Origin of the sequence: Serratia sp. BW106 (genome assembly GCF_002607755.1) — a bacterium.
In the GTDB taxonomy this organism is placed as follows: domain Bacteria; phylum Pseudomonadota; class Gammaproteobacteria; order Enterobacterales; family Enterobacteriaceae; genus Serratia; species Serratia proteamaculans.
The window spans coordinates 1-97,766 of the sequence record NZ_MCGS01000019.1; the positions used below are offsets into that span (position 1 = coordinate 1).

Annotated in this window: 94 protein-coding genes, 1 tRNA gene and 1 pseudogene; 34 read left to right on the forward strand and 62 right to left on the reverse strand. The window is 53.7% G+C overall.

The window, feature by feature from the left end; genetic code table 11:
* Window positions 1–56 precede the first annotated feature (56 nt).
* The 4 genes from thyA to rppH form a co-directional block, all read right to left on the reverse strand.
* Window positions 57–851, reverse strand: a complete 795-nt coding sequence (thyA, locus tag BEI65_RS13480; protein ID WP_085118584.1) for a thymidylate synthase — start codon at window positions 849–851, stop codon at window positions 57–59.
* A 7-nt stretch (window positions 852–858) separates the two neighbouring features.
* Window positions 859–1,731: a prolipoprotein diacylglyceryl transferase gene (lgt, locus tag BEI65_RS13485; RefSeq protein ID WP_085118585.1), complete on the reverse strand. Its 873-nt coding sequence runs from the start codon at window positions 1,729–1,731 to the stop codon at window positions 859–861.
* Between the two features lie 193 nt (window positions 1,732–1,924).
* Window positions 1,925–4,171 (reverse strand): phosphoenolpyruvate--protein phosphotransferase, encoded by a 2,247-nt coding sequence (gene ptsP / locus BEI65_RS13490; protein ID WP_099063781.1) that lies wholly within the window; start codon window positions 4,169–4,171, stop codon window positions 1,925–1,927.
* A gap of 12 nt (window positions 4,172–4,183) precedes the next feature.
* Window positions 4,184–4,711 (reverse strand): RNA pyrophosphohydrolase, encoded by a 528-nt coding sequence (gene rppH, locus BEI65_RS13495; protein WP_012146527.1) that lies wholly within the window; start codon window positions 4,709–4,711, stop codon window positions 4,184–4,186.
* A gap of 696 nt (window positions 4,712–5,407) precedes the next feature.
* Between rppH and mutH the strand changes: the two genes are divergently transcribed.
* From mutH to BEI65_RS13520, 4 genes are all read left to right on the forward strand, one after another.
* Complete coding sequence (gene mutH, locus BEI65_RS13505; protein WP_099063782.1) at window positions 5,408–6,094, forward strand: DNA mismatch repair endonuclease MutH; 687 nt, start codon at window positions 5,408–5,410, stop codon at window positions 6,092–6,094.
* Between the two features lie 95 nt (window positions 6,095–6,189).
* The gene (locus BEI65_RS13510) at window positions 6,190–6,906 is read left to right on the forward strand and encodes a TerC family protein (protein WP_099063783.1); all 717 of its coding nucleotides are present in this window, start codon (window positions 6,190–6,192) and stop codon (window positions 6,904–6,906) included.
* Between the two features lie 171 nt (window positions 6,907–7,077).
* Window positions 7,078–7,296 (forward strand): YgdI/YgdR family lipoprotein, encoded by a 219-nt coding sequence (locus tag BEI65_RS13515; RefSeq protein ID WP_099063784.1) that lies wholly within the window; start codon window positions 7,078–7,080, stop codon window positions 7,294–7,296.
* A gap of 188 nt (window positions 7,297–7,484) precedes the next feature.
* Window positions 7,485–8,525, forward strand: coding sequence for an NADP(H)-dependent aldo-keto reductase (locus BEI65_RS13520; protein WP_012146531.1), 1,041 nt, complete (start codon window positions 7,485–7,487; stop codon window positions 8,523–8,525).
* A 32-nt stretch (window positions 8,526–8,557) separates the two neighbouring features.
* On the opposite strand, the gene lplT is transcribed toward BEI65_RS13520, so the two are convergent.
* The 3 genes from lplT to BEI65_RS13535 form a co-directional block, all read right to left on the reverse strand.
* Complete coding sequence (gene lplT, locus BEI65_RS13525) at window positions 8,558–9,754, reverse strand: lysophospholipid transporter LplT (RefSeq protein ID WP_099063785.1); 1,197 nt, start codon at window positions 9,752–9,754, stop codon at window positions 8,558–8,560.
* On the reverse strand, window positions 9,754–11,907 hold the full coding sequence (aas, locus tag BEI65_RS13530; protein WP_099063786.1) for a bifunctional acyl-ACP--phospholipid O-acyltransferase/long-chain-fatty-acid--ACP ligase: 2,154 nt from the start codon (window positions 11,905–11,907) through the stop codon (window positions 9,754–9,756). The genes lplT and aas overlap by 1 nt, the downstream gene beginning before the upstream one ends.
* 644 nt (window positions 11,908–12,551) lie before the next feature.
* On the reverse strand, window positions 12,552–14,810 hold the full coding sequence (locus BEI65_RS13535; RefSeq protein WP_099063787.1) for a molybdopterin guanine dinucleotide-containing S/N-oxide reductase: 2,259 nt from the start codon (window positions 14,808–14,810) through the stop codon (window positions 12,552–12,554).
* A 219-nt stretch (window positions 14,811–15,029) separates the two neighbouring features.
* On the opposite strand from BEI65_RS13535, the gene galR reads away from it, so the two are divergent.
* Complete coding sequence (galR, locus tag BEI65_RS13540) at window positions 15,030–16,049, forward strand: HTH-type transcriptional regulator GalR (protein ID WP_099063788.1); 1,020 nt, start codon at window positions 15,030–15,032, stop codon at window positions 16,047–16,049.
* Here the strand turns inward: galR and BEI65_RS13545 are convergent.
* A complete protein-coding gene (locus BEI65_RS13545) occupies window positions 16,046–16,501 on the reverse strand; it encodes a GNAT family N-acetyltransferase (protein ID WP_099063789.1) in 456 nt (151 codons plus the stop codon). The genes galR and BEI65_RS13545 overlap by 4 nt on opposite strands.
* A gap of 150 nt (window positions 16,502–16,651) precedes the next feature.
* On the opposite strand from BEI65_RS13545, the gene BEI65_RS13550 reads away from it, so the two are divergent.
* Complete coding sequence (locus BEI65_RS13550; protein ID WP_099063790.1) at window positions 16,652–17,662, forward strand: LacI family DNA-binding transcriptional regulator; 1,011 nt, start codon at window positions 16,652–16,654, stop codon at window positions 17,660–17,662.
* Window positions 17,663–17,853: 191 nt separating this feature from the next.
* Entirely contained in the window at window positions 17,854–18,156 is a 303-nt protein-coding gene (locus tag BEI65_RS13555) for a helix-turn-helix domain-containing protein (RefSeq protein ID WP_085118626.1), read from the forward strand.
* Window positions 18,157–18,189: 33 nt separating this feature from the next.
* On the opposite strand, the gene lysA is transcribed toward BEI65_RS13555, so the two are convergent.
* Window positions 18,190–19,452 (reverse strand): diaminopimelate decarboxylase, encoded by a 1,263-nt coding sequence (gene lysA / locus BEI65_RS13560; RefSeq protein ID WP_099063791.1) that lies wholly within the window; start codon window positions 19,450–19,452, stop codon window positions 18,190–18,192.
* Between the two features lie 132 nt (window positions 19,453–19,584).
* Here lysA and BEI65_RS13565 point away from each other — a divergent pair, with 132 nt between their 5' ends.
* On the forward strand, window positions 19,585–20,508 hold the full coding sequence (locus BEI65_RS13565; RefSeq protein ID WP_099063792.1) for a LysR family transcriptional regulator: 924 nt from the start codon (window positions 19,585–19,587) through the stop codon (window positions 20,506–20,508).
* Here BEI65_RS13565 and BEI65_RS13570 read toward each other — a convergent pair.
* Together BEI65_RS13570 and BEI65_RS13575 are read right to left on the reverse strand one after the other, a co-directional pair.
* Window positions 20,498–21,652: an MFS transporter gene (locus BEI65_RS13570; protein ID WP_099063793.1), complete on the reverse strand. Its 1,155-nt coding sequence runs from the start codon at window positions 21,650–21,652 to the stop codon at window positions 20,498–20,500. The genes BEI65_RS13565 and BEI65_RS13570 overlap by 11 nt on opposite strands.
* Before the next feature lie 317 nt (window positions 21,653–21,969).
* The gene (locus tag BEI65_RS13575) at window positions 21,970–22,878 is read right to left on the reverse strand and encodes a LysR family transcriptional regulator (protein WP_085118630.1); all 909 of its coding nucleotides are present in this window, start codon (window positions 22,876–22,878) and stop codon (window positions 21,970–21,972) included.
* A 109-nt stretch (window positions 22,879–22,987) separates the two neighbouring features.
* Between BEI65_RS13575 and BEI65_RS13580 the strand changes: the two genes are divergently transcribed.
* Both BEI65_RS13580 and BEI65_RS13585 read left to right on the forward strand, forming a co-directional pair.
* Window positions 22,988–23,872, forward strand: a complete 885-nt coding sequence (locus BEI65_RS13580) for an MBL fold metallo-hydrolase (protein ID WP_099063794.1) — start codon at window positions 22,988–22,990, stop codon at window positions 23,870–23,872.
* Window positions 23,873–23,948: 76 nt separating this feature from the next.
* Window positions 23,949–24,599: a DsbA family protein gene (locus BEI65_RS13585; protein ID WP_099063795.1), complete on the forward strand. Its 651-nt coding sequence runs from the start codon at window positions 23,949–23,951 to the stop codon at window positions 24,597–24,599.
* 48 nt (window positions 24,600–24,647) lie between these two features.
* On the opposite strand, the gene BEI65_RS13590 is transcribed toward BEI65_RS13585, so the two are convergent.
* The gene (locus BEI65_RS13590) at window positions 24,648–25,355 is read right to left on the reverse strand and encodes a tetratricopeptide repeat protein (protein ID WP_099063796.1); all 708 of its coding nucleotides are present in this window, start codon (window positions 25,353–25,355) and stop codon (window positions 24,648–24,650) included.
* Window positions 25,356–25,546: 191 nt separating this feature from the next.
* Between BEI65_RS13590 and BEI65_RS13595 the strand changes: the two genes are divergently transcribed.
* The gene (locus BEI65_RS13595) at window positions 25,547–27,283 is read left to right on the forward strand and encodes an ABC transporter ATP-binding protein/permease (protein ID WP_099063797.1); all 1,737 of its coding nucleotides are present in this window, start codon (window positions 25,547–25,549) and stop codon (window positions 27,281–27,283) included.
* Window positions 27,284–27,322: 39 nt separating this feature from the next.
* On the opposite strand, the gene agaF is transcribed toward BEI65_RS13595, so the two are convergent.
* Genes agaF through agaR form a run of 6 tightly spaced genes read right to left on the reverse strand, consistent with a single transcriptional unit; the run spans window position 27,323 to window position 32,003 of the window.
* Window positions 27,323–27,757, reverse strand: a complete 435-nt coding sequence (gene agaF / locus BEI65_RS13600; RefSeq protein WP_099063798.1) for a PTS galactosamine/N-acetylgalactosamine transporter subunit IIA — start codon at window positions 27,755–27,757, stop codon at window positions 27,323–27,325.
* A gap of 10 nt (window positions 27,758–27,767) precedes the next feature.
* The gene (locus BEI65_RS13605) at window positions 27,768–28,661 is read right to left on the reverse strand and encodes a PTS system mannose/fructose/sorbose family transporter subunit IID (protein ID WP_099063799.1); all 894 of its coding nucleotides are present in this window, start codon (window positions 28,659–28,661) and stop codon (window positions 27,768–27,770) included.
* On the reverse strand, window positions 28,651–29,430 hold the full coding sequence (agaW, locus tag BEI65_RS13610; RefSeq protein ID WP_085118640.1) for a PTS N-acetylgalactosamine transporter subunit IIC: 780 nt from the start codon (window positions 29,428–29,430) through the stop codon (window positions 28,651–28,653). Before agaW ends, BEI65_RS13605 begins: the two co-directional genes overlap by 11 nt.
* Before the next feature lie 14 nt (window positions 29,431–29,444).
* Window positions 29,445–29,921, reverse strand: a complete 477-nt coding sequence (gene agaV / locus BEI65_RS13615; protein WP_099063800.1) for a PTS N-acetylgalactosamine transporter subunit IIB — start codon at window positions 29,919–29,921, stop codon at window positions 29,445–29,447.
* Window position 29,922: 1 nt separating this feature from the next.
* Window positions 29,923–31,206, reverse strand: coding sequence for a D-tagatose-bisphosphate aldolase, class II, non-catalytic subunit (locus tag BEI65_RS13620; RefSeq protein WP_099063801.1), 1,284 nt, complete (start codon window positions 31,204–31,206; stop codon window positions 29,923–29,925).
* Window positions 31,207–31,229: 23 nt separating this feature from the next.
* Window positions 31,230–32,003: a transcriptional repressor AgaR gene (gene agaR / locus BEI65_RS13625; RefSeq protein ID WP_085118645.1), complete on the reverse strand. Its 774-nt coding sequence runs from the start codon at window positions 32,001–32,003 to the stop codon at window positions 31,230–31,232.
* A gap of 514 nt (window positions 32,004–32,517) precedes the next feature.
* Here agaR and BEI65_RS13630 point away from each other — a divergent pair.
* A complete protein-coding gene (locus BEI65_RS13630) occupies window positions 32,518–33,738 on the forward strand; it encodes an MFS transporter (RefSeq protein WP_099063802.1) in 1,221 nt (406 codons plus the stop codon).
* Here BEI65_RS13630 and BEI65_RS26985 read toward each other — a convergent pair.
* The 3 genes from BEI65_RS26985 to BEI65_RS13640 all read right to left on the reverse strand — a co-directional run bounded on the left by BEI65_RS26985 (window position 33,728) and on the right by BEI65_RS13640 (window position 36,078).
* Complete coding sequence (locus tag BEI65_RS26985; RefSeq protein ID WP_198404445.1) at window positions 33,728–33,901, reverse strand: hypothetical protein; 174 nt, start codon at window positions 33,899–33,901, stop codon at window positions 33,728–33,730. The genes BEI65_RS13630 and BEI65_RS26985 overlap by 11 nt on opposite strands.
* Window positions 33,902–33,911: 10 nt before the next feature.
* Window positions 33,912–34,025, reverse strand: coding sequence for a YmiA family putative membrane protein (locus tag BEI65_RS13635; protein WP_099063803.1), 114 nt, complete (start codon window positions 34,023–34,025; stop codon window positions 33,912–33,914).
* A 400-nt stretch (window positions 34,026–34,425) separates the two neighbouring features.
* Window positions 34,426–36,078, reverse strand: a complete 1,653-nt coding sequence (locus BEI65_RS13640) for a multidrug ABC transporter permease/ATP-binding protein (RefSeq protein ID WP_099063804.1) — start codon at window positions 36,076–36,078, stop codon at window positions 34,426–34,428.
* A gap of 153 nt (window positions 36,079–36,231) precedes the next feature.
* Here BEI65_RS13640 and BEI65_RS13645 point away from each other — a divergent pair, with 153 nt between their 5' ends.
* From BEI65_RS13645 to lldD, 3 genes are all read left to right on the forward strand, one after another.
* Entirely contained in the window at window positions 36,232–37,152 is a 921-nt protein-coding gene (locus tag BEI65_RS13645; protein WP_099063805.1) for a LysR family transcriptional regulator, read from the forward strand.
* A gap of 335 nt (window positions 37,153–37,487) precedes the next feature.
* Window positions 37,488–39,068, forward strand: coding sequence for an L-lactate permease (locus tag BEI65_RS13650; RefSeq protein WP_099063806.1), 1,581 nt, complete (start codon window positions 37,488–37,490; stop codon window positions 39,066–39,068).
* Between the two features lie 34 nt (window positions 39,069–39,102).
* The gene (lldD, locus tag BEI65_RS13655; protein WP_099063807.1) at window positions 39,103–40,242 is read left to right on the forward strand and encodes an FMN-dependent L-lactate dehydrogenase LldD; all 1,140 of its coding nucleotides are present in this window, start codon (window positions 39,103–39,105) and stop codon (window positions 40,240–40,242) included.
* On the opposite strand, the gene BEI65_RS13660 is transcribed toward lldD, so the two are convergent.
* The 3 genes from BEI65_RS13660 to BEI65_RS13670 all read right to left on the reverse strand — a co-directional run bounded on the left by BEI65_RS13660 (window position 40,243) and on the right by BEI65_RS13670 (window position 43,841).
* Window positions 40,243–41,052: a MoaF C-terminal domain-containing protein gene (locus tag BEI65_RS13660; RefSeq protein WP_099063808.1), complete on the reverse strand. Its 810-nt coding sequence runs from the start codon at window positions 41,050–41,052 to the stop codon at window positions 40,243–40,245. It lies immediately after the preceding gene.
* Window positions 41,053–41,088: 36 nt separating this feature from the next.
* Complete coding sequence (locus BEI65_RS13665; RefSeq protein WP_232519094.1) at window positions 41,089–42,354, reverse strand: MFS transporter; 1,266 nt, start codon at window positions 42,352–42,354, stop codon at window positions 41,089–41,091.
* A gap of 533 nt (window positions 42,355–42,887) precedes the next feature.
* Window positions 42,888–43,841: a LysR family transcriptional regulator gene (locus BEI65_RS13670; RefSeq protein ID WP_099063857.1), complete on the reverse strand. Its 954-nt coding sequence runs from the start codon at window positions 43,839–43,841 to the stop codon at window positions 42,888–42,890.
* Window positions 43,842–43,989: 148 nt separating this feature from the next.
* On the opposite strand from BEI65_RS13670, the gene BEI65_RS13675 reads away from it, so the two are divergent.
* Window positions 43,990–44,379: a tautomerase family protein gene (locus BEI65_RS13675; RefSeq protein WP_099063809.1), complete on the forward strand. Its 390-nt coding sequence runs from the start codon at window positions 43,990–43,992 to the stop codon at window positions 44,377–44,379.
* A 44-nt stretch (window positions 44,380–44,423) separates the two neighbouring features.
* On the opposite strand, the gene BEI65_RS13680 is transcribed toward BEI65_RS13675, so the two are convergent.
* Entirely contained in the window at window positions 44,424–46,190 is a 1,767-nt protein-coding gene (locus BEI65_RS13680) for an ABC transporter ATP-binding protein/permease (protein ID WP_099063858.1), read from the reverse strand.
* Window positions 46,191–46,404: 214 nt separating this feature from the next.
* Between BEI65_RS13680 and BEI65_RS13685 the strand changes: the two genes are divergently transcribed.
* The 4 genes from BEI65_RS13685 (at window position 46,405) to cspA (ending at window position 49,731) form a co-directional block, all read left to right on the forward strand.
* Window positions 46,405–46,974, forward strand: coding sequence for an HdeD family acid-resistance protein (locus BEI65_RS13685; RefSeq protein ID WP_099063810.1), 570 nt, complete (start codon window positions 46,405–46,407; stop codon window positions 46,972–46,974).
* A 155-nt stretch (window positions 46,975–47,129) separates the two neighbouring features.
* Entirely contained in the window at window positions 47,130–48,059 is a 930-nt protein-coding gene (cbpA, locus tag BEI65_RS13690) for a curved DNA-binding protein (protein ID WP_099063811.1), read from the forward strand.
* The gene (gene cbpM / locus BEI65_RS13695; protein WP_099063812.1) at window positions 48,052–48,357 is read left to right on the forward strand and encodes a chaperone modulator CbpM; all 306 of its coding nucleotides are present in this window, start codon (window positions 48,052–48,054) and stop codon (window positions 48,355–48,357) included. The genes cbpA and cbpM overlap by 8 nt, the downstream gene beginning before the upstream one ends.
* Before the next feature lie 1,161 nt (window positions 48,358–49,518).
* Window positions 49,519–49,731: an RNA chaperone/antiterminator CspA gene (cspA, locus tag BEI65_RS13700; RefSeq protein ID WP_085118662.1), complete on the forward strand. Its 213-nt coding sequence runs from the start codon at window positions 49,519–49,521 to the stop codon at window positions 49,729–49,731.
* Window positions 49,732–49,897: 166 nt separating this feature from the next.
* Here cspA and BEI65_RS13705 read toward each other — a convergent pair whose 3' ends face one another.
* The gene (locus tag BEI65_RS13705) at window positions 49,898–51,238 is read right to left on the reverse strand and encodes an anaerobic C4-dicarboxylate transporter (RefSeq protein WP_099063813.1); all 1,341 of its coding nucleotides are present in this window, start codon (window positions 51,236–51,238) and stop codon (window positions 49,898–49,900) included.
* 491 nt (window positions 51,239–51,729) lie between these two features.
* Between BEI65_RS13705 and BEI65_RS27350 the strand changes: the two genes are divergently transcribed.
* A complete protein-coding gene (locus tag BEI65_RS27350; RefSeq protein ID WP_255409002.1) occupies window positions 51,730–51,858 on the forward strand; it encodes a hypothetical protein in 129 nt (42 codons plus the stop codon).
* Between the two features lie 40 nt (window positions 51,859–51,898).
* On the opposite strand, the gene BEI65_RS13715 is transcribed toward BEI65_RS27350, so the two are convergent.
* On the reverse strand, window positions 51,899–52,840 hold the full coding sequence (locus tag BEI65_RS13715) for an AraC family transcriptional regulator (RefSeq protein ID WP_099063815.1): 942 nt from the start codon (window positions 52,838–52,840) through the stop codon (window positions 51,899–51,901).
* A 160-nt stretch (window positions 52,841–53,000) separates the two neighbouring features.
* On the opposite strand from BEI65_RS13715, the gene BEI65_RS13720 reads away from it, so the two are divergent.
* The 5 genes from BEI65_RS13720 (at window position 53,001) to BEI65_RS13740 (ending at window position 57,851) form a co-directional block, all read left to right on the forward strand.
* Window positions 53,001–53,834, forward strand: a complete 834-nt coding sequence (locus BEI65_RS13720) for an oxidoreductase (protein ID WP_099063816.1) — start codon at window positions 53,001–53,003, stop codon at window positions 53,832–53,834.
* Between the two features lie 178 nt (window positions 53,835–54,012).
* On the forward strand, window positions 54,013–54,627 hold the full coding sequence (locus tag BEI65_RS13725) for a 2OG-Fe dioxygenase family protein (RefSeq protein ID WP_232519095.1): 615 nt from the start codon (window positions 54,013–54,015) through the stop codon (window positions 54,625–54,627).
* Window positions 54,624–55,853 (forward strand): cysteine desulfurase-like protein, encoded by a 1,230-nt coding sequence (locus tag BEI65_RS13730; protein WP_099063817.1) that lies wholly within the window; start codon window positions 54,624–54,626, stop codon window positions 55,851–55,853. Before BEI65_RS13725 ends, BEI65_RS13730 begins: the two co-directional genes overlap by 4 nt.
* A gap of 130 nt (window positions 55,854–55,983) precedes the next feature.
* Complete coding sequence (locus BEI65_RS13735; RefSeq protein WP_099063818.1) at window positions 55,984–57,180, forward strand: tyrosine-type recombinase/integrase; 1,197 nt, start codon at window positions 55,984–55,986, stop codon at window positions 57,178–57,180.
* The gene (locus BEI65_RS13740; protein ID WP_099063819.1) at window positions 57,177–57,851 is read left to right on the forward strand and encodes a DNA N-6-adenine-methyltransferase; all 675 of its coding nucleotides are present in this window, start codon (window positions 57,177–57,179) and stop codon (window positions 57,849–57,851) included. The genes BEI65_RS13735 and BEI65_RS13740 overlap by 4 nt, the downstream gene beginning before the upstream one ends.
* Window positions 57,852–57,943: 92 nt before the next feature.
* On the opposite strand, the gene BEI65_RS13745 is transcribed toward BEI65_RS13740, so the two are convergent.
* The 11 genes from BEI65_RS13745 to BEI65_RS13800 all read right to left on the reverse strand — a co-directional run bounded on the left by BEI65_RS13745 (window position 57,944) and on the right by BEI65_RS13800 (window position 65,776).
* A complete protein-coding gene (locus BEI65_RS13745) occupies window positions 57,944–59,833 on the reverse strand; it encodes a hypothetical protein (RefSeq protein WP_099063820.1) in 1,890 nt (629 codons plus the stop codon).
* A 290-nt stretch (window positions 59,834–60,123) separates the two neighbouring features.
* The gene (locus BEI65_RS13755; protein ID WP_099063822.1) at window positions 60,124–61,164 is read right to left on the reverse strand and encodes a major capsid protein; all 1,041 of its coding nucleotides are present in this window, start codon (window positions 61,162–61,164) and stop codon (window positions 60,124–60,126) included.
* A 33-nt stretch (window positions 61,165–61,197) separates the two neighbouring features.
* Window positions 61,198–61,566 (reverse strand): hypothetical protein, encoded by a 369-nt coding sequence (locus tag BEI65_RS13760; RefSeq protein ID WP_099063823.1) that lies wholly within the window; start codon window positions 61,564–61,566, stop codon window positions 61,198–61,200.
* Window positions 61,567–61,581: 15 nt separating this feature from the next.
* On the reverse strand, window positions 61,582–61,803 hold the full coding sequence (locus BEI65_RS13765; protein WP_099063824.1) for a hypothetical protein: 222 nt from the start codon (window positions 61,801–61,803) through the stop codon (window positions 61,582–61,584).
* Window positions 61,804–62,393: 590 nt separating this feature from the next.
* A complete protein-coding gene (locus BEI65_RS13770; protein WP_099063825.1) occupies window positions 62,394–62,738 on the reverse strand; it encodes a hypothetical protein in 345 nt (114 codons plus the stop codon).
* A 12-nt stretch (window positions 62,739–62,750) separates the two neighbouring features.
* Window positions 62,751–63,062, reverse strand: coding sequence for a hypothetical protein (locus tag BEI65_RS13775; RefSeq protein WP_099063826.1), 312 nt, complete (start codon window positions 63,060–63,062; stop codon window positions 62,751–62,753).
* Complete coding sequence (locus BEI65_RS27160; protein WP_232519096.1) at window positions 63,055–63,261, reverse strand: hypothetical protein; 207 nt, start codon at window positions 63,259–63,261, stop codon at window positions 63,055–63,057. Before BEI65_RS27160 ends, BEI65_RS13775 begins: the two co-directional genes overlap by 8 nt.
* Before the next feature lie 283 nt (window positions 63,262–63,544).
* The gene (locus BEI65_RS13785) at window positions 63,545–65,038 is read right to left on the reverse strand and encodes a hypothetical protein (protein ID WP_157765450.1); all 1,494 of its coding nucleotides are present in this window, start codon (window positions 65,036–65,038) and stop codon (window positions 63,545–63,547) included.
* Complete coding sequence (locus tag BEI65_RS26990) at window positions 65,004–65,171, reverse strand: hypothetical protein (protein WP_198404446.1); 168 nt, start codon at window positions 65,169–65,171, stop codon at window positions 65,004–65,006. Before BEI65_RS26990 ends, BEI65_RS13785 begins: the two co-directional genes overlap by 35 nt.
* A gap of 213 nt (window positions 65,172–65,384) precedes the next feature.
* Window positions 65,385–65,567: a hypothetical protein gene (locus BEI65_RS13795; RefSeq protein WP_099063830.1), complete on the reverse strand. Its 183-nt coding sequence runs from the start codon at window positions 65,565–65,567 to the stop codon at window positions 65,385–65,387.
* Complete coding sequence (locus BEI65_RS13800; protein ID WP_099063831.1) at window positions 65,564–65,776, reverse strand: hypothetical protein; 213 nt, start codon at window positions 65,774–65,776, stop codon at window positions 65,564–65,566. The genes BEI65_RS13795 and BEI65_RS13800 overlap by 4 nt, the downstream gene beginning before the upstream one ends.
* A 1,390-nt stretch (window positions 65,777–67,166) precedes the next feature.
* Here BEI65_RS13800 and BEI65_RS13805 point away from each other — a divergent pair.
* Together BEI65_RS13805 and BEI65_RS13810 are read left to right on the forward strand one after the other, a co-directional pair.
* Window positions 67,167–67,718, forward strand: coding sequence for a tyrosine-type recombinase/integrase (locus BEI65_RS13805; protein ID WP_099063832.1), 552 nt, complete (start codon window positions 67,167–67,169; stop codon window positions 67,716–67,718).
* A gap of 14 nt (window positions 67,719–67,732) precedes the next feature.
* Window positions 67,733–67,924 carry a hypothetical protein gene (locus BEI65_RS13810; RefSeq protein WP_099063833.1) on the forward strand — a complete coding sequence of 64 codons (192 nt, stop codon included), beginning with the start codon at window positions 67,733–67,735 and terminating at the stop codon, window positions 67,922–67,924.
* An 18-nt stretch (window positions 67,925–67,942) separates the two neighbouring features.
* On the opposite strand, the gene BEI65_RS13815 is transcribed toward BEI65_RS13810, so the two are convergent.
* The 8 genes from BEI65_RS13815 to xerD all read right to left on the reverse strand — a co-directional run bounded on the left by BEI65_RS13815 (window position 67,943) and on the right by xerD (window position 75,805).
* The gene (locus BEI65_RS13815; RefSeq protein ID WP_099063834.1) at window positions 67,943–68,371 is read right to left on the reverse strand and encodes a hypothetical protein; all 429 of its coding nucleotides are present in this window, start codon (window positions 68,369–68,371) and stop codon (window positions 67,943–67,945) included.
* A gap of 99 nt (window positions 68,372–68,470) precedes the next feature.
* Window positions 68,471–68,797: a GrlR family regulatory protein gene (locus BEI65_RS13820; RefSeq protein WP_099063835.1), complete on the reverse strand. Its 327-nt coding sequence runs from the start codon at window positions 68,795–68,797 to the stop codon at window positions 68,471–68,473.
* Between the two features lie 590 nt (window positions 68,798–69,387).
* Window positions 69,388–69,461 (reverse strand) — tRNA-Gly (locus tag BEI65_RS13825).
* A 168-nt stretch (window positions 69,462–69,629) separates the two neighbouring features.
* The gene (lysS, locus tag BEI65_RS13830; RefSeq protein WP_099063836.1) at window positions 69,630–71,147 is read right to left on the reverse strand and encodes a lysine--tRNA ligase; all 1,518 of its coding nucleotides are present in this window, start codon (window positions 71,145–71,147) and stop codon (window positions 69,630–69,632) included.
* A 9-nt stretch (window positions 71,148–71,156) separates the two neighbouring features.
* Window positions 71,157–72,255 (reverse strand): peptide chain release factor 2 gene (prfB, locus tag BEI65_RS13835; protein ID WP_099063837.1). Its coding sequence is split into 2 segments (ribosomal slippage): window positions 71,157–72,179 and window positions 72,181–72,255, totalling 1,098 coding nucleotides; the frame shifts between segments, so codons are not numbered across the junction.
* A gap of 166 nt (window positions 72,256–72,421) precedes the next feature.
* A complete protein-coding gene (recJ, locus tag BEI65_RS13840; RefSeq protein ID WP_099063838.1) occupies window positions 72,422–74,155 on the reverse strand; it encodes a single-stranded-DNA-specific exonuclease RecJ in 1,734 nt (577 codons plus the stop codon).
* Window positions 74,156–74,161: 6 nt separating this feature from the next.
* Window positions 74,162–74,878: a bifunctional protein-disulfide isomerase/oxidoreductase DsbC gene (gene dsbC / locus BEI65_RS13845; protein WP_099063839.1), complete on the reverse strand. Its 717-nt coding sequence runs from the start codon at window positions 74,876–74,878 to the stop codon at window positions 74,162–74,164.
* A gap of 27 nt (window positions 74,879–74,905) precedes the next feature.
* Entirely contained in the window at window positions 74,906–75,805 is a 900-nt protein-coding gene (xerD, locus tag BEI65_RS13850; RefSeq protein WP_099063840.1) for a site-specific tyrosine recombinase XerD, read from the reverse strand.
* Between the two features lie 107 nt (window positions 75,806–75,912).
* On the opposite strand from xerD, the gene fldB reads away from it, so the two are divergent.
* Window positions 75,913–76,431 carry a flavodoxin FldB gene (gene fldB / locus BEI65_RS13855; protein WP_085118696.1) on the forward strand — a complete coding sequence of 173 codons (519 nt, stop codon included), beginning with the start codon at window positions 75,913–75,915 and terminating at the stop codon, window positions 76,429–76,431.
* 40 nt (window positions 76,432–76,471) lie between these two features.
* Here fldB and creD read toward each other — a convergent pair whose 3' ends face one another.
* From creD to sdhE, 5 genes are all read right to left on the reverse strand, one after another.
* Window positions 76,472–77,836, reverse strand: coding sequence for a cell envelope integrity protein CreD (gene creD, locus BEI65_RS13860; protein ID WP_099063841.1), 1,365 nt, complete (start codon window positions 77,834–77,836; stop codon window positions 76,472–76,474).
* An 82-nt stretch (window positions 77,837–77,918) separates the two neighbouring features.
* The gene (gene creC / locus BEI65_RS13865; RefSeq protein ID WP_099063842.1) at window positions 77,919–79,337 is read right to left on the reverse strand and encodes a two-component system sensor histidine kinase CreC; all 1,419 of its coding nucleotides are present in this window, start codon (window positions 79,335–79,337) and stop codon (window positions 77,919–77,921) included.
* Window positions 79,334–80,029, reverse strand: a complete 696-nt coding sequence (gene creB / locus BEI65_RS13870) for a two-component system response regulator CreB (protein WP_085118700.1) — start codon at window positions 80,027–80,029, stop codon at window positions 79,334–79,336. Before creB ends, creC begins: the two co-directional genes overlap by 4 nt.
* Window positions 80,029–80,451 carry a protein YgfX gene (locus BEI65_RS13875; protein ID WP_099063843.1) on the reverse strand — a complete coding sequence of 141 codons (423 nt, stop codon included), beginning with the start codon at window positions 80,449–80,451 and terminating at the stop codon, window positions 80,029–80,031. The genes creB and BEI65_RS13875 overlap by 1 nt, the downstream gene beginning before the upstream one ends.
* Window positions 80,432–80,698, reverse strand: a complete 267-nt coding sequence (sdhE, locus tag BEI65_RS13880) for an FAD assembly factor SdhE (RefSeq protein ID WP_037418284.1) — start codon at window positions 80,696–80,698, stop codon at window positions 80,432–80,434. Before sdhE ends, BEI65_RS13875 begins: the two co-directional genes overlap by 20 nt.
* A 323-nt stretch (window positions 80,699–81,021) precedes the next feature.
* On the opposite strand from sdhE, the gene ygfZ reads away from it, so the two are divergent.
* A complete protein-coding gene (ygfZ, locus tag BEI65_RS13885; protein ID WP_099063844.1) occupies window positions 81,022–82,014 on the forward strand; it encodes a tRNA-modifying protein YgfZ in 993 nt (330 codons plus the stop codon).
* Window positions 82,015–82,099: 85 nt separating this feature from the next.
* Here ygfZ and BEI65_RS13890 read toward each other — a convergent pair whose 3' ends face one another.
* Entirely contained in the window at window positions 82,100–82,774 is a 675-nt protein-coding gene (locus BEI65_RS13890; protein WP_085118705.1) for a hemolysin III family protein, read from the reverse strand.
* Between the two features lie 183 nt (window positions 82,775–82,957).
* Here BEI65_RS13890 and BEI65_RS13895 point away from each other — a divergent pair, with 183 nt between their 5' ends.
* Window positions 82,958–83,566, forward strand: a complete 609-nt coding sequence (locus BEI65_RS13895; RefSeq protein ID WP_099063845.1) for an HD family hydrolase — start codon at window positions 82,958–82,960, stop codon at window positions 83,564–83,566.
* A gap of 50 nt (window positions 83,567–83,616) precedes the next feature.
* On the opposite strand, the gene BEI65_RS13900 is transcribed toward BEI65_RS13895, so the two are convergent.
* Genes BEI65_RS13900 through BEI65_RS13915 form a run of 4 tightly spaced genes read right to left on the reverse strand, consistent with a single transcriptional unit; the run spans window position 83,617 to window position 87,706 of the window.
* Window positions 83,617–84,942: an MFS transporter gene (locus BEI65_RS13900; protein WP_099063846.1), complete on the reverse strand. Its 1,326-nt coding sequence runs from the start codon at window positions 84,940–84,942 to the stop codon at window positions 83,617–83,619.
* On the reverse strand, window positions 84,939–85,592 hold the full coding sequence (locus tag BEI65_RS13905; RefSeq protein ID WP_099063847.1) for an antibiotic biosynthesis monooxygenase: 654 nt from the start codon (window positions 85,590–85,592) through the stop codon (window positions 84,939–84,941). Before BEI65_RS13905 ends, BEI65_RS13900 begins: the two co-directional genes overlap by 4 nt.
* A 51-nt stretch (window positions 85,593–85,643) precedes the next feature.
* Complete coding sequence (locus BEI65_RS13910; RefSeq protein ID WP_099063848.1) at window positions 85,644–86,993, reverse strand: amidase; 1,350 nt, start codon at window positions 86,991–86,993, stop codon at window positions 85,644–85,646.
* Window positions 86,993–87,706, reverse strand: a complete 714-nt coding sequence (locus tag BEI65_RS13915; protein WP_099063849.1) for a DUF2848 domain-containing protein — start codon at window positions 87,704–87,706, stop codon at window positions 86,993–86,995. The genes BEI65_RS13910 and BEI65_RS13915 overlap by 1 nt, the downstream gene beginning before the upstream one ends.
* A gap of 129 nt (window positions 87,707–87,835) precedes the next feature.
* Between BEI65_RS13915 and BEI65_RS13920 the strand changes: the two genes are divergently transcribed.
* Window positions 87,836–88,513, forward strand: coding sequence for a GntR family transcriptional regulator (locus BEI65_RS13920; protein ID WP_099063850.1), 678 nt, complete (start codon window positions 87,836–87,838; stop codon window positions 88,511–88,513).
* 90 nt (window positions 88,514–88,603) lie between these two features.
* Here the strand turns inward: BEI65_RS13920 and BEI65_RS13925 are convergent.
* The 4 genes and pseudogenes from BEI65_RS13925 to BEI65_RS26820 form a co-directional block, all read right to left on the reverse strand.
* Window positions 88,604–88,920: pseudogene (locus BEI65_RS13925) on the reverse strand (BrnA antitoxin family protein).
* 68 nt (window positions 88,921–88,988) lie between these two features.
* Window positions 88,989–89,735 (reverse strand): SDR family oxidoreductase, encoded by a 747-nt coding sequence (locus BEI65_RS13935; protein ID WP_099063851.1) that lies wholly within the window; start codon window positions 89,733–89,735, stop codon window positions 88,989–88,991.
* 25 nt (window positions 89,736–89,760) lie between these two features.
* Window positions 89,761–90,570 carry a MipA/OmpV family protein gene (locus BEI65_RS13940; protein ID WP_099063852.1) on the reverse strand — a complete coding sequence of 270 codons (810 nt, stop codon included), beginning with the start codon at window positions 90,568–90,570 and terminating at the stop codon, window positions 89,761–89,763.
* 13 nt (window positions 90,571–90,583) lie between these two features.
* Window positions 90,584–90,814, reverse strand: coding sequence for a hypothetical protein (locus tag BEI65_RS26820; protein ID WP_157765451.1), 231 nt, complete (start codon window positions 90,812–90,814; stop codon window positions 90,584–90,586).
* 187 nt (window positions 90,815–91,001) lie between these two features.
* Between BEI65_RS26820 and BEI65_RS13945 the strand changes: the two genes are divergently transcribed.
* Both BEI65_RS13945 and BEI65_RS13950 read left to right on the forward strand, forming a co-directional pair.
* Window positions 91,002–91,670 (forward strand): response regulator, encoded by a 669-nt coding sequence (locus BEI65_RS13945; protein ID WP_085118723.1) that lies wholly within the window; start codon window positions 91,002–91,004, stop codon window positions 91,668–91,670.
* Window positions 91,667–93,076, forward strand: coding sequence for an ATP-binding protein (locus BEI65_RS13950; RefSeq protein WP_099063853.1), 1,410 nt, complete (start codon window positions 91,667–91,669; stop codon window positions 93,074–93,076). The genes BEI65_RS13945 and BEI65_RS13950 overlap by 4 nt, the downstream gene beginning before the upstream one ends.
* A gap of 99 nt (window positions 93,077–93,175) precedes the next feature.
* Here BEI65_RS13950 and BEI65_RS13955 read toward each other — a convergent pair whose 3' ends face one another.
* Both BEI65_RS13955 and BEI65_RS13960 read right to left on the reverse strand, forming a co-directional pair.
* Window positions 93,176–94,141 carry a zinc-binding alcohol dehydrogenase family protein gene (locus BEI65_RS13955; RefSeq protein ID WP_099063854.1) on the reverse strand — a complete coding sequence of 322 codons (966 nt, stop codon included), beginning with the start codon at window positions 94,139–94,141 and terminating at the stop codon, window positions 93,176–93,178.
* Between the two features lie 134 nt (window positions 94,142–94,275).
* Window positions 94,276–97,548 carry an autotransporter domain-containing protein gene (locus BEI65_RS13960; protein WP_099063855.1) on the reverse strand — a complete coding sequence of 1,091 codons (3,273 nt, stop codon included), beginning with the start codon at window positions 97,546–97,548 and terminating at the stop codon, window positions 94,276–94,278.
* Window positions 97,549–97,766: the final 218 nt, after the last annotated feature.

Sequence of the window (97,766 nt, forward strand, 5' to 3'; positions counted from 1 at the left end):
AACATTTGGGGTTCAGTTCACCTGTGCGCCCTTGGGGATCAATCATCGGGTAAAAATCAGATGGCAACCGGTGCCTTGATGGCCGGGTGCGGATCATAACCTTCGATTTCAAAGTCTTCGAAACGGTAATCGAACAACGATGCCGGCTTGCGCTTGATCACCAACTTCGGTAATGCACGCGGTTCGCGGGTCAGCTGCAGCTGGGTTTGTTCCATATGGTTGCTGTACAGATGAGTGTCACCGCCGGTCCAGACGAAATCACCCACTTCCAGGTCGCATTGCTGCGCCATCATATGTACCAGCAGCGCGTAACTGGCGATATTGAACGGCAGACCAAGGAACACATCGCAGGAGCGCTGGTACAGTTGGCAAGACAATTTGCCGTCTGCCACATAGAACTGGAAGAACGCGTGGCAAGGTGCCAGCGCCATCTGATCCAGCTCACCCACGTTCCAGGCGGAAACGATAATACGGCGCGAATCCGGATCCTGTTTCAGTTGGTTCAGCACGGTGGTCAACTGGTCGATCTGACGACCATCCGCCGTCCCCCAGGCACGCCACTGCTTGCCATAGACGGGGCCAAGGCTGCCGTTTTCATCCGCCCACTCGTCCCAGATGCTGACGTTGTTTTCCCGCAGATAAGCCACGTTGGTGTCACCATTCAGGAACCACAGCAGTTCATGGATAATCGAACGCAAATGACACTTCTTGGTAGTGACCAGCGGGAATCCTTCCTGCAAATTGAAACGCATCTGGTGGCCGAATATCGACAAGGTGCCAGTGCCGGTACGGTCGGCTTTAGGGGTGCCCTCGGCGAGCACTTTGTTCATCAAATCCAGATACTGTTTCATTTGTTCCTCACGACAGTTGTTGCTGCGGACGACGACGATACGCCCAAATCATCATAATAATACCGGCCACCACCATAGGGACGGACAGGATCTGCCCCATGCTGATGACGCCGTCAAACAGGCCAAGCTGGGCATCCGGCTGGCGGAAAGCTTCGACGATAATACGGAATGCGCCGTAGCCAATCAGGAACAGGCCGGAAACGGCCCCCATCGGCCGCGGTTTGCGGATAAACAGGTTCAGAATGATAAACAGCACCACGCCTTCCAACAGCAGTTCATACAGCTGGGACGGGTGACGCGGCAACACGCCGTATTGGTTCAGGATAGGCAGCAATTGCGGATCGGCGGCAGCCAGCGCCACGTCTTCCGGGCGTGAGCTTGGGAACAGCATCGCCCATGGGGTATCGGTAGTCACACGGCCCCAGAGTTCGCCGTTGATAAAGTTGCCCAAACGGCCGGCACCCAGGCCGAAGGGGATCAGCGGGGCAATAAAATCAGAAACCTGGAAGAAGGTACGTTTGGTGCGACGAGCGAACCAGAACATAACCAGGATCACCCCCATCAGACCGCCGTGGAATGACATGCCTCCATCCCAGACTTTGAACAGATACAGCGGGTTATCCATGAACAGCGGCAGGTTGTAGAACAGCACATAGCCCACGCGGCCACCGACGAACACACCGAGGAAACCGGCATACAGCAGGTTCTCTACTTCATCCTTGGTCCAGCCGCTGCCCGGTTTGTTGGCCCGGCGTACCGCCAGCCACATGGCAAAAACGAAGCCAACCAGGTACATCAGACCGTACCAATGCAGAGAGACCGGGCCGATAGAGAAAATCACCGGATCAAATTTAGGAAACGCCAGATAGCTATTGGTCATCTATCACCACAACAAGTCTATTATTCTTCCCCATCCGGGGGCGGCAGGTGCCAAACGCGGTGAAACACAGCAGGAGCATTATTTTTCCGTTGCTTTCAGCGCAGTTGAGGAGGCGGATAATAGCATAAGCTTAACCGCCTCCGGACTGGCCTGCAGGGAAAAGTTCTGTAAAAAAATCAGTCAGCCCACGGCCTTACTTACCGCCGCGGATCAAACCACCCATGCCGCGCCGTTCCATAAATGCCGCTACCTGATGACGCACTTCGGTGGTCATTTGGGCATTCAGCACCCGCTGCACCAGCACTTCGGCGTCGGATAACTCAATATGCCGCAGCAGATATTTAATGCGCGCCACGCTACGTCCGTTCATGCTCAGATTACGGTAACCCATTCCCACCAGCAGCAGCGCGCCCATCGGGTCACCGGCCAGTTCTCCACACAGGCTTACCTGCAACCCAACCGCCCTGGCCTGCACGGCGATCAGCTTAAGTACCTGCAGCATGGAAGGATGCAGGCTGTCGTACAGCGACGCCACCCGGGTATTGTTGCGATCTACCGCCAACAGGTATTGGGTCAGGTCGTTGGTGCCTACCGAGATAAACTCAACGCGCCCGGCCAGATGCGGGATCATGAAGATCATCGAGGGCACTTCCAGCATGATGCCTAATTTGGGTTTCGGGATTTCATACCCCAGTACCTCTTCCACTTCCCGCCCTGCGCGGTCGATCAAGCGTCGGGCCTCGTCGATCTCTTCCAGGCTGGTGATCATCGGCAGCAGTATGCCCAGATTGCCGGTACCGGCATTGGCACGCAGCATGGCACGCACCTGGATCAGGAAGATCTCCGGCTGATCCAGGGTAATACGAATACCACGCCAACCCAGACAGGGGTTTTCTTCGCTGATCGGCATATAAGGCAGTTGCTTATCGGCGCCAATATCCAGCGTGCGCAGCGTCACGGGCTTGTTCGGGTACAGTTGCAGCATGCCCTGATATTGGGCGACCTGTTCCTCTTCGGAAGGGAAGCCGCTCTGCAGCATAAAAGGGATCTCGGTACGGTACAGACCCACACCGTCAACCCGCCCGCCCAGCAGTTTTTCATGTTCCGGGCTGAGGCCGGCGTTAAGCATTACCTGGACGCGCTCGCCGCTTTTAAGTTGGGCCGGTTGCTCAACGTCGTCTTCGGCCAGCTTGCTTAATTCCAGCTCTTCGCTGATCAGCCGTTGGTATTCCTGCACCAGCACCGGTTCGGGATCGACCAGCAGTTCACCGCGATAACCGTCGACGATCAGCAGCCGCTGGCTGAGCAGCGCAGGCTGGATATCCGCCCCCATCACCGTCGGCACCCCCATCGCTCGCACCAGGATGGCCGCATGGGAGTTGGCGGCACCGTCACGCACCACCACGCCGACCAGTCTGTCCTGTGGCATTTCTGCCAGCAGGGTCGCGGTCAGTTCATCGGCCACCAGCACAAAACGCGCCGGCCACTGGGTAGCGCCCTGGGTGGTGTCATCGAGGTGGAATAACAGACGCTGACCAAGCGCACGCAGATCGCTGGCGCGCTCACGCATATAGGTGTCTTGCAGGCTGGCAAACTGAGCCGCAAAGACCTCGATCACCTGTTTAACCGCCCATTCCGCCACGGAACCGGCATCAATTTCGGCAAACAGTTCGCGCTTGAGGCGCGCGTCGTTCAACAGGTGAGAGTAGAGATCGAAGATCGCCGCGCTCTCTTTTTGCGAGCTGGCGGCAAAGCGCTTGCTGAAACGGCGGAATTCCGCGCCGGCTTCTTCCAGCGCCTGAGTCAGGCGTTCCCGCTCGCTGGCAGTATCGAGCGTCGAAGCCTCGTAAACTTGATCGAGTGACGGCTGGCTGCTGTCCTGCCAGCCTTCGGCCACCGCAACGCCTGGGGAGGCCGCCAGTGCGCGAATGCGCGTTTGACGATACTGTCCGAAAATGGCGTTAAGCTGTGACTGCGAGAGGATCCCGGCCATTTGCGTGGCCAGGGTCACCATGAAGGATTCTTCGCTTTCGTCAAACTGACGCAGCTCACGCTGCTGTACCACCAGCACGCCCAGCAGTTGGCGACGATGAATGATCGGCACGCCGAGGAAGGATCGGAAACGATCCTCTTTCACCTGGGGAATGTATTTGAAGCTGGGGTGGCTCTGCGCGTCGGCCAGGTTAATCGGCTCCGCACGGCGTCCGACCAAACCGACAATGCCTTCATCAAAGGCCAATGCGATAGCGCGCCCACGCGGTTTTTTTAACCCGCGTGTCGCCATCAGGTAATAGCAGCGGCGGTCGTTGTCCGCCAGATAGATGGAACAAACTTCTGTATCCATTGCCAGACAGGTTTCATTGACCAAAAGATCCAGCGCATCTGTCAGGCTGGCCGCCGCGGCCACCTTCTCAACAATTTCTCGCAAGCGCGTGAGCATAGTCGGCTTAACTTAACCTCTCTTCCGGCGATAAGCGGGGGTCTGCCGCTGTGCTGCCTGCTCCTGCATTGGCATCACGGTGACGGCGAATTCTTTCATCACCCGGCGGTACACGTCGCGTTTGAACGACACCACCTGGCGCACCGGATACCAAAAACTCACCCAGCGCCAACCGTCAAACTCCGGTGTGCTGCTGCGTTGCATATTGATATCAGCGTCATTGCACATTAACTGCAACAGAAACCATTTCTGCTTTTGGCCGATACAAACCGGCTTTGTGTCCCAACGCACCAAACGTTTTGGCAATTTATAGCGCAACCAGTTGCGGGTTGAGGCCAGGATGCGTACATCCTTTTTACTCAGCCCCACTTCTTCGAACAGCTCACGGTACATTGCCTGTTCTGCGGTTTCACCAGGGTTAATCCCACCTTGGGGAAACTGCCAGGAGTGTTGACCGTAACGGCGAGCCCACAGGACTTGCCCCTGACGATTACAGATTACGATACCAACATTCGGGCGGTAGCCATCATCATCGATCACCGGACTACCTCGATAAGCTTAAATTCGCATAGATACCCTGATTGTTTCACACAAGCTACAGGCGGTAAACCACTGCTTTGCGGCGCTGCAGACCGGATAACATTGGGATAACTCACAGATAATGGCAAAGTTATAAACATGCGAGACGATTTACACGCGGTTTTATTCACTTTTTCTGTGGATAGGTGTGTGAAGAACTCAAGGGATAAGCCGGTAAAACTCTGGTGAGCCTAAAAACCCCATAAAAATAAAAATCACATTAATCGTTTAAAAACATAAAGATACATAATTATCAACAGCCCTATACAGAGCAAAAATGTGATCTATGTCCGTTTAGGATCTTACCCTGGTGAAAGATCCACCAACGTCGTTTTTATCCACAGATTATCCGTATGAGTTACGCACAAAACGGACAATTTCGCAAAAAAGTGCCTGCGTCAAGGCTGTAAATCGAACCAGTGATCGGTAAAAATTTGGGTTATCCCATAAATCTGTGGATAAATAGGTGTAAGATCCTGTTTATTGTCGGTGGCTTCAGGTGCACAAGCGTCGCCCGGAATTTTTCCTCTGCCGGCTGTGAGAAAAAAAGTCATGAAAAATCATGCTACTATTATTCTTTTCCCCAGTACTTTCCCGCCAAGGTTCTCTGTGGACAAATACAGTACGTTTTTCAACCAAATCTAACAGGCTGGTATTATGGCGTTTTTATCTCCTTTGCCCCTTCCTCCAGAAAACGAACAACAGCTGTTTGAACGGGCGCAGCAGCTTGCCGGCTGCCATCTGGGTGAACTGGCCGAACGTGCACAGTTGGCTATCCCCAAAGACCTCAAACGGGATAAAGGCTGGGTTGGCATGCTGCTGGAGCATTATCTGGGTGCCATGGCGGGCAGCAAGCCGGAGCAGGATTTCCCCGAGTTGGGCATCGAACTGAAAACCATCCCGATAGACGCCGCCGGCAGACCGCTGGAAACCACCTTCGTCTGCGTGGCGCCCTTAACCGGCAACAGCGGCGTAACCTGGGCCAGCAGCCATGTGCGCCATAAGCTGGCGCGGGTGTTGTGGATCCCGGTGGAAGGCGAGCGGCAAATCCCGCTGGCACAGCGACGTATCGGTTCACCGCTGTTGTGGAGCCCGAACGCCGCAGAGGAAGAAATGTTGCGCCGCGACTGGGAAGAACTAATGGATTTGATTGTGCTTGGTCATGTCGAGCGGATCACTGCCCGCCACGGTGAAGTTTTGCAACTGCGTCCCAAGGCGGCCAACAGTAAGGCCCTGACCGAAGCTATCGGCGAACAGGGTCAGCCGATCCTCACATTGCCGCGCGGGTTCTACCTGAAAAAAAGCTTCACCGGCGCATTATTGGCAAGACATTTCTTTATCTGATCCCTTTTGTTTAGGTCGCGTTTAGCTAACAGTGTCGCTGTATCAATAAACGCGTATAATTCAGCCTTTGCTTTTTATTAAGGTGTGGTTTGCCAATGTTCGAGTGGATTATGGATCCCAATGCCTGGTTAGCGTTAGGTACGCTGACCATTCTTGAGATCATTTTGGGTATTGATAACATTATTTTCCTGTCGCTGGTGGTGTCCAAGCTGCCGAAAGCACAGCAGAACAAGGCTCGCCGCATCGGGCTGGCCGGCGCAATGTTAATGCGTCTGGGGCTGTTGGCCTCTATCGCCTGGGTGATCCGTCTGACCCATCCGCTGTTTAGCTTCATGGACCACAGTATCTCGGCGCGCGATCTAATCCTGCTGCTGGGTGGGCTGTTCCTGATTTGGAAAGCCAGTAAAGAGATCCATGAAACCATCGAAGGTTCCGATGAAGAGCACCACACCAAGGTGCACGGCTTCTTCGGTGCCATCGTGCAGATTATGCTGCTGGACATCATTTTCAGCCTGGACTCGGTGATTACCGCAGTAGGCCTGTCCGACCATCTGTTTATCATGATGGCCGCAGTGGTGATTGCCGTTGGCGTCATGATGTTTGCCGCCCGCCCTATTGGCGAATTCGTTAACCGCCATCCTTCGGTGAAAATGCTGGCGCTGGCGTTCCTGATCCTGGTGGGCTTCACCCTGATGCTGGAAAGCTTCCAGGTGCATGTGCCAAAAGGCTACATCTACTTTGCGATGTTCTTCTCAATGTCGGTCGAAGCGCTTAATCTGATGCGCAGCAAGAAAAAAACCGTCTCTGAGTAATTCCCCACGGGAGTGCGCGCCAGCCGCTCCCGTTATTATTTTCGCCTTCCGCCCTGCTTCAACGTCACTTTAATCTATAAAGATAAAGACTTATCCGAAACACGGCGCTTACAGAGTTTGCTAATCTAAGAAGAAGCTTCTTTTTTGCATACATAACAGAGGATCCGCAGGATGAATAAGTGGGTAATGGCAGTGTCTGCGTTGGTGATCGCCGCCGGGTTGGCGGGATGTTCCAGCGATTACGTGATGGCGACCAAAGACGGCAATATGATCCTGACCCAGGGCAAACCGGAGATTGACCAGGATACCGGCCTGATCAGCTACAAAGATGAAAAAGGCAACAGCCGTCAAATCAACGGCGATCAGGTTTCACAGGTTATCGAACGCTAATCCCCCGTCGGCTATCCTGCGTGATAGCCTTCCCCGCACTGAATCCACTTCCCCCATCTTCCCGGCTTGGTTATAGTCGGCAAAGGCGATATCACCGCCTTGCGGGTTGTTTGCCACAGCCTGCCATTTGGCTCCTGTTTCACCGGGCGGTACCGCCCGTTAGCGCTAACATGAAAGGAAGGCCGTTAATGCAATACCACCGTATTCCCCACAGTTCTTTAGAAGTGAGCGTGCTGGGACTGGGCACCATGACCTTTGGCGAACAGAACAGTGAAGCCGATGCCCATGCGCAACTCGACTATGCATTAGCCGCTGGCGTCAACCTGATCGATACCGCAGAGATGTACCCGGTCCCGCCCCGTCCTGAAACCCAGGGGCTGACCGAACAATACATTGGCAGTTGGATCAAGGCACGCGGCAACCGTGAGAAGATAGTGCTGGCCAGCAAGATTGCCGGGCCGGTGCGTGGCACCGACAGCAGCATCCGTCCACAGCAGGCGCTGGATCGCAAAAATATCCGTGTCGCGCTGGACGCCAGCCTGAAACGACTCAACACCGATTATCTCGATCTCTACCAACTGCACTGGCCACAGCGTCCGACCAACTACTTCGGCAAGCTCAATTATCAATACACCGATGATAAAGCCACCGTCACCCTGCTGGAAACGTTGGAGGCGCTGACCGAACAGGTGCGTGCCGGTAAAATCCGTTATATCGGGGTGTCTAACGAAACGCCATGGGGCGTGATGCGTTACCTGCAACTGGCTGAAAAGCACGAGTTGCCGCGCATCGTCTCAATTCAAAATCCCTACAGCTTGCTGAACCGCAGTTTTGAGATTGCCCTGGCAGAGATCAGCCAGCACGAAGGCGTCGAACTGCTGGCCTATTCCAGCCTGGCGTTCGGTACCCTGAGCGGCAAGTATCTGAACGGCGCCAAGCCGGCCGGTGCGCGCAACACGTTATTCACGCGCTTTAACCGCTACTCTGCGCCACAAACGCAGTTGGCGATTGCCGAGTATGTCGCGTTAGCCAAAAAGCACGGGCTGGATCCTTCGCAGATGGCGCTGGCCTTTGTGCGCCAGCAACCCTTCGTTGCCAGTACCCTGCTGGGCGCGACCACGCTGGAACAGCTGAAAACCAACATCGACAGTTTCGACGTGGTGTTGAATGAAGATGTGTTGCAGGGGCTGGAAGAGATCCACACCCGCTTTACCATTCCTGCGCCATAAACAACATGGGGCGCCTGATCGCGCCCCATCCATTATTTTGCCCGCCGCTGCGACAACCACAGCGCGCTAATCGCCAGTGCGAACACCACGCCAAAACCAATCCCCACGCCAACCACCGGCACGCTGATTTTGACCGCCAGAGAATACAACCCGAGCATCAGCAACATGGCGGTGTTCTCCCCCAGGTTCTGCACCGCGATCGCGTTCCCCGCCCCCACCGAGTTTTTGCCCCGCTCCTGCAATAGCGCGTTCAGCGGTACCACAAAGAAGCCGCCCAATACACCGATAATCAGCAGCAGTGCATAAGCGTTAAACAGGGTGGTTTGCAGCGCGAATATTGCCACCGCTACGCCGATCAGGATCCCGGCAGGCATACAGCGCTTCACCGTCTCCAGCGTGACGAAGCGCGCGGCCGCACCGGCACCGATCACAATCCCGACCGCCACCATGGCATTGAGCAGCGTCGGCGTGGCGTTATCGGCGATACCGAGCGCCACCGGCACCCACAGTACCAACAGGAAGCGCAGCGTGACCCCTGCGCCCCAGAACAGGCTGGTGCCAATCAATGAGAAGCGTGTCTGGCCGTCGCGCCACAACACCACACAGGCGTTGAAGAAGGCCCGCGTCATGGCCCGCGGCGTCCAGGAAACGGCAGGATGTGCCGCCGGCAAGCGCGGAATGTACAGGTTGGCAATCACCGCCGCCGCATAGACCACCGCACACACCGCCAGCGCCGCCACGATATGCCAGTCGGCCAGTATGCCGCCGGCCACCGATCCGATCAGGATCGCGGCAATGGTGGAGGCCTCCATCAGGCCATTGGCCTTGACCAGTTTTTCGCCGCTGGTGATCTCGCCCAAAATACCGTACTTGGCGGGTGAATAGGCCGCGGCGCCAACGCCCACCAGGGTATAGCCGAGGAACGGATTGAACCCGAAGCAGATCACCAGCGCACCGGCCAGCTTCAGACCGTTGGCTACCATCATCACCCGCCCCTTGGCGAAGCTGTCAGCAACCTGGCCGACAAAAGGCGCGAGGATGATATAGGTGGCGACAAACGCCATCTGCAAAATCGGCTGGCTCCAGTCGGGGTAGAGCTGCTGCTTGATCAACGCCAGCGTGGCGAACAGCAGCGCGTTGTCGCCGAATGCGGACAGAAATTGGGCGCAAATCACCGCAATCATGCTGCGTGAGAGCAAGGATGAATCAGTATTCAACGTCGGGTTCATCAGACAGTCTCCGGCTGTTCAGCCATGTTACGCAGGGTCACAAAGTCCGGTTTCCCGCTGCCGAGCACCGGTAAGGTTTTCAAAATACGGATATCACGCGGCACAGACAGCTCAGGGCTGCCCAATTCCCGCGCCACCTTCAACAAGGCTTCGCGGGTGATGCCGGCGTCGGTGGTAAACAACACCAACGCCTCACCTTTGCTGCTGTCGCTTTTCACCGTGGCGGCGTGCTGCCCCTCCGGTGCTACGCGTTGTGCCAGCAGCTCCACGCTTTCCAGCGAGACCATTTCACCCGCCAGTTTGGCAAAGCGCTTCACCCGACCGCGGATCACGCAGTACCCCTGCTCGTCCAATGTGACAATATCGCCGGTATCGTACCAACCCGGCTGCAGGTTGCCGTGCTCATCCTCTGCCGCCGGGGGCTCCAGCTCGCCCGGGCGTTCCACCCGCAGATAGCCTTTCATGATATTAGGCCCCTTCAACTGCAAGCGCCCGCCGTTATCGATACCCGGCACCTTCATCAACCGCGCCTCCATATTCGGCATGATACGGCCGACGGTGCCCACCTTGGCCGCCAGCGGCACGTTGATCGACACCACCGGCGCGCATTCGGTCACACCATAGCCTTCCAGGATGCGGATGCCGTATTTGTCCTGATAAATCTGTTTGGTGCTGTCCGCCAACTTTTCCGCCCCGGCCACCACGTAGCGCAAACGAGCAAAATCATACGGGTGAGCAAAGCGGGCATAGTTATTGAGGAAAGTCGCGGTGCCGAACAGCACGGTGCAGTTGCGGTCATAAACCAGCTCCGGCACCACACGATAATGCAGCGGGCTGGGATAAAGGAAAATGCGGCTGCCGGTCATCAGCGGGGTCAACAGCCCGACCGTCAGGCCAAACGAGTGGAACAGCGGCAACGATGACATAAAGCGGTCACGCGGGGTGAAATCGGCGATGGTGCGGATCTGTTCAACGTTGGCCAGCAGGCTGGCGTGAGAATGCACGACGCCCTTCGGATTGCCCTCCGAGCCGGAGGTGAACAGGATCAGCGCCGCATCGTCCGGTTGCTGCGGCAGCATGGCGCGCGCCGGTTGGAACAGGTGACGCAGGATCCACAGCTTGTCCGCCAGGGTAATCGTATCTTTCAGATCCTCCAGGTACACCCAATTGGCCTCCGGCACCTGTTCTGGCAAATGCGTCAACTTGCCCTTTTCCAGGAACTGGCGCGAAGTGACGATGGTTTTGAGGCTGGCGGCGGTCATGGCGCTTTTCAGGCCTTTGGACCCGGCAGTGTAATTAAGCATCGCCGGAATGCGATTACGCAGTGAAGCGCCAAAAATCGCCGCGACGGTGATGGTCGCATTCGGTAATAACATACCGACATGCTCACCCTCGGCGGTAAAGCGTTGCAGGATACGGCTGACACCCAGCGCTTTCTTGGTCAGCGTCCGGTAACTGTCCTCCTTGAAGTTAATATCCTCGATGCACGGCTTTTTACCGCCATAACGGTGCTGCGCCGCCAGCAGGGCCTGGAACAGGGTCTGCGGCTCACGGGTATCCATCCGTGCCTTCATCATGATCTGGTGCAACCGGTCACCAGCCAACGCACGGCGATCGCGGGCGCGCGGCGCTACCGGCATCGGCAGCGAGGTCGGCGGTAAAATACGGATGCTGATCTGCGGGAACCAGCGGATCCTGAACACCCCGGCCATGCGCCCAAAGGGACTGAACTCTGCGCCATCCAGCCGTATCGGTACCAGGGTCGCTCCGGATTTGGCGGCGATAAACGCGGCACCGTCATAAACCTTCATCAGCGAACCGGTAACGGTGATACGCCCTTCAGGAAACACCACCACCGGCCGCCCCTGCTCTACCGTGCGCACCAGCTGTTTGATAGCCATGGGTTTGGTCGGATCGAGCGAGACAAAGTCGATATAGGGCCGCAGCCAGCGCATAAACCAGCGATCGCCAATGCTGGCATACACGGCAAACACCGGCTTGATCGGCAAAAACACCGCCAGCAAAACGCCGTCGAGGAAGGAGATATGATTGGGGGTAATCAGCAGCTTTTGCTGATCGAAATGTCGAACGTCGCCCTCGACACGTACCCGGTACAGCAGGCGGAACAGCACCCGCAGTATAGAAAAGATCATGCCCTTCTCCCCTTGGCCAAGATGAGCGTAAATGGTTGTAGGGAAAAGAATACTATATGGCAGGCAAAAAAAAACCTACGCATCCGCGTAGGTTGGTGCAATTGAAAATGGCTTCAACATACAGAGTATGCTGATTTCTCACCAATCAATACCTCTGGGATCACCTACTCTAGAGAGATGACGATTAAGAAACTACCGACCAATCGCAAGAGTTTTGCTCTAAATGCAACCAGCTGTAAATTTCCCGCAATTTTCGGAAATAACTCAATGAAACTTAAACAGTCCTGGAGCAGAAAAATACAAAATCGGATTTTGTGCAGGCGGGATGGCAAGGTAGCAGGCAAAAAAAAACCTACGCATCTGCGTAGGTTGGTGCAAATTAATATGGGTTCAACAAACAAGTTGCCGAAACTCACCAATCAATACCTCTGGGACGTTCAATTTACCCCGGGCCGGCAAAAGCCAGCCAGCAGGCAATCGCAACATTGAGGCGCAAAGTGTAACCAGCTGTTTATACCCGTCGCCTTTCAAGCCGCAGCGTTGTTATCTGCACTCGCTCATCCCCAGTTACTTACTCAAGTAAGCGCCTGGGAATGAGCGAGCTGGACGCCTAGCCGCGACTCGAAATTCATAGGGTATATTACCTATCGAACGCTCACCTCGACCAGGCAGCTCATGGCGTTCGGGCCCTGGGTTAACGGCGAGGTGCCGATATCCAGCGTCAATACGTTCGGGTTGCCGGACTGCTCCACCTCCAGGCGCTCGGCGCCGAAGCCCGGATCAAACCAGGCACCGGTGGCCATCAGTACCACGCCCTGGGTGACACCGTCGGTAAGAGAAACGCCGGCCAGACAGCGGCCACGCGCATTGCTGACCAGCACCTCAGTGCCATCGACAATACTGCGTTCTGCCGCATCTTGCGGATGCATATACAACGTCTCGCGACCGGCGGTTTTATTGCCCTGCGCCAGCGGTGCCGGATCCATCTGGCTGTGCAGACGGTCGCTCGGCTGGATGGAAATCAGGTGCAGTGGCCAATCTTTGGCCTGCGGCGCACCCAACCATTCGGCCGGCGGCTGCCACTGCGGATGCGGTGCAAAATCAGCATAACCGTAGCCGGCGATTTTCTCGCTGAACAACTCAATCTTGCCGCTCGGGGTTTGCAGCGGATTGGCCTGCGGATCGGCGCGGAAGTCATCAAAGAAAACGAACTCTTTCGCCGGTGCCGGCAGTTCGACATAGCCTTTGCGCCAGAAGTCCTCAAACTCCGGCCATTCCACGCCGGTGCCTGCCTGCGCCTGCCCGCACTGCTGATAGATAGATTCGATCCAGGCGCGTTCGTCGCGGTTTTCGGTGAATTGCTCGCGGTAACCGAGTCGCTCCGCCAGATCGGCAAAAATATCAAAGTCATTTCGCGCCTGATGCTGTGGCGCAATCGCCTGATGCATCGCCAACACGTAGCGATCGCGCGATGAACCGCCGATATCGTTACGTTCCAGCGAGGTTGTGACCGGCAGCACGATATCCGCCATTTTGGCGGCCGGTGTCCACCAGATATCCTGCACAATCACCGTATCCGGCTTCTGCCACCCCTCCACCAGTCGGTTTAACTGTTGGTGATGGTGGAACGGATTGCCACCGGCCCAGTGCACCAGATGGATATCCGGGTAGTGTCGCGTCTCGCCGCGGAACTGGTAGGGTTCGCCAGGTTGCAGCAACATGTCACAGATGCGCGCCACCGGGATCGCCAGCCCGCAAGGATTGGCCCCCACCGGCATCATTGGCCCCGGGGTATCCACGCGCGGATTGCCGACGCCGTTCATTGAACCGTGCCCAAACGAGAAACCGCCGCCCGGCAGCCCAACCTGACCGAGCATCGCCGACAGGGCAATCATCATCCAGTAGGGTTGTTCGCCACGGTGAGCGCGCTGAACGGAATAGGAACAGGTGATAAAGCTGCGCACGCCGATCAGTTGCTGCGCCAGCAAGCCGATGCGTGCCGCGGGGATACCGGTGATCGCACTGGCCCACTCCGGCGTTTTTGCCACGCCGTCATCGGTGCCGCGCAGATAACTCGCCAGTTGGTCGTAACCGGCACAGTGGCTATAGAGGAATGCCTCGTCCTGCGCACCCCGCCGCTGAATTTCATACGCCAACGCCAGCATCAGCGCCACATCGGTATTCGGGCGGATCGGGATCCATTCGGCATTGACGAATGCCGGGCAGTCATCACGCATCGGACTGATGTTGATGACTGGTGTGCCTTTGTGTACCAGCTTTTGCAGCCACGGCTTGAGTGAATGCTCCGCCGCACCGCCGGAAGATACCTGGGCATTTTTCAACGCCAGGCCACCGAAAGCCACAAACAGTTCGCAGTGCTCGACCACGCTCGGCCAACTGGTGACGCGCCCGGTCAATGGGGTGAAGGTGCCAATCACATAAGGCAGGAAAAACTGCGCGGCACCCCAACTGTAGTTACCCAACTGGTCAACACCGCCACCGCCGCCGAAATAAAAACGCCGCACCAGCGAACGCGCATGATGCAAACGCCCGGCGGATGACCAGCCATAGGAACCGGTAAACAGGCCCGAGGGGCCGTAGCGATCGCGCACGCGACGGTTTTCTTCCGCCACCAGATCGAGCGCCAAATCCCAGTCCACTTCGACAAAATCTTCACGCCCCCGTAGCGTACGGTCACTACCTTCACGCTTTTGCAGCCAGGAGCGACGCACGGCAGGTTTGCGGATGCGCTTGTCGGAATAGGCCATAGGCGCGATGGAGGCAAGCATCGGGGAAGGATCCGGATCGTCGGCGAACGGCTCACAACGGATAAGCCTGCCGTCTTCAACCACGGCGGTATACGCCCCCCAGTGAGCGAGCTGCGGATAACGTTTAATCGACATGCGGTTCTCAAACAAAAGTAGATGCCCAAAAGTAACATTAGCCGACCTGCGCCGCCAAAGCACAAATGACTCTATTACTGGGTGGTACAGGTCTAAGCGCACGATAAATCGCCCATATCTGCAACAGCCGCCACAAGTTGCGATCGCCAGTGCTTGCAGCCCCGGGTTTTTTCCGCAAGACTGAGGAATGTAAGCGATTACCCAGGATGTATGACAGATATGGCTACCATAAAGGATGTTGCCAGGCTGGCGGGTGTTTCCGTGGCCACGGTATCCCGCGTAATAAACAATTCCCCGAAGGCCAGCGAAGGCTCACGCACTGCGGTGCAGGCCGCGATGGAACAACTGCAGTACCACCCAAACGCTAACGCCCGCGCGCTGGCGCAGCAATCAACCGAAACGCTCGGGCTGATCGTCTCCGACGTGTCCGATCCTTTTTTTGGCGCCATGGTCAAAGCGGTCGAACAGGTGGCCTACGCCACCCATAACTTCTTGCTGATTGGCAACGGTTACCATGAGGCGGAAAAAGAGCGTCAGGCAATTGAACAACTGGTGCGCCACCGTTGTGCAGCGTTGGTGGTTCATGCCAAAAAGCTGACCGACCGTGAGTTGAGTGGCTGGATGCAGCAAATCCCGGGGATGGTGCTGATTAACCGCACGCTGCCGGGCTTTGAATCACGCTGCGTGGCGCTGGACGACCGTTACGGTGCCTGGCTGGCGACCCGCCATCTGATCCAGCAGGGGCACCAGCGCATTGCCATCGTCTGCTCCACCCACCAGATTTCCGACGCAGCAGACCGCCTGCAGGGCTATCTCGATGCCTTGCAGGAACATGGCATTGCGGTGGATGAAAAACTGATTGCCTACGGCGAGCCGGACGAAATCGGCGGTGAACAAGCGATGACCGAACTGCTCGGGCGCGGCAAAAACTTTACTGCAGTGACCTGCTATAACGACTCAATGGCCGCCGGTGCGCTGTCGGTGCTGAGCGACAACAGTGTCGATGTTCCTGGCCAGATGTCGTTGATTGGTTTTGATGACGTGCTGATTTCACGCTACCTGCGCCCGCGTCTGACCACCATTCGTTATCCGGTGGTGGCAATGGCGACCCAGGCAGCCGAACTGGCATTGGCGCTGGCCAACAACCAGCCACTGCCGGAGATCACCAATATGTTCAGCCCGACCCTGGTACGCCGCCATTCGGTGGCCAGCATCAATAACGTCTACGAGCAGAACTAGTCCAGTTCCCGGTGATAGACCCGCACCGGGCGGTCGGGGTAATCCAGCGCGTCGCCGATGTAATGCCAGCCGTGGCGTTCGTAATAGCCGCTGAAGTCACTGTAGAGATACAGCTCGCTGAAGCCGGCGTCCCGGCTGTAGTCCTGCACATGCTGCTGCAGCCGTAAACCCAGCCCGCTACCGCGTTGGCTTTCATCGACATACAGCGCCGCCAACCAGGGCGTCAGATCCTGGCGGCTGATCAAATCGCAGCGCCACAGGCCCACGGTGCCGACCAGTTTGTCGCCCAGCAGAGCAATAAAAGTGATGGGCAAATCCGCCCCACGCAGCCCACTGTCCACCACGCTGGCGAAAAATGCCCGGCTGCTTTCGCTACCAAAGGCCCGCCACTGCCAGTCGATCACCTGTTGTCGATACTGTGGATAATCCGCCAGAAGCACAATGTTAATCATCTCCCCCCCTTTTTCCGTTGCCCGAGATCAGTCTACGGGCGTTTGCAGACAACGCAATCCCGGCGACAAAAAGCCACGCAGCCAAGGGCTAACCCTATGCTAGACTGAGCATTATTTGCCACAGCGGATGTTGAAAGGGGTAAGCCATTGATGATCACCATGTTGGATGTTTCCATTCGCGCTGGGGTCTCTAAGGCCACGGTCTCACGCGTGTTAAATGGCACCGGTCAGGTGAAAAAAAGCACCCGCGACGCGGTGTTCAAAGCGATGGACGACCTGGGTTATCGCCCGAATTTCCTCGCCCAATCGCTGGCGAATAAAAGCTCCAACAGCATTGGACTGGTAGTCTCCAACTTCGACGGCCCCTACTTCGGCCGTCTGCTGCGTAAAGCCGCCAAGCTGATCGAAGCCAGCGGCAAGCATCTGATTGTCACCGACGGCCACGACACGCCGGAAGACGAGCTACAGGCAGTGCGACTGCTGGCCGATCGCCGTTGTGACGCCATCATTCTGTATACCCGATTTATGTCCGAATCTGCGCTGATGAACTTGCTGGGAAGCCTGCCGGTGCCGATCATGGTGATCAACCGCGATCTGCCACAGGCACGCGAGCGCTGCGTGTTCTTCGAACAGCAGAGGGCCGCCTTCCACGCGGTGGATTATCTGATCCGGCAAGGGCACCGCGAGATCGCCTGTATTACCGGGCCGATCGCCACGCCCACCGCTCAGGCGCGGTTGGCGGGTTATCAGCAGGCGCTTGAACATCATGAGATTGCCTTCGACGACGCCCGTGTAGCCTATGGCGACAGCAGCGTGCAAAGCGGCTATCAGGGTGCCCGCAGTTTACTGGCCAGCGATAGCGGCTTTAGCGCACTGTTCGCCTGCAACGACGACATGGCGGTCGGCGCCATGAAGGCGCTGCACGATGCAGGCAAACGCCTGCCGCAGGATGTCTCCCTGTTTGGCTTTGACGACGAACCCAGCGCCGCCTATTTGCAACCTGCGCTGTCCACCGTTTATCTGCCGATCGACGTGATGATCGAAGCCGCCATCAGCCAGGCTTTCCGCCTGATTAAAGGAGAGAATATACAGCCACTCCCTCCTTTCACCGGTGAACTACGGCTGCGCGAATCCGTGATACCCGGCCCCTACGCCAACTGATCCCTTCGGGCGCTGGCGCTGATTGCGCGCCGCGCCGCATTTCCCCCACTGCGATTTCCCTTGCCTGCCACTTAGCCGCATATTGTCACAACAATAGCCTTTACGCTATATAGCATAAAAGCTATATTTGGAGTGTGGTCGTCGAACGATTCGACAACTGATTTTTATTTGGCAACCCAGAGGTAACGCATATGGCTAAGCCTTTAGCAAACCTGATCGAAAAGCTTGATCCCGCAGTGGTTGAAGCAGCGAGGCAAAAAGCGGACAAAGAAATTTTTGAATTGCGGCTGGCAATGCTGCGGGAAGAACTGGCGGTGTCCCAGGTGGAACTGGCGAAACGACTGGGCATCAGCCAGCCTTCGGTCGCCAATCTGGAAAAACGTGGTAGCGAAATTAAACTCTCTTCACTGAAGCGCTACATCGAAGCCATGGGCGGCACACTCTCGCTGGAGGTCCAACTGCCCAACGGTCAGCATCGACGGATGACGTTGTGAGACGGGCGCAGTTTTGAACTGCGCCCGAAGCACTCAGATCAGTTCCAACGCAATCAGCTCTTCAATGGTCTGGCGGCGACGGATCAAACGAGGTTCGCCGTTCTCAAACAGCACTTCCGGCAGCAGCGGACGGCTGTTGTAGTTCGAAGACATCGATGCGCCATAAGCGCCGGTGTCATGGAACACCAGATAATCGCCGACCTGCACCGGCGGCAGTTCGCGGGTTTCAATACCGCCACCGGCCTGCTGGGTAAAGACGTCACCGGACTCACACAGCGGCCCGGCAATCACGGTATCGCGCAGCGGCTGGTTGGCAGTATCGCGGCCATCGGCCGGCAGCAGGGAAATATGGTGGTAACTGCCGTACATCGCCGGACGCATCAAATCGTTAAAACCGGCGTCCACCAGCACGAAGTGGCGGCTGCCCATGTCTTTTACCGCGCGTACCTCAGCCACCAGCACCCCGGCTTCCGCCATCAGGAAGCGCCCAGGTTCAATTTCCAGACTCACCGGATGACCCAGATGGGCGGCAATACGCTCGCGCGCGCTGTTCCACAGGCCAAAATAGTGTTCGGTATCAATCGCCTCTTCGCCGTATTGATACGGGATCGACAGGCCGCCACCGGCGGAAATAGCGCTGATGTCATGGCCCAGGTCGATCACCTGTTGCACCATGGCGTCACACACGCGCTCCAGATGCTGGTAATCCACACCCGAACCGATATGCATATGCACGCCGATCAATTTCAGGCCGTACTGCTGAATTTTTTCCACTGCCTGCGGCAAATCGGCATACCAAATGCCGTGCTTGCTGTTCTCACCGCCGGTATTGGTTTTCTGGCTGTGACCGTGGCCGAAGCCCGGGTTAATGCGTAGCCACACCGGGTGCCCGGCAGAAACCTGGCCCAGTTGCTCCAGCATGTCGATCGAACCGACGTTGACCGGGATTTTCAATTCACTGACGCGCGCCAGCGTTGCATGATCCAATACGTCGGCGGTAAATACGATTTCGCTTGGCTCACCACCCGGCTGAAAACCGGCCTGCAGTGCACGTTCAATCTCCCCCAGCGACACCGAATCCACCTTGACGCCCTGCTCACGCATCAGGCGCAGAATATGAATATTCGAACAGGCCTTTTGGGCAAAACGGATCACATCAAAATGACGCAGTTGGCTGATACGCTCGCTAATGATAGCGGCGTCATAGGCCCATACCGGGCAACCAAAACGCTGAGGCAAGGCCAACAGGTTAGCGGCATTAAGGGCAGTCGTCGTATCGTGTAAAGCACGTGGCATGGTGGTATCCCTGAATAAAATTTAGTGACTCTAATACCCCAATATTGCCGCACTCTTTCTCGGGTGGAAAATATCTATTTAGCCAGAGTCTATTCATCTATGATATGGCTTTGCTCATTATGGACACTGCCGATGCACGCGATAACCCTGCGCCAGATTGAAATCTTCTATGCGGTGATGACCACCGGCAATCTGACCGAGGCCGCTGCGCTGCTGCAAACCTCGCAACCCACCGTCAGCCGTGAACTGGCGCGCTTCGAAAAACTGATCCAACTGCAATTGTTCGAACGGGTGCGCGGCCGGTTATCTCCGACGGTGCAAGGCCTGCGGCTGTTAGAGGAGGTGCAACGCTCCTATTACGGTCTGGATCGCATCGTCAATGCTGCCGCCGGTATCCGCCAGTTCCAGCAGGCGCAGCTGTCGATTGCCTGCCTGCCGGTGTTCTCGCAGTCACTGCTGCCCGCCGTGTGCAAACCCTTTATCGATCGCTATCCCGAAGTAAGTTTCAGCGTAATACCGCAGGAATCACCGCTGCTGGAGGAGTGGCTGTCGGCGCAGCGTCACGATTTGGGGCTGACGGAAAATACCCTGACCCCGGCGGGAACCGAGCGCATGACGCTGATGACCTTGAACGAGGTCTGCGTGCTGCCGGCCGGGCACCCCATGCTGGCAAAAACGGTACTGACGCCGCAGGACTTTGCCGGGCAAAACTTTATCAGCCTGTCGAATACCGACAGCTATCGTCAACTGCTGGATTCGCTGTTCAGTGAGGAAGGCGTTAACCGCCGTCTGGTGATGGAAACCCACAGCGCCGCGTCGGTCTGCGCCATGGTTAAAGCAGGGGTGGGTGTGTCGATCGTTAACCCGCTGACGGCGCTCGATTACGCCAGTGATGGCGTACACGTGCGGCCATTCAGCGTTGAAGTGCCCTTTACCGTCAGTCTGATCCGGCCGCTGCACCGCCCATCGTCGGCGCTGGTCACGGCCTTTACTCAGCATTTGCAACAGCAGGCGGAGACACTCCCCGCCCGCCTGGCTGCGGTAATTACACGCTAGCCGGGCGCTTGGCGCGGCTGAAGGTCACCATGCAGAGCAGCAACCCCAGCAGCGCAATCCCCGCAGCGGCCAGCGGTACGCTGGTCAAGCCCAGCCCCTGCGCAATCACCACGCCGCCGACCCAGGCACCGATGGCATTACCGACGTTGAACGCGGCAATGTTCAGCGTAGAGACCAGGTTGGGGGCTTTTTTACCGTAGGTGACCACGTTGATCTGCAGTGCCGGTACGGCGGCAAACGCGGCGGCGGCCCACAGGAACAGGGTGATCTCTGCCGGGACCATCGAATGGCTGGTCCAACTGAACAGCGCGGCGAAACAGGCGATCACCAGGAAGGTACAGGTCAGCGTCAGCGGCAAACGCCAGTCTGCCAGACGGCCGCCCAGGATATTTCCCAGCGTCAGCCCTACCCCCATCAGCAACAGCGTCCAGCTCACCCCATGCGATGAAACGCCGGTCACTTCGGTCAACAATGGCGCAATGTAGGTAAACAGCGCGAACATCGATGCGGCAAAGGCCACGGTCATCAGCAGCGAAAGCCAGATGCCAGCGCCACGCAGCGCCGCCAGTTCTTTTTTCAGGTCGGTTGGTGCCTCGTCCTTCACCGTGGGCAGCTTGCTATACAACGCCAACAGGGAGAACACACCGATCACCGCCACCGCCCAGAACGTCGAGCGCCAGCCCAGTGCCTGCCCCAGCGCGGTACCGAGCGGCACCCCGAGCACGTTAGCCAGCGTCAGGCCGGTAAACATCAGCGCCACGGCAGAGGCCCGGCGGTTTGGCGGAACCAGGTTGGCCGCCACCACCGCACCAATACCAAAGAACGCACCGTGACACAGAGCGGTGATAATGCGCGCCAGCATCAGGAAGTCGTAGCTGTAACCCAGGGCGCACATAATATTGCCGAAAATGAAAATCACCATCAGCAGCAACAGAGTCTTTTTACGCGGTAGCTTCGCCGTCAACAGCGCCATGATCGGTGCGCCAATAGCCACGCCAAGCGCATAGCCACTGATCAACCAGCCGGCAGAAGGAATAGAAACCTGCAGGTCTCTGGCGACCTCAGGCAGCAACCCCATAATCACAAACTCGGTGGTGCCGATAGCAAATGCACTTAATGCCAGTGCGAGCAGAGAAACAGGCATGCGTAACGCTCCCAATTAACAAAGCCCCGGCGTCAGGCGCCCGAGGCCGGTAAAAACACACGAAATTATCGGGCAACCTGACAGGCTGCCCGTGAAAAAGGTCAGAGAGGGTGTTCCAAGAGCTGGGGAAATGTATTTAACCCTATAATTATTAAGTCTTATTCACTCTTTTCACGTTACAGAAATTACACCTCGTCCCACGAGTTAACCAGTGAGAAAGCCAGAGTAGCGCACAAAAAGCCCCCATGAGCCGACTAACCGCTTGAATGCGCTACCGATCAAAAATGTGTGAAAATGTTACTGTCGTGTTAACTATATCAGCGCAGCGTCGCCCGCCAGTCAGCGTCGGTGGCAAACCACTCCACCAAAAAATCCAGCATGGTTCTCAGGGTCGCCGGCATCTGTCGGCGTGAAGTATAAATGCCGTAAATGCCCATCGACTGAGGCCGATACTCCGGCATCAGTTCAATCAGATCACCACTGGCCAGCAGCGGTGCCGCCGAATAGTAAGGCTGCATCGAAATACCCGCCCCCTGCACCGTACCCGCCATCAACACCACCGACTCATTGGCACTCAGGTTGCCGCTGACCGCGACCGCCGACTTCACCCCCTGGTGATCAAAATGCCACAGGCTTTTACCGAAGTAGGAATAGGTCAGGCAGTTGTGTAACGCCAGATCCTGCGGATGACGCGGCGTGCCGTGCGCCGCCAGATAAGCCGGAGAGGCACAGACCACCGAGGCGCAAGAGGATAAAGGCCGGGCGATCAAATTGGGATCCAGCTCGTTGGTAATTCGCAGTGCCAAATCGATACGCTCTTCGACCAGATTCACCGTGCGATTATTCATTTGCAGATCCACCGCGACCTGCGGGTGGCGCTTCAGGTATTGGGCTACCGCCCCCACCAACGCCGTCTGGCCCAGGGACTGTGAGCAGGTGATACGCAACAGGCCGCGCAGCTCATCGCTCTGTTCCCCTTCAACCAAATCAATCTCGCCCGCCAGCGCCAGCATCTGCCGACAACGCTCCAGCGTGCGCTCACCGGCGTCAGTCAGACTAAGCTTACGGGTAGTGCGATGCAGTAAACGTGCACCTGCCCATTGCTCCATCTGAGCCAGATAGCGCGTCACCATGGCTCGTGACATTTCCAGCGTTTCCGCTGCCGCAATCATGCTGCCACGGTCAACGATGGTGATAAAAACCTCAGCTGCGGTAATGCGATCCATGATTCGTCCGATTTACGCAATGAATAATTGCTCATTATCCGGTTTTTCTATCGCTTTATGCAACCTAACATCTATACAACATTTAATCGCTACCCAAGGACCTCTGCCCATGTTTAACAAATCATTACTGACCCTGGCCTTCGCCGGCATCACTACCTTTAGCGCCTACGCCACTGCGGCTAACACTCTGACCATGGAAGTGTACAACCCAGGTGAGAAAAGCGTTTTCCCGGTGTCCTCTGAAATCATCAGCGGCAAGCACGAAGTGGCACTGATCGACGCCCAGTTCCAGCGTAATGACGCGGAAGAGCTGGTGAAAAAGATCAAGGCGACCGGCAAGAAGCTGACCACCGTTTATATCAGCCATTCAGATCCGGATTTCTACTTCGGTCTGGACGTGATTAAAGCCGCCTTCCCACAGGCAAAAATCATCGCTTCCCCAGGCACCATCGAAGAAATCAACGCCACCAAAGACGGCAAAGTGGCCTACTGGGGCCCAATTCTGAAAGACAATGCACCGAAAGCGGTGGTGGTCCCACAGGCGTTGCAGGGTGACAGCTTTACCGTTGACGGCCAGAAAGTCGAAGTGAAAGGCCTGACCGGTCCAACCCCGGAACGCACCTACGTGTGGATCCCGGCGCTGAAAGCGGTAGTGGGCGGTGTTCCGGTCGCGGGCGACAATATCCATCCGTGGGTCGCCGATAACCAGACCGTTGAATCACGCGCACACTGGCAGCAAACGCTGGAAAGCATCAAGGCATTGAAACCGAAAGTCGTTGTCCCAGGCCATTTCCTGCCGGGTGCCGACCAAACGCTGAAATCCGTTACCTTTACCCAGAACTACCTGACCACGCTGGAGGCTGAACTGCCGAAGGCCAAAGACTCTGCGGAACTGGTGGCGGCAATGAAAAAGCATTACCCGAACCTGAAAGATGAGTCCAGCCTGGAACTGAGCGCCAAGGTGCTGAAAGGCGAAATGAAGTGGCCGCAATAAGCCCATCTAAACACACAGGCTAAGGCGTTACTGCTACCCCGCCCTTGAAAGGGGGCGGGTATAACGAGGAATTATTATGACCGGCACGACTCTGCATTACATTTTCGATCCGCTGTGTGGCTGGTGTTATGGCGCAGCCCCCCTGGTGAAGGCGGCCAAAACCATTCCAGGGCTGAACATCGCCCTGCACGCCGGTGGCATGATGACCGGCAACAACCGCCGCCAAATCACGGACGAATGGCGTAATTATGTGATTCCGCACGACAAGCGTATTGCGGAGTTAACCGGACAGACCTTTGGTGAAGCCTATTTCAATGGGCTGCTGCGTGATACCACGGCGATCATGGATTCTGAGCCGCCGATTACCGCGATTCTGGCCGCTCAGGCGCTGGCGGGACGTGGGCTGGATATGCTGCACCGCATTCAGGAAGCGCATTATCAGGAAGGTCGACGCATCGCCGATACGCCGGTGCTGGAAGCCCTGGCGAAAGAGCTGGGCCTGGCTTCGGCCCCGTTCATCGCCGAGATGCGCTTTAACGCCGGTGCGCCGACCGCACAACACATCGCCCAAAGCCGGGCGCTGCTGGCCAAAGTTCAGGGCCAGGGCTTCCCGACCTTCGCACTGGAAGACAGCGAAGGTCAGCTACGCCAGATCCCGGCGGGCAACTATCTGGGTAATGTTGCAGCCTGGAAAGAGTTGTTGAGCGGTGCCGCCACCTGGGCGTAATGCCTGCGACAGTCCCCGGTATTCACGAAATTGAATGTCCGGGGCTGATTATTCGACCCGTACGAAACGCCCTTCCGCCCGTACGTTAAAACCAAAACCGCAGTCACCCTGGGTATGCATTTCCAACGCATCCGCGGTGAATTGCATCGTCACATCACAGGCCATCGCGTCCTCAGGCTCCCGTTGACGGTACAGCGCCTTGCCGTGTTCAATCGGTAATACCTCGGCGAATTCGCCCATATTCGGCCCGTAATACAGCCCCATCTGCGGCATGTAATAGCCAGAGTATTGGATCAGCCAGCGGCCGTTTTGTGGCTTGACCTCCACTTCGCTCCAGACACCACGCCCGGCGTACTGCCAGTAGATGCCAGCCGGTCCGTTCAACGGCGGCTGTTTCGCCAAACGCTGCTGCAACAGCTTCAGGTTATGCTGGGATTTACTGTCTTGCGGGGCCAGTTCCAGATAGGCACGCGCTTTAAGCAGTTCACCGGCACGCATCAGCGCCAGCGCCACATTGTTATAGGCCGTGGCGGTCGCCTGACGCTCCAGGCCGCAGAACTCACTCCAGGCGGCCTGATCGCGGAAAATATCGGCGGCTCGCGGGTAATCACCGCGCTGGTAGGCACTTTTCCCGAGTTCGGCATAGCTCGCCACCTTGTGACAATCGGCATCAATATCCGGCTCATCAATCTGTGCCATCGCCTGGCCGCTGGCGAGCGCGCCATAGGCCAACAGCAGGGGAACCCACGCCTTCATCACTCATCCTTTCCGCAGTAAACAAACCCAATTTCGGCGCCAGTATAACCGCCATCCCTCCCGGCTTCACCTCTGACGATCCAACCACAATATTTCAAACGGTTAGCCGCGTTAAAACTGCTTACAGTCAGGGTTTGTTTGTTACCTGTCCCCGGCCCATGCTGAAAAAAATGCAGAATTAACGAGAGCCCATGAACACAAGCCCCACCCCCAAACACGCCGTCTGGCAGTTGATTAAGCCCTTCTGGGTTTCAGAAGAAAAACTGCGGGCCTGGTCGATGTTGATCGCCATCATCGCCCTGTCGCTCGGGCTGGTCTACATCAGCGTGCTGATCAACCAGTGGAACCAGGTGTTCTACGACGCGCTGCAAAACAAGAACTACCCGGTGTTCAAGGCGCAGCTGTGGCGCTTTACCTACCTGGCGCTGATCTTTATCGTGCTGGCGGTGTATAAGATTTACCTGACACAGGGCCTGCAAATGCGCTGGCGGCGCTGGATGACCGAAAAGTTTATGGGGAAATGGCTGGCTCATCAGGCCTATTACCACACCGAACAGCAACAGATCGTCGATAACCCGGACCAGCGTATTGCCGAAGATCTCAACGTGCTGACCCAGTACACGCTGTCGCTGTCACTCGGGCTGCTCTCCAGCCTGGTGACGCTGTTTTCGTTTATCACCATTCTCTGGCACGTCAGCGGGCCAATGACCTTTGTTATCCATCAGCATGCCGTCACCCTGCCCGGCTACATGGTGTGGTTCGCCCTGCTGTATGCGGTGCTGGGGTCGCTGTTGATTTGGTGGGTCGGTAAGCCACTGGTGCAGCTCGGCTTTAATCAGGAACGCTACGAGGCGAACTTCCGTTTTGGCCTGATCCGCATCCGTGAAAATAACGATGCTATCGCGCTGTACCACGGTGAACCCCGCGAGGCGCAACAGTTGGGCGATCGTTTTGACAGCATTCGGACCAACTGGGGGTCGATCATGCGTATCACCCGTCGACTTAACATTGCCTCCAACTTTTACAGCCAGTTCGCCATTGTCTTCCCGCTGCTGGTGGCGGCACCGCGCTACTTCTCCGGCGCTATCCAGATGGGGGGCATGATGCAGATCGCCTCCGCCTTTGGTCAGGTGCAGGGGGCGTTGTCGTGGTTTATCGATGCCTTTAGCGATTTGGCGACCTGGAAAGCCTGCGTTAACCGTCTGGCCGGTTTCAACGCCGCCGTGGATCAGGTGCATCATCAGCAACGAGGCATTCAACTGTTGTCGGAGAACGGCCAGCCGGTGATCCTCGACCGCCTCAGCCTGCAATTGCCGGACGGCCAGAGCTTGCTGGAACCGACCTCGATAACGCTGAAACGCGGCGATCGCGTGCTGATTGTTGGCCCGTCCGGCTGTGGCAAATCAACGCTGCTGCGTGCTATCGCCGGTATCTGGCCCTACGGTTCCGGCGCTATCGGCCGGGATGCCGCCAGCAGCAGCTTATTCCTGCCGCAGCGCAGCTATATTCCGATTGGCACCTTGCGGGAGGCGCTCAGTTATCCGCATCTCGCGGCGGAATACAGCGATGAACAACTGCTGAAAGTGCTGGAAAATTGCCGTCTGAAGCCTCTGCAACGTTGGCTGGATACCAGCGCCAACTGGAGCCACCGTCTGTCGCCGGGTGAACAACAGCGGCTGGCATTTGCCCGCGCTATTCTGACCCGTCCGGATATTTTGTTCCTCGACGAGGCCACCAGCGCGCTGGACGATGAAACCGAGCAACTGATGTACTGCCTGTTGGTGGATGAACTGCCGCAGGTGACGCTGGTCAGCGTGGCGCACCGCAACAGCGTGGCGAAATATCACCAGAGCTGCTGGCGCTTTAGCCGTACAGAAGAGAATCAACCGGCGCGTATGGCACTTAGCCCACTGCCGCTCGCCAGTTGATCAACCGGGCGCTGCTCCCCTGGCAGCGCCCGCTTTCCCTCAAATACCGTCCGTCTGCACGTCCTCACATTTTACCCGGCGTCTCTCGTGCCACAGGCTGGTCAACCCACGCTTGCCACACGCCAGCGCCAGTTCGCGGAATTCATCCAGGCTCAGCCCATCCCGTTCCAGCATCATCTCCGCCACCAACTGCATATTAACGCCCGTCAGTACCTCGCAATGCCCTTGCGCATCCGCCAACTCGCTGGCACAGCGAAACGGTGAACCGCCGAGCATATCGGTAAGAAACACCACGCCGTCCGGCTGTGCTACCTCGGCCAACGCCGAGATCAGCGCGGCCTTTAAATCTGCGGTACTCATCTGCTCGGGAAAATTGACCGCAACGCAGTACGGCTGCGGCCCCACTACCTGTTCAACCGCCTGCAACAGCCCACTGGCGAAGCCGCCGTGGCCGGTAATCACAATGCCTGGCATAAGCCTTTCCTCACAGTAAACCGATAAACTTGCCCACCACCCCAATCACCACCGTCACGCCAATCAGTTTTACCGGTGAGAAGCCACGCTTCATCAGGAAGAAAATCAGCAGCGTAAAGCACAGCGGCAACAGGTTGGGCATCAGCTTGTCCAGCACGTCGGTCTGTAGCGCCACACTGGCCTTGCCGGCATGCATCACCAGCGGGGTAGAAAGATGTACATAGGAGGCCACCAGCGCGCCGATCACCGTCATACCGACAATCGAGGCGGCGTGGGATATTCGCCGGGTATGGGTTTTCAGCAGCGCCAGCGCGCTGGTACCGGCCTGATAACCATAGTGAGCCAACCCGAAACGCAGGCCGAAATGGAACACGTTAAACAGCAGCAGGAAGACAATCGGCCCGAACAGGCTTCCCTCCAGCGCCAGCGAAGCACCAATCCCGGCGCAGATCGGCAACAGCGTCAGCCAAAACAGCGCATCGCCGATGCCCCCCAGCGGGCCCATCAGTGCCACTTTGACCGCACGGATGGTGGAGATCTTCTCTTTGTTTTGCTCCATCGCCAGCACCAACCCGGAAAGGAAGGTGACGTCAAACGGATGCACATTGATAAACTCCATGTGCATTTTCATCGAGTTGGAAAGATCCTGCGGATTGCGGTGGATCTTGCGCAAAGCGGGGATCAACTGATACAGCCAGCCGCCGGCCTGCATGCGTTCATAGTTGAACGATGCCTGCAGCAACAACGAGCGCCAGGCCATACGGTTGATATCACCACGGGTCAAGGCCTCTGCGGGCTGGCTGTCGAGGTAGTCGTCCTGTTCCACCTGGCTGGTGGCCAGCGCCTGCGCCATACGTTTTTCCGATTTTTGCGCCAGCAGATCGTCAGAATCATTAAATGCCATCTTCAGCATCCTCCTGGGGTACAGGTTGTTTGAGCGGGTCCGCACCGGCCCGCTGACTGTTAAAGAAATCGATCAGGGCGATCGCCAGCGCGCCCAGCGCCACGGCCAGGATCGGCAATTTCAGGAAGGTGACGGAAATAAAGCCGAGGATGAAGTAGGCCACGTAGGTTTTTTTCATCATCACTTTCATCAGCAGCGAGAAACCAATCGCCGGCATCATGCCACCCGCCACGGCCAGGCCGTCCAACAGCCAGACCGGGGCCTTTTGCACCATGGCGCTGGCCGCGTCGGCACCGAAATAAATCGGCAGAAACGCCACCACAAAATAGAACGCGAACAGGATGGTGATACCGAGATAGTTCACCCGTTCGATACCGCGCCAGTTCAGCTCTTTCACCATGCGATCGCAGCGATGCATCATCGGTGAAAACAGGGTGAACAACAGCGTGATACAGCCCTGTACCGCAATCGAAAACGGTACCGCCACGCCAATCGCCACCTTGGGATCGGCCTTGGTCAGAATGGCAAACGCCGTACCAATCACCCCGCCAATCACCACGTTAGGCGGCTGAGCCCCCGCCAGCGGCACCATGCCCATCCACACCAGTTCCAGCGTGCCGCCCACCAACAGGCCGGTGTAGACATCCCCCAGGATCAGGCCGACCAGCGGCCCCAGTACCACCGGACGGTGGAAGTGGGTCAGGCCGTCGAACAAGTCGACCCCCGCCAATCCGGCCAGCAGTGCAATCAATAACGCATCAGTCAACATGGTTTCCCCCGAACTCAAAACAGCAGTTTGCCGATCGCCTCACCCGCTTCATCCGGCACCCGGCGCACCTCACATTCGACGCCCAGCGCCGCCAGCTCGCGAAAGGCAGCCACGTCACCGTCATCCAGCGAGACCGTTTTATGCACTTGCCGCTTCCCCTCGGCAAAATGCATGTTGCCGACGTTGACGAAACGGATCGGCACCCCGCCCTGCACCAGCCGCAAAACATCCTGCGGCGTTTTGCACACCAAAAAGATCTTCTGTCGATCTGCCGCTTTGTGGATCACATCGATGGTTTTCTGCAGCGTGAAGTAACGCGTCTGCACCCCCTCCGCCACCACCATATCCATCAGGTTCTGCTGTACCGGATCGGCCGCCGCATCATCGTTAGCCACCACCACCAGATTGGCACCCAGAGTATTGGTCCAGGTGACGCCGACCTGGCCGTGCACCAGTCGGTTATCGATACGGGTCATCAAGATATTCGGCATTTCAATGCACCTCCGGATAGCAGGCGGCGTGATAGTCATCGAGCACCTGCGTCACTTTGTGCATCACCCAATCCTGTGGATCGTCGCTCAGTTCGCCGGCATTCATCGCACGCGCCTGATCGGGCAGATACTGGCTTAGCAACGCCAGCGGCACCGGATTGCGACGCAGGTTGTCGATCAGGCTCTCTACCGCCTGCTGGACCTGTGGCTGCGGCCAGTAGTAACGCACCCGGTCACTCAGGCTGTAGTGGCGATCAAGATACTGTTGATGCGGGTTACCGTGGTAATAGCGGCTCCACTGCTGCGGTTGCTCGCGCATCACCTGTTCCAGCGTGGCGCACAGCTGTGCCGACTGATGCTCACCCAGCCATTCTCTTTCGATATGATCCAGGGCAAACAGGGCTTCACGCAGGGCAAAGGTCAGCGCCGGGCCGACTTTCAGGATGGCGAAATGGTCGCCCACCAGTTGCCGGTAGGCCTGTGGGGGTTGGTAATCCGTTGAGTGCGCTTCGTAGACCATTCCCGGTTGCCGTTCGATAAAACGACTCAGTTCATGGGCCCGCTGTGGCTGATAGTGTTCCACGCTGTGATGATCAAACTCCACGCCCGGCTGTACCACCAGCGCAATGGTCCGCGTCCAGGCATCAACCAGCTCCGCCCGCTGCCAGGCCAGGCGATGCACCTCAAGGGTTTGCTGTACTGCCTGCGGTGTGGTGACCTGCATGCCTTCCAGCGCCTCCTGCGCGCCACCCGGTACCGGCACTTCGGTACCTATGACATACACCGGTGGCTCACCGCCGCTTGCCTGCCAGGCGCGCTCCGCCACGGCACACAGCCGCGCAGCGCGAACGGCCACGGTTTCATCATTCAGTGGGAAGGGATCGCCGACGCAGGACATCGAGCAATCGAGGTGAATTTTGCGAAAGCCGGCGCGGACATAATCGTCGATCAGCGTTTCTGCCAGCTGCATCGCCTCTTCCGCCGGTCGATCCTGCCAGGCATTGGGACCGAGATGGTCACCTCCCAACCACAGACGATCGCGCGCCAGCCCCACTTCATCCGCCAGTTGCCACAGCGCATCGCGGAACTGCTGCGCCGTCTGGCCGGTGTAACCGCCAAACTGATTGACCTGATTCGAGGTGGCCTCAACCAGCACCGGTGTGCCGCGCGCTTTGGCCTGCCGCAGGGCCGCTTTCAGCACCCAGGGGTGAGCGGAACAAACGGAAAATACCCCAACCGGTTTTCCGGCCTTGTGCTGCTCAATAAGCTGTAACAACTGCTGCATGAATCCCCCACGCAGGCGCCGTACTACCGATCGGCGATGACAACCTCCACGCCCAACTCGGTTAACGCCCGCTCGTAATCGTCCGGAAGAAGGCTGTCGGTAATCAGCCGATGAATTTGTCCGGCTTCGCGAATCATGCAAAAGCTCTTGCGACCAAACTTGCTGGCATCCGCCACGGCGATAATTTCGCGCGCCACCTCGCACATCACGCGATTGAGGTGTGCCTCACCGGGGTGAGGCGTGGTGATACCGGCAACCAGATCGAAACCGTCGACCCCCAAAAACAGCTTGTCGAAACGGTACTGGCGCAATTGCTGCTCGGCAGCCGGACCGTAGAGCGAGTAGGAGTTGCGGCGCACGCTGCCCCCCAGCACCATCACCTCTGCCCCATCGTTACCTGAAAGCTCATAAGCAATGTTCAGCGCATTGGTCATCACCACCAGATCGCGTCGTCCTTTGAGGAACGGCACTATCTGGGTGGTGGTGGAACCGGAATCGAGGATCAGCGCATCACCATCGCGCACATAGCTGGCCGCTACACTGGCGATCTGCGACTTCACATCGCGGTTTAACCGCCCCTTGTCATGCAACGGGCGATCGAAGGCGAATTGCTGATTGAGCATCGCGCCGCCATAGGCTCGTAGCGCACACCCTTTTCGTTCCAGAAAGCGCAGATCGTTGCGGATCGTCACCGTGGATACTGCAAACTGTTTGCTGAGCTGCTCCACGCGCACGCTGCCGTGCTCGCATAACAGATCGATAATGTGTTCACGTCGCTTTGCGGTATTCACTGGCATGAGCTGCGGTCCTCAGGTTTCCGGCCGGGCCGGGGAGAAGATGGCTTTCGCTCTACTGCGCTGGCATTACAGCAAAGCGAAGGCAATGAAATTGTGATCGGGGTTACAGCGCTGTTTTAGCAGAAAAAGAGGTTAAAAACCTTTCGGATCGAAATGAAATGAAAATATTGAGAAGCAGTGAAAGGCAAAGTGAAATCTCAGCGCAGGCGCAGCTGCCGGGCTGAGGAGCCCGAAGTACAGCAGAAAACGAAAGGGGTAACACAGCGGCCCGGCTGGCTGACTTTTAGTTCATCAGGTGATCGGGATCACATAATAACAATTATGCCTCTCCGGCATCCCGCCGCCGACGCCTGAATGGGGCAGGTTCCGCTTAACCACCCTCTTGTCAGATCAGGGGTTCTTCCCTACACTTGCGCGCAGATATCGGCCCCCTGCCGGTACGTAAGCGTTAACGTCAATCAACGCATCATGCCGTGCAGTATTGATTGACTGCATGCCCTGGTGCGAGGAACTGATGCCCCAATCCGCTTTATCCCCAACGCCTGCCGCCAACAAGCGCAGCCGTTTACGCCACCCGCTGTTACTGATCACCGGCATTATGCTGGTTGCGGCCAATCTGCGCGCCGCATTGACCAGCGTGGGCCCATTGCTGGAACAGATCCAGCAGCAGTTGTCGCTGTCTGCCACCTCGGCCGGCCTGCTTAACTCACTGCCGCTGATCCTGTTTGCCGTGCTGTCACCAGTGACCCCCAGCCTGGCCAAACGTATGGGTATTGAACGTACGCTGGGTATGGCGCTGTTACTGTTGATTGGTGGCATTGTGCTGCGCTCTCTGCCGCAAACCAGCATGCTGTGGCTGGGCACGGTATTGATCGGCGCTGCCATTGCATTTGCCAACGTCGTATTGCCGACGCTGGTAAAACGCGACTTCCCAAGCCGTGCCGCCGCCATGATTGCCGGTTATGCGGCGGTGATGTCACTGGTGGCCGCCACGGCCTCCGGTCTGGCGGTGCCACTGGCGGAGTTGAATAATCTTGGTTGGCGTTTTTCCCTGCTGTGCTGGAGCCTGCCAGCCCTGTTGGCGCTGATGGTCTGGCTGCCGCAACTGCGCCGCCCCGCGGCTTCGGCAACGGCTGATACCTCGGCGCTTCAACCTGCGCCGTCCCGTTCTCCCTGGGGTAGTGCACTCGGCTGGCAGGTGGCTTTATTTATGGGCTTACAGTCCATCACCTTCTACACCATTATCGGCTGGTTCAGTGCCTTTGCCGCCAGCCACGGCACCTCGCCACAACAGGCGGGTTTTGAGCTGTTTATCTATCAGGTGGTGGCGATCGCCGCCAACTTTGTCATGGTGTTTATTCTGCCGCGCGCACGCGATCAGCGGGCTATCGCATTGTGCAGTTCATTGCTGATTTTTACCGGCGTCGCCGGTTTGCTGTTGATGCCGGCCAACTCGCTGGTGTGGTTGATTTTTGCCGGGCTGGGGGCGGGAAGTTCTTTGGTGCTGGCGCTGTCCTTCTTTGGTCTGCGCAGCAGCCACCATCATCAGGCCACACAACTGTCGGGCATGGCGCAATCGGTAGGTTACTTGCTGGCGGCACTGGGGCCCACGCTGTTCGGTCTGTTACACGATCTGACTCAGGGCTGGCGGTTGCCGCTGGCCATTCTGTTGGCCCTGACGCTGCTGCAAATGCTGTTCGGCATTCTGGCCGGGCGTAATCGGGTTATTCGTTAACTGTGGGGCGGGCGGGTCGCTCTGCGGCATATTCTGCCGCGTCGTCCTGCCAGAGGTCGTTAATAAAATCCTGCTGTTCGGGCGTCAACTGCCAGGAAGGGGGGATCTTGACCGGGCTATCATCCCGGGCGCCCCCCATGTTCTTTACGCGCTTCTTGTCCATCAATAGGTTCCTAAATAAACAGCCAATAAATCACGGTGGCGACGGCCAGCCAAAATACTCCGCAGCCGATAAATACGCACAACCAAGCTTTACGTTTGATATCCACGCCATCCTTGCTTATCACAGCCGCCTCTACTAATAGATTAAACTAATCAAAATGCAATTATTGATCTATTTAAACGATCAATAAAGAAGTTTGTTCCTATAGATATTTATAAAAGTTCTGCTAGCCATGTGCCTAAAGTCAGGTATACAGCTGAAAGACATCAGTATTTGTCAGGTCTTTGGCGATGGATCCAGGCTCAATGAAGGGATAAGGAAGCAGTGTGTCACAAGCGGATTGATCAAAATTAAACCGCCAGTACATAAACGAAAAATCAATTAATTGACTTTTCTTAAGCGAAATTGGCAATGAATCAGGCTGAGTGGGGATGTGGAAATGAATGGATATGCTGATGTCGCGGATAGCGCCATGCAACCACGACGTGACATTCGGGCCGCTAACGCAGCCCGAATGATATGAATCAGTTAATTTGCGAAACAGAGTCCTTGCTGGCAAGTTCGCGATCGCTGCCGGTCAATTCACTGAGCTGCCCATCGCGCATTTGCAGTAGCCGATCGGCATGCTCAAAGTAATGGTCGTCATGGCTGATGGCAAAAACCGTTTTACCCAATGCACGTAACTGCGGCAGCAGTTCACGGTAGAAGGTTCGGCGAAATTGTGGGTCTTGATCCGCAGCCCATTCGTCCAACAGCAAAATATCCCGTTTTTCCGCCACCGCCAGCAGCAGTGCCAGGCGTTTGCGCTGCCCCTGCGACAGCTGTGGATTGGTCACCCGCAGGCCGTCAAACTGCAGTTTGCTCTTCATGTTCAAGCGGTTAAGCCAGTTTTCCACCAGTTCGGCGTCCGGCTGTTCGCCCTCAGGCCCCTGTAAATGATGAAACGGGTGAAAATCGGTAAAAATGGCGGAAAACAAACGACGATAGTCAGGCATATCGCTCGTCGCCTGTGGCACACCATCCAGCAAGATCTGCCCACTGACCGGCTGATACAACCCGGTCAGCAGCATCGCCAGCGTTGATTTACCGCTACCGTTGCCACCAATCAGAAACACCAGTTCGCCACGGCGCAGCGTCAGGTTGATCGGCCCGACGGCGAAGCCGGATTTTTGCTCCGTCGCACCATAGTGGAATATCACATCACGCAGCTCCAGCGTTTGCCAGGCCTTGGCTGCCACCGCAGAGAACTCGGGTTGATAATCGGCCAACCGTAGGGCTTTGACCTTGCCGAAGGCCACTTCGGCACCAATCAGCGTCGGGAATGCCCCCACCGCCTGCAGCAGCGGGGTCCGCAGGAACAATAACGTCAGCGAATAGGTTGCCGCGACGGTGGTGTCGGCCCAACCCAGGCTGTTGGCCATATAGAACACCAAACCAATAGCGCCCAACATCATGATATTCGACCAGTTCACTGCACTGAGATGGTAGGTATCGGCGCGGATAATATGGTGTCGATAATCTTCGGCATCCGGCTGATAGGCCTCCCGATACAGCGCTTTGGCACGATCGCGGTTCAGCGCCAGCTCTTTGCGGCCGTCGATCGCCGACTGGTAGTGTTCATAAAGGCGTTCTTCAGCCTCACGTACGCTGGTCAGATGACGGTACACTCGTGACACCAGACACCCGCTGCCAAATACCGTCACCGCCACCCAAACGGCAGTCACCGCCAGCATCTGTGGCGACAGCCAGCCCAGATAGGCTGCCGATCCCAGGGTCAGAACCACGCCTTGTACCAGTTCCGGCAGGCGAACAAAAGCAATGGTGATATTGCGAATATCACTGGCCAGGCTCGCCAACAGCGAAGCGCTGCCCAGTTGCTCTATCCGCTCGATATGAGTATCCAGGATCTGCTTCACCAGTTGGCCACGCAGCCGGAACACAAAATGATGGCCGAGCGTAGTCAGCGCCAGCTGTGATCCCAGCGTGACCGCCATCAGCAACGCCAGTAGCCCGAGGAACTCCGGCAGCACAGCCAGAGGATTGCCCGACACCGCCATCAGCCGCAAATTTATAAAGGCGATAATGCCTATGCCCAACGCCGCGCTGGCCATGGTCAGCGCCATTACCGCGAGAAACGGCCAGCGATACTGGTGGTAAACCACCCGTAGCAACTCCATGAAGAACCCTTAGCCTGAAATCTTGAGATGGCAGGCATTGTAAGCGGCCAAAAAGTGATATCAATAACAATTCTCATATTGTCGCCGGTGATTGATTCCTGAACCTGAGGATTTACACTGGCTGTTACTCCGGGACGAGGAAAACCCCCACCGATGTTGCCCACACATGAATACGCCAACGACCTGATCCTTTTTGCCCTGATTGTTGACTGCGGTTCTTTCAGCAAAGCCGCTGAAACCGCCGGCATCACCAGTTCGGTGGTCAGCAAACGTATCGGCCGTCTGGAGAAATCACTCGGTGCGCGCCTGCTGTACCGCACCACCCGCAGCCTGACGCTGACCGAGAATGGCCAAAGCCTGTATCGTCAGGCCAAAGAAATCAGCGCAAAAACTCAGGAGGCCCTGAACGTCATCAGTGAAAACAGCGATGAGCTGACCGGCGTGATCCGCATGTCGGTGCCGACGATTTCGGGGGAATTGTTGCTAAGTGAAAGCGTGGCGGAATTCTGTGCTCATCATCCCAACCTGAAGGTTGAAATGCGGCTGGAAAATCGCTTTGTCGATCTGGTTAACGAAGGGATAGATCTGGCGATCCGCACCGGTACCCTGCCGGACTCCAGCCTGATTGCCCGTCCGATCCTGAATTCCCGCTGGGTGATCGTTTGCTCGCCCGGTTATCTGCAACAATATTCTGAGCCGCAGTCCGCCGACGACTTGCTCAGGCATAACTGCCTGACCTATACCTATCAGGAAAGTGGCACCGACAACTGGCTGATGAAGCAGCCGGGCAGCAACGAGATTTATGAACTGCAGGTCAATGGCAACCTGTCCGCCAATAACGCCCGGGCGATCCGCAAGGCGGTGATCGGCGGTTATGGCATTGCCATGGTGCCACGCTGCATGGTGTACGAGGATTTACAGGATGGAAAGCTGGTGGAAATTTTGGCCGGCCACTGTGGCAAGGTATTAGGCATTTACGCCGTCTACCCTTACACCCGCAATTTACCGTTAAAAACCCGACTGCTGATCGAACACATCATCACCTCCTACCAAAATATCAGCCATTATTTTTGAAGTGGGTCACCTAATTATTCTGCGCGGGCTCGCCAGCGAGCCGCCGGGATTACCCTGTTTTTGAAGATAATCTATTGATAATTGTTGTGTAATCAATGTGATCCAGCACATTCATCACACAATAAAATATTCTATCCATTTGATTTTTAATACAATAAAAATACCCTCAGTCATTAGAAATGGTTCCGCAGAGTCACTCTACCGCCCCACATTTCCCTACGGGAAAATTGCACAATAGAACATCAGCCAGCGTTGTGATTAGAATGAAAATGTTGCGGTAATTAACCTTTCGGCTACATACCTCCACAAATAACAATAATAACGCTGAGGCTCTTATGTCCCTATTTTTCAGTATTGCGCCCATCATTCTGCTGATTTGGATGATGACCAAAAAGAACGGTGTTCCTTCTTATATCGCGCTGCCCTTAACGGCCGCCGCCGTGTATGCCATACAGATGTTTTGGTTCGACAGTCTGCCCCTGCTGCTGCACGCCAATATCATTACCGCACTGGTGTCGGTTTTCACCCCGATAACCATCATCGCCGGCGCGATTTTGCTGAATAAACTGATGCAAATCAGCGGTGCGGAAAACGTGGTTCGTCGTTGGCTGGAAAATATCAGCCCCAATCCTGTTGCTCAATTGATGATCATCGGCTGGGCATTTGCTTTTATGATTGAAGGGGCCAGCGGCTTTGGTACTCCAGCCGCCATTGCCGCGCCCATTCTGGTCGGCCTGGGTTTTAACCCCCTGCGCGTGGCTCTGTTGACGCTGGTGATGAACTCGGTTCCCGTCTCATTCGGCGCCGTCGGCACCCCCACCTGGTTCGGCTTTGCCAATTTGGGATTATCCGACGCCAACCTGCTGGAAATTGGCCGTCAGACAGCGTTGATCCACTTTGTCGCCGGATTTGTTATCCCACTACTGGCGCTGCGTTTTATCGTTTCCTGGCGTGATATTCGCCTCAACCTGCCGTTTATTTTACTCAGCGTCTTAAGTTGCACGGTGCCTTACCTGCTGCTGGCGCAGGTTAACTATGAATTCCCGGCACTGGTGGGTGGCGCCATTGGCCTGATGCTGTCGGTTCTGTTGGCGCGTGCCGGCATCGGCCTGTCCCGCTGCGAAGACAAAACCGCGCCTCAACCCGTGCCCTTCATTCAAGTGATTAAAGCCATGACCCCAACCCTGCTGCTGATTGCTATTTTAATAGTGACGCGCATTCATCAATTGGGGATTAAGGCCTTGCTCAACAGCACCACCCCTTTATGGCAGGGCAAACTCAGCGGGCTGGGCGAGTTACGCGTCAGCGATGCCCTGATCGTTGAATTGCAGCAGGTATTAGGCACTTCTGCCGCCGCCAGCTACAAAACGCTGTATGTACCTGCTCTGATCCCTTTCCTGCTGGTGGTCTTGCTGTGTATTCCCCTGTTCCGACTGAACTGCGGGCAGGTAAAACAGATGTTCGCAGAGACCGGCGGACGCGTGGCCAAACCCTTTATCGCGCTCTTTGGCGCTTTGGTAATGGTCAACCTGATGATGCTGGGCGGTGACAATGCGCCGGTGTTCCTCATTGGCAAAACGCTGGCCTCACTCACCGGAGAAAGCTGGCTGTTGTTTTCCTCTTTCCTCGGGGCTCTGGGATCGTTCTTTTCAGGTTCCAACACCGTTTCTAATCTGACCTTCGGCGGTATTCAGCATTCGATCGCCCTCAGCAGCGGACTAAACGTCAACCTGACTCTGGCACTGCAGTCCGTTGGCGGTGCCATGGGCAACATGATATGCCTGAACAATATTATCGCCGTCTGCTCAATTCTTGGGATCGGCAATGCCGAAGGCAAAATTATCAAAAAGACCGTATTGCCCATGCTGGTGTACGGGGGGATCGCCGCTGTGATGGCGCAGATCATGATTCTTTGAGCGTAAAAGCACGTTATCGAAATAAGGTAAAACTATGATTATCTCCGCTTCAACCGACTACCGGGCCGCAGCACAGGCTAAGCTCCCGCCTTTTCTGTTCCACTACATTGACGGCGGGGCCTACGCAGAACATACACTGCGACGTAACACCGAAGACCTGGCGGGCATCGCGCTACGCCAGCGCATACTGCGCAATATGTCGGATCTCAGCCTGGAGACCAGCCTGTTCGGTGAAAAACTGGCGATGCCAGTGATCCTCGGCCCGGTCGGGCTGACCGGCATGTATGCCCGCCGCGGTGAGGTGCAGGCTGCCAAAGCCGCCGCGCAAAAAGGCATTCCTTTCACCCTGTCGACGGTCTCGGTATGCCCGATTGAAGAAGTGGCACCGGCGATCGATCGACCGATGTGGTTCCAACTGTACGTATTGAAAGACCGTGGTTTTATGCGCAATGCGCTGGAACGCGCCAAAGCCGCCGGGGTGAAAACTCTGGTATTCACCGTAGATATGCCCGTGCCCGGCGCGCGTTACCGTGATGCCCACTCCGGCATGAGCGGTCCCCATGCCGCCACGCGCCGTATATTGCAGGCGGTAACCCATCCGCAATGGGCCTGGGACGTCGGGCTGTGCGGCAAGCCGCACGATCTGGGCAACGTCTCGGCCTATCGCGGCAAACCCACCAGCCTGGAAGACTATATCGGCTGGCTGGGCACCAACTTCGATCCCTCTATCTCCTGGAAGGATCTGGACTGGATCCGCGAATTCTGGCAAGGCCCAATGATCATCAAAGGCATTCTGGATCCGGAAGATGCCAAAGATGCGGTGCTTTTCGGTGCCGATGGCATCGTGGTTTCCAACCATGGCGGTCGCCAGCTCGACGGCGTGTTGTCTACCGCCCATGCGCTGCCGGCGATTGCCGAGGCGGTCAAGGGTGATATCACCCTGCTGGCCGATTCCGGGATTCGCAACGGGCTGGACGTGGTGCGCATGATTGCACTGGGCGCCGACGGAGTGTTGTTGGGCCGGGCTTTCGCCTATGCGTTAGCGGCAGCCGGGCAGGCCGGCGTCGCCAACCTGCTCGAGCTGATCGATAAAGAAATGCGCGTCGCCATGACGCTGATCGGCGCGAAAACCATCGCGGACATCAACGCCGATTCGCTGGTTAACGGCCGCTGATTACAGCGGCTGCACCCCGTCGGGATATGCGTTGTAACTCATCTTGTGAATAAAAGCGCCGGCGGGTGAGACCAGCACCTTGCCGGCGGCATCCAGCCCCAGAAATATCCCGGTGCAACGGCCGAGGGTAAAGTCAAAAAAGAACACCGAACAAACCGGAATGATCTTTTCCCGGAAGGTGAATAAATACCGATCTTCATCAAATTTATAATAAGTGGCGTAATCCATATCGCCGTGACCAAACTGCTCGCCGCGCAGATTCTGCCAGGCATAGCGTTCTGTATTAACGTAAAAATGTTCGTAATAATGATTGGGACTGTAAATATTCAAGGTGCGATAGCCAAGCAGTTCACGAGTCAGATGCGGAGCAGCACCGAGCGGTGTCATACCGGTAATCTGACCAACGTGAAAGCTTTGTCCCAAGCGGGAGCCGCTCGTCACCTGATGCTCAGGTAACAGCGTGCTGCGCACCATCAGCGCCCGGCCACTGTCAGTATTCAGCACCAGCGTCAGGCATTCATTGCCCGGCGTCTGCAAGGGGATATTCACGAAATATTGTGCAGCGGAAGTGCGCACTTCCTCGTAAGTATCCTCACCGCTTTCGCCCTGCCAGGCCCAGCTCAACTGCTGATGACCAGCACTGAAATTCAACGTCATCTGCTCGCCCTGTTCAAACGCCAACTGCAGCGTTTTTCCTCGCCAATCCTGCGTCGCAGGCAGACGGTTGGTGTCTATTCCCCGGGCAAAATCGTCATAGTTCTTCCACTCCGGCTCGGCGTTCTGGTTCAATACTGATGGGTTTAAAGACATGCTCGCTCTCCTTGAGGATAGGGGTGAAAAACCATTTCAGACGTCGGCAACACCCTGACTTTTCAACGCTCTTCGGCTGACCACTGCGGGTGCCGTTTCATCGAGAAAACAACTTAATACCACCGCACAGGCCGCGCCGATGGCCGCCAGCCACATCACGCTGACCAGGCCGTAACGATCGGCGATCAAGCCTGCCGTAAACGGCGCCAGGCAACCGCCGATCACCTCGCCAATCCCCATGACCAACCCCAGTGCGGTGGCAATACGGGCTTTCGAGACGGTTTCGGACGGTATGGTGGCCATAAACAGAGTGAAGCAACCCAGGCCGGTATAGGACAAAAACACCAGGCCCCCCAATAACCACAGGTTGTCGACGTAGCTCAGAAACAGTGGGCAGCAAATCGCCAGCAACGAGAAGAAAATCAAGGTGGGCTTACGGCCAATACGGTCCGAGATCGCCGGGACCGCTACGCCCCAGAAAACCCAGGCAACGCCGATGGCGCTCATGATGCCGCCCATCGACTGCTCGCTGAAACCACGGGCGGTCACCAGGAAGCTGGGCGTGAAGGTAATAATGACCATAAACCAGGTGACGAATACGCAGGAAATCAGGATGCACAGCACCACATTTTTAATTTTGAATAACTCGGCGTAAGCGGCCTTTTCCGACTGATTTTTTACTGCCGGCTCGGCGGCGAAGGACGGATCCTTTTTGCCGTTAACATATTTATAAATTAACCAGGCCAGAATAATGCCCGGCAGGGCCGTCAGGTGAAAGGCCGTACTCCAGCCCCACTTCTGTGCCAGATAAATAATCAGCGGCGGAGCAATAATGCCGCCCAATAATCCCGGTGCCGCACCCTGGATCAACCCCATATTGAACCCGCGCCGCTGCGGCTGTGACTTTTCTACCATCAGCGACTGCGCAATCGGCAATACCGGTCCTTCGGCAATGCCCATCAATGCACGGAATATCAGCAGCATGGCAAAACTACTGACCCACCCAGATAATGCGGAGAATAAGGAGAACACGATAATTGAGACGATCAGCATCGGCTTGCGAACATTAAAACGATCGGCAATGGCTCCCAGCCCGGCACCAGACAGCGCCCAGGTTAGCGCCAGTACCGCGGACAGCGTGCCAAGGTGCACATTGCTGAGCTGCAAATCGGCGGCAATCATCGGGAACAGGAAAGAGATGGTTAAACGATCAACAAAAACACAGCCAAAGACAAAAAACAGAATCACCAACAGTCTGTTTTCCTCACTCAATATCGAACCCCGCCCCACCGATTTTTTCATGGTGTGATCTGCCTGTTAGTAAACTGATAAGTGACAATATCCCTGTTCACAGCCTCTGTTTGGCACCCCGAATTCGGCGGGCCTGTTGGTCTGACAGGATGTTATTAACATGTTAACGATTTAAACTTATCGCAAGCGGGCAGGCTGTCAACCGGGTGTTAGCGGTGACCAGAAAATCGATGAGTCAGGTACATTACAGACGGGTTATTATTAACATCACTAATCTTATTACTCTGTTATTTATATATAAAACTTTATTAACTGGGACTCCTCACGCCCCAAAAACCGCGTAATTACTCATTTTCATAAATATATTAACGTTTTACACTTTAACTTTATTTATTATTCTATTCGACAGTGCTTTATTCAGCGTGATCTTTATCTGTTGAATTCATTTCATTTATCCGGTGGTGGCTTTCGCAATTAACTCCATTGAGGGAATCCCTTCTCCAGCGCTTACATTACCGCCACTGAAGCGTAAAAAAACGCATATCGTGATGTGAATCACAGCAATCCTCCGAGCCACAACGCGATCATCGCACTAACCCTGTGGTAAACCCCTCGGCAAAAGCGCCGCGCAGATAGCGGCTGAATTCCGTCATCGCTCTGGAGACCTGAGGTGCATAGGGTCGAACCACATACAGGCTGTCGGCAAAGGCATTGATCGGTCGCCAGGCAGGTAATACCTCGATCAACCTGCCGTCCGCCAATGCCTGCTGAGCGCTAAAATCTGGCAGCAGCGCAATACCTAACCCTTCCGCTGCAGCGTCGCGAATCGACTCGCTGTTGTTGGTGGCAAACGGCCCGCTGATCAGGACCCGGGTCTTTTCCGCCTTGCCTTGTGGCGCCTGTTTGGCAACAAAACTCCAGCCAGGCTGTTCATTGCCTCGGGGATAATAAAGACACTGATGCCGTTGCAGATCGGCCGGCGATGTCGGCATGCCGTGCCGTTTCACGTAGTCTGTCGACGCCACGGTCAGCGTTGCGGTCGGACACAGCCGCCAGGCAACGTGGGTATCCGGCAGGCTGTCACTGTGGCGGATCGCCAAATCAAACCCTTCGGTGGTTAACGACACCAATCGGTCGGAAACCTCAAGCTGAACCCGCACCTCCGGATTCTCACGCAGAAAACCGGTAATGCGAGGGACCAGTTGCTGGCGGGCGAACGCCACCGGCGCCGTCACCCGCACAGAACCGCGCAGTGGCCCGGCCGAATCGCAAATGCCGGAAAAACTCTGTTTTATCTGCGCGAAAGGCTGACGCAGTTCCTCCACCAGCCGCAGCCCGGCATCGGTCAACCTGACGCTGCGAGTCGTGCGTTGTACCAACGGCACCCCGGCCAGGGTTTCGATCTCTTTGATTTTTTGACTCATCGCCGCTTTGCTGACGTCCAGGCGCTCCGCCGCACGGGTAAAGCTGCCCTGCTCGGCCAAGACGGTGAGCCAGTGCAAATGGGTCCACAGGGTTTCTATTTTTGGGTTTTTCATCATCGACTGTTCATATATATAAACAATGAGTTCAAGTATAGCGCTTCTTCCCGCCCCTGGGCTTGGCTAAGATGGGTTATCAAAAGCGAGAATAAAACGCTGCCCTGCACATGGCAGAACTCATTAACTTACTGACAGGATTATGAAAATGCCATTACTTATCTTTGAAGTCATCGAGGGCCGCAGCGAAGCCGAACTGAAAACCCTGCTCGATGCCGCCCACCGTGCGGTGCTCAGCGCCTTTGAGGTGCCCTCGCGCGATCGCTACCAGATTGTTCATGAAAACAAAGCCCAGCATATGGTGATTGAAGACACCGGTCTGAATCTGACCCGCACCCGCGATCTGGTGGTGGTACGGGTGATTACCAGCCCGCGGGCCGAGGAACAGAAACAGCGGTTTTATGCCGATCTCAGCCGTGAGTTGAAGGAAAGCTGTGGGATTGAAGGCAGCGACCTGATGGTGTCAATCACCACCAATAGCAAAGGGGACTGGAGTTTCGGCAACGGTGTAGCGCAATACCTGACCGGCGATCTTTAACCGGTGATCCCCCAGGCGCGACATAGCGCCCGGGGTTAGAACCCTCAGGGCTGCTGTTCGTCGTTATATTGGCTTTGCCACATGGCGGCGTAGCGGCCATTGCTGGCCAGCAAGGCGTCATGCCGCCCACGTTCAACGATTTCACCGGCTTCCAGTACGATGATTTCATCGGCATCCACCACCGTCGACAACCGGTGGGCAATCACCAGCGTGGTATGGTCACGGCTGACTTCGCGCAGGTGAGCCTGAATTTCGCGCTCGGTCTGAGTATCCAGCGCGCTGGTCGCTTCGTCAAAAACCAGGATCGCCGGATTTTTCAGGATGGTACGAGCAATCGCCACCCGCTGCTTTTCGCCGCCCGACAGCTTCAGCCCACGCTCCCCCACCCGGGTTTCATAACCGTCGGGCAGGCTGACGATAAACTCATGAATATGCGCCAACCTGGCTGCCCGCTCGATTTCTTCCTGGCTTGAACCGGTTTTGCCGTAGCCGATGTTGTATCCCAGCGTATCGTTGAACAACACGGTATCCTGCGGCACGATGCCGATCGCCGCGCGCAGGCTGGCCTGCTTCAGGTCACGAATATCCTGACCGTCAATCGAGACCGCCCCGCTGCTCACGTCATAGAAACGAAACAGCAGCCGGGACAAGGTAGATTTACCGGCCCCCGAGGCACCAACAACCGCGACCGTATTACCGGCCGGGATGGTGAAGCTGACGTTTTTCAGGATCGGCCGCCGCACATCATAGCCAAAGCTGACCGAGTCAAAACTCACTTCGCCCGCGGTCAGTTGCAGCTCCTTCGCATCCGGCTTATCGACAATCTCCTGCTCTTCCTGCAGTAAATCGAACATGTTTTCCATATCGATCAGCGCCTGCCTGACTTCGGCATAAATAAAACCGAAGAAATTCAGTGGCTGATAGAGTTGCAGCAGATAGGCATTCACCAGCACAAAGTCACCGACCGTCATCCGCCCTTGCACAATGCCCTGTGCCGCCATCGCCATCATCACAATCAGCCCAATGGAGATAATGGCGGTCTGCCCGAGGTTGATGGCGGTAAAACTGAACTGGTTCTTGATGGCGGCATATTCGTACAGCCGGCGCGACATGTTGAAACGGTCGGCCTCAAAGTTTTCGTTGCCGAAGTATTTAACCGTCTCGTAATTCAGCAGGCTGTCGATCGACTTGCTGTTGGTATCGGCATTGGCCTGGTTGAGCTCACGCCTAAAGCGGGTTCGCCAACGCACGGCCATGACGGTGAACAAGATATAACAGCCGACCGTCGCCAGGATCGCCAGGGCAAACCAACCGTTTAGCAGGTGCCACATAATCACCGAGACCAGGGTGATTTCGAACAAGATGGGGAAAATGGAGAACAGCAGCCGCGAAAGCACCGTCGCTACCGCCTGGGTGCCACGTTCGATCGATAACGACAACCCGCCGGTTTGGCGCTCCAGATGAAAACGCAGGCTCAGCGCGTGCAACTGTCTGAAGACCCGCAGCCCCAATAATCGGGTGGCATTCTGGCTGACATGCACAAACATCACGTTGCGCAGCTCTTCAAATAACGCGCCACCGATGCGCGCGACGCCATAGGCCAGGATCAAACCCATGGGAATGGCCAGCATCCTGGCGGTTTCGCCGCTCAGGGCGTCGATCATCGCTTTGTACGCCAGCGGCACCAGCGTGATGCTGACCTTCGAAATCACCATAAAGACGAAGGCGATTACCAGGTAATAACGCAGTTTAGGGTTATCTTTAGGCCACAGGTAAGGCAGCAAAAATTTCAGTAAGCGGGAGGGATCCATCATCGGCTATCTATCATCTCGGTCAGCAGCGCAGTATCGGCTTATGATCTATTCTGGCACGTATGCCATGAAAAACCTTATGTAATCCACCCCTGTGGCTCTTTTTGGTACGCAGAGTCAATACACCGCAGCCAGGCATCATCCTCAAGGTGGCGTGTTCCACTATAATAGTCAGTGGGACAGTACAGGACATTCAAAACAAGGGAGTTACATCATGCTAAATATGAACCATCTTCATTCGTTGAAAATCGACGAACAGAGTCTAAAGAAACAACGCACCCCGCTGTTAATCATCTCGATATTGCTGCTATTAGGCGGCCTTTTCTGCCTGTTCAGCCCCTTTGCCTCGGGCGCAGCGATCAGTATGGTGGTGGGGATTTTCTTGCTGCTGAGCGGCTTCGGTCTGATTTTCGGCATGGTTGCCAATCGGGTGCAAAATACCTGGCCAATGATCGGCGGCATCCTGCTCGGGGTGGCTTACCTTATTATCGGCTACGTTTTTATCACCAACCCGGCGGTAGGTATTTTCGCCATGGCGATTTATCTCGCGGCTTTGTTTGCGCTGGGCGGTATTGTGCGGTTGATCGCCGGCTACAAGCTGCGTGAGGTCAAAGGAAGCTGGCTGCAGCTGGTGATTGGCGTTTTGGATCTGGCGATTGCCTGGCTCCTGCTCAGCGCCGATCCGGCGACGTCCGTGGTGCTGGTCACCACCATTGTCGGTATTGAAATGCTGTTCAGCTCATTCAGCCTGTTCCAGGTTGCCCGACAACTGAAACGCGCGTGATCCCATTGCGGGGCCACCCGGCTCCGCTTTTTGGCGCTAAAGCCGCCGATGACGTCGGGACCTTAACGACAAACTGCCCGATTAAGAGTAAAGTTTCACCCAATACAGGCTCAACTATCCCCCCTGACCAAAGATTGAAGTGAGATGATAACGCTATGGAATTTAAGGATTACTACGCCATTTTAGGGGTTAAACCAGCGGACGATCTCAAGGCAATCAAAACTGCCTATCGCCGACTGGCGCGAAAGTATCACCCCGACGTCAGCACCGAATCGAACGCCGAAGAGCAGTTCAAACTGGTTGCCGAAGCCTATGAGGTACTGAAAGACGAAGAGCGTCGCGCCGAATACGATCAACTGCGCCAGCACCGTAACGACCCCAATTTTGGCCGCCAGAAGCAGCACGGCAATACCCATAACGCCGAAGACTTTTCCGATATCTTTTCCTCTATGTTCGGCGAACACGCTCGGGCTCAGCAGCATCGCCAACGACGCCAGGGCATGCGCGGCCAGGATATTGAGATGGAAGTGGCGATCTTCCTGGAAGAAACCCAGACCGAGCAAACTCGTACTATTCGCTATAGCCTGCCGGTGTATAACGCCTTCGGCATGGTGGAGCAGGAAGTCCCCAAAACCCTTAATGTGAAAATCCCCGCCGGTGTCGGCGATGGCGAGCGTATTCGCCTGAAAGGCCAGGGCGCGGCCGGGACTGACGGCGGTGCTAACGGCGATCTCTACCTGATTATTCGCATTGCGCCGCACCCGCTGTTCGACATTGTCGGCCACAATCTGGAGATCGTCCTGCCAGTCGCCCCATGGGAAGCCGCACTGGGCGCCAAGGTGCCGGTCCCCACGCTGAAAGACAGCATTCTGCTGACCATTCCTGCCGGCTGCCAAACCGGGCAGCGCTTGCGCATCAAAGGGAAAGGCCTGGTCGGCAAAAAAGAAACCGGGGATTTGTATGCGGTGATCAAGGTCATGATGCCACCGAAGCCGGACGAAAAAAGCGCCGCGCTATGGCAGCAGTTGGCGGAAGCCCAGCAGACCTTTGATCCACGCAAAGAGTGGAGTAAGCAAAATGGCTAACGTAAAAGTAACTTTCACCATTACCGAGTTTTGCCTGCATACCGGCGTTTCACAGGATGAACTGACCGAAATTGTCGGACTGGGGGTGATTCAACCACGCGATCCCGCGACGGAAGACTGGATCTTTGACGATCGTGCGTTAATCACTTTCCATCGTGCTGAACAGTTGCACCGTGAACTGGCGTTGGACTGGCCTGGCATTGCGGTCACGCTGACCCTGCTGGAAGAAATTGAACAATTACGCAAAGAAAACAATCAGCTACACCAACGGCTGGCGCGGTTTGTTGCCAAATCCTGATGGCGTGAAAACAGCCCGTTGCCCTGGCAGCGGGCTGCCTCAGTGCGGTTATAATCTTGTTTTTCTTGGCTAATAAAACGATACATATTCCACCCCCGCCCTTCAGCATCATTCATAAACAAAATCCCGACAGAATAAATCCAAAAAAATGAGGCCGCACCGCTGAAAACAGCTTCTGGATAAGGCTTAATGGATGATTTTTATCAATACTGTCAATAAAGACATGTTATTAAAAACATGATATTAAAAACAGTATTGACACCCTGTTAAAAACTAGTAGATTGGTATTCATCAGCAGCGAAACAATAGCCAGCTGATAATAGTTAAAGTGTTAGAAATAAGTTATCAAAGTTTTTTTTGCGATAAAGGCCACGAAGCAATTGTTGTATGGGCCATCATATTGAGGAAAAGTAAATCCTCATTGGATGAAGCTTTAAGGCCAGGTAGTCAGTACTACAATCGCAGGGTGTGTACCAAAACGCGATGATGTAAGGCCATGATTTAACTGTTTTTTGCTTGCGATTTGTTTTTTTTCAAAGTTAGTGTACCAAAATCGCAACGGAAGTGAGGCCACGCATCAAAGAGTCTATATCGCGAGGGGAGATGTACTGTTTAAGATGCCCAATCTTCGAATATTCATTCAGATTGGTGAGGAACGTAAACTGGTAAATATAGGGGAGGTTTTAGTTCGCCCAATATTATCTGTGTTAAACCTGTACATTTAATGGTAGTACCTTAGCAGTAAGAAATTAGTAAGTTCATTAATGTTAAATTTGAAGTTGATAGTACCTTAAAAGCCCTGGCAATCCTTGTCAGGGCTTTTATCTTTTATGCATCAGCCACACATGACGATAAAAGATGCCGGCGACACAGCCTGAGCTCTGTCCTCATCCCTCATGCAGCACCAGGGATATATTGACCAACCGATGACATTAAAAAAATTAATCCTTGCTTAATAAATCAAACCAAGCCTACTATGGCGGCATCGGTTTGGAACACAGACCTTATGAAAGCAGTTTTAGTAAAGCAGTTCTCAGTTCAAGCGTTATCTCTAGATACCCTTCTTCATGAGCCTCCTCCTAAGTGCCCAATAAGTAAAAATCTGCAAAACAGGCCATGTTCGCCACGTTGAGTGGCTCAAAAAATGAAAAGGATATATCTATGTCTAACAAAATGACTGGTTTAGTAAAATGGTTTAACGCTGACAAAGGCTTCGGCTTTATCACTCCACAAGATGGCAGCAAAGATGTCTTCGTACATTTCTCCGCTATCCAGAGCAGCGATTTTAAAACCTTGGATGAAGGTCAGAAAGTGGAGTTCTCTATTGAGGACGGCGCTAAAGGCCCATCTGCTGTTAATGTTATCGCGCTTTAATCGCCGATAATCTCGCTAAAACTTACGATAGCGATGAAGGCATCAGCCTGAGCAGTTAAGCATTAGTGATAAAAAAACCCGCTTTGAGCGGGTTTTTTGCATTTCTTTTCTAAGCAAATAGTGACTCATCAATAAACGGTTTTATCCACCGCTACGCCCCACCCCGTTACAAGAAGCCGTATGCCGCCGCCAGGACCCACCCCATCACGCAGGAAACGGAAACCCCAATCAAACCGACCAGGATAAAGCTGTGGTTGATAACAAATCGTCCGATATTGGTTGTCCCTGAACGGTCGAACTGAATGGCGGCCAGATCGCTTGGGTAGGTAGGCAAAATATAGTAGCCGTAGCAGGCCGGTGCAGAAGCAACGATATAGGCAGGGTCAACACCGATGGCCAATGCCACAGGAACAATCGCGGCCAGTGCGGCAGCCTGGGAGTTAACAAACTTGGAAACGATCAACAAAACGATAGCGTACGCCCAAGGGTATTCTTTAACAATGGTGCCCAGTACCGATTTTATCTCTTCCAAATGAGCACCAAACATCGTTTCGGCCATCCAGGCGATACCATAAACCGCCACTATGGCGATCATACCTGAACGGAAAACTTCGTTTTTAGAGATATTAGCCGGGTTGGTTTTGGTAGCGATAATAATGACCGCACCTGCACATAACATAAACATCTGGATAACCAGCACCATGGACAGCGGCTTTCCATTGATTAATGGACGCAGCTCGGAAAAGGCTCCCAGTAACGCAACAATAGCGATGGTCCCCAGGAAAATCCACATGGCCACCCAATTGCTGGTAGGTAATTTTTTATCCAGCAATGTTGCCGTGTCGCCATAGACGTACTTATAGTTTTCCGGATCTGAAATGTAGCTTTGGAACTTTTCATCTTTATCCAGATCTTTACCCCGGAACCAACTGAAGATACCAATAGCAAGAATACCGCACAGGGTGGATGGAATAGTGATCGCCAGCAGATCCAAAAACTCCAGATGTTTACCATTAAAGGTAAAATTACCCAACATGGCGACCAGTGACACCACGGCGACTGACACCGGGCTGGCAATAATGCCCATCTGCGCCCCAATAGAGCTGGCGGCCATAGGCCTTTCGGGACGAATGTTATTCTTGATTGCCACGTCATAGATTATCGGCAAGATGGTGTACACCACATGCCCGGTACCACAGAGAATGGTCAGCATGCAGGTCACGAAGGGTGCAACGATGGAGACATATTTAGGGTTTCGTCGCAGTAAACGCTCTGCAATTTGCAGCATCACATCAAGCCCGCCGGAGGCTTGCAGCGTTGCTGACGCAGCCACCACGGCGATGATAACCAGCATGACATCAACCGGCGGTTTACCGGGTTGTAGATGAAAAACGAAAACCAATATGATTAATCCAATACCGCCAAGTAGCCCCAGTGCAATCCCACCTTTTCTGGCTCCATAAAAGAGACAGATCAGTATGACAATAAGTTGAATAGTAAATAACATGCTAACCTCATTATTCTTTTTAAGAAGGCTAATAATTAACTTCTTTTCATTTTCATTGAGGGATAGCGATCACAAACAGATGGTTTTTATAGTTAAAAAACCATCAAATATTTGCATGTAAATTAGCTTGTTTAAATATGGTTATTTTTATGTTTACTTTGTAAATAATGAAAGTTAATTACAATAAAAAACTGTAAATAAACATCATATATCCAGCCATCAGAAAATATCTCCCGACTTAAATGGGTAACAACTCAATCATTGCCAGGTGGCCAATATCTTCAGGGTGACAGAGTCATCTGAGCTACCTGGCGTATTGACCCGGTGACTCTCTCGTTCAGCCACATGGCAAGCTGCTCATCCCATGCCGATTTTACGCCCCTCAATTTTTTTAGGATTTTTACCCAAAAAATAGGTTTAAATTCAATAATATTAGGATTCATCTTAAAGTAATCCCAGGGCATATATGGATATCGATTCCAGGGAACAGGATGAATCAAAAGGATCGTAAACCCGATTATCGGGTTGAATATGGCGAAGAATGGAAGCCGGAAAAAACCTCTAAATGGTTTTGGATCCTACTGATCGCCATTATCGGTGCTCTGGTGGCCATTTCGTGAAGTGTAGTAATACTGAAACCGGGCCCGCGGCTTCTCCCCGTCAGTGAGAGGAAATAAACTCTGAAGGGATCACGGGTGCAGGCAGCGAAAAATTCTGCCTCATACGTTCAACCTCATGGAGCGGTGTCAGCCCGAATAAACGTTTAAACTCGCGACTGAACTGAGAAACGCTTTCATAGCCGACACGAACACAGGCGGCTGAAGCGGTGAGATTATTTCGCAGCATCAGCAATCGGGCTTGATGCAACCGCGTAGATTTAAGATATTGCATCGGGGACGTATTGGTCACGGTTTTGAAATGGCTGTGGAATGTTGGCAGGCTCATACCCGCCTCTTTCGCCAGCGCCTTCACATCCAGATACGAGTCATACTCGGCATGCAGTTTTCGTAACGCTTTCGCCACCTTGCCAAACTGCCCCTGCGTGGTCAGCGCACTTCGCAGTATCTGCCCCTGAGGACCGGTCATTACACGGTAATAAATCTCCCGCACCATTGCCTGTCCCAGTATTTCTGCATCCAACGGTGAAGCCATGATCTGCAAGAAACGCAAAACCGAGTGGCTCATTGCGTCATCCATCGGACTCGACACCATACTTCGTGGAGGCTCGCTGAGATTCGGACTATGCTCATCGAGTTGCAACATCAAATCAGCCGCTAAATTGAAATCCAGCCGCATATAAATCGCCAACATCGGCTCTGAAGCACTGGCATCCGTTTCCATGCTAAAGGGCACCGGGACTGACACCATCAGATAATGCTGCGCATCATACAAATAGACATCGTTTCCCAAAAATCCACGTTTTCTCCCCTGCACCACAATGACGATCCCAGGTTCATATAAAACCGGTGTGCGCAGCAACGGGCGGTTGGAACGTAAAAAACGCACGTCCGCCAGAACCGTAAGATTGTAGCCTTCATGCGGTGTCAACCGGTCCAAAAGCTCAATCATCTGGTCGGTCGCCGTTGGCATGAAAAGGGTCATAGACGCCTGCAAAGAGAAGTGGAAAGTCATTGAAGTGTGGCAGCCAGCAACGGGCCCGTCCAGACACTCAGAGGAATAGGCAAACATCAGAGAGGATCCGGGCTACGCGTTTTACTCTGCCCGCCCTATTCTGCCTATCCACCCTACTGAGGATAAAGCCATGAACCAATCAAAATTATTTTTCATCACCGGGGTCAGCAGCGGTTTTGGTCGCGCACTGGCAGAAGAAGCGCTAAAAGCGGGCCACCGCGTGGTCGGAACACTCCGCAATCAGCAGGCCAAAGATCACTTTGAAGCCCTGGCACCAGGCCGCTGCTTTGGCCGTATTCTTGATGTCACCCATTTTTCCGCGGTTGCCCCGCTGGTCGATGCCGTAGAGCAGGAACTGGGGGCAGTTGACGTACTGGTCAATAATGCCGGTTATGGCCACGAAGGGATTATGGAAGAATCGCCGCTGAGTGAAGCGCTCCATCAGTTTGAGGTCAATGTGTTTGGTGCCGTGGCCGTGATTAAAGCCTTTCTGCCTTATTTTCGGGATCGCCGGGCCGGCCATATTATCAATGTGACCTCCATGGGCGGCTTCATTACCCTGCCGGGGATCAGCTATTACTGCGGCAGCAAATTTGCCTTGCAGGGCATTTCCGAAACGCTGACCAAAGAACTAAAGCCCTTTAATATTGCGGTCACCGCCATTCAGCCGGGGTCTTTTCGAACCGATTGGGCTGGGCGTTCGATGGTGCGTTCGCCGCGCAGTATCAGCGATTACGATCAGAGCTTCGGGCCGATCCGTGAAACACGTGAAAAACGCAGCGGCCATCAGCCCGGTGACCCGGTTAAGGCCGCCAAAGCCATTCTGCAACTCATTAACAGCCCTGAGCCCCCGGCATCACTGCTACTGGGCAGCGATGCCGTCATGTATGTCAGGGAAAAACTGAATCAAATGAACAGCGATATCGATACCTGGGAAGCTGTCAGCCGCTCAACCGACGGTTAATGCCGTCCTACGTTCATTCTTGTTTACAGCAGCATATCGCTTGAAGGTAGTCGGCGCTGGCTAAAAATTGCGTTGGCAATAGTGTCGACTACAATTCAATCGAAATACCTCCCTACAAAATCAATATTGATTCATATTTGAGGTGATTATGTTACAGAAACACGAAAACGTAATAAGTATGACTGCACTTAGCCATCAGGCCACCCAACAATTGATGCCGTCGTTTTCTGGATTGCCCCATACACAACACGCCGACGGCAAGTACCGTTTACGCCGCTATTCGGTCGTCAAACATCTCAATGGCCATGTGGTAGAGATTGGCCGACGTAATTTCGTTCAGTCCGATGAGATCAACCATTTCCAGGGCAACGTGGTGCGCCATTTCGAACCCATTGACGATGCCGTGTTGCAAAGCGCCGGCATGGAAGAAATGTGCAATCTGTTTGCAGAAAGCAACGCACTGCCAGAAGGTGCGGAGATAGAAATTCATCAGATGCGCGTCGTCGCCATTCATCATGAAACTCAGGTAGCACCGGAAGGGATCCATCAGGATGGCTTTGATCATATCGCGATGATTGGTATCCATCGGCAAAATATTGTCGGCGGCGAAATCATGTTATACGCCGATAATCACCAGCCCCCTTTCTTTAAAAAAGTGTTGGCGGATGGTGAGGCCGTTTTGCTGGCGGACAGCAAGCTATGGCATAACGCCACGCCTATCAGCCCCATTGTCCCGGAACAAGAAGGGCATCTTGATCTGTTTGTTCTGACCGCACGGGGAGAAAAAGCATGACCTTCTCCCCTGAACTCGCCCGAACCCAATTTAGCGCGCTAAATCAGCACTATAATGATAAACCGGTTATTTTCTTCGATGGCCCCGGTGGTTCTCAGGTATCACAAGCGGTGTTGGGAAAAATGACCGACTATCTGGGGAAATATAACGCCAACCTGGGCGGGCACTATTTTTCCAGTCATAAGACAACCGAGGTGATGGATCATGCGAGGGAATCGGTGCGCGCCTTCTTGAATGCGCCCTCGCCCGATAATATCGTTTTTGGCATGAATATGACCTCGCTGACGTTCCACCTCAGCCGGATCATTAGTCGCAACTGGCAAGCCGGCGATGAAATTATCGTCACCGAGTTGGATCACTACGCCAACGTATCCAGTTGGCAGCAGGCGGCCAACGACAAACACGTCACCGTGCATCAAATCCCCCTGCAGCAATCGGATTGTTCTTTGGATGTTGCCCGGCTATGCGAGCAGATCACGGCCAAAACCCGCCTGGTCGCGGTCACCTACGCCTCTAATGTCACGGGCAGTATCGTCGATATTAAAACCATCACCGAAGCCGCCCACCGCGTCGGCGCGCAGGTTTACGTCGATGCGGTGCATTATGCCCCGCACAACTTGATCGATGTGCAGGCGCTGGGCTGCGACTTTTTGGTGTGTTCCGCCTATAAATTCTTTGGTCCGCATATCGGCATGGCCTATATCGCGCCGCAATGGTTGCAACGACTGCAGCCTTACAAGGTCGAACCGGCCACCGATGTCGGGCCAGGGCGTTTTGAGACGGGCACGCAAAGTTTTGAAGGGTTGGTTGGCGTCTCGGCGGCCATTGACTACCTGGCGCAATGGGGAACGCCGGGGGCCTCTTTAAGGCAGCGTTTACAGGAAAGTTTTACCGACTATCACCGGCATGAAGAAGCCCTGTGTGAGTATTTTTTGCAGCGCTTACAGCAAATCGACGGGGTGCAGCTCTACGGTTCTCCCGTGGCGGACACCCAACGCCGCACACCCACGTTTGCATTGACCTTTAAGCAGCACTCCCCCGAACAGATCGCCCGCCGATTAGGCGAACACAATATCTGCGTCGGCAGCGGACATTTCTATGCGCAAGGGTTAATTCAGCGGTTGAATCTGCAGGACTGCGGCGGTGTACTACGTGTCGGAATGATGCATTACAATACTCTACAGGAAGTCGACACTCTGTTTGAGATACTGGCTAGCGGAAGGTAGTGACAGGAATTTTTTGGAGCGGGTGAAGGGAATCGAACCCTCGTATGCAGCTTGGGAAGCTGCCGTTCCTATATCTCACCAGTGTAACCAGACGGATCACCTGATTGCGGCATCTTAGAGGAATACTGAGATGGCGATCAAGCACAATACAAAATATTTATTCATGCGAAATGATGGGATCTGGCTTTTTCAGGTGTTTGTACCTTCCTACATGCGCCACCTAACGGACGGTAAGCGCGTTTTCCGGCGTTCAAGTGGTGAGCGTGACATCGAGAAGGCGATCAACTTCCGTGACCACATGATTATCGAGTTCAACAAGATCAAAAATCAGCTTAAACCTGATACTCACCAACTGAAGATTCAACGGGGAATCGCAGCCTTGCACGGTCTGATAAAAGAGCAGGCCAACAAACCACAAAATACCTATGCGGCCAAACCATCCATTTCACCTACGCTGGCTCAAATCCGGGACGAGTACCTATCCGAATACCAAGACAAACGTGAGCTAACCACTCTCTCTAAAACCCTGTTGAGCGTTAACCTATTCATTGAGTCCCTGGGTGTTGCCGATATTCCCCTGAGTGATATTAGGCGAACGCAGGTTGCAGGCTTCATCAGGGAACAGAAGAGAGAGAAATCCGCTCAAACTGTCCAGAACTACCTCTCAAGCCTGTCTTCTGTCTATGAGTATGCAAGGCGCTGTTATGACGGTATCCCTGCTGATTGCCCATTCAAAGGCCATGCGTTGGAAGCGAAATCCACAGTCGAGAGCTACGAACCTTTTACTATTGAAGACACAACGAAACTGCTAAACGCTGCTGATGATGAACTGAGGGATGTGATCCTAATCGGGCTGTATCAGGGGATGCGGTTGGATGAGATTTGTAGCATGCGGTGTGTCGATGTGATCAGGGATGGCGGTGGGTTATCGCTCCGCATTAGCAAGAGCAAGACAAAATCGGGGATTCGCACAATTCCGGTGCATTCGCTAATTGTGGGAGTGATAGAAAAGTACCTGAGCCGGGGTAATGAATATCTTTTGCCAAGCGCAAACAACGTTACCCGCAGCGATGGAAAGAAGGCACCCTATTTCAGTCAGAGGTTTACCCGCCTGAGAAATCGTGTCTTGCCCTCGGCAAGCGATAGGCAATGTTTTCATAGTTTGCGTGGGATGTTCATCACCTGCTTGGATAGACACAACGTAGATGATAGCCGGATAGCGGCCCTTGTAGGTCACACACAGAAAACCATGGCGAAACAGGTTTACAGCCAAGGAGCTGAGCTTGCAGAGTTAAGAAATATCATAGAGTTGGTGGATTATGAATGAAATATGCACAAAACGGTAAAAAGCACGGCGGGTCTGATGAATGGCGGACGCCACGCAGGGTATATGAAAATCTGCATCGGGAGTTTAATTTCACTGTAGACGCAGCAGCATCCGAGGAAAATACCCTACATTCTACCTACTGGAGCGCCGACAATGACGCATTGAACCAATGTTGGGAGGGGCATACTGTTTTCTGTAACCCGCCATATTCTATGTGTGGGGAATTTCTCACCAAAGGAAAGGGAGCTGATTGCGCCGTCTTTATCATCCCAGCCCGGACACAGGCAACATATTTCCTCGAGCACGTCTTTGCTAATCCCTATTGCCACGAGATCCGATGGTGTCATAGAGGTATGCGGTTTATCCCCGCCACCGGCGTTACCCAGACCAGACAACTCAACCGTGCCCCTCTGCCTGTCTGTATCGTGGTGTACCGTAATGAGCCTCGAACGGGGGAAATCCGACAAACGTCAATTTGTGCAGATACCCTACTGCCGTTGCATGTAATCAATGCTGGCTCGAGACGTGGACGCCCTACCGTTTATGACTGGAAAACGCTAGATCAGATCATCCGCCTATGGGACAACCGCGAGGCACAAACGATAGCGGAGTTGGCAGAGAGAACCGGACTACCACGGTCAACTCTGCATAGAATTATCAAACGACTATAATACATACAATAAATCCCAATAACCCCCGTATTTATGGGATTTTTTGTGCAATAAAAATCCCGGTGCAAACCCGGGATTATTTTATAAAAAAATTAATTAAAATTATTACCCATTGTTGATTGCATTCCCAAAGTCATATTCCTAAATTCATCACCTACTGCTTGCGCTGTTTTAGCTTGGATGATATTTCCTAACTCAGGATCTGGACTAACATTAACCTGCGTATTAAGTGTTGGCGTTAGGCTAACGTTAATAGTTGGGTTTTGATATTGAACTGAATTATTCAGAAGACCGCTTTTATCCCTTAAATTTATAGTAGGTGTCGGTGTTGTTATTGGGCTTTGTGTTGAATCGCCTTTACCAGTAAACACATTACCAATTCGATTAGCGATATCACCACCAAACAAGAATTTATTCAATTCGTCATTAGCGGAGTTATACCAAGTTTTCGGACTACTATCACCTGCACTCTTCATTAATCCATCGAAGGTGAATCCATTCAAGAATTTGGATATTCCATCCAGCTCATTAATAGTATTACCAAGCAAAGAACCAAGCTTATAAACTGGCTCTTGTAGGAGTTTAAACGCTGAATCCAAGTCTTTAGTGCTTCCAATTGCATCGGCAATACCCAGGGAGAATTTATCCTGCAATGCAGAGGTTTGCATATCGAGGGCAATTCCAAATACATTGAGTTTCTGGGATGCTGCAATCATTTCCGGTGTTAGCATTGTTCCGGCTTCTTTCATGTCCTTGAGAGATTGCACTAACGCAGCACCATCATTCTCAAACAACGGGCGATAATAAAGCAGGTCATCACCTAGTCCTTCAAACAAGTTATTAATCTGATTGACTGACAAACCTAATTTCTTGCCTTGATTTTGAATGAGGTTTAAGAATTCGAGAGGTCTATCTTTGTAGGAATCAATGGTTTTCTTATCAAGCCCCAACTGATTAGCCACATCACCAACAGCACCACCACCTGACCATTGTTGTTTTTTAGCATTCCACGTCGCGTTATTTTGAAAATCACCGAGTTTCTCTGAAATATCTTTGAAATTATCGGCTATTTTTTCTGGGTTGGCAGAATCCACACCCTGCTCTCTACCGTACTTCACCATTGCCTGAATTACTGATGCGTAAGTGTTAGAGTTTTTAGCAGCCAAACTATATTGCATATTGCGGTTGGTTGATTGTCTGGCTGCATTTAGCCCCGCATAACCAGCACCTGCAACACCTGCTAATGCTGCGCCACCTGCTAAATAAGCCCCTGCGCCCGTTACGAGACCACCGAGACCAAAGCCACTACCACCGGTTACATGGTGTGGTTTTTGTACCCTCTGGAACCTACGCGCTGCGGTAGCGGCATCTCTCGTTTTCTGGGTTAACATAGCCATTTGGTGATTCATCGACCTCAGGTCAGACTCACCACGGCGATATTGATTAGCAATTTCCTGCGCCGCCTTAGCTGCCTGATATTTCTGGGTTGCATCTAATCCCTGCATTCTTTGGATATTATAGAGTGCACGCTCCTGCTTCATGGTGGCGTTTAAATCGACTCGGGTAGCTACCGCCTTTTTCTTTGCTGCATCAGCTTGTTGTTTGGCTAATAATTTTGCATCGGCTGTTTGTTGGTGCATAGCCTGAGTTTGGCGTTTAACCATTGCAGGATCGCCGACAGCAGTCCCAACCATTCCAGTCCCTGAACCATTCTTTCCCTGATTCGGGAGAGTGATTTTATAACGTTTCTGCGCATTCTGCATTTCACGCTGAACCTGTTTATTAGCTTGTTTAACTGCCGCTACTGCCTGTTTAGCCTCTCGCTGAACTTGCTTCGCATTAAATACATTTCCCATTATTGATTTGGCAGTCATCGCTTTTTTTAATTCTTCCATTTGCTTTTTAACTTTTCGGAAGCTTTGCATATCCGTGTCATATCTGACGGTATTTATTAGCGTTGCTGCGTTAACTCTTAAAGCCATCTAACCTCCTATTATTTTATTCTTTGATCTTCAATGGTCAATGCTGTAGCTAAATCCATTCCCTGTTCCATCCGAGAAATAACAGTGCTACGAGCTATCCCGAAACACTTACATAGTGCGTTAAGGTTCAGCACCTTTTTATTCAACGCTTCTTCCAGTGAAATATTTAGGAACTTGGCGTGATTACTCTTCTCTATTACAAGTCTCATATTAATAAATTAACCCTATCGATAAATATAACGAATGTTGTTAAAAAGAAAGTCGCAATGCGACCTTCTTTAATCAATAAATTATGCTGCGGTAGTAAATACAATCGCTTGAGGCAGTTGAACCAATGGCAACACTGAAGATTCGAATGCAACTGTTGGGAACGACCATTTATCGTCGGTGGTTACATATTGATGCGTTTCACCCAGTTCTTGCCCCAATGTAGCGTGTTTAACGCCAACACCTGTATGCAAGGTATATACCCCAGCAGAATCTGAGAATTTCGGGATGAATACTGCACCATTCTCGCCGATATACGCCTCTAACGCTGCATCACCCGTGACATCTACAAAGGAAAAACCCTTGAATTTCCAAGTGGTGTATCCCGGTAGAGCCTCAGCAAATTGCGTGTAGAAGTTGCTAGGATCATTGCTTCCCAATACGTATAGCATGGCCTGCGTAATTGATGGGTGATAACGTAGAGCGTTCGCCACATCCCCAGTACACAGCACCACGACAGATTGCAGATTACCTGCCTGTTCCAGCGAAGCACGGCGGATTACACGCCATACATTATCCAACTGCGCAGGGATATTAGCGTTTGCTGAAATATCAATAGTGGTATTTGTTTTAGATTGACCATATTCGGTATAGAAGTTTAAGTCGCCTTGGTCTGCATAATCAGAATATGCCATTCCACCAAGAATCGCATCTTGGAGATACTTTTCTTTGGTACGGTCGTATGCCTTCACCTGTTCAATTGCGAGGTCACTCAACACCTCACCAATCGCTTGTTGGCGATCCATTGATTTACGGCTGACATACTGCTCTACGTCGTGGCTCTCAACGCTGTTAATAGCACTAAAATATTTCATATCGTAGAGGTAAGCAGCACCGAACGGACGACGCACAGCGTTGAAATCAGAGTGCACAGAACGTTTATTCTCAAGCAACATTTGCGACTGGTCAGCAATGAGACGTTGAATTGCAACACGATTGACCGCATGGTTTTCCTGGGTAAACAGATTCAAACTTGAAATGACAAAGTTCTCTTTCGGAACTGCATCATAAATGTCAGAACTTAGATCGTAAACGTAGCCGTTAGCTGGATTTAAAATACTCATATTTATTTCCTTTATTATTATAGTTGGTGGATATTACGATGTGTACACGCCACATGTAGCGAACGAGAATCCCTGAGCTGAAAGTACGGATTTCAGGGCGTCAAGGTCAGCGGCTGCGCCTGCAATCATAGCCGCATCAATCAGCACCACACCAAATGGGCGAGCAGCACAAATGAATTTCTCACCAGCGAATGTTTTTTCGAGGATGACGAAAATATTTTCAGATGTACTGGAAGCGGTAGCAAAACCACCTGTTGATTTATCCAGAATAGAGCCAGCGAGGAAATCGCGAGTTACTGGAACACTCAGTTCAATTTTAATATCAGCCAAAAGGCTGTCTGTTGCATATGAAATCACATCTGCTTTACATAAGTCGGATGCATTGGTATAAAATAGAGGCATATTTCTCCTTGTTAATTATTTTATTTTCAGTTTTTTATTTAATGATGACATGAAATTGTCTTCGGTTTCTTTATTGCTTTTATTCAGCATTTTTGTTACTTCTTCTGTAATCTCCACATCAAGGCCAAATTCATCGCGGGCGCTGATATAGATTTTATTTGCCAACTCAACATCATCTACCAGCAGAGTTACTGCTATCCGATCATCGTTGGACTTTTTAATTTCAATATTATTCATGTTTAATATTCCTTATCAAAAGCTTTTGAAAGTGATTTTGAAAGTTAAAATCACTTTGAAATGACTTTTATTTGTTGATTTGTATATAGTTTCTCATTGTTAACTTTTACTTTAAATGTGACTTTCATTAACTTTCACGGATGCAAATAAAAATATAGCCCTCATGTGAGGGCACATATTAACTAAAAGCAATTAAAGTCAATTAAGAATATCAACAAGGAGAGTTTTATTGATTTAGTAAGGGAGTAATAAATAGCGAGTTGTTCAGGCACTGCTCTAAAATCCCTAATCTAGAGTGCTCTCTATCTGGAATGTTACATCAGATAGCCAAGCTATAAATAGGTGGGTCAGTAAATGCCAGTAAACTAACCCGGAGCCGGTTTTTGAGGGAAACAGTAAACCCATTTTTCAGTGATAAATTTAAATAGCACCCCTGCTACGCAAATCCACCTAACTATTATTAGCACTCGCCCAGAACTGGTCAGAACATAAAGCGGCGTTTAATAACGTAAGGAGACAAATAATATATCCCCATATAGTTATATTAACATTTATAATTGTATTTGTCAATTAAACACATTGACTTATCATTATTTACGTGGTAGGGACTCAACCAATTCGCCAGCACTTTTCATATATTCCATCACAGCGACAGAGAGGAATGAGGGGGCAATGATATCTTGGTACTCCTCAAACTCCTCGTAAATCTCCAATAGTCTAGCGTTAGCCTCACAATATGAACTTAACATCATTTCCACCTGCTCTGGGTAAACTACTGCCCTGCCTACCAAAGTTGAAATTTGTTGTTGCAAGCAGGTTAAAGATACTTTTTGGAACTCATTCACCTTTGCTTGAAATTGGTTATTAATGTTATCCTGTGCAGTCTGGGTCTTTTTAAAAGCAAATAGCTTTGTGCTGTTATTGATGTTCTCCATTTTAATTCTCCTTTAAATTACCTTGTAATTATTTTCTAACTTTTCTAATACTGCACCTGTTAGGGTCATATCCTGCGGATACTCGATAGATAACTTTCTTACTGTCTTTACTGCTGCCCGAAGATCAGCTATTGAGTTTAAAAGTTTAAGCATCTTATCTTCTAAGAATTTATCTTGCGGGTCAGCATTTTTATAGAGGTATTCTAAATCATTGATTATTTCATCCAACCCATCAAGAATAGCGATGCCATTTTTGACCATCTTCTTTCTCAACAGGACGCTGAATATTGTCTCGAGATTGGATAATAGCTCATGGTTACTCATTGCCAGCCTCCCCACCTGATTTCTGGTGCAGGACATCCACGCAATAACCTTCGTACATTTCATTCTGCAAACGATTCATTTGGAGCCAGCCGTTATATTCCAGCTCTGAATAAAAACCGATGGCTTCCCATTTCTCGAGGTTTTGCAAATGATCAACACCAATCAACCGAGGACGAGGTTTAAAAGTAACCCCCTCCATACTGTCAATAATTTCTTTTTCCTCATCAGATAGAGGGCTTGATAATTTATAGCGAGGTTTTGGTGTTCTTTTTATTATCTGCTTGCTGTTACTTTTATTTTTACTACTCCTTAATTTCTTGACGTTATTAAAAATAACAAAATCGTCAAATTGATTTCCATTGCTGCGGCCAAATAGTCCTGTAGAAATAACACCCCCAATTATTTAGTTTTAAATTTTATATTGTGAATTGAAAATAAAAGATACATTATTGATAAAATATTTATGTATAGGATGATCAATTTCACTCCTTCCAATAATTTTTTACTGACCTCAGACTACATCTTAATAGTGCAGCCACATCAATTTGTCTGTACCCCTCTGATTTTAACTCCTGAACCCTACTCCGTGTTTTATCCGATTTACCTTCAACGCTCACGTTAAGGTTTATGCATTTAGCATTTGGGAAGTAATTTTTATGGATATAGTCACGGGTATCAGCATCCAAGAAATAGAGTTTAACTTTGTTGTTTTTATCTCTGTTTCTAACTGTTGTCCTGCCGATCATTTGATAGGCATTCTCACAGGTCATAAAATTTTGCAATGATTGAATCATTGCTTGGCCTGAACCACCAAATTTTAGTGTGAGTTCAGATATTAGATTTTTGTGAGTGTTGTTGAGCAGTGAAACACCTAACCAGACACCACAATCAAAGCCATTATCAAAACTATCAACATGATCCCTTTCCTTCCCGCTTAACTCTAATTCCTCGCTATCCATCAAACCGGCGTATCTATTCAACCCAGAGGTTATAAATGGGACTCGAACTCCCCTGGCTAACCAGTGGTCAGACTGTCGAGTAAAATCTCCAATGGACTTGTTTTTATTGCTGGTGTAGATGAACGGTTCACAGCCGATGTGCTGAGCGATTTTCTCGCACACCTTTTTATACAGCTCGCAACTGGATTTTCCCAGGGTAGACAGTCCCGTAGTTTTGGGTAGAGCTGCATAGAGGGTTACGTTGTGTTGATTGTGGTGGGTATTACGCTCACCAGAGGGCCAGAATTCGACAGGCGCATCCTCAATCCTCCACCCATGGCACTCTTTCAGCGCCGTCGCCAATGGGGAGCCAGAGGCATTAGCACAAAGAAGCATTACACTATTGAAGCCCTGCAAGGCTTTTATGAGTGGTGACCACCCAGCCCATGATAGGAAGAGTTTCCCACTATCATTTGTTGTTATACGACAGGCACCGTTAGTTAATGCAGTATATGTGAAGTCCTTTACTTCAGACACGCCAGAATAATAATCATCCAGTAGTTCCCATAGCTCAGGCTCATATCCCGGTTTAACTGTCGCTTTCCCTTCCTCGGTGATTAACCAGTAATCAGAGAAGTTGGACACGTTAGTCAGTTTTTTAGGGTTACACTGCCCGACTGATATAGGTGACACATGTTCATCCAGATACAAATCCCAGCGTAGTAGCTGCTGGAAGAGAGAACTATCCCTCTCAGCCTCTAACCCCAATAATTCAATGGCCCGATGGGTCACGATGATCAAACCAGTACCGCAACGAATCTCCATACTGAGAGCGCTAATAACGTTCTCACCATCCTCGGACTGTATAAATGCAGGGTTACGGTGTTTTAGGCTTTCTGCTGTTTGTTTGCATAGCGCCAGCGTTGGACACGCTATAATGGAGTTCCTGCGGTTGTAATCAAATGTTTGAATCAGTTGATGCGTTTTGCCAGCACCAACAATACTACTGACTACCTCCAATGTTTTCTGTCCTGTCATTTTCCCTCTTGTTAAGGTTATCTTTTAAATATTTTTCAACCACTTCATTAATAAGGCGAGCAATAGCTTTATTTTGCCTATTCGCCTCGTTTTTTAGTGTGGTAAATTGTTCGCTTGTGAAATTAATAATCATCGTAGCGCTCCTATTATTACTGACTCTGATAAATTTCAATCGCTCTATATGCGGCTGCATGCGTGTATTCTGGATATGTAGGGATCCGTAATAACATTTCATCAACTGTTAATATATTATCTCTGAGAACACCCAGAAATATATCACAGCGGGTGGGTAGGCAATCATCTGGGTATGGTATTGTATAGTTTTTATCGTAGTTACTATCTGTCATTATTCCTCAACAGTTGAATTGTTAATATTAAATCGTTTATTGTACCATTCGATAAACTGGACAATTTCTTTTTTGAGCACGTAGGTAACGAATTGATCAGTAGTCATGCCGGACATATCGGCCATCGCCTCTAATGCGTTTACCTGACCTTCGGTGAGGTTAATATTGAACGATTGGCTCATTCTCCCTCTCTCGCTTTAAGCGCCTCAAGCTTTTGTGCGCTTTCCTGTACCCGATATAATGCAATGCCAAGGCGAATTAGATCTTTATATTCTGTCGATGTTGCGCTTGTCGGCGACAATTTATTAATCAGTCGGCGTAGGTTTTGGGATCCGTCATGAATGGCATTTGCAACATCCTGAGCATTTTTAAATTTCCTATTTTTATTCATATTCCTCCGATTTTGGATGTAAAAATCCCCACCGAGGGGAACCCGGCAGGGTATCTATAAAGTTAATTTACTTGCTACCTAAAACTACTATAACATGTATAGGTGATAATGTCAATATATTATAATAAATAATCAACCAATTTTATAATATTTCTTATTACTGAGAATTTCAAGTTAAAATTAACTACTGGCTATAATGCTGTGTAATCCATTCTAAGCAATCCTGATGGCTTAGGCATACATCGGCCCACCTAATGCAGTAAAAACGATTACAGTGGCGTACAGGCCGATATGCCCCCTTATTAAAAAAGCCCTTTCCAATAAGAGTAATATCATAGGGCGAAGCACTATAAATCATAGGTTAGCGTATACCTGTTCTCATGAGGCGTAGCCTAAGGGATGAACCGGTGCAAAAATATGTAATAGCTATATGATAAAATTGCACCTTGGAGAACTGGTTAATAAGCACCCATTAGTCAATTGTTAATAATCAATAAGCTAACCATTATTAACCTTATCTATTAACTTGTAATTGTTAAGTAATTTTTAACAAGAACTCTTTAACAAGAGATTTATAACAATAATCATCATGACTACACCACTCACTACGCTCACTCATAGCCAAGCTGATTAGCTGATCCTTTACTATCCACTCATTACTATTCACGTTGTTCATAGATAATAAGTGTCCAGCAGAGGATCAGAGCATCCCTGAAAAGGGCTTTTTGCAAAGGGATAGTTAACATCTCTCAAACCCACACCCTACCTACTTCCGTCATATCGCACGGCAAATTACCTCCTAAGCAAAATTATCTCTTTTTGAATCATTCAATTTATTGTTAATTTTCCTTTACAATTTTAGTGAGAATTGATCTCATTTGAGGTGACGTTGATTCTCAATTCCAAAGATGAAATCGGCACGGCCATGCCATCACCGCCCTATGCGACAATATGACAAATTGGAAGTTAGACACTACCAGTACTGCAATATCAGTGAGTTACGTACATGCTGATTGTTGTGTCTATGGCGCAGCCATTCTATTCAGTGTTTATTCACGTTTTATGCAGAATTATTTGGAAGGATATTTTGAAATCATGAAGGAAATTTTTTTACCCTTTGGCAATCTTGCTAAGCACCACTATATCCATAATAATTATTTAAATATCAATTAGTTATAACGATATTCGCTTGGCTATTTAAATAGTGATTAAATAGCATTTAATAGGCTTTAAATACGTTTAAATACCCCTTAATTACCTTTAATTCATTTCTAATGATTATCCTGCTAACTTTGATCATTTTGTGCTGAATGCAACTAGTAACCTATTGAAAATGATCATTATTGTGATCAATAATGATTTATTGAAATGTAAGTTAGGAGAGTGACAAATGAGGGTTGAGGCGTTACGCAGTAAAGAGGAGATCCAGGAATTCAAAACGTTGCTGGTCGAGATGAACAATGGCAATACGCTGTATCGTGATCTTTTCATATTCCTATCCCATACCGGCTACAGGATATCGGATGCCCTGCCGATTGAGTACTCACATATCAAAGGTGATGAGCTGGAAGTTAAGGAACAAAAAACGGGGAAAGTTCGCCGTGTTCGATTACATCCTTCCGTACTGACCATGATTGCAGAGCGCAGGGAGAGACACCCTCACCACACCTTCCTGTTTGAGGTCGAGACCAACAGAGCCAAAGGTAAGGCAGTCAGCCGTCAATCGGTGAGCAAAGCATTTAGAGAAGCTGGGGATAGACTGGGGAAGAAAATCGGAACACATACCGGGAGGAAAACTTTGGGGTATGCTGTTTACAAAAAGACCAAGGATATTGGGTTAACGATGAAAATGCTCAATCATAGCTCCGCTGCAACCACGCAGGCATACATCGGGATAACTGATAATGATGTGTCCAAAGCCATGATGGAAGTGGATTTCTAGAAAGGAGGTTTGATATGAAAAACGCTCTGTACGCCCTTCTGTTGGCTTTAAGTTTACCTGCTACTGCTTCGATAACCTTGATATTGTCAGAAGAACAGGAAGCCTCTGGGGGCGGTAAAATTTGTATTTATGAAAACAGTCAGAGAACAGAGACAATCACTGTAAGCGCTGGTCGCTCCTGCCCCCATACAAAGACGTTTGACTAATGCAGATAACGCTATACTTCAACAAGACTTAATATAACGGGTCAACCTACAATTATCGCAGTACCAATTTGGCGAGTATTGACCCATTCCGTGAGAGAAATGCATATGGACTTGAGTTTTTTCTACCTCATAGCATTTCGGGCAGAATGCTGTTTCATCTCCATCTTTCCAATAGAGATGACCATCAAATCTAAGATTCTGTTTTCCTTCTAACTCCGCTTTAAGCTCACTAATCTCCTCTTCCTTGTTCAACAGAACGGCTTTAAGGCTAACAAATTCACTTTTGACTTCTACGAGATCATCAAGCAGATCAATCAAGGTATTCCGCATCTCAGCAGCAGTAAGCTCATCGTCACCTTTCTTTCGTAGGTTGCGGACTAACTCCACTGATTTATTGACTAGTTCAAGAGTGCCAGAGATAGCAGCAAGAGAAACAGGATCAGCCATTGTTCTTCCTTAATCTATTGTTTACATTGATTAATATGACATCAACTTCTATTGTTAATAGAGGGCACGTTACGCGCCCTTTTCTTTAGCCGTAGGATATTACGCGACTAATGCCGCTTGTAGTTTAGCTGTCACAGTTAAGATCATTTGTGGCTGGCCTTCCATTGAACCTGATAGTTCATAGTGGCCTTCACCTTTTTCTGCGACTTCCAAGTTTAAGTAGAAATTATTGATATTGCCAAAAACAGATTGAACTCGAGGATTATAATGCTTTACCAATAACTTAATTTTATTATCAACGGTTTTCCCTTGGTAGTAAAACCCATGATCTCCGCCATTGATAGTGTTGTCTTTAACACTCACAATCCCTGAACCAAAATCTTGCAGGTTCGATCTGAAATTTACAGCGTAGAGGCCATCTTTCATAATTTTTCCCTTAGGTTTGATTGATATAAGTGCTAAATCAGGACATAAGCCAACTTATCTACGCCCTGACTACTAGCCATCATACCCCATACTTTATGAGTCTTCTACATATTACTGTATAAAAACACAGCATCGTAAGCATGCTAATATTTAGGCAATAAAAGACATAAAGCCCCGTTGGTGGTAACACGCAAAGCGGAGCGTTAGCGACAGCATCAGTGATCTACTCAGAGCGAGGTCTTATCAGGATAACCGTGTATCCCCAAAGGGAAGCGTGGCTGAAACGCTGGCAGAGCCTGCATATCGTGTGCAGGGACGAAAACCACCATGAACCTGTTTAGTGACATCGGGCTTAAATGCGCCTTGCTGTGAGCTTTAGAGAGGTTTTAAGCCGTGATTGGCGGCATCGTCTATCAAGTTGGGCTATCGCAGTTTGAGACGTGGAACTACTGCCAGCAAAAGGGTATGATCTCTAACCAATCAACACACCCTGTCGCAACAGGTGAGCGTGTAGTTTAATGGTAGCAATCAGAGAGGCTACGCCTCTGTAGAGGGCTATTTTAGCTGCATAGTGTAGCTAAAAGAGAACATGGAGCGGGTGAAGGGAATCGAACCCTCGTATGCAGCTTGGGAAGCTGCCGTTCTACCATTGAACTACACCCGCATCGGTGTGCGGCTGCCATTATAACCGGTTATCCCCGTCGGGCAAGCGGAGATAACGCGTAACTGCTGGTGTTTTAAGCAGTTAGCCGCGTTCCCCTCGGTTATCACTCATCAGACGAAAAAAAACCGGCGCAGTCACCTGTGCCGGTTGATATTCATTACTGCGAAGTTATTTCTGCGGGCGCATTGCCGGGAACAGGATCACGTCGCGGATGGTGTGGCTGTTGGTGAACAGCATAACCATACGGTCGATACCGATGCCCAGACCTGCGGTTGGCGGCAGACCGTGCTCCAGCGCGGTGACGTAATCTTCATCGTAGAACATAGCTTCGTCATCGCCGGCGTCTTTCGCATTAGCCTGGTCAGCAAAACGCTGCGCCTGGTCTTCTGCGTCATTCAGCTCGGAGAAGCCGTTACCGATTTCACGGCCGCCGATGAAGAACTCAAAGCGGTCGGTGATTTCCGGGTTGTTATCATTACGACGTGCCAGCGGGGACACTTCTGCCGGGTACTCGGTAATGAAGGTCGGCTGAATCAGATGGCTTTCCGCCACTTCTTCGAAGATCTCGGTCACAACGCGACCCAGACCCCAGCTCTTCTCAATCTTGATGCCGATGGATTCAGCGATAGCCACCGCTTTGCCCATATCAGCCAGATCGGCCAGATCGGTTTCCGGACGGTATTTTTTGATCGCTTCGGTCATGGTCAGCTTCACAAACGGCTTGCCGAAGTCGAACACTTCATCACCGTACTGCACCTGAGTATTGCCCAGCACGTTCTGGGTCAGGGTGCGGAACAGCGACTCGGTCAGTTCGATCAGATCTTTGTAATCCGCGTAAGCCATATAGAGTTCCATCATGGTGAACTCTGGGTTATGACGCGGAGAAACGCCTTCGTTACGGAAGTTACGGTTGATTTCGAACACACGTTCGAAGCCACCCACAACCAGACGCTTCAGGTACAGCTCAGGGGCAATACGCAGGTACATATCGATGTCCAGCGCATTGTGGTGAGTCACGAATGGACGAGCAGAAGCCCCACCCGGGATCACCTGCATCATAGGGGTTTCGACTTCCATGAAGCCGCGTTCCACCATGAAGTTACGCATCGCCGCCATGATCTGAGAACGCACCTTGAAGGTCTTGCGCGATTCTTCGTTGGCGATCAGATCCAGGTAACGCTGACGGTAACGGGTTTCCTGATCGGCCAGGCCGTGGAACTTGTCCGGCAGCGGACGCAGGGCCTTGGTCAGCAGGCGCAGTTCAGTGCAGTGGATAGACAGCTCACCGGTCTTGGTTTTGAACAGCTTGCCGCGTGCACCAAGGATATCGCCAAGGTCCCACTTCTTGAATTCTTCGTTGTAAACGCCTTCCGCCAGATCATCGCGCGCGACGTACAACTGGATGCGGCCACCAACGTCTTGCAGCGTGACAAAGGATGCCTTGCCCATGATACGGCGGGTCATCATACGGCCGGCAACGGTGACTTCTACACCCAGTGCTTCCAGCTCTTCATTGTCTTTATCGCCGTACGCGACGTGCAGCTTGTCGGACGTGGTGTCGCGACGGAAATCATTCGGGAACGCAATGCCGTTCTCGCGCAGCGCAGCCAGTTTTTCACGGCGTGACTGCAACTCGTTATTGAGATCCAGCGCCTGTTCGGCGCCTTGTGGTTGTTGCTCAGACATTTCTGTTCCTTATAACCCGGCTTTCAAACTTGCCTCAATGAATTTATCCAGGTCGCCATCTAATACGGCCTGCGTGTTGCGCGTTTCAACGTTAGTGCGCAAATCCTTGATACGGGCGTCATCCAGCACGTAAGAGCGGATTTGGCTGCCCCAACCGATGTCGGACTTGTTGTCTTCCAGCATCTGTTTATCAGCATTTTTCTTTTGCATCTCAAACTCGTACAGCTTGGCTCGCAGCTGTTTAAACGCTTGATCCTTGTTCTTATGCTGAGAACGGTCGTTCTGACACTGCACTACGATGTTGGTCGGTAAGTGGGTAATACGCACCGCCGACTCAGTTTTGTTCACGTGCTGACCACCCGCACCCGAGGCGCGGTAAACGTCGATACGCAGGTCCGCCGGGTTGATGTCGATATCAATATCGTCGTCCACTTCCGGGTAGATAAACACCGAACTGAACGAGGTATGACGACGACCGCCGGAGTCGAACGGGCTCTTGCGCACCAGGCGATGTACGCCGGTTTCAGTACGCAACCAGCCGAAGGCGTAGTCACCGATGATCTTGATGGTGGCGGACTTCAGTCCTGCGACGTCACCGTCGGACTCTTCAATCACTTCGGTCTTGAAGCCTTTGGCCTCGGCCCAGCGCAGGTACATGCGCAGCAACATGCTGGCCCAGTCCTGAGCTTCTGTGCCGCCGGAACCGGCCTGGATATCCAGGTAGCAATCAGCACTGTCGTATTCACCAGAGAACATACGACGAAATTCTAATTGCTCCAGCTTGGCAGACAGTTGATCAAGCTCAACGACGGCTTCGTTAAAGGTTTCTTCATCGTCGGCTTCAATCGCCAGTTCCAGCAGGCCGGTAACGTCTTCGCCCCCCTGCTCGAGTTGATCGATGGTCTCAACGATGGCTTCGAGCGCCGCGCGCTCTTTACCCAGCGCCTGTGCGCGCTCGGGTTCGTTCCAGACGTCAGGTTGTTCCAGCTCTGCGTTAACTTCTTCTAGGCGTTCTTTCTTGGCATCATAGTCAAAGATACCCCCGAAGAACGGCAGTCCGCACGGACAGGTCCTGAATTCGGTTTTTTACCGGGTTAATTTCAAACATGTTTTTTGCGTTCTTTTACGTTGATGTCGTCGATGGCGAAATGCCATTGGAACCGGTAATTCTAGCGGATCCAGACGTCAGTTTATAGCGAGTTGGTTAGTTTTTGTGGGGGAAGAAAACATGCCGGGGTTTGGCAGAGCAAACCCCGGGCAAAAGCAGCCACAAATTAACGCGGCCAGAGGTGCTGGATCAGTAACTGCACGTTGCGGTTGCCACGGAACTCGTTGACGTCCAGCTTGTAGGCCAGCTCCACTTCACGCACGCTGCTGTCGGGCCACAAAGTGGTGTCGACATTGAAAGCGATGCCGTCCAGCAGCGGGCCGCCGCCGAGCGGTTCTACCATCAGCTTCAGGTGTTTCTCACCCACCAGCCGCTGCTGCAGGATACGGAAGGTGCCGTCGAAGGTCGGTTCCGGGAAGGCTTGCCCCCAGGGGCCTCCTTCGCGTAACAGCTCCGCCGTTTCCAGTGAAAGTTCCTGCATAGCCAGTTCGCCATCAGACCAGATAACCCCTTCCAGCATCGCCGGATCGAGCCATTCCCCCACCAGCTCGCCAAAGCGCTGGCGGAACTCGTCGAATTTGGCCTCTTCCAGCGACAGCCCGGCCGCCATGGCGTGGCCACCGAACTTCATCATCAGCCCTGGGTTCAAGGTATCCAGCCGCTCCAGCGCATCGCGCATGTGCAGACCGGCTATCGAACGCCCCGAGCCTTTCAGAATGCCCTCACCTGCCGGTGCAAAGGCGATCACCGGGCGATGGAAACGTTCTTTAATACGCGAGGCCAAGATACCCACCACGCCCTGATGCCATTCAGGGTGATACATCGCCAGTCCGTAAGGCAAGGCCGTGCTGCTGCGCTCCAGTTCGTCGCACAGTTGCAAAGCTTCAACCTGCATGCCCTGCTCAATCTCACGCCGGGTCAGATTGAGCGCATCCAGATCGTTGGCCAGCATACGCGCCTGCGCGATGTCGTCACTCAGCAACAGCGCCACACCGATCGACATATCATCCAGTCGCCCGGCGGCATTGAGCCGCGGCCCCAGCGCAAAGCCGAGATCGTTGGCTGCCAGTTGGCGTGCGTCACGATTAGCCACTTCCAGTAACGCCTTGATGCCCGGCCGACATTTGCCGGCACGGATGCGGTTCAGCCCCTGATACACCAGAATACGGTTATTGGCGTCGAGCGGTACCACGTCGGCCACCGTACCGAGCGCGACCAAATCCAGCAGTTCCGCCAGGTTTGGCATCGCCAATGCCCGTTGTTCGAACCAGCCGTCGTCACGCAGCCGTGCACGCAGCGCCAGCATCAGATAGAAAGCTACGCCGACACCGGCCAGAGATTTGGACGGAAACTCACAGCCACGCAGATTCGGATTGACGATCGCCTCCGCCGCCGGCAGGGTTTCCCCCGGCAGGTGGTGGTCGGTCACCAGCACCTGCATACCTTTGGCGTGGGCCACGTCTACACCGGCGTGGGAAGAGATGCCGTTATCCACGGTGAGGATCAGTTCCGCACCGCGCGTTGCCGCCTGCTCTACCACTTCGGGGCTCAGGCCGTAGCCGTCTTCGAAGCGATTCGGCACCAGATAGTCGACCGCACTGCCACCCATGCTGCGCAGCGCCAGCACCGTCAACGCGGTACTGGTGGCGCCATCGGCGTCGAAGTCGCCCACCACGATAATGCGGCGACTCGCGGCCAGCGCCTGTTGCAGAATCCCAACGGCGGTATCTATGCCGTCCAACTGCTGCCAGGGCAGCATGCCTTTGACGCTGCGCTCTAACTCCTGCTCAGCCTGAACACCGCGCAGCGCGTATAAACGGCGCAGCAACGGGTGCAGGCTGGCAGGCAAATGGCTGTCGTCCGTCGCCGCACGGCGGCGTAGTTGTGTTTTGATGCTCACCGGCGATTAACCACCGGTTTTGGTTGCGGTCTGATGCGCGTCCAGCATGGCGGCCATCTCTTTCGGCCCCTGATAGCCTGGGATCATCATGCCGTTTTCCAAAATGATGGCCGGAGTGCCCTGAATACCGAACTGCACGCCGAGCGCGTAGTGTTTGCTGATGTCGGTTTTACAGGTCGCCGGGGAAACCGCGTCGCCTTTCATCGCGGTATCGAAGGCCTTGGCCTTGTCGGCGGTACACCAGATTGACTGCATGTCTTTCTCGGCCTGAGAATTCAGCCCCTGACGCGGGAATGCCAGATAGCGGACGGTAATCCCCAGATCGTTATATTCTTTCATCTGCTGGTGCAGCTTGTGGCAGTAGCCACAGGTGATGTCGGTAAACACGGTAATCACGTGTTTTTGCTTTGGCGCTTTGTAGACGATCATCTGATCTTTCAGCGCTTCCAGCTTGCCGGTCAGCAGTTGGTTGGTCACGTTAACCGGCTCTTTGCCACTAACGTCGTACAGCGGGCCTTGCAGAATGTGTTTGCCGTCTTCGGTCACATACAGCACGCCGTTATCGGTCAACACGGTTTTCAGGCCGGTCACCGGTGAAGGCTGCACGTCCGCCTGTTGAATGCCCAGGCTGCCAAGCGCTTTTTGGATTGCCGCGTCGTCGGCATGGGCCGCGCCGGTCACTGAAGCCACCAGCAGGGAGAGCAGCATTAAACCTTTCTTCATTCTTCCAATCCTTTTGAACCCGGCGTATCAGGCACGCGGGTGGTGCTGTTGATGTAGCTGTTTAAGTCTTTCGGTCGCTACATGCGTGTAAATTTGTGTGGTCGAGAGGTCGCTATGCCCCAATAACATCTGTACGACACGGAGATCGGCCCCATGGTTCAGCAAATGGGTGGCAAAGGCGTGGCGCAACACGTGCGGCGACAGCCTCTCGCTGTCAATGCCCGCTAGGATCGCATAGTGTTTGATGCGATGCCAGAATGTCTGTCGGGTCATTTGCTGGCTGCGGTTGCTGGGAAACAGCACATCCAGCGCCTGGCCGTTGACCATCCACGGGCGACCGTGCTCCAGATAGTTTTCGATCCAGTACACCGCTTCTTCGCCCAGCGGCACCAGCCGTTCCTTATTACCCTTGCCGATCACCCGCACCACGCCCTGGCGCAGGCTGACGTCGCTGATGGTCAGCCCGACCAGTTCGGAGACCCGCAGCCCGGTAGCGTACAGCACTTCCAGCATGGCCTTGTCACGCAGCTCCAATGGCTGATCGACACAGGGCGCCTGCAGCAGCGCATCGACCTGCGCCTCGCTCAAATCTTTCGGTAACCGCTGCGGCAGTTTCGGTGAGGCAAGCAGCGCGGTAGGGTCGTCGATGCGCATATTTTCGCGGTACAGGTACTGGAACAGACGACGCATGGCGCTCAGCAAACGCGCGGAGCTGGTGGCCTTGTAACCGCCCTCCACCCGTTTGGCGAGGAACGCCTGCAGATCCAGCGCCTGCGCCTGTAACAACGAAGTGTTTTGCTGGTTCAGCCAGGCGGCCAGCGCCTGCAAATCCAGCCGATAAGAGGCCAGCGTATTTTCTGCCAGATTGCGTTCGAGCCATAGCGCATCCAGGAATTGCTCAATCAACGCACTCTCTTGCTGTTGCACGCGGTCCTCTCTTTGTTACGTTTATGCCACAGGCATTATGCCTTAAGCCGGGACAAATCGGGTATACTCGCTGCAATTCTACCTACGGCAATATAAACGGTTTAAACATGAAGATTGGTCTGTTTTACGGCTCCAGCACCTGCTACACCGAGATGGCAGCAGAAAAAATCCGTGAGATTCTGGGTGAAGACCTGGTCGACCTGCACAACCTGAAAGACGTCTCCCCCAAGCTGATGGAAGATTATTCCATCCTGATCCTCGGCATGCCAACCTGGGACTTCGGTGAGTTGCAAGAAGACTGGGAAGCGATTTGGCCACAGTTGACCACGCTGGATTTGCAGGGGAAAATCGTTGCCATGTATGGCATGGGTGATCAACTCGGTTACGGCGAATGGTTCCTCGATGCGCTTGGCATGCTGCACGATCACATTGCCCCGCTCGGGGTGCAGTTTATCGGTTTCTGGCCGATCGAAGGCTTCGAATTTACCAGCCCGAAACCGCTGAGCGCCGACGGCAAACACTTTGTCGGCCTGGCGCTGGATGATGTGAATCAATACGACATGAGCGAAGACCGGCTGCAACAGTGGTGCGAACAGATCCTGCTGGAGATGGAACCGCTGCTGTAATGCCCATGGGCGCGGCAATGAACCGCGCCCAATCTGGTACTTATTTCCACAACCGGAAGCGATTTTCACCCTCGCCGCTCGGTGTTTCACTATTCAGGCGTGCCGGATCGGCCACCTGATACCAGTCCAGCTTGCGCGTCAGCAGCATAATTCCTGCCAAAATAGCGAACAACAGCCCTGCCCCCAGTACCAGTGCGTTATCTTCCGACTGCAGCAACAGATACAGCACGCCATACAACATCAACAGGCTGGCGGCGAACAGCGCCCCCCGCAACCTGCCGCGCAGTACCGCGCTGAGGTAAAAGGCGATCAGTCCGCTGCAGGCGATACTGGCCAACAGGTAGGCGGTAGCGAAACCGAAGTGCTCGGAGAATGCCAGCAGGATCAGGTAGAACAACACCAGTGCCGCGCCAACCAGCAAATACTGAATCGGATGCACACGCAGGCCGGTCAGGGTTTCGAACAGGAAGAACGCCATAAACGTCAGGCCGATAAACAGCACCGCATATTTCACCGCACGTTCGGTCAGTTGGTAGTGATCCACCGGTTCAATCAGACTGGTGCTGAAGGTCGGCAGCTTTTCTTCGCCAAGAATTTCATCGTCGTAATGGAAAGCGCTGTTGATGTTGTTGGCAAACCAGGTGCTGCGCCAGCGGGCACTGAAGCCTTTTTCCGTCACTTTGCGTTCGTCCGGCAAGAAGTTACCGAGGAAGTTCGGATGTGGCCAGTTGCTCTGCAACGTCAATTCACTGCTACGGCCGAGCGGTACCAGTGACAGGCTGCTGGTGCCCACCAGCGTCAGGGTGAACTCGGCATCCAGCCCCGCTTTTTGCAATGCGGCCAGCGTCAGCGGCGCATGGATCCCCTGATGCAACACATTGACCTGAGTGCCCGGCTCAAAGGTCGTTTGAGACTCTGTGCTGGTCAGTGGCGAGATGCTCTTGATACCGCGTGAATCACTCAATGAAACCAGCAGGAAAGGCTGACCCACCGTCACGTTAGTGCGCTGCAAGTCCGTCAAATCCGGCTGGCCAAACTTCACCTTAAACTGCAGCGGCCCCTGATACACCTGAGTCTGGTAAATGCCCAGCTTGCGCACCTCCACGTTCGGCCTGCCGTTAACCTGTAAAGTCTCCGGCAGCAGATAACGATGATGGCGAACCATTTGCACCACTTTCTGCCCCTTGTCATCCGTCTTCTCTTCCCGCTCGCTATAAGGGATGACAATCAACGGCCCCAAAATACGCTGCGCCCGGCTGGTGCTTTCGCTGACCTGCCCGACCACGCTCTGGCGGTAGCCGCTGCGCTCATCAATCACATTCATTAACTGCGTTACCGGGATGATCATTAAAATCATCAATCCCAGCAGAGTGGTTATTTTCCAAAACAGTACCGATTTCATCATCGCCGCGCTCCATGTAGGTAATAGCGCTACGATAAAAGCCTCAGGTGAAAGCCGGATGTGGTTATGTGAAGGGACGGTGAAGTCAGAGCGATAAGGTGAAAATAGCTGTCACGCCCTGCGGTTGACGGTTGTTCAACTGGATGCTGCCACGGTGCAAGCGCGCCACTTCCTGCACAAAGTTCAGACCCAGGCCGCTGCTTTTCGGCTTGTCCGATCGGGCCAGCGAATAAAAACGGTCAAACACTTTGTCCAGCGCGTAATCCGGAATGCCACTGCCGTCGTCACTGACGGTGACCTGGTAGTGACCATCGAGGCGTTCGCCACGGACACTGATGCTGCCGCCCGGTGGCGTAAAATCCAGCGCATTGTCGAGCAGGTTAGTCAGCGCCTGGCTGATCAGCAATCCATCTCCGCTCAGAGTGATCTCTTCTGCCACATTCACCTGCAGCAGAACGCTGCGTCGCTCTGCCTGCGCCTCTTTGCTTGCCACCGCCTGACGCACCAGCGTCGCCATCGCCAGCGGAGCCAGCTCCAGTCCAGGCCGGCTCTCCAGCCGTGCCTGCACCAGCAATTTATCCACCAGTTGCTGAATGCGCGCACTCTGTTGTTCGATATTGGTCAGAAAACGCTGGGCGGTGGCCGCTGGCGGCTGTTCCTGCAACAGCTCGGCTGCGCCACGGATGGCCGCCAGCGGGCTTTTCAGCTCGTGGGTCAGGGTATGCACATACTGTTCGATGTGGGCCTTGCCCTCCAGCTTCACCCGCATGCTGTCCAACGCCTGCGCCAGCTGTGTCAGCTCATGGCCGCCCATTTTTGGCAGCGGTGCACTTTCACCCTTCGCCACGCCATCAGCATAGTGCACCAGCCGGCCAATTGAGCGGTTGATCCACCAGACAAAACCCAGACCGATCAACAAGGCAATGCCCAACAGCAGCGCACCCGCCCAAAGAATGCGTCGCTCGCTACGCTTAATCACCGGCGCCATGGTGCTGTTCGGTTTACCAACGCTGAGCACGCCGATAATTTTGCCCTGCTCCATTACCGGCGCGGCGACGTACATCACCGAGCTGTCTTCATCCTGCGGATCGCTGCGCGTACTGCGCGCGCCATACTGGCCAAGCAGCGTCAAATAAACATCATTCCAGCGGGAGTAGTCCTGGCCGAGTGCCTTACCGCTGGAATCAAAAATGACCTTGCCTTGTTGATCGGTGAGATAGACATGGTATTCGCTGCGATCCTTGCGGATGCCGGCAATATTGGCACCAATCGGCCGTTGATTGAGTTGGGCAAACGCCTGCGCCAGTTGCCCGTGCGCCACATCGGCGTGCTGCATGTCCAGACGCGCGATCTGCGCCAGCAGGTTGGCGGTATCCACCAGCGTGCCTTCGGTCGCACGCCGCACCCCGGGCTTCACTTCCTGCACGAAAATACTCAGCACGAAATAGCCCGCTACCGCCACGATCAGGAAATACCCCAACAGCAGCCGCAGGCCTATTCTCATGACTGGCGGCTCACGCTGTAGCCGAGACCGCGGTGGGTGTGGATAGGCGGTTCCGCAGGGTCGATGGCTCGCAGCTTGGCGCGCAGCGTTTTGATATGGGTGTCGACGGTGCGATCCAGGCTCTCTTCGGCCAGCGCCCAGACGCTTTCCATCAATTGTTGGCGTGAGAATACCCGGCCGGGTGCCAGCAACAGGGTTTTCAACAGCAGAAATTCGTAACGGGTCAGCGGCAGTGGCTGCTGATGGTAATAGATGGCCGCGGCCTGTTCATCCAGGCCAAAAGGACCGAAGCTGTACAGTGCAGGCTGCTGCAGGCGCTGCTGTTTTTGCAGACGACGCAGAATGGTGCGCACCCGGGCGCTGACCTCTCGTGGAGAGAAGGGTTTGGCGACATAATCGTCGGCGCCGATTTCCAGCCCAATCAGGCGATCAACCTCATCGCTGCGGGCGGTGAGAAACAAAATCGGTAAATCCGCCGACTGTGATAACAGCCGACGGCAGAGTTCAAAACCATTGATGTCCGGCAGGCCAACATCGAGGATCGCCAGCGCAGGTGCCCCTTGCGCCAACGCCTGTAATGCCGGCTCACCACGTTCGAACCAGCGCACCTGGAAGCCTTCGCTCTCCAGGGTATAAATCAGCGTATCGGCAATGCTGGGCTCATCTTCCACCAGCCAGAGCGTCGGCTTCATCAGGGTTCCTCGTCATCACTGGCCGGCGGATAGAGCAACTGCTGGCGCAGATGCCGCCAATCGGCTTTGGCCATGGCATCGGATGCCAGCCACAGTCGACGGCGCTTTTTGCCCCCCACGGGTTGCAAGGTCAGCAGAATGCCGTAACGCGGCATCCAGGGCTGCTTCACCAGTTGCCATTCCTGGCCGTGCCAACCCAGACGTTGGTTTTCCAGCAGGCGTAGTTCGCCCTGCCGCGACGCAATGCGCTTTTGGCTGCGAATGCACTCAAACACCACCAGCGTCAGCAACACCAGCCAGATCGGCCCGTAGCCTTCCGGCCAGGGTGAAATCAGGATCAGCAGGATCAGTGCGCCGTGTGTCAGCAACGAAAGTAACTGGGTGCGCCAGGAAATACGGACGTCACATCGCCACTGGGCCACGGTCTTTATTTCGCGTCTGGATCAGTGTCACCATTCTCTGCAGTTCACTGTCCTGCGGAGCGCCATGATTCATCAGCCAGTTGAAGAGATCGGGATCGTCGGACTCCAGCAGGCGGATAAACAGCGCTTTGTCTGTATCATTCAACTGGTCGTATTCATACTCGAAGAACGGCATGATGGAGATGTCCAGCTCGCGCATACCACGGCGACAAGCCCAGTGGATGCGTGCTTTGTTATTAATATCCATGTTGTTATGACTAACCTCTTTTCAGCGTGGCAACGCCATCGCAGGGTTCAACTGACACACTGTATGGCAACACCGGCGCGATATAATTCCATCAGCCAAAGATCTGTCTGCAAGGGTAACCCTTGGCCGCAAGCCTATAGAGTAACAATTTGACATACTCGCCGGGAAGGACGTTCTCTGTGTAAAGCGTAATAAGGCGCTAAATGTCAAAAAAAGCGCTGCCAGAGAAGCAAGCGTGAATAACAGTTTGCAAAGCCCGCCGCCTCTTTTACCATGGGGTCAACACACCTTCAGGTAAGCTAAACGTTAAGCAGGATCTTACTATGGCGTATAAAATTCCATTTCCACCCCGTCAGCCCTCCGCTTCTTCCCATCTGCCCCTGACCCTGATCTCGCTGGAAGATTGGGCAATGGTGACTCTGAACGGACCGGATACGGTGAAATACCTTCAGGGCCAGGTGACCGCCGATATCGAAGCGCTGCCGGCCGATAGTCATGTGTTGTGCGGCCACTGCGATGCCAAGGGCAAAATGTGGAGCAATCTGCGTTTGTTCCATCGCGGTGAAGGCTTTGCCTATCTGGAACGCCGCAGCGTGCTGGACAGCCAACTGGCAGAAATCAAGAAGTACGCAGTGTTTTCCAAACTCACCATTGCCGCCGACAACGAAGCCGTCTTATTGGGCGTCGCCGGTTTTCAGGCACGTGCGGCGCTGGCGGGGGTGTTCAACAGCCTGCCGGATGCTGAACATCAGGTGGTGCAGGACGGTGAAACCACGCTGTTGCACTTCTCTTTACCGGCGGAACGTTTTCTGCTGGTTACCACCGCTGCCATTGCCGAACAGTTGGCTGACAAGCTGCACGAACAGGCAGAACTGAACGACAGTCAACAGTGGCTGACGCTGGATATCGAAGCCGGTTACCCGGTAATTGATACCGCCAACAGCGGGCAATTGATCCCACAGGCCACCAACCTGCAGGCGCTGGAAGGCATCAGTTTCAGCAAGGGTTGCTACACCGGTCAGGAAATGGTGGCTCGTGCCAAGTTCCGCGGTGCCAACAAGCGTGCGTTGTACTGGCTGGAAGGCAAAGCCGGGCGAGTGCCACAGGCCGCTGAAGACGTGGAGTTGCAACTGGGTGAGAACTGGCGCCGTACCGGTACGGTGCTGAGTGCTGCCAAGCTGGCCGACGGCACCCTGTGGGTACAGGTAGTGTTGAATAACGATCTGGATGCCGACAGCAAGCTACGGGTTCGCGATGATGCCGCCAGCCAACTGGCCATCAAACCGCTGCCGTATTCGTTGATAGAAGAAAAATAGGGGCAGTTCAGAGCTTCTTAATCTATCCGCAATAGATTTCGCACTGCAGCCAGCAACGCTGCGGTGCGAAAGATATCAGCGGAGATCAGACGTACAGATAAATAGCCATAAAATGGCACAGGCTGCCGCCGAGCACGAAACCATGCCAAATGGCGTGACCGAAGCGGAAACGCTTTGATGCATAGAAGATCACTCCCAGGGTATAAACCACGCCCCCTACCGCCAGCAGCGTCACACCGCCCAACGCCAGACGGGTCGCCAGCTGATAAATCACGATCAGCGACAGCCAGCCCATGGTCAGATAGGTCACCAACGACAGCGCTTCAAAACGGTGGGCAAAGGCCAGCTTGAACAATACGCCCAGCAACGCCAATCCCCAGATTACCGCCATCAGCCCTTTTGCTAACGGTGAGTTCAGCCCCACCAACAAAAATGGCGTGTAGGTACCGGCAATCAAAAGATAAATGGCGCAGTGGTCAAATTTTTTCAGCCAGTGCTTGGCCTTTTGGTGGGGAATGGCATGGTAGAGCGTGGAGGCAAGGAACAGCAGGATCATGCTGCCGCCATAGAGACTGTAACTGGCGATGGCCGTCACATCAGCGCCGGTATCGACCGCCTGAACTAACAGCAGAACCAGGCCGACAATGCCGAAAACCAGACCGATGCCATGACTGATACTATTAGCGATCTCTTCCGCCCACGGATAGGCCGCAGCGGCAATTTTTTCGCTACCGGCTTTTACTACGCCCGTTTTTCCCATAAAGCACAACCCCTCAAAACAGCCAACATTGTTCGAAATTACCGCAAAACAGCTTAACTGAGAATAATTTCAGTGTACACGTGTACGCTAAAATAAAACTGTGTGCGCGTGTAACCATCGAAATCCCTCGCCCACTGGTCTACAATCGTTCGGCTTCAACCCATCTACCTTGAGGTTTACACCATGTCATCCGCTGTACCCGCGTTAGATTTCGGCTCCATGACCCAGGTCATCCAGTTCCTGATGGAAATCGACAAGTTGAAAAGCGTGCAACGCCGCACCAAAGTGCTGGGCACTCAACGCCAGGAAAACTCCGCCGAACACAGCTGGCACTTTGCTATTGGCGCCCTGAGCCTGGCGCCTTACGCCGGTGAAGGCGTGGATATCCAACGGGTGATCCAGATGGCGCTGCTGCATGACATCGTTGAGATCGATGCCGGTGACGTGCTGGTCTACGATCTGGCGGCCCGCGCAGCGATCCATGATAAAGAAGTGGCGGCAGCCCGCCGGTTGTTCGGTATGCTGCCAGACACTCAGCGCGAGTATTTCACCGCTTTATGGCAGGAGTATGAAGATGGTGAGAGCGCCGACGCGCGTTTCGCACTGGTGCTGGATCGCACCATGCCAATGCTGATGAACCTGCATAACGAAGGCCAAAGCTGGGTCGAAAATGGCATCAGTCTGGAGCAGGTGCTGTCGCGTAACGCGGCCATTGCCGATGTCCAGCCAGAGCTATGGAAGTATCTGCTGCAACACCTGCAGGACGCTCAACGCAAAGGCTGGCTGAAGTAACGCTGCTGCTGTTGAGACAAGCCGGGTGATCCTCTCACCCGGCAAGCCATTCACAACGGCTTGTGGGCCGTTTCCTTTGCGGCAATCACCGCCCACAGCGTGATCAACAACGCCACCACCACATAGGCCGAGATCGCCAGCGTGCTGTCGTAAGACTTGAATAACGATGCGATAATCAAGGGTGCAAAACCACCACCGATAATACCTGCCAGCGTATAAGCCAACGACGATCCCGCATAGCGCACCCGGGTCGGGAACTGTTCAGTGATAAAAGCCGCCTGCGGGCCGTACATCGCCGCATGGATCAACAACCCCACCACCACCGCCAGGCAGATCAGCACCGGCTGGCTACTGTCGAGCAGTATAAAGAACACAAATGCCCAAACCATCGCCGCCAGCGCCCCGCCGATATACACCGGTCGACGACCAAAGCGATCGGACAGTGCGCCAAACATCGGTACGGTAATCGCGTTACCGATCGCCCCCAACATGGTTGCGGCCAACGCCAGCGGGCGCGGCAGGTTCAGTACCGTGGTGACATAGGTCAGGGTAAAGACCACCACCAGCGCATACAGCACGTCGGAACCGATACGCGAGCCACCGGCAATCAACAATGGACGCCGATGCTGGGTGAAGACCTCGCGGATCGGCGAATGGGTAACGTCTTTGGACGCCTCCAGTTTCAGAAACGCCGGCGTTTCCCCCACCCCACGGCGCAACCACAGGCCAAATACCACCAACACCAGGCTAAGCAGGAAAGGAATACGCCAACCCCACTGCTGGAAATCTTCTGCCGACATCGCTACCGTCACCAGCGTGATCAAACCGGTGCCGATCAGGGTCCCACAGGAAGGGCCGACCTGAGCAAAGGAGGCGTTACGCCCACGCTGATGAGGTTTACCGTGTTCCATCGACAGCAATACTGCCCCCGCCCATTCGCCTCCCAACGCAATCCCCTGAATAAAGCGCAGCGTGACCAACAGCAGTGGGCTCCAAATGCCCCAACTGGCATAACCCGGCAGCAGCCCCATCAGCGCGGTCGTCACGCCCATGATCACCAGCGTGGTCACCAGGACAAAACGGCGCCCCAGCACGTCGCCGAGATGACCAAACACGATGCCGCCAATCGGCCGTGAAACATAACCGACCGCGTAGGTGGAAAACGCCAAAATAGTGCCCACCAGCGGATCGAACGATGGGAAAAACACGTGGTTGAAAATCAGCGCCGCCATGATGTTGTAGACGGTGAAGTCATACCATTCCAGTGCGGTGCCGATCGAACTGGCCGCGGCCAGCTTGCCGGTATTCGGTGGATGCGCGGCAGTATCGTCGGCAGATAAATCCGCGGTCGGTGTTTCCGTGGTTGAAGTGCTCATGATGACAGCTCCTGCGTGGTCAGTTGCCAGCCAAGGGCATAATGCACCGCATCGGTGGCGGGGATTTTCAAGTGGTGACAGGCCAGCTCATTCAGCCGCTGGCCGGCTTCGGCACTGCTGCTTTCGATCAACAGCATCGGCAACAACTGGCGATTTTCTCGCGACTCTTTCGGCAGCGGCGAGCTGAGTTCAACATCCGGCGACAGCAGGCTGCTGCGCACAAAACCGGGTTGCTCGGCCAGCATAGTCCCCAAATGATGAATACCGGCTTTCAGGACTTCCGGTGCCGCCGGCTCCAGGGTAACAATGGCCAAATGGCTGCCGCAGCCCTGCCCGGTCACCGCCTCTACCGCACAGACCCGGCGCATTGGGTCGCGCATTTTGTCGAGGCTCGCCACCGACCAGGGGGTCTGTTGGTTAAACGCGGCGCGGTAAGCCGCCGAGGTAAAACTGGCCAGGGATTCGGTTTTATACAGCCCCAGGTATTTACGCCCGCCTTGTAGCGCCTGATAACGCGTGCCCGACAAAAAACCGGGCATCCGTACCCGCTCTTCCACGTGCTCACGGTCGTACCACTGATTGAAATCCGCCTCGTCCTGCGCGGCGACATCTGTTGCGACAAACAGCATTCCGTTCGGGGAACCGGTCATGGGTACTCTCCTGTTAGCTCAAAGTAAGGCGGGGTCGACCCCACCGGAAAATCACACCTCGGTGAGGCAGCGTTCGATCGCCAGCGCCCAACCCAGCAGCGCCTCGTCCTGCAAGGGCAACCCGGCCACCATCAGGCCAACCGGCGCCGCACCGGGCGATTGGCAGGGCAGTGATAGTGCGCAACCATCGAGGAAGTTGATCACCGAAGGGTTACGCAGCGCAGCGCCGTTGATACGAAAATAAGCGTCTTCATCCGCTTCCAACTCGGCAATGGTTGGCGCAACCATAGGCACCGTCGGCATCAAGAGTGCGTCAAACCCTTGCACTGCAGCCGTCACCCGCCGTTGCCAATCGGCACGCAGCAACTGCAATTGCTGTAGATCCTGCTCATTCAGCCATTGGCCGCGACGAATACGCGATAACACCCTTGGGTCATAGCCATCGGCATGTTCGGCAATCAGCGGCTGATGCCAGCGCCAGGACTCCAGCGCGCTGAAACCACCGGCAGCGTTGATCGTCGCCAGTTCGCCAAACTCCTGGCAGGGAATAAATTCAATCTGTGCTCCGGCCTGCGTCAGCCGCTGCAGGCTGAGATGAAACGCGGCAGTGACCTCATCGTCCAGGCCATCCAGCACCAGCGTTTGGGGCACGGCAAAGCGCGCCTGACTCAAGGTTTTCTGCTGCGGATGCAGCGGCAGATCGGCTATCGCCGCATCCAGCGCGATGCAACCGGCAACGTCATGAGCAATCACGCCAATCGAATCCAGTGAGGGTGACAATGGCAACAGGCCGCGACGGTCGATACGCCGGGCGGTGGGTTTATAACCGGTCAGGCCGCAGAAGGCCGCCGGGATGCGTACCGAGCCACCGGTGTCGCTGCCTATCGCACCAAAACACATGCCGTCAGCCACCGCTACCGCCGCACCGGAAGACGAACCGCCGGGAATCCGGCGAGCAGAGCGATCCCAGGGATTGGCAGGCGTGCCGTAGTGGGGATTGATCCCCAGCCCTGAATAGGCAAACTCGGTCATGTTGGTTTTGCCGATCACCACCGCGCCAGCCTGCAACAACCGCGCCACCACGGCGGAATGGCGGTTAGCCACCGGCGCATCGGCCAGCACCCGCGACCCGGCGGTGGTGACTTCCCCGGCGACGTCAAACAGGTCTTTAACCGACACCGGTACGCCATCCAGCGCCGACAGAGGATCACCCGCCGCACGCCGTCGATCGGCCGCCAGTGCCTGCTGCTGTGCCCAGTCGCTATAAACATGGGTAAAAGTGCGAGAGCCCTCACCCTGGTCGTCGGCAATTTGCGCCAGCGCAGCGGCAGTCAACTGCACAGCCGTTAATTCACCGCTGGTCAACCCGGCAACGACCTGCGTTAAAGTCAGTTTTTCCATCACGCCACCACCGGCAGTTCAATACTGCGATAGCTATGGCTGATAGTTCGCCCCAGCACCTCGTCCACCAGTTCCATACGGAATTCGGCCGCCGGTCGGATACCGCCAATCGCCGCCACCGTGCCGCAGGCCATCGCCAGACCGTCACGCGGCTGAGGTACCGTCAGCCCGCCCTCGGGCACCTGCTGACCACTCAGATAACGATCCAGCAGATCGCCAGGAGTACGCAGACTGGCAAGGTAACCCTGCTGATAAAGCCGGAACTCACCGTCCTCTTTGATCCAGGATCGCAGGATCAACGAGTCCCAATGTGCGATCACTTCTCGCAAGGGCCAGGCGGCACGTGCTACTGGCTTGACGCAAATTTGCTTGGACAGCGCTACGCTGTGCGCCTCCAGTTGACGATCGGTATGATCCGAGGCCAGCGAAACAAACAGCTCGCCGCGATGAGTGAAGATCAGCGGTTCCGCTTCGCCGGAGCTGGCATTGCCGATCACTTCAATGCAGTCGCTCTGGCTAAGCTGATTAACGGCCACCCGATAAAACAGTGGGATTGCACTGGGTTGGGGCACACCCAGCGCCGCCAACTCCCTAATATGGTGCAGGATCGCCTCGCGATCGCGGCCGGTCCAGCCGGCAATCACCAGATGATCGATCTCAACATCCAGCACCCCGGCACCGCTGGATTCAGGCAAAGTGAAGGTCAGTCTCATGGCGTTTGTGCCTCTTTGGTTAAAATACTGTGAAATTTCACTATATCTTTAGCTACCAAATAAGCGATTTCCGTGCCATGTTTTTGTGTACTATGTCTAAAAACTTTCTTCTTGCAGGAGCAGAACGTGATGACCCTTGACGCAGAGAGCCAGGAACTCCCGACGGCAGAGGAAGCCGGAATATCGCTGAATGAACTGGCCTACCGGCGCTTTAAGCAAGCACTGGTGACGTTAAGCTACAAACCTGGTGAATATCTCAATACCGCGCAGGTGATGAGTGAGCTGGATATGGGCAGAACGCCGATCAATCAGGCGATCCACCGGCTGGCCAATGAAGGGTTACTGCAGGTGATCCCGCGTAAAGGGGTGATGGTCTCGCCGCTGTCGATGGATGACGCACTGGAACTGATTGAAGTGCGACTGGCCAATGAAATGCTGTGTATGCGACTGGCTAGCAAGCGCATTACCGAATCGCAAGTCGCCGCACTGACGGCCCTCAATCAACAGATCGAAGCCGCCAGCCAGCGCCGTGACCGGGTACAGATGATGACGTTGGACCACCAGTTCCACCAGCAGCTGGCGCAGATCGCCGGGAATAATATGCTGGCGGACATCCTGAGCGTGCTGCACGCCAGAGCACAGCGTTTCTGGGCCAGCACGCTGTCACGCGAAGGCCATATGCGGGAGGTGATCGAAGAACATCGGGCGATTATCGCCGCTCTGGCAGCACAGGACGACGCCGCCGCGGCCAATGCGGCAGAAGCGCACATTCTGTCTTTCCGCAGTGCGCTGCTGCATGAGGGCTGATTGGAGAGAGGTAATGTCGTATCAAAAACCCGGCGCGTCTAAAGCTACCGGGTTTTAAACTGCAGGATAAACAGCTACGGATAGATAATTTTACTCTTCGAGCTCTTGGCCTTTCAACATAGCGGCACGCAAGACCGCGTTCAAACGCTTCTGGTAGCCCTTACCCGGTCTCTGGAGCCATTCCAAAATGTCAGCATCAATTCTGACTGTTTTTGATACCTTCATCGGTTTGTAGAACCGCCCCTGTAATGCCGTTCCCCATTGCTCATCGCTAAGCGCGGGGGCATCACCATAGTCAATCCCATCATCCGGCATAACCCTCAAGGAGGCTATCTGCGCTTTTGCTCCTCCGTCAGGGGAGGAAGCACGCTATGCTGCACATTCCTAACCGAATTTTTGCGTTTCATACTTCCCCCTTTCTCGTGCATCCGCTTTGCGGGCTGAAATGATACGGATAACCTCAATAACATCGCCGTCAGCGGCCGCCGGAGGCCTCGATAAAGCTGCCGGTGACGTAAGAAGCGGCATCGGACAGCAGCCAGACGATGGCTTCCGCCACTTCTTCCGGGGTGCCACCACGCTGCATCGGCAGGTTGCCCTTCACCCGATCAACACGGCCCGGCTCACCGCCGCTGGCATGCATCTCGGTGTAAATACAGCCCGGCCGCACCGAGTTAACGCGAATCCCTTGGGCTGCCACTTCCAGCGCCAGTCCGGTGGTCAGTGTGTCGACCGCCCCCTTCGATGCCGCATAGTCGATATACTCCCAGGGTGCCCCTAAACGAGAGGCGGCGGAAGAGACGTTGACGATAGCTCCGCCCTGCCCACCATGACGCTGCGCCATGCGCTTCACCGCTTCGCGGCAGCAAAGGAAATAGCCGGTGACGTTGGTGCTCAGCACTTTGTTGATACGTTCGGCGGTCAGTTGTTCAATGCTGGTCTGTTGAAACAGAATACCGGCATTGTTGACCAGCGCACTAATAGGACCGAGGGTGGCATCCAGTTCGGCAAACATCGCGACCACCTGGCTTTCATCACCAATATCGGCCTGCAACGCCAGCGCCCGGCCGCCCAGGGAGGTTATCTCTGCGACCACCTGTTGCGCCGCAGCCTCATCCTTCAGATAGTTAACGCCCACTGCGTAGCCCTGACGGGCCAGCTGTAACGCCGTGGCGCGACCAATACCCCGGCTGGCACCGGTGACCAATGCAACTTTAGTCATGCTGTTCCTTTCTCTGGTTAGGAAATCAGAAACGGTAGCTGGCACTCAGGAAAGCCACCCCAGCCACCTTTTTCTCGACGATCGGGCTGTTAGCCGCATCGCCCAACAGAGTATAGATACCGACTCCGCCCTGGAAAGCGATTTCCCGCGTCAATTGATAATTCAGCGCCGTGTTGAACATCACCTGTTTAAAACCGCTGCCTGGCCGATAAGTTTCGAAAGCGCTTTGCTGTGCCTGCTGCTGGGTAACACCAAAGTAGCCCCGCTGATAGCCGCTGTTGGCCCAGGTGGTGGTCAGATCGGCAGAGAGGCTAAGAGCATCGGTTAAGGGATACAGCGCTGCCACACCCAGATCGACATAGGCGGTGTGCCCCAGATCTTCATCGCCGTAGCGACGCGCCTTGGTCGCCTGCATGCCCCTGACATAAGCGCGGAAAGGCTCGAGTTTATAGCTCAGTTCAATGCCGGCCTCAAACGCACCGTCCAAATCGCCCATACCTTTCAGCCGATTGTTGTGCCCTCTCAGCGTTTTCACTTTCTCGTCTCGTCCGCCGTCATAACCGGCCAATAAGGTGATGCCGAACGGCCCCGACAACGGCAACTGCCAACTGGCGCCCCCCAGCCCAATACTGAAATCCCCCCAGGCCGCCCCATCATAGCTGGCCTGCATATCGTACAGCGGCACAGCGCTATAGGTAGATGCCCCCTGATACAGCGGCGCTACCGCCATACCACCGCTGAGAGTCAATGAAGCTTGCCCGCCCTGTTGTGCAGAGCCCTGCAGGGGAAATATTGTCAACAACGTCGCTACGGAATAACCCAGGATATTTTTCAACTGGTCAGCCTTATTAAATTAAATGTTGTAGCTGCACCAGACGACGCAGCTGTTTTTTAATGCGAGGTTTTAAGCTTTTATAAACAACCAGGGGTTCAGCATGCTGAATAAACGGCAGGGTCGATGAAAGTGGAGTGGCATGCTTGCCACTCTGCAAGCCGATAGGGGAAGGCAGCGTAGTCAGCGCCAAAAATAAAATCGCGACAGCGCATGTAGCCACCGTTGAAAATTTATCTGCTCGCATTTTCCCCACCCGAATGATTTTTTCAGGGATGAGCGTACTAGAAACAAACCGAGGCTCCCTTAACGCCAAATTAATGCCAGATTAAGGTTTGCTTAAGAACGGGTGAGCAAAAAGGATGACGTCGTTGTCTTCACCCGATGGTTGTAGTTATATAGCCGTCGACACATCGATATTAATCGGATGGCACGTGAACATACTGTTGGTGGAAGACGACCTGCAATTAGGCAAGGCCTTATGCCGCGCATTGGAGCTGGCGGGCTTTGAGTTGTGCTGGGTGCGGCTGGTCCATGATGCTCAAAGTAAACTCTCGCAAGCCAGCTTCGATTTAATGCTGCTGGACCTGACCCTGCCTGACGGCGATGGCTTAAAAAAATTGGTCGAGTGGCGGGCCGCCGGACAAAATATCCCGATCATTGTTCTGACCGCCCGCGACCGGATTGAGAGCCTGGTCAATAGCCTGGACTCCGGTGCGGACGACTTTCTGGCCAAACCTTTCGCCTTGCCTGAGCTGATATCTCGTGTGAAGGCGGTGAACCGCCGCATGGCCGGGTTTGCCTCCCAAACCTGGAGCCTGGGCAATTTGTATCTGGACCCAATGAACCACCAGGTGACACTGGATGGTGAACTGCTGCTGTTATCGAAAAAGGAGTACCGGCTGTTGCATGAACTGATGCGCTGTGCCGGCACCGTGGTGCGTAAAACCGCACTGGAGCAAAGTCTTTTCGGTCACGGCGACAGCGTGGAAAGTAACTCGCTGGAGGTACATATGCATAATTTGCGGCGCAAGATAGGTAGAGAGCGAATTATTACCGTGCGCGGCATTGGCTATTTATTAAAAAAAGAGACGCTGGGATGATTAGTTTTAAATCCTTTTTTATGCGCACCATTATTTTCCAGGTATTAGCCATATTACTACTGTGGGGCGTATTGATGGGCTGGGTAAAATATTTTTATTACCCCGACGCCGAAAAATACTTGGATAATCAGCAACGCATTGTCGCACGCGGCATTGCCAATATTCTTGATAAGACTGACGTCAACGACCACAATTTTACTGAGGTAATTAAAGACATCGAAATAATGTATATCGACTCGATCAAAAACGGCATGCAGGATGAAATAGACTACCGACCCTTATTCGTGGTTTACGATCGTAACAATAAGATGCTTTACGCCTCGCCAGCGCAGGAAATACCGCTGTTCCTGCCACCTTCCGTGCTGTCCGGCACTATCAGTTACGCCAATATGAAGTGGCATATCGCCGGCAGTTGGAGCGACAAGCAGCAATTTAGGGTGATCGTCGGCGAATCCTTTGACAACCGCACCACCATTTTCGGTAATCCGGCGGAAAGCACCGCTATCCCACTGTTGCTAACCCTGGCGGCAACCATTGCCGCCCTGTTGATCACCGCCTATTTCAGTCTGAGGCCGCTACGGCAAATCGCCAGAATGATCTCTGACCGCAAGCCCGGTACCTTGTCACCGATCAATGCGACCGAGCAATATCAGGAAATCCGGCCAATAGTATTGGAAATCAATAAGCTGATGGCACGTATCGATGCCGCCAATCAGCGCGAAAAACGCTTTATGGCTGACGCGGCGCATGAGCTACGCACCCCGATCGCCGCCGTACTGGCACAGTTGCATCTGCTGACCCAGGTGGCGGATAAAACCGAACGACAGGAAATCATTGAAGACATGCAGCAGGGGCTGGATCGCGCCGCATCGCTTTCGCGCCAACTGATTGACCTGGCCAAGCTGGAGTCAGAAGACTTTCCGCTAAAGATTGAAACCGTGAATATTCACGCGGAAATCAGCAAATGCATTGCCCAACACGTGCCCTATGCGCTGGAAAAGAACGTCGAACTTTCGCTGGATGGCAGTGAAAATGTGATGATTGATACCGATCGCCAATCACTGATTACCATCTTCACCAACCTTTTGGAAAACGCCATCAAATACGCGCCGGAGAATGGGCGAATCGAAGCCAATATTCGCTCGCTGTCACCGCTGGGTTGCTACATTACCTTGCGCGACAATGGCCCTGGCATCGGCCCGGAATACCACAAACGGCTGTTCGAGCGCTTTTACCGCGTGCCGGGCACCCTGCAAGTTGGCAGCGGTCTGGGGCTGGCGATAGCCAAAAATCTGGCCGATAAAATCGGTGCGCAGCTGCGGCTCACCGAAGGACTCGATGAACGCGGTATCGGGTTTGTTATCGACTTACCGGAAAACTACCTCGCGCCGCCAGAAGAGAGTTAAACCGGCATGAAAGCCGCTATTTTACTGCCGCGGTATCGGCTTGATTGACTGTGACAGATCAATGGGCAAAAACGTGTTTGCCCATAAACCTGAGAACAGTTATCCGGCAATACGGATCACCGATCGCACATCGCTTTTCTTGTTCAGATCCCACACTTCGGCGATCTCGGATAAACCGTGCTCCTGAGTTTCAACCGAGATCTGCCCTGCGGCCGCCAACGCCAGGATCTCACTGGCATATCGCTGCATCTCAGCCGGCGGAGGGAAATTGCCGGTACCACTGCCCAAAATCTGCAGCTGGTTGCTGCGCAGTACCGCTGCCGGCAAGCGGATGTCTGGCCCGGCCATTGAACCTACGTTGACCAGACGAATACCGCGCCCACCGGCATAGGAAGACAGATCGTGATTGTTCAGCGTGGCCAGCAGCGCTTCGGTAGCCGCACCCCAAATGTAATCGACAATCACCTGATAGCCGTTCGGGCCTGCAGCAGCAGCGAAAGCCTGCACCAGTGCATCTCCTTCCAGGCTGAGGTCCACCGTCGCATCGACGTCCAGCGCATCCAGTACGCTCTGCCGACGCCCAGCCGCGACAATCCGCCCGGCTCCCGCCTGACGTGCAGCGGCCACCGCCAGCTTGCCCGAGGTGCCGGTCGCACCAATAATCAGCACCGTTTCACCCGCCTGAAGCTCAGCGCGCCAGTGCAGCGGCAGCCAGGCGGCAAATGCCGGATTAATCAAGGCCGCCGCGGTGGCATCGTCCACACCTTTCGGCACCGGCACGCTCCAGGAAGCGACGGTACGCTCTGCCAGTGCGCCGTGAGGCTGCCGGAAAGAGGCGAAATAAACCCGCTGGCCATCCGGTGCATAGCCAACGCCATCGGTACCTGGCACGATCGGCAACACCTTAGGGCTGGAGTAATGGGTTCCCGCCACCATGGCGCGATCCAATTGTTTGATACCGGCGACAATCACTTCGATCAGGGTTTCCCCTTCTCTGGCTATCGGCTCATCCACATCACCGACTACGGGTGCCTGGCCTAACGCGTTAACTATTGCAGCTCTCATCATTGCTCCTTAATCCGTTGGGGTTGCGGTGCGGCGACAGTAAAAAAGGGACACTGCATCATGCAGTGTCCCTTGAGAGTACGCTTTGCCGAACGTGTTATTGATATTGACTCACCGGCATTTTGTTGGAGAAATCAGAACCGCCAGCTCACAGACATATTGCCCTCTAATGAATTACTGCCCTGGCGGAACAACTCGCTGGAAAGCCCGGCCCCAACTGAAACATCTTTGTTCAACTGATACTGCACACCCGCCTGCGCCGCCAGCCCATCACGCCCCGCCAAGGTGCTTTTGCTATCAAAAGCTGAGGCGTCATAACCAACGAACTGCGCACGCTGGGTGACATTGTTGCTCAGCAGCTCATGCTGCCAGCCAAGGCGCAGGGTCGAGGACAAGGCCTCTGTCCCCTGGAACAGCGCCTCTACACCCAGCGTGCTTTGCAGAGAGTCGGCATAGCGCCCTTTAATCTGCATCGGCAAGGTGCCAGTACCGGTCTCCTTAATCGTACGATGAGTGGTGGCGGTATAATCCAGTGCCGCTACCGGGCCAAAGCTGAACGAATCGGTTAATGCAAAATGATAGCCGCCGCCCAAGGTCAATGAACCGTTCCAGGCCGTCCAGTCGCTCTTACTGGTGCCGCTTACACCGGCGACATCAAACTGACGCTTCATATGACTATCCTCAGCGCCCACCCGGCCCAGGCCATAAGCAAACGGCCCGGCCATGGCATCCTGTGCAAAGTTGAACTGCAAACCGACATCAAATGAAGTGCTGTGCGCCCGCGCCCGATCGGCACTTTTGGCATTGACAGTTTGTCCGCCCACCGCGGCGTGGAAACCGGTGGTCAGCCCAGGCACCAGCACATTACGTTTCTCAGCGCCGAACAGCACGCCATAACGCGATGCGTTGTAACCGGTGATATTGCCCGAATTACGCTGCCAGTTACCGCCGCCATAAGGCAGGGCAAAACTGATCCAATCTTGTTCGTCGTCAACCGGAGCCAGCGTCAGATTGCGTTCCTGTGCCGTCAACGCACGGGTTAACTGACGTTCGCGATCGAATGAAGCCTGGATCAGGCTGTTATAGGCCGACGGCTCCAGCTGTGCCAAAGCATTGTTGACCTGCTTGCCATCAGGGGCAGAGAAATCCAGCGCCGTCAGCAACGGACGCATATCATTACCCGCCGTCACCGCCGCACGGGCCAACGCCAGACCGACGTTCTGCTCATTCGCGCTCTGTGCATACTGGCTGTAGGCCGATGCACCACGGCGGGCGCTGATTTGATATTCCCCGGCCGCCAACGGTGTCGCACTGAAGCTTAAGGTCGGTGACTGCGTCTGCACGCTGATCTGATCGAACTCACCGCTGGCCTGCCCCAGTTGCAACAGGGAAGTGCTGTTCAGCTTCCAGTCTGATGCATACCAGCCTTTGACCGGCATCAGCGCCAAGGCACCGCTCAGACTGGATTTTCCGCTGATGATCACCTGGTCCCCACGCCCCAGGTTGTCGAACATCAGTTGCAGACGCCCCTGCGGCCCCTGCGAGTAATCGCCGACGATCGAAACCAGACCAAAAGGTGAACCGGTGGTGAGCAAACCGTTATTGGTAAACAACCCGGCATCCGACAACTCATAGCGGCTATTCCCCGCCAACTGGGCGCCCGGCTCAATATCCACGCTATACACCTGATGTTCGCCGTTTAACGTGGTTTTCCCCCCTTCGGCCACCAACGCAAAATTATCCTTACCGCGAATATTGCCGTTATAGGTGAAGTCAAAACCGCTATCCGCCACCGCAGTGACCTGCCCCAGCTCATCCGGCTGTAAACCGAAGGTTAAACGGGTGAGACGCGCCTGATTATTTTCGTCCCACTGCGCATAGTCAGAGATAATATCGCCCTGAATGTCAGCACCACGCATCACGTTGATTGCACTGGCTAGCGCATTCTCTGACTGGTAGATCGCCGCTTTGCTGCCCTTCAGCGAGCCGGTAATGTCGAAATTGGACACCAGCGGGGCCGCCCGGTATTTGGACAGGTCAACCCCACCCCACTGCCAGATATATGAACCACGGTATTCGGCATCATTGCCCAACATGTTGTTACCAAAGTCCAGACGGGCAGCGATACCCTCTTTGCCGGTCGCCTCCAGGCTACCGCGCTGGATAATATTATGCCGATCCCCATAGGCCACCAATAAGCCGGTGCCATAATCACCGTTGGCCTGCACCCGGGTACCCGGCGCGATGCTGAGCGTGTTGCCCGCACCATCAATGCGGATACCGGCGGCGGCTACGCCATCTGCCAACAGGTCGCCGCGCTGCTCTATGCGATTGTTACTGCCGTAAATGTGCAACCCGACACCCCGGGCAGCAGTATTGGCTTTGCCGTCGATATAATCGGTACCGTCAGCATTACGCGCGAAATACCCTTGCTGGTTAACCACATCCAGACCGCTGCCATAAACAGAGCGACCAAAGAAGTTACGGCGATCGATGTCGTACCCCATGTCCTGTAACAGCGCCAATTCGGCTTCCATCATCGAGGTGTAATTGCGGTAGTTTTGGTGGCTCATCAGGCTGCGATCCAGCTCGATGTGGGACATGTAATCTTCATCCAGATCGCCAAATACATCGAGGATGCGTACCGGAACTCCCGGCATGGCACCGTCCAGCACCTCTTTGACATGGCTACCGGCGAAATAACCTTGATCCTTGCGCACGTCGAAACCTGAAGGATCGTCCGGTCCCTCACAGCCTTTGCACAAAATCGCTTGGTCCGGCTGAGCAGGATTACCGTTGTCGTCAAACAGATGCGATGTCCAGCTCCCCTGCGTCGGGCTAAATTGCGTTACGCCATTGACAACCGCGGCCTCATTACTGATTCCCAGCGCATGGGCAATTTCATGAAATATCGTGACTTCCAGATCGGTTCGATGATCGGTGGGGATCTGGGCCGGCGAGGCCTGGGTAGGGGTAAAGTCCAGCTTGCCGATACGGACGATGGCATGGGCACCGCTGTCCAATACCCCCACCTCCTGCCCCTGTAACACTGCCTGAAGCTGGGTCAAACTAAAGCTGTCGTCACTGACGTTGGCGCTCATTGCGCCGGCATTTTTCTCATCAAAGGTACCGACGTTGATCACCCCCGGCAATTGGCCAGGCTTGGGTTTGATAATATCGGCCCAGCGTTGTGCGGCGCTGATCACCTGTGCCTTTTGCGCCTCGTCCAGGACCCAGGATGAGTGCTGAGGGACACCTTCATCAGTAAAATAGCCGTCATCGGTGGGGGTGTAGAAATTCAGTTTAAATACCGTTTGCCCGCTGTTATTTCGTACTTCATAACTTTCAACCGCCTGCGCGGAGCAGAAGGGTAAAGCCGCAATGATTGCGATAGCCAACCTTTTCATAGAGCACTCCTTGTGAGTCAATCTTCCCTGCAAAATATTTTGCTGATGTCAATTTAACCACGCGTGTTTAAACGGAATGTAAACCGGACAGTGTCTTAAATCAGGTTGGAAGCAAACTGCGGGGGATCGCACAAAAAAGAAGATAATTAGCAATTAATCAAATATATAAGCAAGAAAACCATGTGCATGATGGACAAATAAATATCCTCCGGCATAGC

Bases quoted from the DNA above. Each gene is read 5' to 3' on its own strand.
- thyA (WP_085118584.1), bottom strand. From the start codon at position 851: ATGAAACAGTATCTGGATTTGATGAACAAAGTGCTCGCCGAGGGCACC.
- lgt (WP_085118585.1), bottom strand. From the start codon at position 1,731: ATGACCAATAGCTATCTGGCGTTTCCTAAATTTGATCCGGTGATTTTC.
- ptsP (WP_099063781.1), bottom strand. From the start codon at position 4,171: ATGCTCACGCGCTTGCGAGAAATTGTTGAGAAGGTGGCCGCGGCGGCC.
- mutH (WP_099063782.1), top strand. From the start codon at position 5,408: ATGGCGTTTTTATCTCCTTTGCCCCTTCCTCCAGAAAACGAACAACAG.
- BEI65_RS13510 (WP_099063783.1), top strand. From the start codon at position 6,190: ATGTTCGAGTGGATTATGGATCCCAATGCCTGGTTAGCGTTAGGTACG.
- BEI65_RS13515 (WP_099063784.1), top strand. From the start codon at position 7,078: ATGAATAAGTGGGTAATGGCAGTGTCTGCGTTGGTGATCGCCGCCGGG.
- BEI65_RS13520 (WP_012146531.1), top strand. From the start codon at position 7,485: ATGCAATACCACCGTATTCCCCACAGTTCTTTAGAAGTGAGCGTGCTG.
- lplT (WP_099063785.1), bottom strand. From the start codon at position 9,754: ATGAACCCGACGTTGAATACTGATTCATCCTTGCTCTCACGCAGCATG.
- aas (WP_099063786.1), bottom strand. From the start codon at position 11,907: ATGATCTTTTCTATACTGCGGGTGCTGTTCCGCCTGCTGTACCGGGTA.
- BEI65_RS13535 (WP_099063787.1), bottom strand. From the start codon at position 14,810: ATGTCGATTAAACGTTATCCGCAGCTCGCTCACTGGGGGGCGTATACC.
- galR (WP_099063788.1), top strand. From the start codon at position 15,030: ATGGCTACCATAAAGGATGTTGCCAGGCTGGCGGGTGTTTCCGTGGCC.
- BEI65_RS13545 (WP_099063789.1), bottom strand. From the start codon at position 16,501: ATGATTAACATTGTGCTTCTGGCGGATTATCCACAGTATCGACAACAG.
- BEI65_RS13550 (WP_099063790.1), top strand. From the start codon at position 16,652: ATGATCACCATGTTGGATGTTTCCATTCGCGCTGGGGTCTCTAAGGCC.
- BEI65_RS13555 (WP_085118626.1), top strand. From the start codon at position 17,854: ATGGCTAAGCCTTTAGCAAACCTGATCGAAAAGCTTGATCCCGCAGTG.
- lysA (WP_099063791.1), bottom strand. From the start codon at position 19,452: ATGCCACGTGCTTTACACGATACGACGACTGCCCTTAATGCCGCTAAC.
- BEI65_RS13565 (WP_099063792.1), top strand. From the start codon at position 19,585: ATGCACGCGATAACCCTGCGCCAGATTGAAATCTTCTATGCGGTGATG.
- BEI65_RS13570 (WP_099063793.1), bottom strand. From the start codon at position 21,652: ATGCCTGTTTCTCTGCTCGCACTGGCATTAAGTGCATTTGCTATCGGC.
- BEI65_RS13575 (WP_085118630.1), bottom strand. From the start codon at position 22,878: ATGGATCGCATTACCGCAGCTGAGGTTTTTATCACCATCGTTGACCGT.
- BEI65_RS13580 (WP_099063794.1), top strand. From the start codon at position 22,988: ATGTTTAACAAATCATTACTGACCCTGGCCTTCGCCGGCATCACTACC.
- BEI65_RS13585 (WP_099063795.1), top strand. From the start codon at position 23,949: ATGACCGGCACGACTCTGCATTACATTTTCGATCCGCTGTGTGGCTGG.
- BEI65_RS13590 (WP_099063796.1), bottom strand. From the start codon at position 25,355: ATGAAGGCGTGGGTTCCCCTGCTGTTGGCCTATGGCGCGCTCGCCAGC.
- BEI65_RS13595 (WP_099063797.1), top strand. From the start codon at position 25,547: ATGAACACAAGCCCCACCCCCAAACACGCCGTCTGGCAGTTGATTAAG.
- agaF (WP_099063798.1), bottom strand. From the start codon at position 27,757: ATGCCAGGCATTGTGATTACCGGCCACGGCGGCTTCGCCAGTGGGCTG.
- BEI65_RS13605 (WP_099063799.1), bottom strand. From the start codon at position 28,661: ATGGCATTTAATGATTCTGACGATCTGCTGGCGCAAAAATCGGAAAAA.
- agaW (WP_085118640.1), bottom strand. From the start codon at position 29,430: ATGTTGACTGATGCGTTATTGATTGCACTGCTGGCCGGATTGGCGGGG.
- agaV (WP_099063800.1), bottom strand. From the start codon at position 29,921: ATGCCGAATATCTTGATGACCCGTATCGATAACCGACTGGTGCACGGC.
- BEI65_RS13620 (WP_099063801.1), bottom strand. From the start codon at position 31,206: ATGCAGCAGTTGTTACAGCTTATTGAGCAGCACAAGGCCGGAAAACCG.
- agaR (WP_085118645.1), bottom strand. From the start codon at position 32,003: ATGCCAGTGAATACCGCAAAGCGACGTGAACACATTATCGATCTGTTA.
- BEI65_RS13630 (WP_099063802.1), top strand. From the start codon at position 32,518: ATGCCCCAATCCGCTTTATCCCCAACGCCTGCCGCCAACAAGCGCAGC.
- BEI65_RS26985 (WP_198404445.1), bottom strand. From the start codon at position 33,901: ATGGACAAGAAGCGCGTAAAGAACATGGGGGGCGCCCGGGATGATAGC.
- BEI65_RS13640 (WP_099063804.1), bottom strand. From the start codon at position 36,078: ATGGAGTTGCTACGGGTGGTTTACCACCAGTATCGCTGGCCGTTTCTC.
- BEI65_RS13645 (WP_099063805.1), top strand. From the start codon at position 36,232: ATGTTGCCCACACATGAATACGCCAACGACCTGATCCTTTTTGCCCTG.
- BEI65_RS13650 (WP_099063806.1), top strand. From the start codon at position 37,488: ATGTCCCTATTTTTCAGTATTGCGCCCATCATTCTGCTGATTTGGATG.
- lldD (WP_099063807.1), top strand. From the start codon at position 39,103: ATGATTATCTCCGCTTCAACCGACTACCGGGCCGCAGCACAGGCTAAG.
- BEI65_RS13660 (WP_099063808.1), bottom strand. From the start codon at position 41,052: ATGTCTTTAAACCCATCAGTATTGAACCAGAACGCCGAGCCGGAGTGG.
- BEI65_RS13665 (WP_232519094.1), bottom strand. From the start codon at position 42,354: ATGAAAAAATCGGTGGGGCGGGGTTCGATATTGAGTGAGGAAAACAGA.
- BEI65_RS13670 (WP_099063857.1), bottom strand. From the start codon at position 43,841: ATGAAAAACCCAAAAATAGAAACCCTGTGGACCCATTTGCACTGGCTC.
- BEI65_RS13675 (WP_099063809.1), top strand. From the start codon at position 43,990: ATGCCATTACTTATCTTTGAAGTCATCGAGGGCCGCAGCGAAGCCGAA.
- BEI65_RS13680 (WP_099063858.1), bottom strand. From the start codon at position 46,190: ATGGATCCCTCCCGCTTACTGAAATTTTTGCTGCCTTACCTGTGGCCT.
- BEI65_RS13685 (WP_099063810.1), top strand. From the start codon at position 46,405: ATGCTAAATATGAACCATCTTCATTCGTTGAAAATCGACGAACAGAGT.
- cbpA (WP_099063811.1), top strand. From the start codon at position 47,130: ATGGAATTTAAGGATTACTACGCCATTTTAGGGGTTAAACCAGCGGAC.
- cbpM (WP_099063812.1), top strand. From the start codon at position 48,052: ATGGCTAACGTAAAAGTAACTTTCACCATTACCGAGTTTTGCCTGCAT.
- cspA (WP_085118662.1), top strand. From the start codon at position 49,519: ATGTCTAACAAAATGACTGGTTTAGTAAAATGGTTTAACGCTGACAAA.
- BEI65_RS13705 (WP_099063813.1), bottom strand. From the start codon at position 51,238: ATGTTATTTACTATTCAACTTATTGTCATACTGATCTGTCTCTTTTAT.
- BEI65_RS27350 (WP_255409002.1), top strand. From the start codon at position 51,730: ATGAATCAAAAGGATCGTAAACCCGATTATCGGGTTGAATATGGCGAA.
- BEI65_RS13715 (WP_099063815.1), bottom strand. From the start codon at position 52,840: ATGACCCTTTTCATGCCAACGGCGACCGACCAGATGATTGAGCTTTTG.
- BEI65_RS13720 (WP_099063816.1), top strand. From the start codon at position 53,001: ATGAACCAATCAAAATTATTTTTCATCACCGGGGTCAGCAGCGGTTTT.
- BEI65_RS13725 (WP_232519095.1), top strand. From the start codon at position 54,013: ATGACTGCACTTAGCCATCAGGCCACCCAACAATTGATGCCGTCGTTT.
- BEI65_RS13730 (WP_099063817.1), top strand. From the start codon at position 54,624: ATGACCTTCTCCCCTGAACTCGCCCGAACCCAATTTAGCGCGCTAAAT.
- BEI65_RS13735 (WP_099063818.1), top strand. From the start codon at position 55,984: ATGGCGATCAAGCACAATACAAAATATTTATTCATGCGAAATGATGGG.
- BEI65_RS13740 (WP_099063819.1), top strand. From the start codon at position 57,177: ATGAAATATGCACAAAACGGTAAAAAGCACGGCGGGTCTGATGAATGG.
- BEI65_RS13745 (WP_099063820.1), bottom strand. From the start codon at position 59,833: ATGGCTTTAAGAGTTAACGCAGCAACGCTAATAAATACCGTCAGATAT.
- BEI65_RS13755 (WP_099063822.1), bottom strand. From the start codon at position 61,164: ATGAGTATTTTAAATCCAGCTAACGGCTACGTTTACGATCTAAGTTCT.
- BEI65_RS13760 (WP_099063823.1), bottom strand. From the start codon at position 61,566: ATGCCTCTATTTTATACCAATGCATCCGACTTATGTAAAGCAGATGTG.
- BEI65_RS13765 (WP_099063824.1), bottom strand. From the start codon at position 61,803: ATGAATAATATTGAAATTAAAAAGTCCAACGATGATCGGATAGCAGTA.
- BEI65_RS13770 (WP_099063825.1), bottom strand. From the start codon at position 62,738: ATGGAGAACATCAATAACAGCACAAAGCTATTTGCTTTTAAAAAGACC.
- BEI65_RS13775 (WP_099063826.1), bottom strand. From the start codon at position 63,062: ATGAGTAACCATGAGCTATTATCCAATCTCGAGACAATATTCAGCGTC.
- BEI65_RS27160 (WP_232519096.1), bottom strand. From the start codon at position 63,261: ATGGAGGGGGTTACTTTTAAACCTCGTCCTCGGTTGATTGGTGTTGAT.
- BEI65_RS13785 (WP_157765450.1), bottom strand. From the start codon at position 65,038: ATGACAGGACAGAAAACATTGGAGGTAGTCAGTAGTATTGTTGGTGCT.
- BEI65_RS26990 (WP_198404446.1), bottom strand. From the start codon at position 65,171: ATGATTATTAATTTCACAAGCGAACAATTTACCACACTAAAAAACGAG.
- BEI65_RS13795 (WP_099063830.1), bottom strand. From the start codon at position 65,567: ATGAGCCAATCGTTCAATATTAACCTCACCGAAGGTCAGGTAAACGCA.
- BEI65_RS13800 (WP_099063831.1), bottom strand. From the start codon at position 65,776: ATGAATAAAAATAGGAAATTTAAAAATGCTCAGGATGTTGCAAATGCC.
- BEI65_RS13805 (WP_099063832.1), top strand. From the start codon at position 67,167: ATGAGGGTTGAGGCGTTACGCAGTAAAGAGGAGATCCAGGAATTCAAA.
- BEI65_RS13810 (WP_099063833.1), top strand. From the start codon at position 67,733: ATGAAAAACGCTCTGTACGCCCTTCTGTTGGCTTTAAGTTTACCTGCT.
- BEI65_RS13815 (WP_099063834.1), bottom strand. From the start codon at position 68,371: ATGGCTGATCCTGTTTCTCTTGCTGCTATCTCTGGCACTCTTGAACTA.
- BEI65_RS13820 (WP_099063835.1), bottom strand. From the start codon at position 68,797: ATGAAAGATGGCCTCTACGCTGTAAATTTCAGATCGAACCTGCAAGAT.
- lysS (WP_099063836.1), bottom strand. From the start codon at position 71,147: ATGTCTGAGCAACAACCACAAGGCGCCGAACAGGCGCTGGATCTCAAT.
- dsbC (WP_099063839.1), bottom strand. From the start codon at position 74,878: ATGAAGAAAGGTTTAATGCTGCTCTCCCTGCTGGTGGCTTCAGTGACC.
- fldB (WP_085118696.1), top strand. From the start codon at position 75,913: ATGAAGATTGGTCTGTTTTACGGCTCCAGCACCTGCTACACCGAGATG.
- creD (WP_099063841.1), bottom strand. From the start codon at position 77,836: ATGATGAAATCGGTACTGTTTTGGAAAATAACCACTCTGCTGGGATTG.
- creC (WP_099063842.1), bottom strand. From the start codon at position 79,337: ATGAGAATAGGCCTGCGGCTGCTGTTGGGGTATTTCCTGATCGTGGCG.
- creB (WP_085118700.1), bottom strand. From the start codon at position 80,029: ATGAAGCCGACGCTCTGGCTGGTGGAAGATGAGCCCAGCATTGCCGAT.
- sdhE (WP_037418284.1), bottom strand. From the start codon at position 80,698: ATGGATATTAATAACAAAGCACGCATCCACTGGGCTTGTCGCCGTGGT.
- ygfZ (WP_099063844.1), top strand. From the start codon at position 81,022: ATGGCGTATAAAATTCCATTTCCACCCCGTCAGCCCTCCGCTTCTTCC.
- BEI65_RS13890 (WP_085118705.1), bottom strand. From the start codon at position 82,774: ATGGGAAAAACGGGCGTAGTAAAAGCCGGTAGCGAAAAAATTGCCGCT.
- BEI65_RS13895 (WP_099063845.1), top strand. From the start codon at position 82,958: ATGTCATCCGCTGTACCCGCGTTAGATTTCGGCTCCATGACCCAGGTC.
- BEI65_RS13900 (WP_099063846.1), bottom strand. From the start codon at position 84,942: ATGAGCACTTCAACCACGGAAACACCGACCGCGGATTTATCTGCCGAC.
- BEI65_RS13905 (WP_099063847.1), bottom strand. From the start codon at position 85,592: ATGACCGGTTCCCCGAACGGAATGCTGTTTGTCGCAACAGATGTCGCC.
- BEI65_RS13910 (WP_099063848.1), bottom strand. From the start codon at position 86,993: ATGGAAAAACTGACTTTAACGCAGGTCGTTGCCGGGTTGACCAGCGGT.
- BEI65_RS13915 (WP_099063849.1), bottom strand. From the start codon at position 87,706: ATGAGACTGACCTTCACTTTGCCTGAATCCAGCGGTGCCGGGGTGCTG.
- BEI65_RS13920 (WP_099063850.1), top strand. From the start codon at position 87,836: ATGACCCTTGACGCAGAGAGCCAGGAACTCCCGACGGCAGAGGAAGCC.
- BEI65_RS13935 (WP_099063851.1), bottom strand. From the start codon at position 89,735: ATGACTAAAGTTGCATTGGTCACCGGTGCCAGCCGGGGTATTGGTCGC.
- BEI65_RS26820 (WP_157765451.1), bottom strand. From the start codon at position 90,814: ATGCGAGCAGATAAATTTTCAACGGTGGCTACATGCGCTGTCGCGATT.
- BEI65_RS13950 (WP_099063853.1), top strand. From the start codon at position 91,667: ATGATTAGTTTTAAATCCTTTTTTATGCGCACCATTATTTTCCAGGTA.
- BEI65_RS13955 (WP_099063854.1), bottom strand. From the start codon at position 94,141: ATGAGAGCTGCAATAGTTAACGCGTTAGGCCAGGCACCCGTAGTCGGT.
- BEI65_RS13960 (WP_099063855.1), bottom strand. From the start codon at position 97,548: ATGAAAAGGTTGGCTATCGCAATCATTGCGGCTTTACCCTTCTGCTCC.